Source organism: Acinetobacter sp. YH12128 (assembly GCF_013418655.1).
Lineage (GTDB): Bacteria > Pseudomonadota > Gammaproteobacteria > Pseudomonadales > Moraxellaceae > Acinetobacter > Acinetobacter amyesii.
In genome coordinates this window covers 173,015-288,357 of record NZ_VPBO01000001.1, presented here as the reverse complement: position 1 = coordinate 288,357, position 115,343 = coordinate 173,015, and the positions used below count along the sequence as shown (strand labels likewise).

Annotated in this window: 107 protein-coding genes, 1 other RNA gene and 4 pseudogenes (2 of these 112 running past the window's edge); 58 read left to right on the top strand and 54 right to left on the bottom strand. The window is 40.0% G+C overall.

The window, feature by feature from the left end; all coding sequences use genetic code 11:
* Positions 1-26: the beginning of a YidB family protein gene (locus FTU64_RS01440; protein WP_180010117.1), read on the bottom strand. The gene continues 601 nt to the left of window position 1, outside the view; the window shows 26 of its 627 coding nt (coding positions 1-26); its start codon is at positions 24-26; its stop codon lies beyond the left edge, outside the window.
* Between the two features lie 112 nt (positions 27-138).
* Entirely contained in the window at positions 139-609 is a 471-nt protein-coding gene (locus FTU64_RS01435; RefSeq protein WP_168378602.1) for a DUF6231 family protein, read from the bottom strand.
* Positions 610-643: 34 nt separating this feature from the next.
* Here FTU64_RS01435 and FTU64_RS01430 point away from each other — a divergent pair, with 34 nt between their 5' ends.
* Complete coding sequence (locus tag FTU64_RS01430) at positions 644-1,513, top strand: DUF2797 domain-containing protein (protein ID WP_078189198.1); 870 nt, start codon at positions 644-646, stop codon at positions 1,511-1,513.
* Positions 1,514-1,590: 77 nt separating this feature from the next.
* On the opposite strand, the gene FTU64_RS01425 is transcribed toward FTU64_RS01430, so the two are convergent.
* The 6 genes from FTU64_RS01425 to FTU64_RS01400 form a co-directional block, all read right to left on the bottom strand.
* Positions 1,591-2,538 (bottom strand): alpha/beta fold hydrolase, encoded by a 948-nt coding sequence (locus tag FTU64_RS01425; protein WP_180059106.1) that lies wholly within the window; start codon positions 2,536-2,538, stop codon positions 1,591-1,593.
* A 221-nt stretch (positions 2,539-2,759) separates the two neighbouring features.
* Complete coding sequence (locus tag FTU64_RS01420; RefSeq protein WP_180059093.1) at positions 2,760-3,386, bottom strand: hypothetical protein; 627 nt, start codon at positions 3,384-3,386, stop codon at positions 2,760-2,762.
* A gap of 63 nt (positions 3,387-3,449) precedes the next feature.
* Positions 3,450-4,097: an Ig-like domain-containing protein gene (locus tag FTU64_RS01415; RefSeq protein WP_180059092.1), complete on the bottom strand. Its 648-nt coding sequence runs from the start codon at positions 4,095-4,097 to the stop codon at positions 3,450-3,452.
* Between the two features lie 186 nt (positions 4,098-4,283).
* Complete coding sequence (locus FTU64_RS01410) at positions 4,284-6,149, bottom strand: SurA N-terminal domain-containing protein (RefSeq protein WP_180054385.1); 1,866 nt, start codon at positions 6,147-6,149, stop codon at positions 4,284-4,286.
* A gap of 132 nt (positions 6,150-6,281) precedes the next feature.
* Positions 6,282-6,554: an HU family DNA-binding protein gene (locus tag FTU64_RS01405; protein ID WP_078188662.1), complete on the bottom strand. Its 273-nt coding sequence runs from the start codon at positions 6,552-6,554 to the stop codon at positions 6,282-6,284.
* Between the two features lie 166 nt (positions 6,555-6,720).
* Entirely contained in the window at positions 6,721-7,191 is a 471-nt protein-coding gene (locus FTU64_RS01400) for a phasin family protein (protein WP_180007822.1), read from the bottom strand.
* 207 nt (positions 7,192-7,398) lie between these two features.
* Here FTU64_RS01400 and FTU64_RS01395 point away from each other — a divergent pair, with 207 nt between their 5' ends.
* The 8 genes from FTU64_RS01395 to fdx all read left to right on the top strand — a co-directional run bounded on the left by FTU64_RS01395 (position 7,399) and on the right by fdx (position 13,574).
* The gene (locus FTU64_RS01395) at positions 7,399-8,046 is read left to right on the top strand and encodes a hypothetical protein (protein ID WP_078188664.1); all 648 of its coding nucleotides are present in this window, start codon (positions 7,399-7,401) and stop codon (positions 8,044-8,046) included.
* Between the two features lie 112 nt (positions 8,047-8,158).
* Complete coding sequence (locus tag FTU64_RS01390) at positions 8,159-8,632, top strand: Rrf2 family transcriptional regulator (RefSeq protein ID WP_078188665.1); 474 nt, start codon at positions 8,159-8,161, stop codon at positions 8,630-8,632.
* Between the two features lies 1 nt (position 8,633).
* Positions 8,634-9,851 carry an IscS subfamily cysteine desulfurase gene (locus tag FTU64_RS01385; RefSeq protein ID WP_078188666.1) on the top strand — a complete coding sequence of 406 codons (1,218 nt, stop codon included), beginning with the start codon at positions 8,634-8,636 and terminating at the stop codon, positions 9,849-9,851.
* Positions 9,852-9,955: 104 nt separating this feature from the next.
* Positions 9,956-10,342, top strand: coding sequence for a Fe-S cluster assembly scaffold IscU (gene iscU / locus FTU64_RS01380; protein ID WP_078188667.1), 387 nt, complete (start codon positions 9,956-9,958; stop codon positions 10,340-10,342).
* Positions 10,343-10,379: 37 nt separating this feature from the next.
* Positions 10,380-10,700 carry an iron-sulfur cluster assembly protein IscA gene (iscA, locus tag FTU64_RS01375; RefSeq protein WP_078188668.1) on the top strand — a complete coding sequence of 107 codons (321 nt, stop codon included), beginning with the start codon at positions 10,380-10,382 and terminating at the stop codon, positions 10,698-10,700.
* 104 nt (positions 10,701-10,804) lie between these two features.
* A complete protein-coding gene (hscB, locus tag FTU64_RS01370; protein ID WP_180007824.1) occupies positions 10,805-11,320 on the top strand; it encodes a Fe-S protein assembly co-chaperone HscB in 516 nt (171 codons plus the stop codon).
* Between the two features lie 39 nt (positions 11,321-11,359).
* Entirely contained in the window at positions 11,360-13,219 is a 1,860-nt protein-coding gene (gene hscA, locus FTU64_RS01365; protein WP_180022143.1) for a Fe-S protein assembly chaperone HscA, read from the top strand.
* A gap of 16 nt (positions 13,220-13,235) precedes the next feature.
* Positions 13,236-13,574, top strand: coding sequence for an ISC system 2Fe-2S type ferredoxin (gene fdx / locus FTU64_RS01360; protein ID WP_078188671.1), 339 nt, complete (start codon positions 13,236-13,238; stop codon positions 13,572-13,574).
* A 174-nt stretch (positions 13,575-13,748) separates the two neighbouring features.
* On the opposite strand, the gene FTU64_RS01355 is transcribed toward fdx, so the two are convergent.
* The 5 genes from FTU64_RS01355 to aspA form a co-directional block, all read right to left on the bottom strand.
* A complete protein-coding gene (locus tag FTU64_RS01355; protein WP_180022142.1) occupies positions 13,749-15,215 on the bottom strand; it encodes an adenylate/guanylate cyclase domain-containing protein in 1,467 nt (488 codons plus the stop codon).
* Between the two features lie 61 nt (positions 15,216-15,276).
* The gene (locus FTU64_RS01350) at positions 15,277-15,711 is read right to left on the bottom strand and encodes an HIT domain-containing protein (protein ID WP_067762788.1); all 435 of its coding nucleotides are present in this window, start codon (positions 15,709-15,711) and stop codon (positions 15,277-15,279) included.
* A 223-nt stretch (positions 15,712-15,934) separates the two neighbouring features.
* Positions 15,935-19,402 carry a transcription-repair coupling factor gene (mfd, locus tag FTU64_RS01345; RefSeq protein ID WP_180059105.1) on the bottom strand — a complete coding sequence of 1,156 codons (3,468 nt, stop codon included), beginning with the start codon at positions 19,400-19,402 and terminating at the stop codon, positions 15,935-15,937.
* 179 nt (positions 19,403-19,581) lie between these two features.
* Positions 19,582-19,938: a hypothetical protein gene (locus tag FTU64_RS01340; protein WP_078193486.1), complete on the bottom strand. Its 357-nt coding sequence runs from the start codon at positions 19,936-19,938 to the stop codon at positions 19,582-19,584.
* A gap of 333 nt (positions 19,939-20,271) precedes the next feature.
* On the bottom strand, positions 20,272-21,720 hold the full coding sequence (gene aspA / locus FTU64_RS01335) for an aspartate ammonia-lyase (protein ID WP_180059091.1): 1,449 nt from the start codon (positions 21,718-21,720) through the stop codon (positions 20,272-20,274).
* A gap of 423 nt (positions 21,721-22,143) precedes the next feature.
* Here aspA and putP point away from each other — a divergent pair, with 423 nt between their 5' ends.
* On the top strand, positions 22,144-23,646 hold the full coding sequence (gene putP / locus FTU64_RS01330; RefSeq protein WP_180059090.1) for a sodium/proline symporter PutP: 1,503 nt from the start codon (positions 22,144-22,146) through the stop codon (positions 23,644-23,646).
* Between the two features lie 62 nt (positions 23,647-23,708).
* On the opposite strand, the gene FTU64_RS01325 is transcribed toward putP, so the two are convergent.
* Complete coding sequence (locus tag FTU64_RS01325) at positions 23,709-24,203, bottom strand: Lrp/AsnC ligand binding domain-containing protein (protein WP_180059089.1); 495 nt, start codon at positions 24,201-24,203, stop codon at positions 23,709-23,711.
* Positions 24,204-24,336: 133 nt separating this feature from the next.
* Here FTU64_RS01325 and putA point away from each other — a divergent pair, with 133 nt between their 5' ends.
* The 4 genes from putA (at position 24,337) to FTU64_RS01305 (ending at position 30,383) form a co-directional block, all read left to right on the top strand.
* On the top strand, positions 24,337-28,068 hold the full coding sequence (putA, locus tag FTU64_RS01320) for a trifunctional transcriptional regulator/proline dehydrogenase/L-glutamate gamma-semialdehyde dehydrogenase (RefSeq protein ID WP_180059088.1): 3,732 nt from the start codon (positions 24,337-24,339) through the stop codon (positions 28,066-28,068).
* 244 nt (positions 28,069-28,312) lie between these two features.
* Positions 28,313-29,395, top strand: a complete 1,083-nt coding sequence (gene trmA, locus FTU64_RS01315; RefSeq protein WP_180059087.1) for a tRNA (uridine(54)-C5)-methyltransferase TrmA — start codon at positions 28,313-28,315, stop codon at positions 29,393-29,395.
* 252 nt (positions 29,396-29,647) lie between these two features.
* Positions 29,648-29,872 carry a hypothetical protein gene (locus FTU64_RS01310; RefSeq protein ID WP_078193492.1) on the top strand — a complete coding sequence of 75 codons (225 nt, stop codon included), beginning with the start codon at positions 29,648-29,650 and terminating at the stop codon, positions 29,870-29,872.
* A 262-nt stretch (positions 29,873-30,134) separates the two neighbouring features.
* The gene (locus tag FTU64_RS01305; protein ID WP_180007833.1) at positions 30,135-30,383 is read left to right on the top strand and encodes a hypothetical protein; all 249 of its coding nucleotides are present in this window, start codon (positions 30,135-30,137) and stop codon (positions 30,381-30,383) included.
* Positions 30,384-30,439: 56 nt separating this feature from the next.
* Here the strand turns inward: FTU64_RS01305 and FTU64_RS01300 are convergent, their stop codons facing one another.
* On the bottom strand, positions 30,440-31,216 hold the full coding sequence (locus FTU64_RS01300; RefSeq protein ID WP_257222167.1) for a phosphodiester glycosidase family protein: 777 nt from the start codon (positions 31,214-31,216) through the stop codon (positions 30,440-30,442).
* Positions 31,217-31,351: 135 nt separating this feature from the next.
* Here FTU64_RS01300 and FTU64_RS01295 point away from each other — a divergent pair, with 135 nt between their 5' ends.
* Positions 31,352-31,888 (top strand): lecithin retinol acyltransferase family protein, encoded by a 537-nt coding sequence (locus FTU64_RS01295; protein ID WP_111883727.1) that lies wholly within the window; start codon positions 31,352-31,354, stop codon positions 31,886-31,888.
* Between the two features lie 139 nt (positions 31,889-32,027).
* On the opposite strand, the gene FTU64_RS01290 is transcribed toward FTU64_RS01295, so the two are convergent.
* Complete coding sequence (locus FTU64_RS01290; protein WP_180026256.1) at positions 32,028-32,486, bottom strand: SRPBCC domain-containing protein; 459 nt, start codon at positions 32,484-32,486, stop codon at positions 32,028-32,030.
* A 142-nt stretch (positions 32,487-32,628) separates the two neighbouring features.
* Positions 32,629-33,632: pseudogene (locus tag FTU64_RS01285) on the bottom strand (aldo/keto reductase).
* Positions 33,633-33,728: 96 nt separating this feature from the next.
* Between FTU64_RS01285 and FTU64_RS01280 the strand changes: the two are divergent.
* Positions 33,729-34,651 (top strand): annotated as a pseudogene (locus FTU64_RS01280) (LysR family transcriptional regulator).
* Between the two features lie 9 nt (positions 34,652-34,660).
* Here the strand turns inward: FTU64_RS01280 and FTU64_RS01275 are convergent.
* Together FTU64_RS01275 and FTU64_RS01270 are read right to left on the bottom strand one after the other, a co-directional pair.
* Positions 34,661-35,572 carry a bestrophin family protein gene (locus FTU64_RS01275; RefSeq protein WP_180059086.1) on the bottom strand — a complete coding sequence of 304 codons (912 nt, stop codon included), beginning with the start codon at positions 35,570-35,572 and terminating at the stop codon, positions 34,661-34,663.
* 136 nt (positions 35,573-35,708) lie between these two features.
* Positions 35,709-37,436, bottom strand: coding sequence for a glutamine--tRNA ligase/YqeY domain fusion protein (locus FTU64_RS01270; RefSeq protein WP_180049638.1), 1,728 nt, complete (start codon positions 37,434-37,436; stop codon positions 35,709-35,711).
* Positions 37,437-37,604: 168 nt separating this feature from the next.
* Here FTU64_RS01270 and FTU64_RS01265 point away from each other — a divergent pair, with 168 nt between their 5' ends.
* Both FTU64_RS01265 and FTU64_RS01260 read left to right on the top strand, forming a co-directional pair.
* Positions 37,605-38,114 (top strand): peptidylprolyl isomerase, encoded by a 510-nt coding sequence (locus tag FTU64_RS01265; protein WP_078193500.1) that lies wholly within the window; start codon positions 37,605-37,607, stop codon positions 38,112-38,114.
* Positions 38,115-38,201: 87 nt separating this feature from the next.
* The gene (locus tag FTU64_RS01260; RefSeq protein WP_168378618.1) at positions 38,202-38,921 is read left to right on the top strand and encodes a UDP-2,3-diacylglucosamine diphosphatase; all 720 of its coding nucleotides are present in this window, start codon (positions 38,202-38,204) and stop codon (positions 38,919-38,921) included.
* A gap of 133 nt (positions 38,922-39,054) precedes the next feature.
* Here the strand turns inward: FTU64_RS01260 and FTU64_RS01255 are convergent, their stop codons facing one another.
* The gene (locus tag FTU64_RS01255; protein WP_168378619.1) at positions 39,055-39,273 is read right to left on the bottom strand and encodes a transposase; all 219 of its coding nucleotides are present in this window, start codon (positions 39,271-39,273) and stop codon (positions 39,055-39,057) included.
* A 329-nt stretch (positions 39,274-39,602) separates the two neighbouring features.
* A complete protein-coding gene (hpaI, locus tag FTU64_RS01250) occupies positions 39,603-40,397 on the bottom strand; it encodes a 4-hydroxy-2-oxoheptanedioate aldolase (RefSeq protein ID WP_168379673.1) in 795 nt (264 codons plus the stop codon).
* A 252-nt stretch (positions 40,398-40,649) separates the two neighbouring features.
* On the opposite strand from hpaI, the gene nfsB reads away from it, so the two are divergent.
* Together nfsB and FTU64_RS01240 are read left to right on the top strand one after the other, a co-directional pair.
* Positions 40,650-41,303, top strand: a complete 654-nt coding sequence (gene nfsB, locus FTU64_RS01245) for an oxygen-insensitive NAD(P)H nitroreductase (RefSeq protein ID WP_111883737.1) — start codon at positions 40,650-40,652, stop codon at positions 41,301-41,303.
* 115 nt (positions 41,304-41,418) lie between these two features.
* Positions 41,419-41,652, top strand: a complete 234-nt coding sequence (locus FTU64_RS01240; RefSeq protein ID WP_078188692.1) for a hypothetical protein — start codon at positions 41,419-41,421, stop codon at positions 41,650-41,652.
* A gap of 340 nt (positions 41,653-41,992) precedes the next feature.
* Here FTU64_RS01240 and FTU64_RS01235 read toward each other — a convergent pair whose 3' ends face one another.
* From FTU64_RS01235 to FTU64_RS01220, 4 genes are all read right to left on the bottom strand, one after another.
* Positions 41,993-42,847, bottom strand: a complete 855-nt coding sequence (locus FTU64_RS01235) for an EamA family transporter (RefSeq protein ID WP_078193508.1) — start codon at positions 42,845-42,847, stop codon at positions 41,993-41,995.
* Between the two features lie 111 nt (positions 42,848-42,958).
* Positions 42,959-43,996: a class II fructose-bisphosphate aldolase gene (gene fba / locus FTU64_RS01230; protein ID WP_078193509.1), complete on the bottom strand. Its 1,038-nt coding sequence runs from the start codon at positions 43,994-43,996 to the stop codon at positions 42,959-42,961.
* A gap of 122 nt (positions 43,997-44,118) precedes the next feature.
* Positions 44,119-44,394 carry a hypothetical protein gene (locus FTU64_RS01225; RefSeq protein ID WP_180059085.1) on the bottom strand — a complete coding sequence of 92 codons (276 nt, stop codon included), beginning with the start codon at positions 44,392-44,394 and terminating at the stop codon, positions 44,119-44,121.
* Positions 44,395-44,545: 151 nt separating this feature from the next.
* Positions 44,546-45,733, bottom strand: coding sequence for a phosphoglycerate kinase (locus FTU64_RS01220; protein ID WP_180004638.1), 1,188 nt, complete (start codon positions 45,731-45,733; stop codon positions 44,546-44,548).
* 140 nt (positions 45,734-45,873) lie between these two features.
* Here FTU64_RS01220 and FTU64_RS01215 point away from each other — a divergent pair, with 140 nt between their 5' ends.
* From FTU64_RS01215 to FTU64_RS01200, 4 genes are all read left to right on the top strand, one after another.
* Positions 45,874-46,257, top strand: coding sequence for a DUF2237 family protein (locus FTU64_RS01215; protein WP_078188698.1), 384 nt, complete (start codon positions 45,874-45,876; stop codon positions 46,255-46,257).
* Positions 46,257-46,850 (top strand): nucleoside triphosphate pyrophosphatase, encoded by a 594-nt coding sequence (locus FTU64_RS01210; protein WP_168379679.1) that lies wholly within the window; start codon positions 46,257-46,259, stop codon positions 46,848-46,850. The genes FTU64_RS01215 and FTU64_RS01210 overlap by 1 nt, the downstream gene beginning before the upstream one ends.
* 106 nt (positions 46,851-46,956) lie before the next feature.
* Positions 46,957-47,502 carry a hypothetical protein gene (locus FTU64_RS01205; protein ID WP_180022725.1) on the top strand — a complete coding sequence of 182 codons (546 nt, stop codon included), beginning with the start codon at positions 46,957-46,959 and terminating at the stop codon, positions 47,500-47,502.
* Positions 47,503-47,598: 96 nt separating this feature from the next.
* Positions 47,599-48,765 (top strand): cupin domain-containing protein, encoded by a 1,167-nt coding sequence (locus tag FTU64_RS01200; protein WP_180054416.1) that lies wholly within the window; start codon positions 47,599-47,601, stop codon positions 48,763-48,765.
* 51 nt (positions 48,766-48,816) lie between these two features.
* On the opposite strand, the gene FTU64_RS01195 is transcribed toward FTU64_RS01200, so the two are convergent.
* From FTU64_RS01195 to FTU64_RS01170, 6 genes are all read right to left on the bottom strand, one after another.
* Positions 48,817-49,512 (bottom strand): hypothetical protein, encoded by a 696-nt coding sequence (locus tag FTU64_RS01195; protein WP_180054418.1) that lies wholly within the window; start codon positions 49,510-49,512, stop codon positions 48,817-48,819.
* Positions 49,513-49,535: 23 nt separating this feature from the next.
* Positions 49,536-51,374: an ATP-binding protein gene (locus tag FTU64_RS01190; protein WP_257222166.1), complete on the bottom strand. Its 1,839-nt coding sequence runs from the start codon at positions 51,372-51,374 to the stop codon at positions 49,536-49,538.
* 53 nt (positions 51,375-51,427) lie between these two features.
* Entirely contained in the window at positions 51,428-52,111 is a 684-nt protein-coding gene (locus tag FTU64_RS01185) for a response regulator transcription factor (protein ID WP_078188703.1), read from the bottom strand.
* A 225-nt stretch (positions 52,112-52,336) separates the two neighbouring features.
* Positions 52,337-53,116: a glutathione S-transferase N-terminal domain-containing protein gene (locus FTU64_RS01180; RefSeq protein WP_180059083.1), complete on the bottom strand. Its 780-nt coding sequence runs from the start codon at positions 53,114-53,116 to the stop codon at positions 52,337-52,339.
* Between the two features lie 146 nt (positions 53,117-53,262).
* Entirely contained in the window at positions 53,263-53,775 is a 513-nt protein-coding gene (gene rraA, locus FTU64_RS01175) for a ribonuclease E activity regulator RraA (RefSeq protein ID WP_180059082.1), read from the bottom strand.
* Positions 53,776-53,785: 10 nt separating this feature from the next.
* Positions 53,786-54,451 carry an NAD(P)H-binding protein gene (locus FTU64_RS01170; RefSeq protein WP_168377555.1) on the bottom strand — a complete coding sequence of 222 codons (666 nt, stop codon included), beginning with the start codon at positions 54,449-54,451 and terminating at the stop codon, positions 53,786-53,788.
* Positions 54,452-54,666: 215 nt separating this feature from the next.
* Here FTU64_RS01170 and rpsT point away from each other — a divergent pair, with 215 nt between their 5' ends.
* Positions 54,667-54,933, top strand: coding sequence for a 30S ribosomal protein S20 (rpsT, locus tag FTU64_RS01165; RefSeq protein WP_078188707.1), 267 nt, complete (start codon positions 54,667-54,669; stop codon positions 54,931-54,933).
* Positions 54,934-55,035: 102 nt separating this feature from the next.
* Here rpsT and FTU64_RS01160 read toward each other — a convergent pair whose 3' ends face one another.
* Positions 55,036-57,630, bottom strand: coding sequence for a M66 family metalloprotease (locus tag FTU64_RS01160; protein ID WP_180059104.1), 2,595 nt, complete (start codon positions 57,628-57,630; stop codon positions 55,036-55,038).
* 443 nt (positions 57,631-58,073) lie between these two features.
* Here FTU64_RS01160 and FTU64_RS01155 point away from each other — a divergent pair, with 443 nt between their 5' ends.
* A complete protein-coding gene (locus FTU64_RS01155; RefSeq protein ID WP_180059081.1) occupies positions 58,074-58,517 on the top strand; it encodes a hypothetical protein in 444 nt (147 codons plus the stop codon).
* 88 nt (positions 58,518-58,605) lie between these two features.
* Here FTU64_RS01155 and FTU64_RS01150 read toward each other — a convergent pair whose 3' ends face one another.
* Together FTU64_RS01150 and FTU64_RS01145 are read right to left on the bottom strand one after the other, a co-directional pair.
* A complete protein-coding gene (locus tag FTU64_RS01150) occupies positions 58,606-59,349 on the bottom strand; it encodes a histidine phosphatase family protein (RefSeq protein ID WP_078188709.1) in 744 nt (247 codons plus the stop codon).
* Positions 59,350-59,418: 69 nt separating this feature from the next.
* Positions 59,419-60,270 (bottom strand): 3'(2'),5'-bisphosphate nucleotidase CysQ, encoded by an 852-nt coding sequence (locus FTU64_RS01145; protein WP_180059080.1) that lies wholly within the window; start codon positions 60,268-60,270, stop codon positions 59,419-59,421.
* Between the two features lie 13 nt (positions 60,271-60,283).
* Here FTU64_RS01145 and FTU64_RS01140 point away from each other — a divergent pair, with 13 nt between their 5' ends.
* The 4 genes from FTU64_RS01140 (at position 60,284) to FTU64_RS01125 (ending at position 63,332) form a co-directional block, all read left to right on the top strand.
* The gene (locus FTU64_RS01140) at positions 60,284-60,985 is read left to right on the top strand and encodes an HAD-IA family hydrolase (protein WP_180007774.1); all 702 of its coding nucleotides are present in this window, start codon (positions 60,284-60,286) and stop codon (positions 60,983-60,985) included.
* Entirely contained in the window at positions 60,978-61,418 is a 441-nt protein-coding gene (locus tag FTU64_RS01135; protein WP_168377604.1) for an RNA-binding S4 domain-containing protein, read from the top strand. Before FTU64_RS01140 ends, FTU64_RS01135 begins: the two co-directional genes overlap by 8 nt.
* A 145-nt stretch (positions 61,419-61,563) precedes the next feature.
* The gene (recA, locus tag FTU64_RS01130) at positions 61,564-62,607 is read left to right on the top strand and encodes a recombinase RecA (protein WP_078193524.1); all 1,044 of its coding nucleotides are present in this window, start codon (positions 61,564-61,566) and stop codon (positions 62,605-62,607) included.
* Positions 62,608-62,687: 80 nt separating this feature from the next.
* A complete protein-coding gene (locus FTU64_RS01125) occupies positions 62,688-63,332 on the top strand; it encodes a regulatory protein RecX (RefSeq protein WP_180059079.1) in 645 nt (214 codons plus the stop codon).
* Positions 63,333-63,439: 107 nt separating this feature from the next.
* Here the strand turns inward: FTU64_RS01125 and ffs are convergent.
* Positions 63,440-63,536, bottom strand: an RNA gene (gene ffs, locus FTU64_RS01120) — signal recognition particle sRNA small type.
* Positions 63,537-63,827: 291 nt separating this feature from the next.
* On the opposite strand from ffs, the pseudogene FTU64_RS01115 reads away from it, so the two are divergent.
* A pseudogene (locus FTU64_RS01115) lies at positions 63,828-64,689 on the top strand (YbgF trimerization domain-containing protein).
* 60 nt (positions 64,690-64,749) lie between these two features.
* On the opposite strand, the gene lpxA reads toward FTU64_RS01115, so the two are convergent.
* From lpxA to rimO, 12 genes are all read right to left on the bottom strand, one after another.
* Positions 64,750-65,538 (bottom strand): acyl-ACP--UDP-N-acetylglucosamine O-acyltransferase, encoded by a 789-nt coding sequence (lpxA, locus tag FTU64_RS01110; RefSeq protein ID WP_168377606.1) that lies wholly within the window; start codon positions 65,536-65,538, stop codon positions 64,750-64,752.
* Positions 65,535-66,020: a 3-hydroxyacyl-ACP dehydratase FabZ gene (gene fabZ, locus FTU64_RS01105; protein WP_171263789.1), complete on the bottom strand. Its 486-nt coding sequence runs from the start codon at positions 66,018-66,020 to the stop codon at positions 65,535-65,537. Before fabZ ends, lpxA begins: the two co-directional genes overlap by 4 nt.
* A 5-nt stretch (positions 66,021-66,025) precedes the next feature.
* A complete protein-coding gene (gene lpxD / locus FTU64_RS01100; protein ID WP_180048912.1) occupies positions 66,026-67,096 on the bottom strand; it encodes a UDP-3-O-(3-hydroxymyristoyl)glucosamine N-acyltransferase in 1,071 nt (356 codons plus the stop codon).
* Between the two features lie 3 nt (positions 67,097-67,099).
* Positions 67,100-67,600, bottom strand: coding sequence for an OmpH family outer membrane protein (locus FTU64_RS01095; RefSeq protein ID WP_180048911.1), 501 nt, complete (start codon positions 67,598-67,600; stop codon positions 67,100-67,102).
* Between the two features lie 41 nt (positions 67,601-67,641).
* Positions 67,642-70,185, bottom strand: coding sequence for an outer membrane protein assembly factor BamA (gene bamA / locus FTU64_RS01090; protein WP_180048910.1), 2,544 nt, complete (start codon positions 70,183-70,185; stop codon positions 67,642-67,644).
* A gap of 40 nt (positions 70,186-70,225) precedes the next feature.
* A complete protein-coding gene (rseP, locus tag FTU64_RS01085) occupies positions 70,226-71,581 on the bottom strand; it encodes an RIP metalloprotease RseP (RefSeq protein WP_078193531.1) in 1,356 nt (451 codons plus the stop codon).
* Between the two features lie 3 nt (positions 71,582-71,584).
* The gene (gene ispC, locus FTU64_RS01080) at positions 71,585-72,781 is read right to left on the bottom strand and encodes a 1-deoxy-D-xylulose-5-phosphate reductoisomerase (RefSeq protein ID WP_180059078.1); all 1,197 of its coding nucleotides are present in this window, start codon (positions 72,779-72,781) and stop codon (positions 71,585-71,587) included.
* Positions 72,782-73,606, bottom strand: a complete 825-nt coding sequence (locus FTU64_RS01075) for a CDP-archaeol synthase (protein WP_078193533.1) — start codon at positions 73,604-73,606, stop codon at positions 72,782-72,784.
* Positions 73,607-74,362 (bottom strand): polyprenyl diphosphate synthase, encoded by a 756-nt coding sequence (gene uppS / locus FTU64_RS01070; RefSeq protein WP_180041113.1) that lies wholly within the window; start codon positions 74,360-74,362, stop codon positions 73,607-73,609. It lies immediately after the preceding gene.
* A gap of 6 nt (positions 74,363-74,368) precedes the next feature.
* Complete coding sequence (gene frr / locus FTU64_RS01065; protein WP_078188724.1) at positions 74,369-74,923, bottom strand: ribosome recycling factor; 555 nt, start codon at positions 74,921-74,923, stop codon at positions 74,369-74,371.
* Between the two features lie 79 nt (positions 74,924-75,002).
* Positions 75,003-75,731 carry a UMP kinase gene (pyrH, locus tag FTU64_RS01060; RefSeq protein ID WP_078193535.1) on the bottom strand — a complete coding sequence of 243 codons (729 nt, stop codon included), beginning with the start codon at positions 75,729-75,731 and terminating at the stop codon, positions 75,003-75,005.
* A 45-nt stretch (positions 75,732-75,776) separates the two neighbouring features.
* Positions 75,777-77,120, bottom strand: coding sequence for a 30S ribosomal protein S12 methylthiotransferase RimO (gene rimO / locus FTU64_RS01055; RefSeq protein ID WP_180021706.1), 1,344 nt, complete (start codon positions 77,118-77,120; stop codon positions 75,777-75,779).
* Between the two features lie 352 nt (positions 77,121-77,472).
* On the opposite strand from rimO, the gene glnL reads away from it, so the two are divergent.
* Positions 77,473-78,579, top strand: a complete 1,107-nt coding sequence (gene glnL / locus FTU64_RS01050) for a nitrogen regulation protein NR(II) (RefSeq protein ID WP_078188727.1) — start codon at positions 77,473-77,475, stop codon at positions 78,577-78,579.
* The gene (gene glnG / locus FTU64_RS01045; RefSeq protein ID WP_180021704.1) at positions 78,569-80,044 is read left to right on the top strand and encodes a nitrogen regulation protein NR(I); all 1,476 of its coding nucleotides are present in this window, start codon (positions 78,569-78,571) and stop codon (positions 80,042-80,044) included. Before glnL ends, glnG begins: the two co-directional genes overlap by 11 nt.
* A 71-nt stretch (positions 80,045-80,115) precedes the next feature.
* Here the strand turns inward: glnG and FTU64_RS01040 are convergent, their stop codons facing one another.
* The 3 genes from FTU64_RS01040 to mnmG all read right to left on the bottom strand — a co-directional run bounded on the left by FTU64_RS01040 (position 80,116) and on the right by mnmG (position 83,986).
* Positions 80,116-80,442: a hypothetical protein gene (locus tag FTU64_RS01040; protein WP_078193710.1), complete on the bottom strand. Its 327-nt coding sequence runs from the start codon at positions 80,440-80,442 to the stop codon at positions 80,116-80,118.
* A gap of 114 nt (positions 80,443-80,556) precedes the next feature.
* Positions 80,557-81,762, bottom strand: coding sequence for a 3-(3-hydroxy-phenyl)propionate transporter MhpT (gene mhpT, locus FTU64_RS01035; protein WP_180059077.1), 1,206 nt, complete (start codon positions 81,760-81,762; stop codon positions 80,557-80,559).
* Between the two features lie 343 nt (positions 81,763-82,105).
* A complete protein-coding gene (mnmG, locus tag FTU64_RS01030) occupies positions 82,106-83,986 on the bottom strand; it encodes a tRNA uridine-5-carboxymethylaminomethyl(34) synthesis enzyme MnmG (protein WP_180003879.1) in 1,881 nt (626 codons plus the stop codon).
* 253 nt (positions 83,987-84,239) lie between these two features.
* Between mnmG and FTU64_RS01025 the strand changes: the two genes are divergently transcribed.
* The 8 genes from FTU64_RS01025 (at position 84,240) to purD (ending at position 92,260) form a co-directional block, all read left to right on the top strand.
* Complete coding sequence (locus tag FTU64_RS01025) at positions 84,240-84,590, top strand: hypothetical protein (RefSeq protein ID WP_078188731.1); 351 nt, start codon at positions 84,240-84,242, stop codon at positions 84,588-84,590.
* Between the two features lie 147 nt (positions 84,591-84,737).
* Complete coding sequence (locus tag FTU64_RS01020) at positions 84,738-85,616, top strand: bile acid:sodium symporter family protein (protein WP_180054440.1); 879 nt, start codon at positions 84,738-84,740, stop codon at positions 85,614-85,616.
* 76 nt (positions 85,617-85,692) lie between these two features.
* A complete protein-coding gene (locus FTU64_RS01015) occupies positions 85,693-86,580 on the top strand; it encodes a bile acid:sodium symporter family protein (RefSeq protein ID WP_180054442.1) in 888 nt (295 codons plus the stop codon).
* Positions 86,581-86,706: 126 nt separating this feature from the next.
* Positions 86,707-87,609 (top strand): 50S ribosomal protein L11 methyltransferase, encoded by a 903-nt coding sequence (prmA, locus tag FTU64_RS01010; RefSeq protein WP_180054444.1) that lies wholly within the window; start codon positions 86,707-86,709, stop codon positions 87,607-87,609.
* A gap of 18 nt (positions 87,610-87,627) precedes the next feature.
* Complete coding sequence (locus FTU64_RS01005) at positions 87,628-88,512, top strand: DUF3426 domain-containing protein (protein WP_180054446.1); 885 nt, start codon at positions 87,628-87,630, stop codon at positions 88,510-88,512.
* A 392-nt stretch (positions 88,513-88,904) separates the two neighbouring features.
* Positions 88,905-89,174 carry a DNA-binding transcriptional regulator Fis gene (gene fis / locus FTU64_RS01000; RefSeq protein WP_001086304.1) on the top strand — a complete coding sequence of 90 codons (270 nt, stop codon included), beginning with the start codon at positions 88,905-88,907 and terminating at the stop codon, positions 89,172-89,174.
* A 95-nt stretch (positions 89,175-89,269) separates the two neighbouring features.
* Positions 89,270-90,844 (top strand): bifunctional phosphoribosylaminoimidazolecarboxamide formyltransferase/IMP cyclohydrolase, encoded by a 1,575-nt coding sequence (gene purH, locus FTU64_RS00995; protein WP_180003874.1) that lies wholly within the window; start codon positions 89,270-89,272, stop codon positions 90,842-90,844.
* Positions 90,845-90,976: 132 nt separating this feature from the next.
* Positions 90,977-92,260: a phosphoribosylamine--glycine ligase gene (gene purD / locus FTU64_RS00990; RefSeq protein WP_120365368.1), complete on the top strand. Its 1,284-nt coding sequence runs from the start codon at positions 90,977-90,979 to the stop codon at positions 92,258-92,260.
* A 59-nt stretch (positions 92,261-92,319) separates the two neighbouring features.
* Here purD and FTU64_RS00985 read toward each other — a convergent pair whose 3' ends face one another.
* Positions 92,320-93,099: a hypothetical protein gene (locus FTU64_RS00985; RefSeq protein ID WP_180054448.1), complete on the bottom strand. Its 780-nt coding sequence runs from the start codon at positions 93,097-93,099 to the stop codon at positions 92,320-92,322.
* A gap of 56 nt (positions 93,100-93,155) precedes the next feature.
* Here FTU64_RS00985 and FTU64_RS00980 point away from each other — a divergent pair.
* Positions 93,156-93,710, top strand: a pseudogene (locus FTU64_RS00980) (GNAT family N-acetyltransferase).
* Between the two features lie 374 nt (positions 93,711-94,084).
* Here the strand turns inward: FTU64_RS00980 and FTU64_RS16460 are convergent.
* Positions 94,085-94,273: a pyrimidine/purine nucleoside phosphorylase gene (locus FTU64_RS16460; RefSeq protein ID WP_373683445.1), complete on the bottom strand. Its 189-nt coding sequence runs from the start codon at positions 94,271-94,273 to the stop codon at positions 94,085-94,087.
* Positions 94,274-94,929: 656 nt separating this feature from the next.
* Between FTU64_RS16460 and FTU64_RS00970 the strand changes: the two genes are divergently transcribed.
* The 16 genes from FTU64_RS00970 to FTU64_RS00905 all read left to right on the top strand — a co-directional run bounded on the left by FTU64_RS00970 (position 94,930) and on the right by FTU64_RS00905 (position 113,557).
* Complete coding sequence (locus FTU64_RS00970) at positions 94,930-95,802, top strand: MetQ/NlpA family ABC transporter substrate-binding protein (protein ID WP_180007758.1); 873 nt, start codon at positions 94,930-94,932, stop codon at positions 95,800-95,802.
* A gap of 75 nt (positions 95,803-95,877) precedes the next feature.
* The gene (locus FTU64_RS00965) at positions 95,878-96,903 is read left to right on the top strand and encodes a methionine ABC transporter ATP-binding protein (protein ID WP_180054450.1); all 1,026 of its coding nucleotides are present in this window, start codon (positions 95,878-95,880) and stop codon (positions 96,901-96,903) included.
* Positions 96,900-97,595, top strand: a complete 696-nt coding sequence (locus FTU64_RS00960) for a methionine ABC transporter permease (protein WP_078188742.1) — start codon at positions 96,900-96,902, stop codon at positions 97,593-97,595. The genes FTU64_RS00965 and FTU64_RS00960 overlap by 4 nt, the downstream gene beginning before the upstream one ends.
* Before the next feature lie 371 nt (positions 97,596-97,966).
* Positions 97,967-98,473 (top strand): hypothetical protein, encoded by a 507-nt coding sequence (locus FTU64_RS00955; protein ID WP_218950822.1) that lies wholly within the window; start codon positions 97,967-97,969, stop codon positions 98,471-98,473.
* A 129-nt stretch (positions 98,474-98,602) separates the two neighbouring features.
* Positions 98,603-102,175: a DNA polymerase III subunit alpha gene (gene dnaE, locus FTU64_RS00950; RefSeq protein WP_180059076.1), complete on the top strand. Its 3,573-nt coding sequence runs from the start codon at positions 98,603-98,605 to the stop codon at positions 102,173-102,175.
* Between the two features lie 51 nt (positions 102,176-102,226).
* The gene (locus FTU64_RS00945; protein ID WP_078193553.1) at positions 102,227-103,069 is read left to right on the top strand and encodes an RNA methyltransferase; all 843 of its coding nucleotides are present in this window, start codon (positions 102,227-102,229) and stop codon (positions 103,067-103,069) included.
* Positions 103,062-103,871, top strand: a complete 810-nt coding sequence (gene cysE, locus FTU64_RS00940; protein ID WP_180059075.1) for a serine O-acetyltransferase — start codon at positions 103,062-103,064, stop codon at positions 103,869-103,871. Before FTU64_RS00945 ends, cysE begins: the two co-directional genes overlap by 8 nt.
* Positions 103,872-103,977: 106 nt before the next feature.
* On the top strand, positions 103,978-104,892 hold the full coding sequence (locus FTU64_RS00935) for an ABUW_2363 family tetratricopeptide repeat lipoprotein (RefSeq protein WP_180054454.1): 915 nt from the start codon (positions 103,978-103,980) through the stop codon (positions 104,890-104,892).
* Positions 104,893-105,059: 167 nt separating this feature from the next.
* Positions 105,060-107,027: an esterase/lipase family protein gene (locus tag FTU64_RS00930; protein ID WP_373886552.1), complete on the top strand. Its 1,968-nt coding sequence runs from the start codon at positions 105,060-105,062 to the stop codon at positions 107,025-107,027.
* 250 nt (positions 107,028-107,277) lie between these two features.
* Positions 107,278-107,490, top strand: coding sequence for a hypothetical protein (locus tag FTU64_RS16285; RefSeq protein WP_257222165.1), 213 nt, complete (start codon positions 107,278-107,280; stop codon positions 107,488-107,490).
* A 54-nt stretch (positions 107,491-107,544) separates the two neighbouring features.
* Positions 107,545-107,751, top strand: a complete 207-nt coding sequence (locus FTU64_RS16280) for a hypothetical protein (RefSeq protein ID WP_257222164.1) — start codon at positions 107,545-107,547, stop codon at positions 107,749-107,751.
* A 365-nt stretch (positions 107,752-108,116) separates the two neighbouring features.
* Positions 108,117-108,272 carry a hypothetical protein gene (locus FTU64_RS16275; protein ID WP_373685804.1) on the top strand — a complete coding sequence of 52 codons (156 nt, stop codon included), beginning with the start codon at positions 108,117-108,119 and terminating at the stop codon, positions 108,270-108,272.
* A gap of 286 nt (positions 108,273-108,558) precedes the next feature.
* Positions 108,559-111,189 carry a DNA mismatch repair protein MutS gene (gene mutS, locus FTU64_RS00920; protein WP_180027306.1) on the top strand — a complete coding sequence of 877 codons (2,631 nt, stop codon included), beginning with the start codon at positions 108,559-108,561 and terminating at the stop codon, positions 111,187-111,189.
* A gap of 386 nt (positions 111,190-111,575) precedes the next feature.
* The gene (fdxA, locus tag FTU64_RS00915) at positions 111,576-111,899 is read left to right on the top strand and encodes a ferredoxin FdxA (protein ID WP_004651686.1); all 324 of its coding nucleotides are present in this window, start codon (positions 111,576-111,578) and stop codon (positions 111,897-111,899) included.
* Positions 111,900-112,037: 138 nt separating this feature from the next.
* On the top strand, positions 112,038-112,760 hold the full coding sequence (locus FTU64_RS00910; protein ID WP_078188751.1) for a D-Ala-D-Ala carboxypeptidase family metallohydrolase: 723 nt from the start codon (positions 112,038-112,040) through the stop codon (positions 112,758-112,760).
* Positions 112,761-112,891: 131 nt separating this feature from the next.
* Positions 112,892-113,557 carry an O-methyltransferase gene (locus tag FTU64_RS00905; protein ID WP_180059073.1) on the top strand — a complete coding sequence of 222 codons (666 nt, stop codon included), beginning with the start codon at positions 112,892-112,894 and terminating at the stop codon, positions 113,555-113,557.
* Between the two features lie 211 nt (positions 113,558-113,768).
* On the opposite strand, the gene FTU64_RS00900 is transcribed toward FTU64_RS00905, so the two are convergent.
* Entirely contained in the window at positions 113,769-114,611 is an 843-nt protein-coding gene (locus FTU64_RS00900; protein WP_180059072.1) for a universal stress protein, read from the bottom strand.
* A 130-nt stretch (positions 114,612-114,741) separates the two neighbouring features.
* Positions 114,742-115,343: the 3' portion of a DapH/DapD/GlmU-related protein gene (locus tag FTU64_RS00895; RefSeq protein WP_180054460.1), read on the bottom strand. Its footprint extends 16 nt past the window's final position; 602 of the gene's 618 nt are visible here — the last part of the coding sequence; its start codon lies beyond the right edge, outside the window; its stop codon occupies positions 114,742-114,744.

The window sequence follows — 115,343 nt, the reverse complement described above, 5'->3', positions numbered from 1 at the left end:
TCAACAATATTATTTAAATTTGTCATTTTATTTTTCCCAGTAAAACCTAGATAAACTTAGTTACAGCATACGTGGAAAAAGACATCTCCATCATAAATGTTTGTTAATTTTTGCAATTTTTCTCAGGCTAAGTATTTGTTACCAACGGAATTTATCCCAGTTTTCAGGATTTGCCCAAAATTTAGAGTTAAACCAATCTGGGATATGTTTATAAGTCAAAATATTAAACTGCCATAAAGCAAAATCACTTTCATGTGTGGTTTTATCAATGAGCTGAGTAAAGCCTAAAGCACGTAATAATTGTTCATCGTGTAATTTACTCACCACCACGATGCGTTTGGCAAATAGGTCACGCAATTTTACCAACATCTGAGTTTTCTGCTGCTGATCCAAACTCAACATCATTTCAGTATCAAGAATCACAAATCCAAGGTCAAAACGCTGGGTAAAAGGCAGATTTAAAAACTCAGTTACGTTAAAATGTTGCCATTGAATTGGATGAAATTGATTGTATTGCTCAAGATCCTGACCAATACAGATTGCGGTTGAAATGGGCTGCTCTTTTGACAAATCGTCTAGCATAGAAGTGATGACATTTTGTTCAGCCATTGACCGCATCCTTAATAATGAAGTGAGTATTCGTATGGAACTACAAGGCATTTGCCATAAAATGCATGCAGGTCTTAAAGACCTTAGTGTAACTGATCAACATACACACAAGGCAAATGTTGAGTATAAATTTATTCTAGATCGCTCAGAAGTTGATCTACCGTTTAGCCTTGGCCAAGAAATTGAAATTGAAGCCACTGGAAATATCTACTGCATTTCTTGCGGCGCAAAAACGCCTAAATCGTATTCACAAGGTCATTGCTTCAAATGCATGAAGACTAAGGCATCTTGTGATATGTGCATTATGAAGCCTGAAACCTGTCATTATCATCTCGGGACTTGCCGTGAAGATGATTTTGCCCATGAAGTTTGCTTTCAACCGCATATTGTCTATTTAGCCAATTCGAGTGCCTTAAAAGTGGGGATTACCCGCTTGGGTCAAATGCCTACACGTTGGCTAGACCAAGGTGCGACGCAAGCTTTGCCTATTATGAAAGTTGGTTCACGTCGTTTATCTGGTCAGCTTGAAGTCATGTTTGGTACGCAAGTGGCCGATAAAACCGATTGGCGTAAATTGCTCAAAGGTGAAGCAGAACCGATCAACCTGATCGAAATTCGCGACCAATTGGTAGAAGAATTCGCACCAAAAATTCAGACCATTCGTGAAGAATTTAGCCAAAATTTAGAGTTTAATGAAACCGTTGAACTGCTAGAAGATGAGTTGCCACGCCAATTTATCTATCCGGTAGATGAATATCCTGAAAAAATCAAATCGCATAATTTGGACAAAACACCGATTATTCGAGGAAAATTACAAGGGATTAAAGGTCAGTATCTGATTTTGGATACCGGTGTGATTAATATTCGAAAATACACTGGCTATGAAATTAAAGTACGTACTTAAATCGACTCAAAGTATCTAATTAAGTTTAAAAAAGCGAGATATTTCTCGCTTTTTTACATCTACTCTACCAATCTGATTCATTGAACAGTTGAAAGAAACTTTAAATATGGCAACGCCATTAACTGCTCCGCTTCTAAGATTGGCATATGACCAACATGGTCTAAAATCAGAGGCTTTTCGGCTTTTTTAAATAAGCGTCTCAGTTCTTCTGCTACTTCAACATTGATAATCTGATCTTGCTTCCCCCAGATAATAAACACAGGTGCATCAATGCCTCGTGCAGCCAAAGCAAAGGACTCTGGCGTATACAAGGTGGCCATTTTTTGCAGTTGCTCCACCATTTTATTGGTTTGTCTAGACTGAACGATCATCAACTTTTCTTGCCCAATTTTTAATTCTTGTGGAATAAAAGGCGGAGATTGCATCACGATCTTCATCACGCGATCAAAATCACCAGTTTTTCTGACCACTAGCTCTGCAAGCTTTGCCGTATCTTTTAGATATACTGTATTGCTCGACTTAAAGACACCAGCCGAATCCACCAACAATAAAGATTTCACTTCTAAGGGATACTGAGCGCTATAGAGCATGGCAATTGCACCACCCATCGAATGCCCTGCGATATGTAAATTTGGATCTAACTTTGCAGCATCAATAAATCGTCGTAATTTTTCAGTTAAATTTGGAATTGATAGATCAAATTTATCTGTGACAATAGTTTCTCCATGTGCTGGCAGATCTGGAATAATGACATGATAATTGGGCGTTAAATAACGGGCAACGCGGTTCCAATTATCACGCGTGCCTGACAAACCATGTAGCAATAACAGCGTCGGTTTTCGTGGATCTCCTCCTTCACTATATGTCCACTCGATTTCATTATTTTTGACTTTTTTACTGCTCAAGCCCGCCCAAGCTCTTTCCTGCTCTAGAACTTTTTGAAAGTTCAGTTCTGCAGCTTGAATACTACTCGCAACGCAAATTGTTAGTAGCATCAGTATCATGTGTTTAAAATAATGATCCATCCATCGCAATAATCGGTTCTTTAAATGTTTGTATTGAAGCATATACAGAGATGTCATCTGCTTAATCCTTTGTCGTGATGAGTTATTTCGTCTTCATATTATTTTTTTGAGAACTCCAATCTACGATGCTAAAGTCGATATTTTATTTGCCAAATCTTTTAAATAAAAATTATATCTGTCAATTTAAGCCAAAAAACCAGCTCGAAAGCTGGTTTATATTTCTAAGCAAGCCAATCAGACGGTGTCAGTGGAGCTTCAATAAGTAAGCTAGGATATTCAAGCGTAGGAAGTATAGCGGGCGGATTTGAAACGTCGCTGCCCAATGCGATCAAATCCTGTTCATCGGTGTGCAATACAATTGGGACTTCATTCGCATCCTGTAAAAGCGTATCTAGATTGATCACAGATTGAATCGGCTCAATTTGACTGTCATTTTGGTTTTCACTTTGCTCATCACTTGCCAATAAAATCTCTGTAAGTTCAACAGATGATTCAGGTTGTGCAAGAAACAGTTTAGCTATTGAGATTTCAGGCGATTGAACACCACGACTGTCCTCCGCCACGATTGTTGCAAAGCCACCATTTTGAATCGGGTTATCCATCGACCAAAAACCACTTTCATTGGCATACGTCACGTACTCTTGACCATTGGCTGTAACAATGATTTTAGCCTGTTGAAATGCATTGCCTTCGAGTTTTTCAGTATTTAGCGTCACTTCTGGCGCCGGCAGTAGATAGCTTGGATTTTCAGGCGAGGTCTGAATAAATGGAAATACCAAGCCAATCGCAGGAGATTGCTGACCAAATTGATCTTCCACAACAATCATCAACATGCCACCATTTGCCACTGGATTTTCTATTGACTAATCACCATTTTCATCGACCTGAATACGATAGACCGCTTGATCCGACTAAATCACAACAGTCGTATTTGGTGCGGCAGTACCTGATATCACCGCGCCAGACTCTAAAATCGTAACAGCTTGCGGTAAAATGATTTGTGCTGTATGCAACGCCTCAGAACGATTACCGTCCTGATCAATTGCCACAACACTTATTGCACCTGTGGTCGTTAAAGGATTGAGCATCGACCAATCGCCATTTTCATCAGCAACTGTTATAAACTCTTGCTCACCATAGGTCACAACTACCGTATTTCCTGCATCAGCTTTACCAACCAAATATTCGCCTTTTTCAATTATTTCCGGCATCTTTGGTAGCACACTTGGCTCTGCAATTGGAGCAATCATTATTGCCTCTGAGCGTAAGCCATGATGATTTACCGCATAAATTGTGGCAACTCCGCCCTCTTTAAGTGGATTATCAATCTGCCAATGTCCTTGTTTATCTACTTTGACCCGTGTAATAGTTTCACCAACCGAAATGATCACCCAAGATTTTGGCTCTGCCGTGCCAGTTAAAAGGTCATTTAGTCCTGTCACTTCTGGTGTTGAGGGAATATGCTGATGCTGCGATTTCCCCTGAATCAGCAACTGCTTTATTTCAATTTGTCCCAAAATATTTTTTAAAATACCGTTTAAATCTCTCATCTTTTGCATAACACCCTCAAATCACATCATTATATTTTTTTAGGAAACAGCCTTCCCAAACTCAATTTAAGAGAATTATTTAAATAGTCAATTTTATTTAATCTTTGTTTTTAAAAGTTTTTCTTAAAGTGTGATGCATTAAACTTAAACATAAAAAAACCAGCTCGAAAGCTGGTTTTTTTAAAGCTGCCTTAATTATTTAATTTTGGCATGATCTTTTAGATAACGTGTGTAGTCATCAAATTCTTGTTGACCACGAAGCTGTTGATAAAGTTTTGTTAACTCATCTAACTGCTCACCCGTTAATGCCGCATCGGATTGTTTGTTCACTGCAGTCACAGCAACCACAACCAATTCATTTGGTAGATTAGTCGTAGTAACAGACCAATGACCTGCTTTCGGCGCTTTTACGCTAAATGCAGCACGTTGAATTTCACGTTTCAACAAACCATCCGCACGAGTAAAGGTACCCGCATTTTCAAAGTTTAAACTGCCTTTCGCAACTGAAGCAGCAGGTTTTGCAGCAAACTCTTTTAATGTCGCTTGAATTTGGGCTTTTGCAGCATCAGACGCTTTCTTTTCAATCAACTGCGTTTTCACATGCGCTTTCGCTTCAGCTAAGGTTTGAACACCTGCAGCATGGTAGTTACGCACTTTCACCCAAACTACATCACCGTTTTTCAACTGAATGCTCGATGAAACATTACGTTCACCATTTTTAACATCATCGTTAAACAATTTAACTTTGACGTTTGCATCACTTAAAACTGGATGTTGCGATGCTAATGTTAAGCCATTCAATGACTGTACTTTTACGCCTTTCACTTCTTGGCCCACGACATCAAGAGCATCACTGCTTACAACCATGTCATTGAGGCTGTTTACAGTGTCAGAAAAAACATTGGCTTTTTTCGAAGCAGCGACTTCTGCTTGCAGACGTGCTTTTTCTTGTTCAAATGAAGCCACTTTTACAGCTGGCGCCACTTTTTCGATCAAGTGATAACCACTGTCTGTTTTCACAGGAGCTGTCACTTGACCAGCTTGAGCACCTTCAACTGCTGCATCAAATGCATCACCAAATACACCTTTTTCATAAGCAACCAGTTCACCACCTTTTGCTTTAGATTCCGGATCTTCAGAGAATTGCGCAGCAGCTTGGTCAAAGCTTAAACCCGCTTTAATTTTAGCTTGAACACTTTCAGCCAATTTTTTAGCTTCGGCATCTGAACGATTGTCCGCAGTGATCATGATGTGCTTAACGAGTGGTTTAACTGACTTCTGTTCATTCTCAACAAAGCTGTTATACGCTTCTTTCAATTCAGCATCAGTTGCAGCTTCTACAGGTGCAGTAATATTGGCAGGTGTTAATACGACAAAATCAGCATCAACACTAGTTGCTTGCTTAAATTTGTTTTTATGCTGCTCATAATAAGTGGCAATTTCAGCATCAGATACTTTTACATTTTTCTTGTAATTTTCAAGATTAATGCTCGCCAACTGAATACTACGTTGTTCCGTTTGTAAGTTCGCAATTTGCAAGATATCAAGCTTACTCACCAATGCATATTCCATAAATGTTGTAGACAACATTTTTAAAGCATGGTCTTTACGTAAGTTATCAATGAATGTGCGGTTCGTCATACCAATCGATTCGAGGTATCTCCCAAACGCTTCATCTGAAAATTGACCATTAACTTGGAAGCTTGGCTGCTGATGAATCATTTGCACAATTTGTGCATCACTCAAGCTAATGCCTAATTTATCAGCTTGTTGCAATAACAATTGGCGTGAAACCAAAGTATCCATCGCTTTATTGCTAATGAAATTTTGATTCAATAATGTTTCATCACCCTGAGCATATGCCAGATATTGTTCTTTTAATGAATTCGTCAGTGCTTCGAGTTCTTTTTGAGAAATTTCAGTACCGTTTACAGTCTTTGCTGCATCTTTAGATCCACCACTAAAATATCCTTCAATACCTACAAGTGCTAAAGGGGTCAAAAACAAAACGAGCAAGACCTTGCCCAGCCAACCCTTAATGACTTTACGAAACGATTCCATAAGTATTCCAATATTTTATTTGCGGTGAATTTTAACCGAAAACCCGAGATGAAAGAATGCGATATATCAATTAATCACATTTACCAATAAAAAACGCGCCAAATAATGGCGCGTCTCATGTGCTTAATAAGATTAAGCTACAGAATCTTTCAAGCCTTTACCAGCTTTGAAGCTAGGAACTTTGCTTGCTTTGATTTCTAAAGTCGCACCAGTTTGTGGGTTGCGACCAGTACGTGCAGCGCGTTCTTTAACGCTGAAAGTACCGAAACCAACTAAAGTAACTGTATCACCAGCTTTTAAAGCATTGGTAACTGCAGCAATTGTAGCATCTAAAGCTTTACCGGCATCGGCCTTAGATAATCCCCCATTTTCGGCAATTGCATCAATTAATTCTGATTTATTCATGAAAATTACGTCCTCTTAATATCGTTTATTTAAGGTTCAAGAATTTGTATAAAACGCCATAACGCCTTTATAGCAATGCTTTAGGGTTAAACGCAATACTCATCAACCTCTTTTTATAGAATTTTTTGACGAAAAAAACCTTGAAAATTCGATAATAGTAAAAAAGTTAGTGTTTTTTTAGTATTTCGGCCCTCAGTTGGGCATTTTCTTCGGCCAATTGGTCAACTTTAGTATGTAATTGAAGTATAAGCCTTTCTAAGTGCTGTAAATCCTTTACAGTCACCAATCCTAAACGGTTTAAAGAATGATTAACACCATTATCTAAAATTTTTTCTACTTTATCTTTCGTATCGGTTACAGATTCTTTGGCTTTTTCTGAAACTTTTTCGACAGTTTGATCTGCAATATCAATCGTTTTGGACTCAAGCTCCTCTCCAACTTTGACTAAAGAGTCAAAAAGCTTATTTCCTTCACCCTCAGCACGTGAAAAAGCACCTAATCCAGCCAACCAAATCTGTTTGGTATATTTGCGAAAATCCATTTTAGAGCGACGATCAGAATGACTACGTACGCGAGTTTTAGCCGGCTTTTCTGATGTTTCTTGTGCATCGTCAATTATGCTTTCTGTATTTTCCATAATCCGCACTTCTCCTGATTATTTTATGTGCACAACAACATGTGATTCTTCATTTTAACAACATAATAGCAAACATATGACTTGATAGATTGATTAAACTGTTCTACAAAGCTGGTGAATTACCAACTTTTTGGTATATTCTAAGTTCCTCTAGAGCAGGACGCTCAGTTTCCAGTGCTTTCAGATTTTAACAAGGACATTTTTTTTATGAGTGATACGCAACAAACACAAGCTCAACCACATTTGTTGCTTACTATGACCCTGATTGTTTTAGAAACTATTTTTACTTTCATTTTAAAACATGACCGTGTTGTAGCATTACAAGCTAAAAAATTTGTTGATCAAAAAGTCGCACTGAAAATAAATAGCTACATCCCTTATTTTGATTTTTATGTTCAGTTTACTGAGCACGGTATTCTGTTCGACACGAAATCTCCAGATAAAGCCATCGACCTTGATGTCCGCACGACATTAATGGATTTGGTGAAAATTTTTGTATTTGGTAATCGTAAAAGCATCAAAACCATGCGTATCGATGGTGATGTGGTTCTAAAAGATGAATTTCGTGATCTGGTTTCATTATTTAGTGTGCCCAAAATTTTATCTGACTGGAAACACTGGCTGTCTGAACCTGTCGAAGAAAACGATATCGTTGCGTCAAAAAAACGTATTGCCCCACTTTTAGAAAAAATCGAACAGCAACGCTCTAAAATCAACACACTGCAAGTTGAAGTTAAACAATACAAAAACCGTATTAAGCGTATCGAACGTCGTCAAAAGCGGATTAATATCGCTTTTAGTCTAATATCTGTTCTTTTAATAACGTTATTAGTGTATAATGTGTGGTTCAAATAAATACATAATTTTTCAGACAAAATAAAACAAATAAACAATCTCAAAAAAACTTGACTATTTTAGTCAGGATTCATAAAATCTGCACATCTAGACTTAACATGTGTATCGAATCATGCGCTTAACAACTCGCGGTCGCTACGCAGTGACTGCTCTACTTGATCTAGCTTTGCAGCCAACTGAACAAACGATCACTCTTGCAGAAATTGCAGCTCGTCAAACCATTTCAGTGGCCTATCTTGAGCAGTTATTTGCAAAATTAAAGCGTCACGGCTTAGTTTCCAGCATCCGTGGAGCAAACGGTGGTTATCACCTTGCTCGTAGTGCTGAAGACATCACTGTTTTGGAAATTATTGAAGCTGTAAATGAAACAGTTGATGCAACCCGTTGTGACCACAAAGGCAACTGCCAAAATGGTGCAATGTGCTTGACTCATGATTTATGGCAGGAACTCTCCCACCACATTGCCGATTATCTTGCAAAAATCACCCTTGCTGACCTTGTAGCACGCGATAACGTTCAAACCGTATCTATTCGTCAAAATTCAGCAAACTTTGATTCAGCCCTTTTATCGGTTACAGGTATTTGACATGAAGCGTCCTATTTATCTTGACTATGCAGCAACTACACCTGTAGACCCTCAAGTCGCAGAACGTATGATGGAATGTCTAACGTTTGACGGTACTTTTGGTAATGCAGCTTCTCGTTCTCATGCTTACGGCTGGCAGGCAGAAGAAAAAGTAGAATATGCACGTGAACAAGTTGCTAATCTAGTAAAAGCTGATCCACGCGAAATCGTTTGGACTTCTGGTGCAACTGAATCTGACAACCTTGCGCTTAAAGGTATTGCTCAGTTCTATGCATCTAAAGGCAAGCACATTATTACAAGTAAAATTGAACATAAAGCAATTCTTGATACTTGCCGCGAGCTTGAAGAAGAAGGCTTCGAAATTACTTATCTTGAGCCAGAAGCAAAAACAGGTTTAATTACACCTGAAATGGTTCAAGCTGCCCTTCGTCCAGATACGATTCTTGTATCTTTGATGATGGTGAACAATGAAATCGGTACAACTACAGATGTAGCTGCAATCGGTGAATTGACTCGTGCAAACAAAACTTATTTCCATGTAGATGCTGCGCAAGCTGCTGGTAAAGTAGAAATTGATCTTTCAACAATGAAAGTTGATTTGATGAGTTTCTCTGGCCACAAAATCTATGGTCCTAAAGGTATTGGTGCTCTTTATGTACGTCGTCAACCACGTGTACGTATTAAAGCGCAAATGCACGGTGGCGGTCATGAACGTGGCATGCGTTCAGGTACGTTAGCGACTCACCAAATCGTGGGTATGGGCGAAGCGTTCGAACTTGCAGGCAAAAACCTACATGCCGAACAAACTCGTATTCGTGTACTTCGTGACAAACTTTGGAATGGCTTGCAAGGTCTTGAACAAGTCTTCCTGAACGGTCACCCAGAATACAACGTTGCAAACTATCTAAACGTCAGCTTTAACTTTGTTGAAGGTGAATCGTTAATGATGGCACTTAAAGATTGCGCAGTATCTTCTGGTTCTGCATGTACATCAGCAACTTTAGAGCCATCTTATGTACTTCGTGCATTGGGTCTTTCAGATGAATTGGCTCATAGCTCGATTCGTTTCAGCTTTGGTAAATACACCACTGAAGCCGATATTGACCATGTACTTGAAATTACCAAAGCAGCAGTTGAAAAACTACGTGATCTTTCACCGCTTTGGGATATGTACAAAGAAGGTATCGACCTTAATTCTGTAGAATGGGCTGAACACTAATTCATCCCGGTGAGATAGCTTTTATTTTAAGGCTATCTCATTGATTAACGTAATTTCACCCCCATATTAATCTTAAGGCTGACCCCGAGGTTTGGAGAAGCGTCATGGCTTATAGCGAAAAAGTAATTGATCATTACGAAAACCCTCGTAATGTTGGTGTTTTAGACAAAAATGCAGAAAACGTTGGTACAGGTATGGTCGGTGCACCAGCTTGTGGCGATGTTATGCGTCTACAGATTCAAGTTGATGACAACGGCGTAATTGAAGAAGCTCGCTTCAAAACTTACGGTTGTGGTTCAGCAATTGCATCTAGCTCATTAGTAACAGAGTGGCTAAAAGGCAAAACTCTTGATGAAGCTCAAGCAATTAAGAACATTGATATTGCAACTGAACTTGCACTTCCACCAGTAAAAGTACACTGCTCTGTACTTGCTGAAGATGCAATCAAAGCTGCTGTAGAAGACTACCGTAGCAAGAAAGTAAAAGCTTAATTGTTTACGTGTTTTAAAAAAGATTAACGGAGTTTTCATGATTCATTTAACTGAAAATGCTGCAACTCATATCAGCAATTACATCAAGAATCGCGGTAAGGGTGAAGGCATTCGCGTTGGCGTGAAAACTTCTGGCTGTTCTGGTCTAGCTTATGTACTTGAGTTTGTCGATGATATTGACACGCATGACCAAGTATTCGATCAGTTTGGCGTAAAAGTATTCGTTGACCCAAAAAGCTTAGTTTATCTCGAAGGTATGGAGATGGACTATGTGAAAAATGGATTAAACGAAGGTTTTGAATTTAATAACCCAAATAAAAAAGGCGAATGTGGCTGCGGCGAATCGTTTACGGTTTAAGCCTTTTCCACACTCCTTTTTCGCATTAAAACAGTGTAAAATTCACTGTTTTAATTGCATTTAAAGCAACACTTTTTGCACCTCTATTGCGGACACCATCTCCCATGAATCATTTTGAGTTGTTTAACTTACCTGTAGCACTCGATATTGATTTAGCAGTTTTAAAAGCTGAATTTTTAAAGTTGCAGCAACAATATCATCCAGATAAAGCCGAAGACAAAGATCTAGCCCTGATTAAATCCAGTGAGATTAATCAAGCATTTAAAGCTTTATCCAATGTTGATAGCCGCGCTGCATATCTATTAAGTCTCAAAAAACAAGATTATCACCTTGATCAATCAATTAGTGATTTTGAGTTCCTACAAGATGCCTTAGAAATTCGTGAACAGTTAGATGAGGCATGCTCTGCTGATGACCTCACTTCACTTAAAACTGAAGTTCAGCAATGGATAGACGGTTTGGTTCGTGAATTTAAGATTGATTATGACGACGAAGACTGGGCAGAAGCACGTGATACCGTACGTAAATTACGCTTCTTCCAAAAAGTTATGGCTGACATCGATAAAGCTGAAGATCGCTTCTTAGACGACGATAGCTTTGATTTAGACGATGATTTTTAATTTATTTTTTATATTTGACGTTCAAAGGATGTAACACACATGGCTCTCTTGCAAATTGCAGAACCTGGTCAATCAAGTGCGCCGCATGAACACCGCATTGCAATTGGTATCGATCTTGGGACTACACACTCTTTAGTAGCCACGGTACTTTCTGGTAAAGCGAAAGTGCTTAACGATGAGCATGGTCGTGTGTTACTCCCTTCTATTGCACACTATGGCGAATCCACTACGCAATATGGTGACGACGCAAAGGCATTCTTAACGACTGATCCTAAAAACACCATCGTTTCTGTAAAACGCTTTATGGGTCGCTCTAAGGCAGATATCAAATTCCAGCATCCGTACAACTTAGTCGGTGAAGCGAATGAAATGCCTGCTTTTGAAACTGCACAAGGTCGTAAAACACCCGTTGAAATTTCTGCAGAAATTTTAAAACAGCTTAAAGACCTTGCAGAAAGCAGCTTAAATAATCCTGTTAATGGTGCTGTGATTACTGTACCTGCCTATTTTGATGAAGCACAGCGTCAAGCAACGCGTGATGCGGCTCAGCTTGCAGGTTTAAATGTACTACGTCTATTAAATGAACCGACTGCTGCTGCAGTGGCTTATGGCTTAGACCAAGACACCAATCTTGCACATGATCAAAACTATGTGATCTATGATCTGGGTGGTGGTACTTTTGACGTTTCAATTTTACGTTTCTCTCAAGGCGTTTTTGAAGTTCTAGCAACGGGTGGCCACACGGCGCTTGGTGGTGATGACTTAGACCGTCTGATTGTAAAATGGGCAAAAAAACAACTGAACATTGAAACTTTAGATGATGCTGAATATGCGCATTTCATTGTTTCTGCACGTAAAGCAAAAGAAGCTCTAACCGAGGCTAAATCTGTAGAGCTTAAAGTTCTTGATCAATCATTGACTTTAGACCGCCCTACTTTTGAATCAATCATCAAAGTTGCTTTGGATAAAACCATCAGCGTTTGTAAACGTGTCATGCGTGATGCCAAGCTTGAGCTCAGCGATATTCAAAATGTGGTATTGGTCGGTGGTTCTACCCGCTCGTATGCTGTACAAAAAGCCGTTCAAGATGTCTTCAATCAAGAACCTCTTTGCACCATAAACCCTGATGAAGTTGTTGCCATTGGCGCGTCGATTACAGCGAACCAACTTATTGGTAACTCTAAAGATGGTTCACTGCTTTTAGACGTCACGCCGCTTTCTTTAGGTTTAGAAACCATGGGCGGTTTGGTTGAGCGCCTTATTTCGCGTAACACAGCCATTCCTGTGGCGCGTCGCCAAGAATTCACAACCTATCAAGATGGTCAAACAGCGATGTTGATTCATGTTGTACAAGGTGAGCGTGATTTGGTTGAACATTGCCGTAGTCTAGGTCGTTTTGTACTTCGTGGTATTCCACCGATGACTGCAGGTCAAGCACGTATCGAAGTGACTTTCCAAGTTGACGCAGATGGTTTATTGACGGTGTCAGCCAAAGAAACCACTTCTGGTGTGCATGCTCAAATTGACATCAAACCTTCTTATGGTTTATCTGATGCCGACACTGAACGCTTACTGATTGATGGTTATAAGTTTGCTGAAGAAGACAAAAACTTACGCCATCTTCAAGAAACCAAAGTGGAAGCAAAACGTGAACTTGAAGCACTTGATCAAGCACTTAAAGTGGATGCTCAACTTCTCAGCCAAGAGCAACATAGTTCCCTCACTGCAGCACGCACTGTTTTAGATGCTGCACTTGAAACGACAGATATTAAAGCTATTGAACATGCTGTAGAACAGCTTAAAATACATAGCGATGCATTTGCTGCAGCTCGTATGAATCAGCACATTGATGCCGCATTGAAAGGCACAAAACTCGATGACTGGTCAAACTCAAATTAATTTATAGGTCAAGATTATGCCACGTATTAAAGTACTGCCTCACGCAACAATCTGCCCAAACGGCGCTGAGTTTGAAGTCGAAGCAAATGCTAACCTTTGCGAAAGCATGTTAAAAAACGGCATCAAAATTGAACATGCATGTGATATGTCTAAAGCATGTACCACTTGCCATGTGGTTGTACGTAAAGGTTTTGATGGTCTAGATGAAATGGATGATGTCGAAGCAGATCTTCTCGATCGTGCTTGGGGGTTAGAACCAGACTCTCGTCTGTCATGCCAAGTAAAAATTGAAGATGAAGATTTAGAAATTGAAATTCCCAAATACACCATCAACCATGCTTCAGAAAATCATTAATTTATAGATAATTTTCTATAATCAAAAAGCCAGTTCATCGTAACTGGCTTTTTATGCATAAAACTATTCAACAATTCAAAAAAAAGAAGACGTTTTGATAAAAGAATGAATTGAGTTATTTTTACAATTTAAGGCAATACGATTAGATCTAATTTTTATAATGTATATGTGAAATTAAGAGTGAGATTCAGTTTTTTTGACTTCTTCGATCACTTCGTCTTCTAAATTCAGTTTAACAATACCAGCAGAGTTGGTCATTTTTTGCTGAGTTTGTAAGCGTTGAATCATACGTTCTAAAACATGTATTAGTTCAGGATATTCAAAGTTTTGTACTTCATCTAAGTTCAACAATAGATTAAAGCCTTTATATTCGTAATCGAACCAACGTTGATAATCTGTTTTCTGTGAGGTGTATTTTTCCATCACTTGCCAAGTACGTACTGGGCCTTTGATGCCTTTTAAGAAGATCGGTGCTTTAGGTGCACATAAATAGTCATTTTTCACTAAATGATGCGTATCGTCTGAAATCAAAATTTCATCGACTTCGGCCGCACTTTGCAATCGTGCAGCCAAATTCGCATCACGACCCACGATGGTATATGCCATACGGTGAGCTGCACCATAGTTCCCAACGTGGCAATACCCTGTAGAAATACCCATACGAATGTGTAGCGGCGGATAACCCATTTTAATCCAGCGTTCACGCAGTAACTTCATTTGCTGACGCATGACCATTGCCATCTCTAAACAGGTTTTTGCATCTTGCTCTACGCCTTGGCTATGTGGATCACCAAAGAAGATTAGAATTGCATCCCCCATAAATTTATCGACAGTCGCTTCATACTGCTTGGCAATTTCAGTCATATGACTCAAATAGTCATTGAGTAGAAATGCTAAATCGTCTGGGATTAATGTTTCAGAAAGCTCGGTAAATCCTTGGATATCTGAAAAGAAAATCGTGAGTTTTTTACGTTTATATTCGATTTTAGCTTCAGACTCACCTTTCATAATCGATTGCCAAAGTTGCATTGGCGCATAACGACTCAGCTGATTGGCGAATTCCATATAACGATTCATCTGATCATAATAATGGTTCTTTTTATTACTCAAAGACTGAACTTGGGTATGTTGATAAAAAGTCCCCACACTGAAATATGTAATTAAGCACAGAAAGCCAAGAACGGTTAATTCACTACTGGTCGATTCAAAATATTCTTGAAAACCAAATATATAAATATTACATAAATAGAATACAGTGACGCCTACAATCCCTGCCAACGACATCATTAAGAAATTGATCTTGTTATAGATTGTTGTGTATAGCAGCGCAAAAACCGCAAGAAAGGTTAAAACAAGACTTAAATGTACCGCAGACATCAGTACAGCAATAACGATGATATCGATCAGAAACAGCACATTGCGTTTAGTTTGATTGCTATATCGATAAATTAGCCAATGAGAAAACTTAGGAACGACTAAAATCAGAAAAAATAAAAATGCAGGAATATAGATTTGATAATGCGTATCTGGCTGAGTGTAATGATAGACAACAATCACCAAAGACAGCATGATATATCCCATCAAACGATGAAAATATTCAAACTGTTTAGGCTCTTTGCTGATTAAATTGTCTAACGGCACTCGATCGCCCCCATACGGACACTCATTCTTCTACTATCCTGATATTGTCCGTAAATCGGGATTAGTCCATACGCCAATCGAAAGGCATATCGCCTTGACCACGTAGTGCAAGCATTAGTGTTTGGCGCATATGTGCCAAGACATCATTGTTATAAGGAACTGCTGGCGTACCCCAAACTGGTTTCGGCCAAGCTACATCATTTTGATAACGAACAACATGATGAAAATGTAATTGTGGAACCATATTACCCAATGCAGCTACATTCATTTTGTCTGCACGGAATACACGTGACAATTGGCTTGATAACCAGCTTGATTCACGTAAAAACTGCTCTTGGTCTGCCTGACTTAATTCATAAAGCTCTGTAATTCCCGGAACACGTGGAATCAAAATAAGCCACGGGAATTGCATATCATTCATCAAACGACATGTTGACAGAGGAAAGTCGCCTACATAAAACGTATCTTGAGCAAGTTGTGGATGTAAACTAAACATATCTTTATAAATGATGCAAAATTAGAATGATGGCTAATACTATCACATCCTTATGGGTGTGAATATTCTGTACAGAACGTTTCATTACAAATAAACCGCATTTGAATAAAACGTTGCTTGCTTATGACTCTAATAAATTTTTCAAAAAAATCAAGCGTTTCTTCTATATAAAAAACACGCATAAAAATCTACTCATTCTAAACAAGCAATTTATACGCCAAATCTAGTGATTTGGCGCTAATTCCTTCAGTAAACTGTCTAATAAGTCATTTATAAATTGAATGCGTTTGTCATATTCTTCGAGCATGACCATCACTTTTAGACGCTGTCCACCTTCCATTCGGAAGAAAGTCGGATGCTTTTGCATCATTTGGATGATGGATATGGCTTGAACTGGTGTATCTGGCGAGAACTCAATACTGCCGCCATGTGAGCTGATATCAATTTTAGTAATACCCAATTGTTCCGCTTTTAAACGCAACTGATGGACAGAGAATAACTGCTTAACTGCTTGTGGTGGTAAGCCAAAACGATCGATCAACTCCATACGAATGTTATCGAGTTTCTCTTGAGTATCCGTATTACTAATGCGTTTGTAGAACAATAACCGTTGATGTACATCACCTAAATAATCATCTGGAATTAAGGCTGGCATATGCATGCTAATTTCAGCCGTTAATGATAATGGTGAGTCAAAATTAGGTGTTTTGCCTTTTTGAATGGCTTTGGTGGCTTTTTCAAGCATTTCCATATATAGACTATAACCGATGGTTTGCATTGAGCCACTTTGCTGTTCACCCAGCAACTCACCTGCACCACGAATTTCTAAGTCTTCTGTAGCCAACATGAAACCCGCACCCAAAGTCGATGCACGCGAAATGGCATCTAGGCGTTTTTCAGCATCACCCTTTAAGCCTTTGAGCGAAGGTACAAGTAAATAGGCGTATGCTTGATGGTGCGATCGACCAACACGACCACGTAATTGGTGCAACTGCGCAAGCCCCAGTTTATCTGCACGTTCAATCAAAATGGTATTGGCGTTTGGCACGTCAATCCCAGTTTCAATAATGGTTGAACACACCAGCACGTTATATTCTTTGTGATAGAACTGCTGCATGATTTGCTCTAGCTCACGCTCACGCATTTGACCATGTGCTACCGCGACTCGTGCTTCAGGAACCAATTCACGTAAAGTCTCTGCCGTGCGTTCAATGGTCTCGACTTCATTGTGTAAGAAATACACTTGCCCGCCACGTAATAGTTCACGCAAGATGGCTTCTTTAATCGAATCCCCAGTGTGTTCTTGCACAAAAGTTTTCACGGCAAGACGACGTGCAGGTGGCGTTGCAATAATAGATAGATCACGCATACCACTAAAAGCCATATTCAGCGTACGTGGAATAGGCGTTGCAGTTAGCGTTAGCATATCAACATCGGCACGTAAAGCTTTAATTCGCTCTTTATCACGCACACCAAAACGGTGCTCTTCATCCACGATCATGAGACCGAGATTTTTAAATTGCACACTTTCCTGCAAGATTTTATGTGTGCCAATCACGATATCCACTTTGCCTTCTGCGAGGTCTTCAATGGTTTTGGTATGTGATTTTGATGAACCAAAGCGTGATAGGACTTCAATACGTACAGGCCAGTCCGCAAAACGGTCTTTGAAAGACTCGTAGTGCTGCTGCGCCAACAACGTGGTTGGCACAAGTACAGCCACTTGTTTGTTATTTTGTACTGCCACAAATGCAGCACGCATGGCCACTTCTGTTTTACCAAAACCGACATCACCACAAACCAAGCGATCCATCGGCTTCGCTTGTTGCATGTCATACAGTGTCGCTTCAATAGCATTGGCTTGGTCTAAAGTTTCTTCATAGGCGAAGCCACTGGCAAACTGCATATACAGACTTTGATCCAGTTCAAATCCATAACCCGGCTTCGAGTGACGACGGGCTTGAATATGTAAAAGTTCTGCCGCCACATCATGGATCTGCTCTAAAGCCTTGCGTTTGGCTTTAGACCATGCATCTGTGCCCAATTTATGTAATGGTGCTAGATCTGGGTCACCACCACTGTATCGGCTAATTAAATGCAGGTTTGTTACAGGGACATACACCTTAGCTGCATCGGCATAGTCTAACTGCAAAAACTCATGGTCTTGGTCATCGATACTCAAGGTAATTAAACCTGCATATCGCCCCACACCATAATCAATATGAACCACAGGTGCGCCAATACTTAGCTCGGTTAAACTACGAACAAGAAACTCTTCTGATACTTCCTGTTGGCGTTTACGACGACGTTGAACCACACGGTGTTCATAAAGCTGATTTTCAGAAATTACACTGAGTTTGTCAGTTAGCAATAAACCACGATCTAAGGGCGCATTGGTGATCGCAATCGCATGCATAGAATGCATAAAATCATCAAAACTTTCGACCGTTGGGATATCACCCAAACTTGGACGCAATGCATCTTTTAAAGTTTCACGTCGACCAGCGCTTTCAGCCACCAAAAGCACTGGATAATTTGCCGCATCTATATATTGCTTAACCGCAGAAAATGGCTTTTCACGTTTTGGATCGACAGGTAAACGGGGTGGAATCTCAGCTGCAAGATTGATCACGCCATTGCGTTCATCAAAAGCCTCAGGCGAAGCCACGATACGACGACAGAGATTTAATTGTTCTAACACTTGATTTGGTTGTAGGAAAATCTGCTCTGGCGGCAAAATCGGTTGGTCGACATTATGACGACGGTCTTCATAACGACGCACAATGTCTGACCAAAACTGAATCAATGTGTCATCTATGGCTCTGTCTGTAATGACAATGCCATTCTCAGGTAAGTACGAAAACAGGGTACTTTGCTCTCTCATGGCTTGTTCAGAGAAGAACAACGGAAAATAAAACTCAATACCCGGTGAAGCTATACCATCTTGTACATCTTGATAAATTGGGTTTTTCTTTGGATTTGCTGTCGGAAAATTTTCCGCATATCGATCACGAAACAGTGAACGTGCTTCTTTTAATGGAAATTCTTTTGCAGGTAAAACCGTAAAATAATCTAAGTTTTGGGTGGTTCGCTGAGTTTCAGGATCAAAGAATTTGAGGGTATCGATTTCATCATCAAATAAGTCAATACGAATCGGTGAACTTTGCCCCGAAGCGTAAATATCCATGATGCTGCCGCGTACTGCAAATTCACCATGATCATAAACGGTATCCACCAAGTGATAGCCCGCTTGTACTAATCTTAATTTTTGTTGTTCGATATCAAATTTTTGACCCACTTTAATATCAAAGTGTTCACCTAATACCCAAGATGCCGGTGCAACTCGCTGCGCTAAAGTTGTTGCTGAAACCAACAACACACCTTGCTGTGGCATATTGGACAAAATCGCCAAGCGTTCAGAAACAATGTCTTGATGTGGCGACAGCCGGTCATAAGGTAAAATTTCCCAATCTGGGAAAATAGTCGGCTTGATTCCGTAAAATTCCAGCTCACTTTCTAACTGCCCGAGATGCTGATTATTACGTGCAACAATCACAAACAACTGTTTCGATTGTTTGCTAATTTCTTTAAATAATAATGCAGCAGATGAGCCTTGTAAGTTTCCGACCCACCGCTTTTCGCCAGCTTTAAGCTGTTTAAGATTGAGTTGTGAAATTTCTTGCTGGAACATGATGTAAATAGCTTTTAATGTTTTAATCACTTGGTGATCATATTAACACGATGCTTTTTACATTCCGAGATTTAAGCAACTATATACAGTGTTTTAACCAATGTGGATTTGCGTTTGAATTTTCTATTGATGAGTACCATTAACGCACCCATCAAACTCAAACACTGCAGTCCATTCACTTACTTACGATCACGGATGAATTGACGATAATAATCATTCAATAGTTTGACATAGAGTTTAAACTGCAACAGATTTTCTTCAGTATTGCCTAATCGTGCAACAAAGCGTTGACTTGCAATTTCCAAGTCTATTTTTTCATTGATAATCATTGCAGTCGCATAGAGCTGTTTTAAATCATCGAAATTTGTCATTTTTCTATTCGACAGATATTCCATACGTTCAGACAAAGTATTTAAGACTACGCCTTCAATGATATAGCCCTGAGTTTCATCATATTGAATGTGGTGTTGTTCTAAGTAAAGTTGCTCAGGCGACTCTTTAGCGCCTTTGAATAAATCGACTAACTTATTAAACATCTGACTATCTACAACATGATAAAAAACCTATTGTACTTCGATTACATCCTTTTTTGGGCAAGTTAAAGTATTTCTGACTTTATCTATGCGCTAAATTTTTCATCCAAACCTTCATGACTATATATAGAACTATAATTACTATCCTAAGCAAATATAGCGTTTTCTTTTCAACCCAATACTTTCTTTTAGAAATTAAGTTCCTATTAGAGACTTAATACATCACTGCTCAGATTAGTTCTCTAGCTTTACCACTGATTTCTTCAAATAAAAAACGAAGGATTAACCTTCGTCATTTACTCATCATGGGGCTATTTAAAAGTCTTAAATAAGCATTTAACTCACTTGAGCGAGTGGCATACTAAATGGTGTCACTTCAGAAACTAAATTTTCAATCGAGAAAATTTCATCCAATTGACTTACAGTTAACAGCTCTTGCTCTAAAACCACTTGGCGAATGGTTTTATTTTCGGCAATACATTGCTTACCGATTTCATCACATTTTGCATGACCTAAATATGGATCGAGTAAGGTCACGATTCCTACACTACGCATCACAGCATCAAAACATGCTTGCTCATTTGCCTGAATTCCTTGGATACATTTGCTATCTAATGTTTTTACGGCATTCACCAAAAGCTCAATCGATTCATTCATGGACAATGCAATGACCGGCTCCATGACATTTAATTGTAATTGCCCTGCTTCTGCGGCTAAAGTTATGGTTAAATCATTGCCCATCACTCGAAATGCAATTTGGTTGACCACTTCTGGGATCACGGGATTGACCTTTGCAGGCATGATCGACGAACCTGCTTGTAACTCAGGTAATCGAATTTCCGCTAAACCTGTACGTGGCCCAGAACTTAAAAGACGTAAGTCATTACAAATTTTAGAAAGTTTGACAGCTAAACGTTTTAAGCAACTCGATAATAAAATAAATACGCCACAATCGCTGGTTGCTTCGACATAGTCTTCTGCACCTTGCAATTTTAGACCGGTCAAATGAGCTAGATTTTCAACGGCCTTGGCCGCATAACCTGCAGGAGAATTCACGCCAGTACCAATTGCTGTCGCACCTAAATTAATTTCCAATAAAAGCTGTCGATTTTGCTCAATCAACTTCAAATCTTCTTTTAATAATGTTGCAAATGCACGGAACTCTTGCCCCAAAGTCATCGGAACTGCATCTTGTAACTGTGTACGCCCCATTTTGATGACATGTTTAAACTCATCAGCTTTAACATGTAAGCTTCCGATAAGTTGATTTAGCACTACAAATAAAGCATCAAAAGCACTATATGTCGCTAGACGCAGCGCTGTTGGATAGACATCATTGGTGGATTGTGACTTATTGACATGGTCGTTGGGATGAATCCTTTGATAACTGCCTTTCGCATCTCCGAGCGATTCAAGGACAATATTGGCAATGACTTCATTGGCATTCATGTTAATAGAAGTGCCTGCTCCACCTTGATAAATATCAATTGGAAATGAATCTGCCCATTGTTCTGGATGATCAATCAATGCATCACAGGCCTGCTGAATCGCTTGGCGAATATCATCTTGTATTAAGTTAAATTGGTAATTTGTTTCTGCTGACGCTTTTTTTACCTGAGCAATAGCGCGTACAAAGTTTAAATTTTGTCCGACATGCTGCTTTGATATTTGAAAGTTTTCGATGGCACGCAATGTATGTATACCGTAATAACATGACTGCGGGACTGCTTTATCCCCCAATAAATCATGCTCTATTCTCGTTTTTTCCATCTGAACCGTTGTCACTGCGCATTCCCTCTAATTACGCACCAAGACTGTGCATACCTCATATTCGACCTGTTCAAATCATCTCACTACAGATGATGTGATGCACATTTGCAACCAAATATTTCAAATGCACATTTCTTGTTCACTATGTAACATTGTGTAATTTTTACCTAATTTCATTAGTTCTCTTTTTGTGATGAAAAGTCTTAAGTAGATTTACATTTCAAAATTTAAATTCCCTTCTGTACAACATTTCAGCAGCACAATAAAAAATTCGATTTGTAATAAGAAAAAATATCATTTACGCAAAACACACATAAAATATGCTTAAAGGTTACAGAGTGTAATTTTTAAATCGTGCTTGAATCTGCGACTTACGACAGAAGTACAAATTTTCATCTAGGACAGAGATGATTTGCTTTCATTAAGGATGAACCGCCTATGAGCCATTTAAACCCGACATTAGTCACCTTTATTTTTTATATTCTTGCAATGCTTGCCATTGGTTTGTATGCCTACAAAGCTACGCATAACTTTGACGAATACATTTTAGGTGGACGAAGTTTAGGAAGTGTTGTGACTGCACTTTCAGCAGGTGCATCCGACATGAGTGGTTGGCTACTCATGGGTCTCCCTGGTGCAATTTATCTATCTGGTCTTTCCGAAGCTTGGATTGCAATCGGCTTAATTATCGGTGCTTGGTTGAACTGGTTGATCGTTGCTGGTCGCTTGCGTGTTCATACCGAATATCAAAATAATGCCCTGACCCTGCCCGATTATTTCACGAGCCGTTTTGCAGACCGTAAAAAGATTTTACGTATCATTTCAGCTGTAGTGATTTTAGTGTTCTTTGCGATTTACTGTGCTTCTGGCATGGTGGCTGGCGCACGACTTTTCGAAAGTTTATTCGGTTGGAACTACACAACAGCACTGTGGATTGGTGCAATTGCAACCATCAGCTATGTCTGTATTGGTGGATTCTTAGCGATCAGTTGGACCGATACTTTCCAAGCGGGTCTGATGATCTTTGCACTGCTGATCACACCGATCATCGCCTACCTTGCTTTAGGTGATAACAGTCAAAATCTTGCTGCTGTTTTGGAAACAGCTCGCCCACAAGCTTCTAATTTATTTGAAGGTTTAAGTACAGTTGCGATTTTATCCAGCATGGCGTGGGGCTTAGGCTATTTTGGTCAACCGCATATCTTGGTTCGCTTTATGGCAGCCGATTCTGTTAAAACCATTCCAAATGCACGTCGCATTGGAATGACATGGATGATCCTATGTCTAGGCGGTGCTGTAGCAGCCGGTTATATCGGTATTGCTTACTTCCAAGTTCACCCAGAACTGGCAAGCGTCGTTAATGCCAACCCTGAAACGGTATTTATGGAATTGACTAAAATTCTATTCAATCCGTGGATTGCAGGGATTATTTTAGCCGCAATTTTAGCTGCGGTGATGAGCACACTTAGCTGTCAGTTATTGGTATGTTCAACAACCTTGACGGAAGATTTGTACAAAGGTTTTATTCGTAAAAATGCATCGCAAAAAGAATTGGTTTGGATTGGACGTGCGATGGTCTTGGCAATTGCTGTATTTGCAATCACCTTTGCAATGAACCCTGCAAGTAAAGTTTTAGGCTTAGTGGCTTATGCATGGGCAGGTTTCGGTGCTGCATTTGGCCCGCTGATTATTCTTTCATTGCTGTGGAAACGTATGACGCTTAACGGAGCAATCATTGGCATGATCGTGGGTGCTGTGACTGTCATCGTGTGGAAAAACTACTTAGGCCACCTTGGTTTATACGAAATCATTCCAGGCTTTATTTTCTCTGCGATCAGTATCGTTGTGGTGAGCTTATTGAGCAAAGCACCTGAAGCTGAAGTTGTTGAACGCTTTGAAAAAGCCGAAGCGCAATATCAAAAAGAAATGTCTGAAATCTAAAATTTTTGACACTAAAAAAGGGGCTAAATGCCCCTTTTTTATACTCGATTATTGATGATTAGCTACTTCGGCCGAGCCGCAGGTTTCAGCTTAATTTGCATACTTTCTTTGATCACTTCCATCACAGGATAACTACGCGTTTCCTTGATACCAGGTAGCTGCCAAAGCACCTGCCCTGAAATTTTTCTAAATTCTTCCATATTTGCGCAGCGTATTTTCACCACAAAATCAAAACCACCGCTGATCATGTGACATTCTACGATTTCTGGAATTTGACGCACTGCATCCGAAAAATCTTCCAATACATTGGGCGTGGTTTTATCTAGTAAAATCTCCACAAGAACCACAAATCCATTGTTGAGTAAGACCGGATTTAAACGTGCTTCATAGCCTAAAATAAAACCCTCTTTCGATAATTTTTGCACACGTGCCAACGCCGCAGTGGGTGATAAATTCACCATTTCCGCAAGCTTAATATTGGACAATTTTCCGTCTTCTTGCAACAGCTCTAAAATTCGAATATCTATACGGTCTAAGCTCAAATATGGGCTAGTCATCTGAATTTTTCTCTAAATATTATTAAAACTATAGTGAGTTATTCGCTAAATATTCTGTAATGATAAATTAAATAAAGGATCAAGCTCAAGATTTATTTGCTCGTCATAGAACTTTGACACGGAAAATTGAAACATGAATGGAAAAGTATTTGAAGTCACGGGAAGCGATGACTACATCACTGAATTTAAAGACAAGAATAGCTTTGAACAATCGATTAATACAGCATGGCGTCGTGCTGAAACTGAGTGCATTGAAAACTTATTAGCACACAGTGAAATCCCTTCCCCGATCAGCGATCAAATTCAACAATTGGCTTTTGACTTAGCCCATTCATTACGTGAACGTAAAAGCGGTACAGGTAAAGCAGGCATTGTACAAGGCTTGCTACAAGAGTTTTCATTGTCTTCTCAGGAAGGCATCGCTCTAATGTGTTTAGCTGAAGCGCTACTCCGTATTCCAGACAAAGCAACACGTGATTTACTGATCAAAGATAAAATCAACCAAGGTAACTGGAAAGATCATGTTGGCCAAAGTAGCCTCATGTTCGTAAATGCTGCTGCTTGGGGATTAATGCTGACGGGCAAACTGATGGAAACCCCTCAACAAAAAAGTCTGTCTAGTCTATTGACGGGTATTTTAGCACGCAGTGGTCGTGGCATTATCCGTAAAGCTGTCGACGTGGCTATGCGTATGATGGGCGAACAGTTTGTCACAGGCGAGACCATCAATGAAGCGCTTAAACATGCAGAAGTATTAGAAGACAAAGGCTTCCGTTATTCATATGACATGTTGGGTGAAGCAGCATTAACTGAACCTGATGCTGAACGATATTATCAAGACTATACCGATGCGATCCACGCGATTGGTCAAGCCTCTGAAGGTAAGGATGTTTATAACGGAGCAGGCATTTCGATCAAATTATCTGCCCTACACCCACGCTACCAACGCTCACAGATCGACCGTGTACATAACGAACTTTATGGCAAAGTGCTTGAACTTGCTGTATTAGCCAAGCATTACAATATTGGTCTAAACATTGATGCTGAAGAAACTGACCGCCTTGAAATTTCTTTGGAACTACTTGAGCGCCTATGTTTTGAGCCTAAATTAGCGGATTGGAAAGGTATTGGATTTGTGATTCAAGCCTACCAAAAGCGCTGTTTCTATGTGGTCGACCATATTATTGACCTCGCTAAGCGTAGCCAAAAACGTTTAATGATCCGCTTAGTGAAAGGTGCATACTGGGACAGCGAAATTAAGAAAGCGCAAATTGAAGGTATGAGTGACTATCCTGTATTTACGCGCAAAGTTCATACCGACCTGTCTTATATTGCATGTGCTAAAAAGCTCTTGGCAGCGCCTGAGCAAATTTATCCTCAGTTTGCAACACACAATGCGCAAACTGTTGCTACGATCTACCAATTAGCACAGCCAGAGCTTTACTATCCAGGCCAGTATGAATTCCAGTGCCTTCACGGCATGGGTGAACCCCTCTATGAACAAGTGGTGGGTTCAAAGTCTGACAACAAACTGGGTGTGCCATGTCGTATTTATGCACCAGTGGGTAACCATAAAACCTTATTGGCCTATTTGGTTCGACGTTTACTGGAAAATGGTGCGAATACCTCTTTCGTCAACCGTATTGCAGATAAAAACTTAAAAATTGAAGATTTAATTGAAAATCCAAGACAGACGATATTAGCGACGGCTGAAAAAGAAGGTATCACTGGCGCTAAGCATCCTTCTATCCCATTTCCGCAAGATTTGTATGGCTCAGAACGTCGCAACTCAAAAGGACTCGATTTAGCCAATGATCGCGACTTATCTCAGCTCAATACTACGGCAGTACAGCATGCGCATACCCAATGGCATGCCAGTGCAATGGGTGCTAATTTAGAAGAAATTCATACTGCAAGTATCAACATTACAAACCCTGCAAACCGTAGTGATGTGGTCGGCAGTGTCAGTGAAGCTAGTCTAGAGCAAGCGGAAATCGCTCTCAATAATGCGGTAAATGCCCAAGCTTCATGGAAAACTTTAGACAAAGATCAGCGTGCAGCATGCTTAAACCGTGCGGCAGATTTGATGGAAGCACAATTGCAATCTCTCATGGTGTTGTTGTCACGTGAAAGTGGTAAAACCTATGCCAATGCAATTGCTGAAGTCCGTGAAGCTGTAGATTTCCTACGTTATTATGCAGCTCAAATAATTGATCTAGCAGAGAATACGCAAATTGAACCCCTAGGTACTGTGCTGTGCATTAGCCCATGGAACTTCCCGCTTGCTATTTTCACAGGTCAAATTGCTGCAGCCTTGGTTGCAGGTAATACCGTGATTGCCAAGCCTGCTGAACAAACGCCTCTGATTGCTGCTCAAGCTGTACATATTTTATGGGAAGCAGGTGTTCCCTTCGATGTATTGCAACTTCTCCCTGGCCGTGGCGAAACCATTGGGGCCAAACTCAGCGCGGACTCACGTGTCCAAGGCATCATGTTTACAGGCTCAACGGAAGTCGCACGTATCTTGCAAAAAACCGTTGCACAGCGCTTAAACCAATTTGGCGAAAGTGTGGTTTTGATTGCTGAAACTGGTGGTCAAAATGCCATGATTGTTGACTCATCAGCATTGACAGAACAAGTGGTATTGGATGTCGTTAACTCTGCCTATGACAGTGCAGGTCAACGCTGTTCTGCCCTGCGTATTCTCTGTGTGCAAGAAGATAATGTGGACGTAGTCCGTACCATGTTACAAGGTGCGATGAAGCAACTTCGTGTCGGAAATCCTGCACTTTTAGCAACTGACATTGGCCCAGTGATCGACCTTGAAGCACAACAAAATATTGAAAAACATATTGAGAAGATGCGTAGCAAAGGCTATCCCGTACATCAAATCATGTTTAATGCTGATAGCAATGCCTTAAGTACGGGAACTTTTGTTGCACCAACTTTAATTGAACTTCCACATTTAAATGATTTAGAACGCGAAGTTTTTGGGCCAGTATTGCATTTAATCACCTACAAATATGGTGAGATTGAAAACCTATTAACGCAAATCAATGCCAAAGGTTATGGTTTAACCATGGGCTTGCATACACGTATTGATGACACGATTCAAAAAGTTATCGGTCATGCAGAAGTTGGCAACCTATACATTAACCGTAATATTGTAGGCGCTGTGGTTGGTGTACAACCTTTTGGCGGCGAGGGCTTATCAGGTACTGGTCCAAAAGCGGGCGGTCCTTTATATCTTTACCGTTTAATGCATCAAGTTTCTGAGAAAAAACTGGCTACACCTTATGCGGCTCAGGCAGAAACGCAAGCTGCACACTTCCCTGCATATGAGGCTTTTAACACTTGGGCGAAGCAGCATTTTTCAGGCATTGCTATTCAAGCACCGCAGGCCATAGCCGCTGGACAAAGTTTTGAGCTACAAGGCCCAACTGGTGAAAACAACCAATATGCCATTTTGGCACGTAAAGGTGTGCTTTCATTGGCTAATAATGATGCAGATCAACTGAATCAAATTGCTGCGATTTTATCGGTAGGTAGTCAGCCCGTCGTACTTGCAGACAATACTTTTGTGTTGAAACACTTAAATAGCATGCCGAAAATTCTCGTGGACCAATTTAAAGTGATCACGGATATTTATCATGGCAATTTTGATGCGGTTTTACATCATGGTGAAAAAGCTGAGTTATTAAAAATTCAACAAGTCATCGCGTCTCGTGAAGGTGCAATTATTGGCATTACACATTTAGCTTCAGGTCAATATGACATCCCTGTAGAGCGTTTCGTGATTGAGCGGGCAATCAGTGTCAATACAGCGGCAGCCGGTGGTAATGCCAGCTTAATGACGATGAATTAAATGTTGGAATGAACTCCAACTAATCAGTTCCTCACTTATCAGTTCCTCACTTAGCTCAATCTTTATGAATGTTCCATAAAGATTGAGCGTTTTTTTAACTTCCCCTAGATAAATATTCTATTTAGCGTATTCAGATTTATCTTCACGACAGATAAATACAGCCAAAAGTGGAATTAATTTAGTCTTATAAGGTGAATTTTGCTAACATGACTTTTTTTAATATGTTTGCGATTTTTTACTGCATATGACTTCAACTTATCAGCAACAACTTGATGCCAAAGTTGCCCGCATTACGGCTCAATTTTCAGAATACAACCCTCCCTCTTTAGAAGTTTTTCCTTCTGCTGAACAAAACTTTCGTATGCGAGCGGAATTCCGAATTTGGCATACTGAAAATGATATGTTCTATGCAATGTTTGAACGCAATGCAGACAATGAAAAACAAGTTGTCGAAATTAAAGATTTCCCGATTGCAGATAAAAGCATTAATGATTTAATGCCCGTATTATTAAATGAACTCAAGGCACAAGAGATCTTATCTAGCCGATTATTTGAAGTTCATTTCTTAGCAACGCTGAAAGGTGAAATGCTGGTTTCATTGGTTTACCGCTGCCCGCTAAATGCTGAATGGGAAGTTGCTGCCAAAGCGCTGTCTGCAAAGCTCAATATCAAGATTTATGGTCGTAGTCGTGGTCAGCGCGTGATTTTGACTGATGACTATGTGATTGAAGAACTCCAAGTGTTTGACCGTAAATATCAGTACAAACAAATCGAAAGTAGCTTCACGCAGCCCAATGCCGGCGTATGTCAAAAAATGCTGGAATGGGCGTGTCAGGCTGCCGATCATTCAGACAAAGACTTACTTGAGCTCTACTGTGGTAATGGTAATTTCACGCTGCCTCTTTCAACACGCTTTAATCGCGTTTTGGCAACCGAATTAGCCAAGTCTTCAGTTTATGCCGCGCAGTGGAATATTGAGCAAAATGGTATTGATAATATCCAAGTGGCTCGTCTTTCAGCTGAAGAGTTTACCCAAGCCTACAATGCTGAACGTACATTCCGCCGCCTTGAAGAAGCTGAGATTGAAATTTCAAGCTATAACTTCGATACGGTATTTGTCGATCCACCGCGTGCAGGTATCGATGATGAAACACTAAAACTGTTGCAACGTTTTGAACGCATTATCTATATTTCATGCAACCCAGATACTTTGCATGACAATCTCAAACTACTTTCACAAACGCATAAAATCAGCAAATTTGCCTTGTTTGATCAGTTCCCTTATACACACCATGTAGAGTCTGGTGTGTTTCTTGAGAAGATTTAAACAAATTATTTCAAGTCATGTTGTTGTCATAAAAGGAGCTTTCTAAAAGCTCCTTTTTTATATACTAAAAAAGCTTTATATTCTCGCCACATGCGGTGTAATGGATACCTTTCTATATCAATTAAGCAAAGATTCTAAAAGTCCAATCGAAAAAATGATCATTCAACTGGCTAAAATATCACTTTAGTAGTCTTGCTTTATTTATTGGATTGGTTATATTTCGTCCTATGTTAGGTCGCAAATGAAGGCTCTATGAGTTTTTGGCATAAGTTGTTCGCTACAGAACAGCAAAACGGGCATAAGAATCAAATTGCCTGTGTTGAAAATGATTGCTCTTGTAAAACCAATGAACAGCTTATTGCTGCTCTTACAAAGGCAACGGATGAAGATGTTATCCTCGGTATCAAAAAAGTACTCGCTTCGCGCGGTTATAGCCGTAAGGAATTAAATGAAATCCAGCATCTACCTCTACAGTAGAGTCTGAACATTCAATGTTCAAACAAGGCATTCTGTTTTACAGAGTGCCTTTTTCATTTTTAGTCTAATCAAAAGTATGCCGCTTATTTACAGATCAGGTTTTGTGGATTGGCCACATCGCTATTTACAGCTTTTATGCTATGCTCCAAGGCAACTCAGTGATGTCTATTTTTTAAACACACGACAATAAAACCTAATATTGCACTAAATTAGAGACAGATGACCTCTAAACAGCATTGATATAAAAACTAAAGGAATGCACATGAATAAATTAACAAATTGCCTAATCGCCTGCTGCATACTTAGTCTAAGTGCTTGTAGCCAAATTCCCAAAGAATGCGAAGAATCTTGGGACAAACTCGAAGCCTTGTCGAAACAAATGGGCTTAAACGAAGAACAAATCAAAGAACAGAAAAAACAGTTTGAAGAAAGTATTAAAAAACAATCTAAAGAACAAGCCATTCAAATGTGCCAAACCCAAAGTACCTTTTTAGGTTTAGTCGGCAAATAAACAGTAGTTGCTATCAATCTAAACACTGTACAGATGAAGTCCAATTATTCGGGCTTTTATTGTTTGCATTGAAATGCTGTTGTATACGCTACAATTGGCCCTAAAGGTTTTAAACTTGAATCATGTCTATTCAACGCTTGGATATCTGCACTAGACACAGATCCATCTAAATACAAGGCATTGTTAATCGATAATTGCTGCTTAAAATATTGTGCAAATGCATAAAACGACACGCCTTCACGACTGATCACAAAATACAACTTGCCGTTTTTGATCCCCACACCATTGCGGATTTTCAATGAATCTGACTGTGGGATAAAGTTTGGATTGATTTTTCCATCTACCACCAGCATTGGACCTGACTGCGTTGCATAACGTGCCTTAAAATCTGTGGAAGCATATTTTTGTGTGGTTGATATCACCGCTTGCTTGCCATTCCATGCTAGAACACCATTCGGCTGAATTAAAAAATTACCAAAGCCTCGTGTTGCACGATTCAAGGCTTTTTTCTGCACTCCATTTTCAACGTATAGACCAACAGGTGCTAAGTCTGCATGATACATCCCGGCATTCATTGCGAAGTTCATCGTATTACACTTACGCGCTAATACCTGCTTTAGTCGCTGTAGGTCTTGATATGGCTGCTGCTGTGTATCATATAAATAGAGCTTCAGTTGACTCAGATCGGAAATTTCAACCACATCCACGGCAATAGGCTGACTGACACGTTTCGCTTGAATATTGGCATAGGAAATACTCGGTGAGAAAATCAGACCGAGCAGCATCATAAAGCGCATTTTTTTAAACATTGAGGTTAATTGAAGACCAAGCATGACCCTATCCATAGCGCACGTTAAAAATCGAACAAATTTTAGCTAAATCATCGCTAAAATAGTCGATTAATTCACAGATTAAAAGTAGACTAATCTTTAAAAATAATTCGGATTTAAAGTAGGACTGGTAAATACATGCATGTGCAGAAAGATGGTTTTCCTCTTGGAACACATCTGATTGTTAAACACTTCGGTTATAGCCATCATGGCATATATGCCGGCCGCGGTAGAGTCATTCACTACTCAGGTTTTGCACACCTTTTCAAAAAACATCCGATTGAAATGACTTCTATCGAAAATTTCAGTCACGGCAAAAAAATCATCGTTCAGTCGTACAGCAATCCAAAATTTAAAGGGCGTAAAGTGGTGCGTCGCATGCGCTCACGTATGCATGAAAACAACTATCATCTGATTATTAATAACTGCGAACACTTATGCACATGGGCCATTACCGGTGTTGAAAGTAGTCCTCAGGTGTTTCGTATGATGAACCGACTCACCACGATTGGTTATGTCAGTTCTCTGATGAGTTTTATGAGTAGCATGATGCTGACCGTGACCACTACTTGCTTTGCACTGGTGTTCTATATCAAAAAGAAACTGCGCGAAAAAGCCAAAATGCAGATGCCGGTTTATACCTATTTAAAGCGTGAAGAACATAAAAATCGTTAATTCACTGCAGCAGCATTGAACCGTGGCTTTATCAAATTTCAATACATCAGCACATTGCTTAGAAATACTGCGCTAATACACAAGCTTTTCCTTACGGCGTATCAGATGTCATGCTTAATTTTGGTCACTCTTCACATTGCTAAAAGTTCGCATTGCTAAAAGGTGGAAATTTATCTTCAACCAAATTGCTTTGCAGGCCATGTTCTAAATAAATTTTGGCTGCATCCAAAACCGTTGTAAAACCACCTGTACTATCGATAATAAAATCAATTAATGCCTGACCTTGCAGAGGAATCTTTGAATTTTTGATGCGAACATAGGTTTCCATCGGGCTAATTTGCTCAAAAATAAAATCGACCTGAGTTTTTGGTTCACCCCACTGTATTTGAATTAATTTGTTTTCCTTAATATTCAGCACGTCTACATCGGCGACTGCATTATATTTTTGCCAAGTCCATTGCACCGTTTTACCTTCTTCTAGATATCCACTCGATGCACTAAACCAAAAATGCTGTGTTATTAAAGGATCAACAAAAGCATTAAATACGATATTGATGGACTTACGAATTAACATCTGGGTTTCAATCACGACACTCATCAGCATTCCTTCATATTATAATTTTATTCAGTGATAGCACAGAGAACTGATCATTGCCTACCACTGAATTGTTATTGCCCTATTCTGCTGTATGTTCTGAAATAGAGGCTGATGTCACTAGCGTGGGATTCTTCTCTGTAAATTACCCATTCCAATAGGGATAGTATGGATAAGGTGGATACACTGCACTGACTGCGTCTAATCGGGCTAACTGCTCTAAGCTTAATGACCATTCCTTCGCCGCAAGGTTATCCAACAGTTGCTGTTCATTACGTGCGCCTATCAAAATGCTAGACACTGTCGGTCTGGTTTTCAGCCAATTCAATGCAATCTGTGGAATAGAGTGCCCTGTTTCCATGGCGATTTCTTGCATTACATCTAACACTGCAAATAACTTTTCGTGTTGAACTGGCGGTGCGAATTGAGCGGTCTCATGTAGTCGACTTTGCTTTGGAATCGCATGCTCACGATCAAATTTTCCAGTTAATCTCCCCCAGCCCAGCGGACTCCAAACCACTGCACCAATCTGTTGATCATGCTGTGCAGGCATCAACTCCCATTCATAGTCACGTCCAATCAAAGAATAATAGACTTGATGCACACTTAGCTTTTCATAGCCATGCTGCTGAGCAATCGACTGTGCTTTCATGAGCTGCCAGCCTGAAAAATTCGACGCACCGATATAGCGAACTTTTCCACTACCTACCAAGTCATCTAAACTGCGCATCAGCTGCTCAAGTGGCGTCGTGCTATCAAACTGATGCAGAGTTGCAGCACATCAATATAATCCGTACCTAAACGCTTTAAACTCGCCTCCACGGCTTGAATTATATAGCTTCTAGAATATCCACCTTGATTGATTCCATCGTTCAATCGGATACCCACTTTGCTGGAAATAATCACCTCTTGGCGTTTTGAATGAAGTAATGCACCTAGCATCTGCTCTGAGGCACCATTTGAATAAGCATCTGCGGTATCGAAATAATTCACGCCTTGATCAATACAGAGATCAATCATGCGCTGAGCATCATTTAAGCTCGCTTGCCCCCATGCAGAGAAAATAGGGCCTTGCCCGCCAAATGTACCTGCACCAAAGCCGAACTCTGAAACTTGTAAGCCAGATTGCCCTAGGTTGTGATAGTTCATGGTGAATTCCTGTGTTTGATTTATACACAGAATAGGCACAGATGTTTATCAGAAAAACCCTGAATATCAAGAAAGACTTTCTTGATTATATTGATAATGCTAACTGAAGATTTCGACTTATTCACACGAATGGCGATACTGGGTTCAATCAGTCAAGCCGCTAAAGAAGCCAATCTCTCTGTTTCTGTCGCTAGTAGCCGTCTACACAGACTTGAACAAAGTTTAGGGCTGCGCTTATTTCATCGCACTATACGGCAGCTACATTTAACACAGGAAGGTGCTGTTTTATTGCAGCAAGGTTTTCCCTTATTCGAACAATTTAATTCGCTACTGAGCCAATTTCAGCCTGAACCACAACAACTCAGCGGCGTATTAAAAATCACCTGTTCAGAAGTTTTTGGAAATCGTATTTTAGGGCCAGTATTTGCAGCCTTTGCCAAGTTGCATCCAACATTGACTTTGGATATTGAACAGACCGATCAAAATTTAAATTGGTCTCCGCAGGTATCGACGTTGAGATACGTATTGGATAGTTAGAAGACTCATCACTGATTGCTAAACCGCTCAGCTTAAACCGTCGTATTTTGTGTGCCTCGCCTAGCTATATCGAACAACATGGCGAACCTCACTCCCTAGAAGAGCTCTCTATACACCAATGCATTTTACAGAAATACCCTAAGGGTGTTTCGCAGCTTTGGACATTCGTCCAAGATCAACACAACATAAATATACCTGTTTCAGGACAAGTTCATATCAACTCAGGTGAAGGCGTACACCAAGCAGCACTTGCAGGTTTAGGCATCTCAAACCACTCTATTTGGCATGTGGAGGACGATCTACTCTCTGGCCGACTTGTCCAAGTTCTACCAGCAATCCCTGTTCAAAGCACAGCAATCTATGTGGTAATTCCGCATCGACATTTTGTTCCGCCTAAAGTACAGGCCTTTATGCAACACTTGGACGATTTTTTTCAGCATCAATATGCGTGGTATGTATCGCCTAATTTATCTGAAAATTAGGCCAAGAATTTATCTTAAATTACTGTTAAAAGTCTTAATCAGCGGCGGAAGTTCAACTTCTAAGCTGCTATACATTTCACGCTCAATGTTTCGTACAATCGAGTCCAGCGGCAAATCATTTTCCTGCAAGCCAAAAGGCTCTTCCAGTTCTGCACTTAACGCATCCAAACCTAAAAATAAATATGCAATCAAAGCCACAATTACAGGTGTCCAAATCCCTAAACTGGCCTCTAGGCTAAACGGCAAAATCAGACAAAATGAATACACCGCGCGATGTAAAAGCACCGAATAGGAAAATGGCAATGGCGTGGTCATAATACGGTCACAGCCTGCATGGATATCACCCATCGCTACGGTATGACGTGTAAGCGTGCTGTAGATAATGTCTGTAATCTGACCTTGCTTATAGGCTTTGACTAAATCTTTTTGAATAATTTCAAGTAAATACTGTGGTGCATTGATATTGTCTCGGCATTGCTGCCATTGCTGCTCCGTTAAATCTACACCGTCTTTAAAATGTACAATATCTTGTGATTCATAGCGTAAGCGATCACGTAACAAATTGCAAAACAGCATGATGCGGTACATCAACACGGTTCTTTGCTCATCTTCAAGTACATGACTATCCCGAATCATGTGGCGTGTATTGGCAATCAATGTGCCCCAAAGCTTGCGACCTTCCCACCAACGGTCATAACAGGCAGTATTTCGAAAGCTCAAAAAAATCGACAGAATCACCCCAAAGATGGTAAATCCGATGGCAGGAACTTCGGGGGTATTCAGGTAGTGCGCAGCACTTAGATACACCAAAATCGCCGACAAACTCACCACGACGGCTAAAGCAGGCATAACTTTTGGGAGTATCGTGCCATGCCATGCAAATAAAAGTTTAAAGCTATTATTTTTATTTCGAATGATCACTTATTTTCCCTCTGTACTGCCTTAATGAACCATCTCAACCATGAAAAAAGCCCAACCGAAGTTGAGCTTAATTTTAACCTACTTGATCTTAATCTATATAGGATTCAAAGATGAATCCCTTTAAAAATCTAAGATTTTATTTACCCGGTTTGAAACTGTCTTTCAAATCCAGGATGCGGTTAAACACCGGTTTTTCTGCTGTATGATCAAACTGATCTGCAACAAAGTAACCCTCACGTTCAAATTGGAAACGGTCTTCAGGTTTTACTTCTGCCAATGCAGGCTCAATCACCGCTTGAACCACTTTCAGCGATTCAGGGTTTAAGTTAGCAAGGAAGTCATCACCCACTTCAGGGTCTGACTCAGTAAATAAACGGTCGTAGATACGAACTTCCGCAGCAATACCTTTGCTTGCAGAAACCCAATGTACAACGCCCTTCACCTTACGGCCTTCGGGGTTTTTACCTAAAGTTTCAGGGTCAATTGAACATTTCAATTCAACCACTTCACCGTTCTCGTCTTTAATCACTTCATCGCACTTAATCACATACGCATGACGTAAACGCACTTCACCGCCCGGAATCAGACGTTTAAAGCCTTTAGGTGCAACTTCTTCAAAGTCTTTACGGTCGATGTAAATGTCTTGAGTTAACGGAATGATACGGTCACCCATGTCTACGTTTGGATGACGTGCATGCACCAAATCCATCGCTTCAGGCAAGTTGGTTAAAGTCACTTTGAGTGGATTCAACACTGCCATACCACGCGAAGCAGTATTTTCTAAAGACTGACGGATGCAGTATTCAAGCATTGCAACATCTACGATACTGCCATCAACTTTCGTTACACCTACACGTTTGCAGAAGTCACGTAGACCTTCTGGAGTAAAGCCACGACGGCGCATACCCACAACGGTCGGCATACGTGGGTCATCCCAACCATTCACAAATCCACCTTCAACCAATTTACGTAATTTACGTTTAGAGGTAATGGTGTAATCCACATTTAAGCGGCTTGATTCGTACTGACGTGGTACAGATGGTGATTTAACTTTTTCTACAACCCAGTCATAGAATGGACGGTGATCAACAAACTCAAGTGTACACAGTGAATGCGTAACTCCTTCAATGGCATCTGATAATGGATGCGCATAATCGTACATTGGGTACATTTTCCATTTATCACCAGTTTGGTGATGTTCAGAATGCAAAATACGATACAAAATAGGATCACGCATATGAATGTTAGGTGAAGTCATGTCAATTTTGGCACGTAGTACTGCCTGACCTTCTCCCAACTCACCATTACGCATTTGTTCAAAACGCGCTAAGTTTTCTTCTACGCTAGCATCACGTTGCGGCGAGTTTTTACCCGGCTCAACAAAATTACCGCGGTTTAGTTTGATTTCTTCAGGGCTTTGCAAATCCACATAGGCATCACCTTGTTCAATCAATTGAACTGCCCAAGCGTAAAGCTGATCAAAATAGCTCGATGCATAACGCGGCTCGCCGTTCCACTCAAAACCTAGCCATTTCACGTCATTGGCAATACCATCTACATACTCTTGTTCTTCGGCATCTGGGTTTGTATCGTCGAAACGGAGGTTACATAGACCCGCGAATTCTTGAGCAATACCAAAGTTCAGACAAATGGCTTTTACATGACCAATATGTAGGTAGCCGTTTGGCTCTGGTGGGAAACGTGTTACAACTTGTTCTGTACGACCTGCAGATAAATCATCGGTAATGACTTGACGTACAAAATCTAAGCCTGGCTGTTGTTCCTGCTGCGCAGCTTCGACAGGGGCATTGTTCTTGGTTGTCGGATTGTTAGGCAGGGATGAAACAACATCGTTTGGCTTCATGGTAATAAAATCACTTCTATAAAGATAAAATTAGGATAATTAAAACGCTTTTCTTTATTTTTAACAAAGAAAGTAACGTTTTTACTTGCCTTGTAGTTTACAGTTTGCTTATGCTTCTCACAACCAAAAAACCCATGGCTTTCATGTCCATGTACAGGAGATTACACAATGAGTTTTCCTCAAGTCGAATTAAACACCAATAAAGGTCGTATTGTTCTTGAGCTTAACACTGAAAAAGCACCTAAAACTGCTGAAAACTTCTTACAGTATGTTCGCGATGGTTTCTATGACGGCGTGATTTTCCACCGTGTTATTGATGGTTTCATGATCCAAGGCGGCGGCATGGATGAAAACTTCAAAGAAAAAACAACTCGTGATTCTATTGAAAACGAAGCTGACAACGGTTTAAGCAATGATGTTGGTACGATCGCTATGGCACGTACTCAAGCACCTCACTCTGCTTCAGCTCAATTCTTCATTAACGTGAAAAACAACTCTTTCCTTAATCACACTGGTAAAACAGCGCAAGGTTGGGGCTATGCAGTATTTGGTAAAGTAGTTGAAGGTCTTGACGTTGTTGACGCAATCAAAAGCGTTCGTACTGGTAACCGTGGCTACCACGCAGACGTTCCTCTAGAGAACGTTGTAATCGAATCAGCTAAAATCATTTCTGAATAAGAATCCCTCCTAACCTCCCTTTATAAAAGGGAGGAAAAGTCCCTCTTTTTTAAAGAGGGATTTAGGGAGATTCAAAGGAAAAGATTCGTGACCTATCTGTTTATCGCTGATTTACATTTGTCACCTGAACACCCTCGACTCGTTCGGGGGTTTTTAGCTTTGTTAGAACAATACAAAACTCAAAATACCCAGCTGTATATTTTAGGTGATTGGTTTAATGCTTGGATTGGTGATGACTTCACTGCCCCATGGTTAGACGAAATCATTGCAGCGCTTAAAGATTTTACTGCTTTGGGAAATCAAATTTATTTCCAAGTAGGTAATCGTGACTTTGCATTGGGTCAAAAGTTTTTAGATAAATTTCACGGTCAATTATTACAAGACGTTGATTATCTCCACATTAGCAACTATAAAATTCGCCTCGAACATGGCGATTTACTTTGCACCGATGATGTGTCTTACCAAAAGTTTCGTAAAGTGATTCGTAATCCTTTGCTTTTAGGTTTCTTAAAGAGCTTACCGCTTAGCATTCGACAAAAAATCGCCAATGGCTTCCGCAAAAAAAGTACAGAAACCAAGCAAGTTAAATCTTATGAAATCATGGATGTAAATGCCGAAGCTGTAGAAAAAGCTTTAGAGCATGCCGATCTACTGATTCATGGACATACCCACCGCCCCCAAATACACGATGTGCATGGCAAACCTCGTATCGTTTTAGGGGACTGGCGTACAGAACAAGCTCAAATATTAGAGATTGGTGAAAACCCATCTGTGAGTGATTTAAAATTAAAAATTTGGTCTTACTAGTCCATAGCTTTCTAATCGTTAGCCTTTAGAAAAACTTACCATCATATTTGATTAATATACGCATCCAGACCATGCAAACGTAGACTTTAAATTAAGCAAAAAAAAACAGCAGATCATCTGCTGTTTTTTGCTTTTAGGCTAAGCGATATAGCTGGTTTGGGCCAGTATAGAAGCTTTTGCCATCTAGATTCAGGTTAAATGTCTCGCCTGTTTCTAATTCAACCATTTGCCCAACATCAACCCAAATTAAACCAGCATTGGTATTTTGTTGACGTTTTAAAGGCACCATTTTTACATTAATTTCGTCGCCATTTACAGCTTTGGCAGTTTGCCAAGTATTTAAAATATTCAAAAGATTTACTCAACATGTGAGCTTTTTGTGACAGAACAAAGAGATTAATCAATCGGGTTTGGAATAATAATTCTGTAGTTACAAAGATATGATTCAAGTCAGAAGCTTGAATACAGATAAATCACAATCAGCTAAATAAAAAAAGATAAGCAGGAACATTACCCGCTTCGAGTTAAGCAGAAGTATACAATATTGCGCTTTGATTAGCAAAAGTAGGACTTATATATACTCTAAGCCACTACTTTTGCTAAAATTATTGAATTAATTTTTTTAACCAACGAGTAAATTAATTACCCACACAGTAAATAATATAACCAAGGCTGTACCGCTTAGTAACCACCTTCTGTTTTCATTACTTGGGTATCGGTTTTATACTTCGATAAAAGCTCTCGTAACGAATTCATGAGCACACTGGTATCGACACCCACGGCAACAAATTCTGTGCCTAACTCGATATATTTCTGAGTCACATCATGTTGTGTCGACAAAATACCTGCGGCTTTACCCGCCTTACGTATACGCTGAATTGCATCAATCACGGTTTTTTGTACTTCAGGATGGTTCGAATTCCCCTGATAACCCATCGTCGCCGACAAATCCACCGCACCAATAAATACCCCATCGATGCCATCAATTTTCAGTATTTCATCTAAGTTTTTAATCCCCTCAACCGACTCAATCTGAATCAGTAAACAGATATTTTCATGTGCAGTTGCATAGTAGTCAGGAATACTGTTCCAACGTGTTGCACGTGCTAATGCTGCACCTACTCCACGAATACCTTCAGGTGGATAACGTACTGCCTTAACCATAAGTTGAGCTTGTTCAACAGTTTCAACCATAGGAATCAGCAAGGTTTGCGCACCGATATCCAACAATTGTTTAATCAGTTGCACACTACCAATTGGAGGTCGAACTACGGCTTGCGAAGGATATGCTGCAATACTTTGCAATTGCGACAATGTCGTCCGTAAGTCACTTGGTGCATGCTCGCCATCAATTAGCAACCAGTCATAACCTGCGTTTGCAGCTATTTCAGTCCCATAAGCATCGGCTAATCCGACCCATAAACCAATCTGCTGTTCGGTTTTTAATTTTTTCTTGAAATGATTGGTGTAATCCATCGCTGCTGTCTCATGCTTAAACTATGATTAACTACAATTGATTAAACGCCTTTTGGCAAAAACTACCAATAGCATTTATCTATCTTATGATTTTATATAACTCTAATTCGCACTTCATACAGCTTAAATCTGTTAATTTTTAGCCAATGAGTACAGCATATACGACTAAGATCTATCTTTGGAAAATTTTCTCCTTAGACCATTTGGCCATTTATCCGCTAAACTACAGCAAACTATATCTGGAGATATTCGATGGATCTGTTAAACGTATCAAAACAACGCTATACCACGAAAGCATATAATCCTGCTAAAAAAATTCCACAGGAACAATTTGAGCGTTTATTACAAATACTCCGTTTAACACCATCTTCCATTAATATTCAGCCTTGGCATTTTTTTATTGCAGATCATGATGCAGCCAAACAACGCATTGCCAAAGCCTTAGTAGGAAAATATGCCTACAATGCCCCAAAAGTTTTAGATTCATCACATACGATTTTATTCTGTACTAAAGCAGACATCACTGCAGAGCATTTAGATAATCTTTTAAATCAGGATGATCGTAGTGGTCGCTTTAAAGATGACAAAGCCAAACAAGGTCAAAAAGACAGCCGTACAGGTTATGTCGATTATTATCGTAATGAAAAAGGTGATATTCAACGTTGGGCTGAAAACCAAACATTTATTGCTTTAGGTCAAATGCTTTTGGCAGCAGGCATTGAAGGTGTGGATGCAACACCGATTGGTGGATTTGACGAAGCGATCATCACTGAAGAATTGGGCTTAGTTGAACAAAACTTGATTCCTTCTGTACTGATGACTTTAGGCTATCGTAGCGAAAATGATTTCAATGCGAAATTACCTAAATCACGTCTGAATGCTGAAGAAATTTTTACACACCTCTAAGCTTTCCATAAAACCGACGAAAGGGGCAATTTTGCCTCTTTTTTGTCATTTCGGGACTTATTATTTAAACAATTATCGAGTATATTCTGCTCAAAATATACTCAGGTTTCTCCCTATGCCTACAGCTATAAAATTACCTATGAAATTTCATTGCGAAGCGTGCAATACGGTTTATTTACAAAAATATGCGGGCGATATGCTCCATAGCTATCCAAACTGCCCAAACTGTAAACAACCGGGTCAGTTACAAGGCACCATTGAAACTCAAGATTTTCTGAAGCACCCTGTTGCTGTGGGTAAATGTTATTTTGAAAATACCTTACAACGTTTTCAACAACTCACACGTTAAGTAAACATCTAAAACTAAAAGCCCTCAATACGAGGGCTTTTTTAATAACGACATATTTAGTAACAATGTGAGAAAATAGAAATTTTATAAATTGGTCTGAACTTTGCTGAATAATTTGAATCAAAACAACAATTCAAGCAGAGGTGGGACATGTCATATTTACTACAAATGCCGATGAAGTTTGAATGCGGTCATTGCCATCAAATGTATCTGCATACTTATCAATATACTGATCATCACTGCCCTGAGTGTCCAACCTGTCGAGATCAAGGACTGCTCATGGGCGTGGCTGAGTGGGATGATTTACTACAACACCCGATCGTTTTTGCTAAAAATTATCTTAGACAGACATGGCATATGCTAAGCAAACCACACTCATGATCCCTGCAATCAAACCAAATACGGTTGCGACTCTCAATTTTTCTTTAAAGATGATGAGGCCCGCAACCACACCTAAAACCACGACCAAAATATTCATGCCAGCAAATACGATTGCAGGTGTGTCTTTAAGCAACATGTGGGCTTTCACATACAGTGCAATATTGGCAAAGTTTAAGAGACCTAAGCCCAATCCAGCGAGGATATTTTTGGTCTGCCCCAAACTGCCGTGCTGTACGATGTTATAAATACTCGAAAGTAAAAATGCACAAATAAACACCAGATTTAAAGTCACCGCAAACTGCATGCCTAAACCTGAAGCAAATTTTAATAGCACATCAATCAGTGCATAGCCTGCCCAAACGCTTAATAAAAATAAAATCCCCTGCTTTCCATCAATGCTTCCCTTACGCTGTGAAAATAAAATCAGCAATACCGCAAGTACACCAAGTGCAATACCAATGAGCTTAATGGCATTAAAATATTCACTGAAAATAAAATAGGCTGCGCTAAGAGAAAGCACAACAGATAAGCGCTGAGCCAATTCGGTTTTTAAAATACCTGCTGTTTGCAGTGAGCGTGCTAAGCAATAAAAAATCGTCGGCAGTAATACACCCAAAGCCGCAATTAAAACCCACGGCGTTTTATTAATCGAAATATGGGCTAGATCCGGCTTAAACCATAGAAAACATAAAATACTCGCAGATGCATAATTCCATGTGATCATTTGTGCAGGGTTAAAACCCCGATCACGACAGAGTTTTAGAATTACTGAAACGAGAACACTGCAAATCGCGGCAGCAAAGATCAATTCCATGACACGCTCTTATTCTTGAGTTGTATTTAAAGCAATTTTTCTAAGTTCAAATCAAAGAAAAGCCCACTTAATTGTGGGCTTTTCTTCAAAAATAATCTATCTCAAGACAAATTATTTATAGTGACTCACCATTTTCTCTAAAGAAATTGGACGAATCTTGTCAGCATTACCCGCTGTACCAAATGCTTCATAACGATCGATACAAATTTGTTTCATTGCATCAACAGTTGCAGAGAAGAATTTACGTGGGTCAAATTCAGCTGGTTTTTCAGCCATCATACGGCGCATAGCACCTGTAGAAGCAAGACGTAAGTCAGTATCGATGTTAATTTTACGAACACCGTGTTTGATTGCGTCTACAAGTTGGTCTACTGGAACACCGTAAGTTTCGCCGATGTTACCACCGAATTCATTAATTACAGCCAACCATTCTTGTGGCACAGAGCTTGAACCGTGCATTACAAGATGCGTATTTGGTAACGCAGCGTGAATTTCTTTAATACGGTCAATTGCTAAGATGTCACCTGTAGGTGGACGAGTAAATTTGTACGCACCGTGTGAAGTACCCACCGCAATTGCAAGTGCGTCAACATTAGTATCGGCTACAAATGAACGCGCTTCTTCAACTGAAGTTAAAAGCTGAGAATGGTCAAGTACGCCTTCAGCGCCTACACCATCTTCTTCACCAGCCATACCAGTTTCAAGGCTACCTAAACAACCGATTTCGCCTTCTACTGAAACGCCACACGCATGTGCCATTTGAACAGTACGACGAGTTACGTCTACGTTGTATTCGTATGAAGTTGGTGTTTTACCGTCTTCACCTAATGAACCGTCCATCATCACTGATGAGAAGCCAAGTTGAATAGAACGTTGACATACGTCAGGGCTAGTACCATGGTCTTGGTGCATAACCACAGGAATATGTGGCCATTCTTCGATTGCTGCCAAAATCAAATGACGCAAGAACGGAGCGCCTGCATACTTACGCGCACCCGCAGATGCTTGTACAATTACAGGTGAATTTGTTGCATCTGCTGCAAGCATAATTGCACGCATTTGTTCTAAGTTGTTTACGTTGAATGCTGGTACGCCGTAAGCATGTTCGCCGGCGTGATCCAAGAGCTGGCGCAATGAAATAAGAGCCATAATATCCTCCCAGGTAATGCCGCATATTCTACATGCTCAATCATTTCAATTCAGCAACAAATAACACTATTTAAAAAAAAATCCCTGCATTTGCAGGGACTTTTTAAATAAAGACAACAATCTTAGTGAGCTGCTGCTGCTGAAGCGGCTGTTTCAGCGTCAGCTGTTGCTTCGTCTGCAGGTGCATTTGCAATTTCAGCAGGAACATCTTGGTTCTTTTCATCCAATACTGGCTTATCAAGTTCATCAATGGCTTTTTGTTGTTCTGGCGTTGTTTGAGCATTGTCTACGGCAACAGCAGATGCTTCTGATTCCATTGGTGCAGACTCTTTTTTAGCACAAGCTGTCAAAGTTAATGGAGCAATTAAAAGTACAGCAAGTGCAAGTTTTAAGTTCATCGTTGTTTCCTACTACTGCGAATTAGGTGTTGCGATGAATTTTATTGCAGAAATATTGCACTTTGATGACGGCAAAATGAATAGACCATAAAAAAAGGCTGACCGAAGCCAACCTTTTTTAATACTGTATTATCTTATTGATAATGCTTCATTAAGCACGTTCGATAAGCGCTGCTACAGCAGGAAGAGTTTTACCTTCAACGAATTCAAGGAAGGCACCACCACCAGTCGAGATGTAACCAATTTTGTCTGCAACTTCATATTTATCAATTGCAGCAAGCGTGTCACCACCACCCGCGATCGAGAAGCCTTCAGATTCTGCAATCGCTAAAGACAATGCTTTTGTGCCTTCGCCGAATTGATCAACTTCAAACACACCTACTGGGCCATTCCATAGAATAGTTTTTGAAGTTTTCAAAATCTCAGCAAATGCTTTGGCAGTTTCAGGACCTACATCCAAAATCATGTCGTTATCTGTTACATCTTCAACTTTTTTCACAACAGCTTTAGCAGCAGCTAATGAACCGAGGAAGTCTGCAAAATCAATTTCAGCAGCATCAGCAACAACAACATCTGTTGGAAGTGGTACAGATACTTTTGCAGCAATGGCTTTTGCTGTGTCGATCAGGTCATTTTCACAAAGTGATTTACCAACATTAAAGCCCGCAGCAGCTAAGAATGTATTGGCAATACCACCACCCACGATCAATTGATCACAGATGTCAGATAGTGAAGTTAATACATCTAATTTAGTAGAAACTTTTGAGCCTGCAACAATCGCAACCATTGGTTTTGCAGGAGTTTTAAGTGCACGACCTAGCGCATCAAGCTCAGCAGCAAGTAAAGGACCTGCAGCAGCCACTTTTGCACAACGTGCTACGCCTTCAGTCGATGCTTCTGCACGGTGAGCCGTACCAAATGCATCCATAACGTAGACATCACAAAGTGCTGCATATTTAGCAGATAATTCAGGATTGTTTTTCTTTTCACCTACGTTGAAACGGCAGTTTTCAAGTAAAACCACTTGACCTGGCGCAACGTCAACACCATCCAAATAGTCAGTGATCAGTTGAACGTCTTGACCCAAAGCTTCTGTTAAATAAGCGGCTACAGGTGCTAGAGACTGTTCTGCTTTAGGCTCACCTTCAACAGGACGACCTAAGTGTGAATACACCATTACAGCAGCACCTTTTTCTACAGCTGCTTTAATTGTTGGCAACGCCGCACGTAACCGTGCATCGCTTGTAATCACGCCATTTTTAACTGGTACGTTAAGATCTTCACGGATCAGAACACGTTTACCCGCCAAATCTAGGTCAGTCATACGCTGAAAGTTCATGCATTACTCTCTTTTATTGATATCAAAACGCGACGATTTTAAATGATTATGCAGAAAAACGTTAGCTTCTTTTGCAGAAAAGCTATGTAGAGCCAAAGTTTTGTTATGATAGCGAAAAGCCTTATAAAGATTCAGCGCTTATGTCGATTCATCCAGACCCAAATATTAATCGTTTAAATGTTTTAGGCGAACCCTTGGCAAGCTGTTGTTTTGATCCGATTACCGGATATTTTAGAAATGGCTTTTGCCATACAGCAACAACAGACCTTGGTCAGCATACGATGTGTGCACAAATGACATCTGAATTTTTAAACTTTTCCCAAAAAGTTGGCAATGACCTAATCACACCTTTACCCGAAGTTGGTTTTCCAGGACTACAACCTGGTGACTTCTGGTGTATCTGTGTGACTCGCTGGGTGGAAGCGTATCAAGAAGGATTTGCCCCACCTATTAAAATACAAGCGTGTCACCAAGCGGCGCTGTCTTATGTACCGCTTGATGTACTTATGGAATATGCAGTGTAATGAGTACTCCCAAAATCATTTTGGCTTCGAGCAGCCAAACCCGTAAAGACCTAATGGACCGTTTACGGATTGATTATCACTCAATCGTACCAGATATAGACGAAACACCTCGCGGTGAGAACCACGCCGATGAGTTAGCGAAGCGACTGGCATTTGAAAAAGCTTCAGCGATTGCAAACCAGCACCCAGATGCAATTGTGATTGGTTCTGACCAAGTCGCATGGCGCGAAGGCGCACCGGATATTTTTATTGGTAAACCGCTTTGCGATGAAAAAGCCGTTAAGCAGCTTCAAGCCAACTCTGACAAAATCGTTTATTTCAGTACTGCACTTAGTGTCCAACAAAAATCGATAGGTTTTGAACAAACCCTTGTCGAGCACTATAAAGTGAAATTTCGCAAACTAAGCTTACCTGAAATTGAACGTTATGTTCAGGTTGAACAACCGTTACACTGCGCTGGCAGTTTTAAATGTGAAAGTTTAGGGATTAGCTTATTTGAAGAAATGATCGGGCAAGACCAAACTACACTCATGGGTATGCCGATGATTAAACTCTGCAATATTTTGCGTGAGCTTAAGATCTTAGTCCCATAATTTTAAAATCTTTATCTGTTACAGCATAATAAACACATCATTAGCTCTTTATGGGCTAATGATTAAAAAGTCACTTACTTATTTATTACAACCAAGAACTGAAAACATGAAAACGTTTAATTTAATTTCATCTAGCCTCATTAGCATTAGCCTTCTATTTTGTTCGACAAACGGTCATACCAATACAGTGAATCAAACTGTGACCAACTCTCAGCAATACAACAAAAACTTAGTCAATGAGTGGGTTCAATATAAATTTATCTATGCTGAATTAGAACAACAAGGCGCTGCGATGCAGGAGCAAATCATTCAACAACTGGGCACTAAAACCAAAACCGGTGGTAGTAGCACGCCAGAACAACAAATCAATAAACTGGTTGCTCTAGGCAAACAAAAATTTGAAAGCATTCAACCACAAACAGTTGAAGTGAAAAAACTTCTAAAACTACAAACCGAAAATGTTGAAATGATGGCAAAAGTCATGCCGAATCATTTCAAATTAATGTCTGACAAAGAAAATACTAAAATTGACACCAATGCACATTTTGAGCAATTCATGAAATTTTCAGCGACAACGGCTGCTGCCAATAGCTATGATTTGGAAGTTGAAAAATTAGTCATGCAATATCTCAAAGACAATCCTTTAAAATAGTCTCAAGCTAATCGAAATAATTTAATGAAATAGAGCCTTGCTAAAAACAGGAATCTCAAGGGACAATATATCCATTAAAATTGTATGTATTTAGTTATGGCTCATTCTCTTGACATCCTCGGCGGCATAAGCGCTGAACAATTCCTTGCCGAATATTGGCAGAAAAAACCATTATTGGTTCGTAATGCACTCCCTGAAATTGCCCAAATACTTGAACCGAAAGACGTTCTTGAATTGGCTTTAGAAGACAATGTCACTGCACGTCTCATCAAACAAAAAGATCGTGATCCTAACCAATGGACAGTGAAATCTTCTCCACTACTTAAAGCCGATTTTCAAAAAATGCCGAAACTGTGGACTTTATTGGTTCAAGCTGTCGATCATTATTCTTTTGACCTAGCCGAGCTTTGGAAGCAGTTTTCATTTATTCCGCAATGGCGTCGTGATGACATCATGGTGTCATATGCACAAAAAGGTGGCTCTGTCGGGCAACATTTTGATTTTTACGATGTATTCCTCGTACAAGGCTATGGTCACCGCCGTTGGCAATTGGGTCAGATGTGTGATGCCGATACTTCATTTGTCGAAGGTCAACCGCTTCGCTTACTGCCAGAAATGGACGTTCATTTTGATGAAGTGCTTGCTCCCGGCGACTTACTTTATGTGCCACCAGGCCTATCACACTATGGCGTAGCTGAAGATGAATGTCTAACGTATTCATTTGGCTTCCGCATGCCAAATGTCACAGAAATGATGGATCGAGTGACAGACAAATTCACAGACAATCCTCTACTTAAAAATCCATTAACTGACATTTTACGTGACCAAATCAGTGCGATTGGCCAAGTGACTGAAAATGAACTTGAGTATTTAAAAGAAAAGTTATTTGAACAATTGCAAAATTCAACCGTACTTGAAGATGCAATCATGAGCTTAATGTCAGAACCTAAATATCCTGACAATATTCCTGAAGCCGAAGAAATAGGCACTGGTGATCTTGAAGAGGCCTTAGATCAAGGCTATCAACTCATGTTAGAACCTGCTTCACGCTTACTTTACACAGAGCAAGATAGTGATATTTTGTTTTGGGCAAATGGCGAAGGAATCTGTATCTCAGACGAATTTGCAGTGCATTTAAAAACCATTGCCGATGGTCAAAGTCTAGCGCTAGACGAATCTTTATATGATGCTGATATTTTAGAAGATATTGCCATGCTATTAAATGAATCTGTACTCATGCTCGTCCCAACAGAAGCTGAATAAAATCAATAAAAAAGGGAGCGTCACGCTCCCTTTTTATGCTACTGAATAGCATTATTTTCGCTTTCTACGATTTAAAAAATCTTCGACTTGATCGGCTTTTTTCTCCACGATGACGCGATAAACCCATACAATCAATAACACCAATCCAATAAACCAAAGATAACGCATTACGCCGTATTGACTACCTTTGCCTTGCCAAATTTGTAATTCAATACTTTGAAACTCCACATTCCTTGACTCTAACAAACTCAGTTGACTGGTCATACTATTTGGATCATTGGCAGCATTGACTGAGAAAGGCGCACCGTCCATAACAAAGTTAAAATCTTGTCCTGCATCTAATGTTTCTAATCGTTCAATCTGATCAACACCTGCGTCCATTTGCATGAGATTGCTTGAGGTTTGTTGAATAGCGGCATTGTAGTTATCAATTTGAAATTTAACGGATACCTCACCACTGGTCATTGCCCTACCTTTGACCAACAAGACTGCACGATATGGGTTTTGGCTCGATGTAGCAGTGTAATCCACTGCAAAATTTTTAGTGTTTAATGCATTTGTATCGCTTTGACTTTCTGTAAGTAATTGCTGAATTTCTTCGGTACTTAACACTGCTTGTTGGAACAAAATCTGCCCATACTCACCCGGTTTAGGCGCTTGATCCTGCGAACCACAAGCGGCGATAAAAGTGACACAGCAGAACAATGCTATGCGCTTTAGATGACTTAATATCGAATTGATCATCATTTTTATTATTTCAACATTTTATTTTATGCAGCTGATTTTAAATTAATTTCTGTATGAATAATCGTACAGCCTTGCTGAGAATGAATTTTGAAATTTCCGCCTATACGCTCCACACGCATTTTCATACTTCGCATGCCGATACTCATGCCATGATTTGAAACACTCTCAACATCAAAACCTACGCCATCATCTTCAATGGTTAATAACAATGCGCCATTCTCGAACTGTGACAGCGTCACATTGACATGATTTGCTTGGCTATGTTTCACAATATTGGTCAGGCTTTCTTCAATTACTCGTATTAAAGTCAGGCACTGAATTGCCGTTGGTTTGATCGCCCACTGCGAAGGAATGCACCATTTGGCATTCATTTCCACTTCATCCATCAACTGGCTAAAGCGATGTCGAACTGGTGCGATCCAGAGCAAAGGTGAATCTGGCACTTTGCTGTCCAAAGATGATCCACTATCAATAATTTGCCTTAAATCATCGCGCAGTAATTTCAACATCGACAAGAACTGTCTGTTTGGAATATTACTTTCACATTGGTCAACCAAAATCATCGAGCGCACAATAGATGCGCCCAGACCATCATGCAGATCATGTGATAATTTAATCCGTTCCTGTAAGCGTACATTACTCAGTTCAAGCTGATGTTTATCATTCAAGCTACTGCATAATTCATCACTGACTTTCTGAACTTCAAATGCCAAATCATCATTATATTTTTCAATTTTCTGTATATTCCGATTGAGTCTCGCCCCCAAGATCACCACGATAAATAAGGTAATAATCGGTGAGGTAAATGGAGATAACGGTGTAAAACCATGTTTTGGAAAGAGGGCCAGTACTGTGATGTCTACAATGACCATCACAATAATCGCAGTCAAACAAAGTGCTAATAAAGTATAATCCCTTCTTCTTTCTTTAAAACTAATCCAGCAAAGATAAATGTAAGTGATAAAAAAGAGGCTGCAATATAATAAGAAAATGAGGCTCGAAATTTCCGCATTTCGCTCAAACGGCCAAATACACACTACACCAATCAGAGATGCTGTCAGCATGGTAAATGACAGCTCAATGCGAGGAAATTTACGCCCAAGAAAGCGCAAAATATAGATGCTAAAACATTGAAAGTACAGCATTGCAAATATCAAATTAGCTTTGGTGGAAAAAACCGAATTTGGATATGGAAAGGTTTCAGTGGTCAGGGCATTACTGAGAAATAAAATCCACAGCACTGTTGAAAGCGCAAACCAGCCAAAACTGGTATCACGAGGACGCATCAACCAAATGATAAAGCAAATTAGACCCAAGACCCCAGAAAGAAAAATATTTAACTGTAATATGGTCCGACGTGTAAATGTTGTTTTTTCGGCTTGCTCTACCGTTGCCATTACATTGTTAAATACTACTGGGCCCAAGCCAGCATTTAAACTCGAGTAGCCATAAACATAGATCAAGGTTTCATTATGATCATGCTTGATTCCACTTATCGGTAAAATCCAATAGCGTGCAACATTCCAACTTTTAGAGACCGGTTCTTGAAGATTTTTATTGGTCCACAGCAAGTCGCCATTCAGAAAGACTGAACCCGTATTAATAATGTAATCAACATATAGTGCGATGGGTTCTGCCAAACGCGCATTATTTTTACAGTACCAAGACCAGTCTAATTTATACCAAGCACCACCTTGATAACCCTCCCAGTCTTTATCTTCTTTCCAACGGTCAGGTAATTGCGTGGTTTTCCATCCCGTTCTGGGTAATTCTTGATTGGATGGTGTCTTCACCCGTGAAATGCTATTCACAGTTACATTACATTGATCATTTACAGGGAAAACTTGCTCTGCATGACTCAAGCTCCCCCATACTAAACAGAGGATAAATAAGAAAAAATATCCTCCTTTACGCATTATAGAATACCCATAGATCTTGCTGTACTCACGGCTTTGGTACGTTTCGTTACGGCTAATTTGCGATAAATATGTTTAATATGGCTTTCTACCGTATAGCGTGAAACAAAAAGCTGTTCAGCAATCTCACGGTTACTCAAACCTTGAGCAACCAAACATAAAATTTCTTTTTCACGACTGGTCAAGAGGTTCAAGTCTGCTTCATCGGCGACTGTTTGTTCTGGACTTGGCGCTTCGGCTTCGGATATTTGTTTAAGGATTTCTCGTGCAATAAATGGGTCAATCGGCGCCCCACCACGTAAAATACTCCGAATAGATAAAAGTACTTCAGCATCATCACGTTCTTTTAATACATAGCCCGTTGCACCTGCTTTAATTGCGGCAAATAAGCTTTCTTGTGTACTCCATGCAGAGACAACCAAGATCATGGTATTACTTTCGAGGGAACGTATTTTTTCAATAATTTCGATACCACTACCATCAGGCAAACCTAAGTCAACTAAGGCTAAGGATATCGGTTGGGTCTCTACGGCTTGAATAGATTCTTTAACATTTTTGGTGAAGATAAGCTCTTCCCGCTTATAACCCAGCTCTGTCAAAATTTGACGTAAACGTAATTGAATAATTTCCTCATCTTCAACGACGAGCACCGGTACGGGTAGTATGACTTCTTGTGGTGACATGATTTACTTCCCCCGAAAAAATGAAATGTCTTTTACATTAATGAGTTTAATCCTTTTAGGATATCCCTATAATTAAGTAAATTTCTTATTTTTAATAATTTATTCTAATTCAATTGATGCAGCTATGATGCATTTTTCTTCTAATTTTAAATCCATTTAACATTACAATATGTGTATAGCCATCAGTCTGACTATACACTGCACTTAGCTTAAACTTGAGTGAGATTAGCTCAAATATTGCTTCTTCAGATATTTTACAATTTTTTCAGATTCAAAAAGTTCTACACCAGTATTAGGATCTTTCAAATATGGCACTTGAATATTGTTCCCCATGATTTTTAACACTTGTTCACGCTTGCCACCTTTCAGGGGTACATATTTACCAGGTCTTAAGCGCATTACCGCTAATCCCTGATCTTGCCAACGTTCCTTAGCCACATTATGAAAGATATATGCCAATTCCATTTCAGACAATGCGCTACGTACGATGCGTGTATATGGACTCGCTTCAAAACCCCATAGTTCTAAGAGTTGACTTGGTGCATCACGATGGATAACTTTACGCTGCACCCACACCCCTTGAGCCCCATTAATTAAGGTTCCAACAAAGGCAACATACGGAATTTTAGGATAATTGGCATACTTCTTAGGAGTCTGGCCTGTTTTGCCATAATGTTTAAATAAATGATGAATAATTTGCTGAGATTCGTACAAACGATCCCCAGTATTGTCATCCACCAAGAAAGGGAATTGCTGTTTTCCACCCAATTTTTGCACGTCTAAACGGTACTTTTTAGCCCCTTTGGGACATGGGTAGACCTCATAATCCAAATTGAGTGTGGTTAGTACTTCTCGTACACGACGACAATAGGGAGACCCTTCAAATTCGTACAGTTTAAGGGCTTTTTCAGGTTGTTTCGGATAAGGCGTCCCATTTGTACCTCGTCCGCCCTCTGCTACGCCTGAGAGCAACGCTTGCGCCACTTTTAATTGATGCAACAACATACTTTTTTCCTTTCTTTTTTTATTTCGTATTTTTATACAACAGCCGAGAGTCCTCAGCTGATGTTTGTATTTTCTTTTTCACATTTATATCGTCGTGTATGAGCAAGAATTACGCTTTCATTCCACGACTAAAAATTCAAGTACGCTTATAAAGCAACCAATTGCTCTTTTGAAACAACGATGCCGTTATTGTCAGCATAAATAAAATCACCAGACTGAATGTTTACACCACCAAAACTTAATGGAATATCTGTTTCACCCACGCCTTTGCGGTTACTTTTTTGTGGAATCGCAGCCAAAGCATGCACACCTAAATCAAGTTCTGCAATCGCATCAACATCACGCACGCAGCCGTAAATAATGACGCCATTCCAATGATTGTTAACTGCAGATTCAGCAATCATATCACCCATCAAGGCACAGCGCATCGACGCACCACCATCCACAACCAATACTTTACCCGTACCATCGGTTGCCAATAATTCTTTAACACGAGAGTTATCTTCAAAACATTTGACCGTCATCACCTGACCGCCAAAACTTTTTCGTGCACCATAACTTTGAAAGAATTTACCATCCAACGACGGGATCACCACTTGTAATTCTTTATCTGGATGATCATCAAGTAAATCACAGGTGACGAATGGAACTGTAGACACGGTATTTCCCTCATTTAATTGTTAGTATGCGTAAATTATCATAAATCTCGAACTTTTCAGTCTGAGTTTGTGCTGCATCGACCATAGTATGAGCCACTTGCTGTGCTGTCACTGGCTTAAATTTGAAACGGTCTGGTACAAAATGCGAAAAGCGCATATAAAGTTTCTGTGTCGCATCTTCTAAACGCCGAGATTCATGACGCTCGCCAAGTAACAGCGAAGGCTTTAATATCGAAAGTTGATTTAACTTTAAGGTTTTTAAATAATATTCCAATTCCCCTTTGACTCGATTATAAAAAAATGCGGAATTGGCGTCAGCGCCCATAGCACTAACTATGATCAAATGGGTTTCTGTATATTCTAATAATTCAGCAAAATGCGCATTGATGCTAAAATCGATATGATAAAAATGATCTTTAGACCCTGCTTTTTTAATGGTCGAGCCTAAACAACTAAAGGCATGACTATAATCTCTCACATCATCCTGAGTCAGAGAAAGAAAGTCACTGATCACCATTTGTTGAACTTTTGCCAGTCCATTCAGTTCATGGTCACGCTGACGTACCACAGCAGTAATATTCTTACATCTTGCATTTTGACTGAGCTGACGAACCAATTCCCGCCCGACCAATCCTGTTGCTCCGATGACAATCGCATTCTCTATACTTTTAGTCATTTTTCATACAATCTCAATCACTTTAGACTAATCTAACGTTTTCTTTAAAATTTTTCTGCATCTAAAATGTTGTCAAAGCATGTCAAGACTTGACTTAAGCGCTTAGTTTAATCACAATATGGCACTTGTTTACGGGCTGGTGATAGTTCTTCTGATGTTGGTTTTCAGATGTAATTTCAGCCCGCCCAGACCAATCTATTTCAAGGAGTGCACGAGTGGCAAACTCTGCTCAAGCAAAAAAACGTGCTCGTCAAAACGTTAAAGCACGTCAACACAACGCAAGCTTACGTTCTATGGTTCGTACTTATCTTAAACGCACAGTAGCTGCTATTGCTGCTGGTGATTATGCTGTCGCTACAGAAGCTTACAAAAAAGCTGTTCCTGTTATCGATCGTATGGCTGATAAAGGCATCATCCATAAAAACAAAGCTGCTCGTCATAAGAGCCGTTTAAATGCACAAGTTAAAGCTTTAGCTAACTAATTTGTTGCGATGAAAAAAGCCCTTTTTAGGGCTTTTTTTGTGCCTATAGATTTTTAAAAGCAAAAAAATAAAGTCCTCGATGGACCTTATTTTTTTTATAGGCTATTTATTAATCAGCTTCATATTCGTTGCTGATAAGTACATCCATAATAAATTTTGACTTGCTGTTAAATTTGTCCAACGCTGATTGGCACCATTGGTACAGCTATATCGAATTAAATCCGCACGGTTATTTTGCAAACGTCCCGTATTTAAATCCATACATTGACCACTTTGACGAATCGTTGTAGTCGCAGGGTCCATGGTCCAAATTTGATTGGTTTGGTTTAACATGCAGCGTTCTAGCGTCACTTTAGCTGAACCACCGTTGCCTGTAATACATTGATCTGGATTTGACTTACTGTGTATACGACCAATGGCATCATATACCCACTGTTCAGTATCATCCGCAGTACATCCGCTTGGACCACTGATGTACAAATTTAATGCTCCATCAGTTAAGGTTTCAGATTTCAAACAGTTGTTACCATTTTTGATCAATGTCGTCTGCTCGAACATACCTTCTTGAGTGACTGAAAGCTTTTTCATAAATGCTTCGAGTGCGCTTTGCGCCTCAGGTACTTGATTGGTTAGGTCTTGTGCATACACATTCATCCAACGATTTAGTCGGTATGCGGTGTTTTGTTGCGACTCATAACGGGTTAATTGCTGACGCGCCACACTATTCATCAATGACTTGTCATTTTTATATGACTCATACAGCATTTTTTCAGTTGGATTAAGAGCAACAACAGCATTTGCAGCTTGCGCTTCCAAAGCACTTTCTAATTGAGGAAGCTCGATAGCACGCAAAGCACTATAACCATGCTGACGTCCAATTTTGACGGCCGGCTTGATCGCTGTGCTGTAAACTGGAATTTCAATATTTGCTAATAATTTGGCTTCTTCACCTGCTTTTTTACAATATAAATTGACCTTCTGTGGTTGATCTGCCAAAGCTAAATTGACATGCAGTTTATTGGCATTACTACCTAGTCGTACAGGTGCTAAAGCAATATTGTTGACTTTATTCGTGTATTGCACATTCAACCAACATGCCGCTTGATCCAAAGCGGTATTGGCAGCATTTAAGTCATACACATTACCCCAGTTTGAACGTGCCGCAGGATACAACAAACCAACTTGATTGACTGGATCATACCCCCCTAAAATGGTAATTACGGGCTGACCAAAGACCCGTGGTCGTGGATAATTTTGATCTGCGTTATACCAAACCGGAGCCGTAGAATTTGGCATCTTCGGTTGAGCGACTTGCATTTCACGAGTGGTTTTGTTCCACTTTTTGTAGCCGGTAGGCGAAGTTTCGTCCCAGACATAACGGTCAAAGTGTGGTTGAATTTTCAGGAATGTGCTGTAACCCGTATAGTGTGTGTAGCGTGATACATTACTATCAGGATACCCGCCGGACATGGCATCTTTTCCGTACGGGAACAAATTTTTAAAATTTGGGATACCATTCGCTCCATCCCACTTCCATGTCGCCGTCCATGATAGATTTCCGCGCATCATATTGCGATTGGCAATATAACCCCATCCACTGTCCGCATGATGTGCAGCCCAAAATAGATTGTCACCTACCTGACCAGGGTAATGTCCTAAACCATAGTGATGGCCAATTTCATGGCTAAATTCATTCCCTACAGAATCATAAAGCGTGAGCATGCCATTACCACCACTCAGTCCATGAGTATGCACACCATTGGCATAGTTCCCCTTCGTATGATGGACAACTACTGTTTGGGTTAATTGTGGCTGACTTTGGTTGGCCATAGATGCACTGGTAATACCCCAGTTAGCAAGGTTTATACCAACACTAAAGGTTGATTTACCGACATCCTCACGCATGTCTCCTGCATAAACACCACCATCTCCGGCACTTTTACTGTCATAAATAACACCTGAAGATACCATTGCACGTGTTAACTGAATATCATCATATTGTGCAACCGTCATTTCTGCTGCAGGAATGGTTTGGAAATAATCTGTGCCCGCTTTTTCAGGCTCTAGTAGCATATAGTGGCCGGTAGAATTTGGCTTATCTGCCAACATACCAACACGGATATTATTTAAAACCAATTCACCTGGTGCAGCAAAATCGATTTTATCCTCAGCCAATTCCCCGCTGACTTTATTTGCGTCAATAAATTTTAATCTTAGACCGGGTTTAACTTCATCCCATTTGAGCTTCATGGTCCACGCGCGTTTACTGTACCAAACATCTGGACGACCTCTTTGCCCACTCTGGTCTGAAACAGGCATTTGCGTCGGATCATCCAATGTCGCGGTACGAATTAAGCGGTTGTTTTGATAGATTTCTACTTTGAGTTGCTTGATGTTTTGCATATCAAGTGTTGGCGTCACGATAAGCAGCGCTTCTTTTTCACTGGTTAACCGTGGCATTTTCTTGGCTTCGTTCGTATTCGGATCGACGACATGACTTTGACCAAATTGAACTTGCGCTGAAAAGTTGCCGACTAAATCATTTCGTATTTCACGAACAGCATCATTTGCATCGTAGTCATAAAAGCCAATACTGGTATCATCGACTATGTCTTGAGTCGGTTCTGGATAATTTGCAGTTGATGCAGAACCACTTGAGCTATCACCACCGCCTCCACCACCACAAGCAACTAACATTAATGACACAATACAAATTGATAATTTGTTATATGAAAAATCTATCACACTTTTCACTACTATTCCCCAATTAGCCACAAAAGAATCCAATAAAGAGACTTACATAAAATATATAAATCAATAATTTACAACAAATTTAATGCTATTTTCTTTTTTTTAATCATTCAATTGCCGTGTTTTGTCACTTATTAACAATTCAAATAAAATCTAAATATTTTGTATTGGTAGAGTCATTATTAATGTGACAGGTACTTCACTTTTCAACTAAAATTAAGATGTAGACCTGTTAATACAATCGTATATTCCCGACAAAAATTGTCAGGATATTTTTAGAAACTTTGTAAATAAAATTTTAAGAAATGGTTTAATCCCATATATTTTTTATGGTATTTTAATTTTCATCCTAGGCAGCCATTGCTGTACAAATGAAAAGAGGGATAAAAATGTCGATTAACCAATTTTTGCCATCATTAGAAAAATTTGCAGAAGCAGAAAATCAATATATTGAATATTTTACATCGAAAGGTGAAAAAGACATTTTAGGTAAAGTCATTTCAAATATGAAATCGACCGCAGAGATTCAAGCCTCTCAAGGCGTAGACTCATGGTTAGCATATGGCGTGTACTTACCAGCTGTAGAACGTATTTTTGCACTGCATCAAGGGGAAACAGAAGCTGAATTTTTTGAACGCACACAATATCCAGTTGAACTCGTGCAAGCGTATAGCATTAAAGATCATGACATTGCGACCTTGATTGCCGCTGACAAATATAGTCGAATCCACCAACAGCACCTCCCAGTTAATACTAGCCGCTGGCCTTATAGTGACGATGGTTCAAGTATTGATTTAAATCAGTACCCTGCACGAATTAAAGCCAATATTTAATCTTTTATTTAATGAAATACTGAAACAGATAAAAAAGGCATCCGCACATGGATGCCTTTTATAAATTTTTTATTATTAGCAAAATTTCTTAAAGTTGCTGTTCAGCTTGCTGAAATTCACGAATATTTAATTCATTTAGTTCACCACGCCAAATCCATTTCAGTTTTGACTCAAGGAATACATCTCCTTCAAACCAAACAAATAAGCCTTCCATCATTTTAGGCCAATCTTCGCGTGTCACGATATTTTTACCTGAAATAATGGCAAGAATTGCAGCCAAAATCGTGTCATGACTCACCGCTAGACTCAGCCCATAATCATTGGTTGGATGAGTGTTGTAAATCAACTCCAAAACATCTACCACCCCATGAATGGGCTGTTTCATACCCGGCAAAGCATTATTCACAAAACTATTGATAAAGCCCAAGGCACCTTGCTTTTGAAAATATGGTCCTGCTTTTTTAATATCGAGCACAAAACTTCCCGGCTCGACCAATAATCCTTGTTCAATGATCTCGATATGGTGGGTATTTGGCTCAATCGTGACGTTATCTGCACCTTGAATCATCAATGCTGCCGTATCCACACAGCGCTGAATTGGACTAGAAATACAGTGTTGAATAACACGATCGGTATTTTCAACCAAATAGCTGCCCCACGCTTCGGCTAAATCACGTCCTTGATGCGTAAGTTGTAAGTCATAACCGGCCAACCCCTGTCCTTGTACAACTTCACGAATGGAATGACGTGTAAACAATGTTACAGGCGTCTTTTCATCCGGCAATAAGTCTATTGCTTTCAGCATACTCGGTGGGAGCAAATCTAGGGCCATAATTGACAGTTCTTAAATGCAGGAGATTTAACGGAGTGTGCAGACACTATAGCATGAACCCGATTTAGCTCAAGTTTTGTCAGGCATGTTTGCCAAAGCATTTAAGGCCAATTCTTTCATTTCGGCATTTTTAAATGCAATAAATCCACCATTTAATAAAGTCGTGCGTTGGTTATATAGAAATGCGCGACCTTTAAAATCAACCAAACCACCACCAATACGCTCGATTAAACATTGTCCAGCGCTCGTATCCCATTCACAAGTCGGATGAAAACGCGGATAAATATCCACTCGATCTTCTAACATCATACAAAACTTATATGCACTACCAGCATGGTAGGCCTGAAAAGGAGTGAGTTTTTCTAAAGCGTCTAGATAGTCCGTATAAATCGGCTTATTTTTGGCACTTTGACTCAAGCCAACGTGTACGACACTCTCTGCAGAGGTTTGAACATATTCATACCATGCAGTGGACTGGCTATCATATTTCAGCGGCAGTCCCGCAAAGGGGCAAATATATACGCTATATTCCCCCGGGATCGCCAATATGGCAAAAGTGGTATTGGCCCCATCTACCAAACTCAGATTAATGGTAAATTCAGGTCTTTTATGTAAAAACTCTTTGGTACCATCCAAGGGATCAAGCAGCCAAAATTTTTGCCATTGCATACGCTCAGACTTATCACCTTCTTCTGACAATACAGGCAAGTTAGAAACTTTGGATAATGCTTGGGTAATATAGCTATTTGCACGATAGTCCGCCTGCGTTACCGGTGAATCATCACTTTTACGTTCCACATCAAAATTCGCTCCTGAGCAATAACGCTGATATTCTTCTCGCAAAATTTCGCAAGCTTGTGTCACAATGGGAACCAACTGCAAAATCAGTGGGTCTTGCGGTGCTGTTGTTGTTTTAAACATAGAATACCTTTATATGCCAAATTACTCAGAAAAGCCGACGATCATTTTTGATATGGACGGTACTTTACTCGATCTTGCTTATGATGATTTCATTTGGAATGAGCTGCTGCCAATTCGTTATGCTGAACAGCATCAATGCTCACTCGAACAAAGCAAGCAAACGCTATTTAGTTTTTATCAACAGCATAATCATACCCTAAAATGGTACTCATCTCGCTTTTGGACGTCACAAGTTGGCGTTGATGTTTTGGCAATGCAAATAGAACAAAAAGCCAAAGTGGCTAAACGCGAAGGCTGCATTAAGCTGCTTACCTATCTAAAAGAAAATGGCTATCCTATTTGGCTTGCGACCAATGCCGACTTTGCAGGCTTACAATTCAAACTCGAAGAAACCGGTCTTCGTGATTATTTTGATGTTATCGTCAGTTCAGAAACTCTCGGTCATGCCAAAGAGTTTATTGAGTTTTGGCAAATATTAGCAAGCAAACACCCCTTCTATGCAAAAAACTGTTACTTCATTGATGACACAGAAAAAGTGCTCAATGGTGCAAAACTTTTTGGGATTGAACAGCTCTATTCGATTCAGCAACCTTCATCTGCCAAAGCGCCTCGCGAGACTTGCAATTACCCAATGCTGTCCGCATTAACAGATTTAATCCCTATTTTAGAAGCTCAAACGACTGAGCAAGCCGAGGAACAGAAAAAATATGCGTAAATCAAATCTAGCCGAAGATGCGGTTGGTATGCGTATAGACAAATGGTTGTGGGCTGCACGTTTTTTTAAAACACGCTCTATTGCCAAAAATGCTATTGAAGGCGGTAAAGTTCATCATAATGGCGAACGCGTTAAAGTCTCTCGTGAAGTTCGTGTAGGCATGGAATTAACCATTGCACAAGGCCTTGAGAAAAAAACCGTGGTGGTGAAAGCACTGTCGGATGTTCGTGGGCCTGCCCCAACCGCTCAGCTGCTTTATGATGAAACTGAGGTCAGTATTGCAAAACGGGAATTGCTCGCATCCCAAAGAAAGTTGCATAATCTAGCTCGGCCAGATCATCGACCAAGTAAAAAAGATCGTCGAGATATTGGTAAATTTAAAAGAGAAAATGATCAACAGTTTGACCAGCAATGGTCTTATAATGATGATTAAGTTAAAGCGTCACAACATGTCGCACCTGTTGTGATTTTCATAGAACAAAAGGATGATTTCTGTCACTATACCCTCGTGGAACAGATTTAAACTGAATACATCCACTTGAGTATATTGTTTCGTGACATCGTATTGAGGTTGTAAGATGGATGATAATAAAAGCAAGGCGTTAAATGCGGCCTTAAGCCAAATTGAAAAGCAGTTTGGTAAAAACACCGTAATGCGTCTTGGTGATAATACTGTACAGGCAGTTGAAGCTGTCTCTACGGGTTCTTTAACATTAGATATCGCACTAGGTATTGGTGGTTTGCCTAAAGGTCGTATCGTAGAAATCTACGGTCCTGAATCTTCTGGTAAAACGACTATGACATTACAAGCTATTGCACAATGTCAGAAAGCTGGCGGTACTTGTGCATTCATCGATGCTGAACATGCATTAGACCCTCAATACGCACGTAAACTTGGCGTAGATATTGATAACTTACTTGTTTCACAGCCAGACAATGGTGAACAAGCACTTGAAATTGCAGATATGCTGGTACGTTCAGGTGCCATTGACCTGATCGTTGTCGACTCTGTAGCTGCACTGACCCCTCGCGCCGAAATTGAAGGCGAAATGGGTGACTCACACATGGGCTTACAAGCTCGCCTGATGAGCCAAGCACTGCGTAAAATTACCGGTAATGCGAAACGTTCGAACTGTATGGTGATCTTCATTAACCAAATCCGTATGAAGATTGGTGTAATGTTTGGTAGCCCAGAAACCACAACTGGTGGTAATGCACTTAAATTCTATGCATCTGTACGTTTAGATATCCGCCGTATTGGTCAAGTGAAAGAAGGCGACGAAATCATTGGTTCAGAAACCAAAGTGAAAGTTGTGAAAAACAAAATGGCTCCTCCATTCCGTGAAGCGATTTTCCAAATTCTTTATGGTAAAGGCGTGAACCATTTAGGTGAGCTTGTTGACCTCGCAGTACAACAAGAAATTGTTCAAAAAGCAGGTGCTTGGTATTCATACCAAGGTGACAAGATTGGGCAAGGTAAAAACAATACCATTCGCCACTTAGAAGAACACCCTGAACTTGTGCAAACTATCGAAAAACTGATTCGTGAACAACTTCTAACTACGGGTACAGCACCTGTAGAAGACAAAGACGAAGAAGAACCAGACTTTTTAGATGCTTAATTACAGCATACTTTAATAGCAGACGAAACGCCCTACGGGGCGTTTTGTTTTGCACTCAAAATTTGTATTAAAATGACCCCATGACTAAAGACCATTTTCCACTCTTGCTTGATTATGAAGCACTGAAACAACAGTTTACAGAAGCTGAAGAAACTACCTGCGTAAATCATGCTGCACAAACTGACATTTCACATGACAATACTTCGGTGATCGATCACACTGCGTTGTATTTTGACACCAATGGTAAAGATGTTCATGCTGAAAAAAAACCAGGACTGCGCGGCTCTCGTCTACGCTCGTACGCTTTTGCAGTACTCACACGTAAAGAATACTCAAAAGCGGATTTAATCGAAAAATTAGCACTGTATGCGGATAGTCGTGAAGAAGTCATACACTTGGTGGAAGAACTCGCACGTGAGAACTATCAAAGCGATCAGCGTGTAGCAGAGATGGTGCTATCGAGTCAAAAACGTAAAGGTAAAGGCCCTAATCGTATAAAGCTCGCGTTAAAAAATAAAAAAGTAGACAGTGAATTAATTCAGGATGAATTAAAAGAAACAGATTGGGTCACTGAAGCCTACCAGCTCAAAATAAAAAAATTTGGCAAAGCTGTTGAACGTGATCCAAAACAAAAAGCCAAACAAATACGTTTTTTACAATATCGAGGATTCGATCTCGATACGATTTTTAAAGTGATTGCACGTAAAGAATTTGAAGACGAATAACAAAAATATAGATCTAAATGAAGAATTAATAAAACTAAAATAAAGAAGAATCTAGGATTAAAAAAATGAAAGGACGTTTAATTTATTATGATTGAAACTGGTGGCAACCCTACCAGCAAGACTTCGGCACATCATATTTCTACTACCGTTGCTACCTTCCGGTCCTGGCGGGGTTTGTAGAGTACAATTGCGAAGTAACCAGCAGGGCTACCATTGCAAGAACAGAGTATAGAGATTTTTAATAAACATGCAAGACTAAAACCGAGAATTCCTGAGTAGAAAACACTGTTTGATTATTTATAAATCAATATGATGGTCGATGATGTAGAAAACGTGAAACTTCATCACTATATTTTTACTTTAATACACAACAAGATTGTAAAAGCTTATTGCAATTCAGAACTTTGGCGTTTTTAATGTGCTTATCGTTTTATCTAAAGCTGTCTGTAATAAAACTATTCTATACGGACATGCTTGTAACTACATGGAATTTTTATGATGTTTAAACAGCATGTATTGTGTGCCCTTACATTGACTTGCTCAGGTGCATTATTTGCCAATATTCCAATTGAATCTCGTGGTTTGAGTGGCGCTAATAATGGCACTGTGTATACAGCAAATAATACAGCCATTCAAACAGGTGCTGGCTCTACCCCTATTCCAACCAATTTGAATTGGCAGCTTATGCAGAAGAACCAACAGCTCGAAAATGAATTGCGTAGCTTACGCGGTAAAATGGAAGAGCAAGACAATATTATCGAACAATTAAAAAGTGAACTTACAAACCGCTATGCAGATTTAGATCAACGTTTAGAACTACTCCAACAAAAAGTAGATCCGAGTGAAGACACAGAGGCTGCGGAGGATAACCAACAAGGTACTGCACCCAGTAGCAGCTAATACAGCCCCTACACCGGTTAAACAACCTACGACCCAAGCAACATTAAGCTCATCTGCAAAACAACCTGTAAATGCAGGTGGTGACTCACTTGAGCTTGAGAAAGCAGCTTATACCGTTGCCTTAGATGCATACAAACAAGGTGGTGCGAAAAAAGCCATTGCACCAATGAAAAACTTTATTAAGAATAATCCTAACAGTGTCTATATTAGCAACGCATATTTTTGGCTAGCTGAGTTCAACCTTGCTGTTGAACCGACCAACTACGCGGAAGCGAAAAAGAACTATAGTATCGTAGTAGATCAATACCCTGAGTCGACCCGTGCGCCTAGAGCGTTATATCAACTGTATAGCATTGCAAAAGATGTCGATCGAAATAGCAGTTTAGCAACGCAGCTCAAAACCAAGCTCACCCAAAAGTATCCAAAATCTGAAGAAGCAGGCTTTGTTAAAAAATAGTTCTATTTTTTAATGCAAAAAAAAGACACCTTATAAGGTGTCTTTTTTTATTCGCAGCATTTAGCGTACGATACCGCGCTTAGACTGCTCAAGTGAGTCAATCAACAATTGCGCTTCTGCCACTTCAGGCAAAATTTCAGTACGAATACGCTCAATCGCTTCATTCGTCGTTAAACCATCTTTATAGATCAATTTAAAAGATTCACGTAAACCTTGAATCACATTTTTAGACCAACCTTTACGACGCATGCCTTCAATGTTCATGGCAAAAGCATGGGCTGGATTACCAGATACCATGACATAAGCAGGTACATCTTTCAAAATAAGCGATGCACCACCAATCATACTGTAAGAATCGATTTTACAGAATTGATGAATACCAGAGTTACCACCTACGATGACATAATCACCAATGTGGACATGACCTGCAACGCCGACGTTATTAGCAAAGATATTATGATCACCTACCACACAGTCATGTGCAATATGTGTATTCACCATCAATAAATTATGACTACCAACTTTAGTTAGACCCTGATCTTGAACAGTACCACGGTGTAAACTACAGTGTTCACGAATCGAGTTATGATCCCCGATTTCTAACCAAGTTTCTTCACCAGCATATTTCAAGTCTTGGCAGACTTCACCAACACTGGCAAATTGAAAAATTTCGTTATGTTGACCAATACGGGTATAACCACCCACCACAACATGTGAATGCAGTTTAGTACCCGCTCCAATTGTGACTTGAGGACCAATAATACAATATGGTCCAATTTGCACATCCGGAGCAATTACTGCTGATGAGTCAATAATGGCGGTAGGATGAATTAATTCGTTATTGCTCATGCTGTCTCTGTTTTCTGATGCGAAACCATAATTTCCGCGGTTGCTGCGACTACGCCATCTACAGTGGCAACACAATTATATTTGTAAATGCCACGCTTTTGCATCACTAATTCTGATTTTAATACAAGTTGATCGCCTGCAACGACTTGTTTTTTAAATCGGACCTTTTCTGCACCAGCAAATAAGAACAACGAACCAGCTGAAGGTTTCTCATTATTCATAATGAAACCTAAGATACCCGATACTTGCGCCAATGCCTCAACAATCAGCACGCCCGGCATAATTGGGTATTCAGGGAAATGGCCTTGTAAAAATTCTTCGTTAATCGTTACATTTTTATAGCCTACAATCCCGTTGTCAGTCACTTCAACAACACGATCAACCAATAAAAACGGATAACGATGTGGCAAATATTCACGAATAGTCTGAATAGTCATTGGTAATTCAGGTTTTGTGAAAGCTGGGGTATTCGACTCTGTCATCATAATTATTTACGCAATTTAAATGTTGATTCAAGGGACTCAATTTGAGACTGCATATGATCAAGTCGTTTGACCAATTGGGTCAATGGCACATCTGCTAATTGTTTAAAGCGGATTGCTGCCTTTTTCCAAGAACCACTTTCAAGCATTGGCGTGCCTGAAGAATAACTTCCAGCAACGGAAATACTTTTTGTGACCATTGACATACCGGTAATTGTCACATTATCTGCAATATTAATGTGACCTACGATACCAACAGCCCCTGCAAGCACACAATTTTTGCCAATAGTTGTACTACCCGCAATGCCACATTTCGCAGCCATTGCCGTATTTGCACCTACTTTGACGTTATGCGCGATTTGCACAAGGTTATCAATAATGACACCATCTTCCAAAATTGTGTCATCTAAAGCACCACGGTCGATACTACAATTTGAGCCAATACGCACATCATTCCCGATGCGTACAGAACCTAATTGAGCAATACGATGCCATTTCCCTTGATAAGGTGCAAAACCAAACCCTTCACCACCGATCACCGTATTTGCATGGATACGTACGCGATCACCTAACTTGGCTTCACCAGTAATTGTCACATGCGAATCGATAAAACAATCTTTACCAATTTCAACGCCATGATCAATCTTCACTTGTGATTCAATGCGCGTCCCTTCACCCACCACACTATTCGCACCAATTACCACATAATGCCCAATATAAGCAGTATCAGAAATGATTGCGGAAGGATGAATTTGGGCAGTACTTTCAATACCTGTTTCTACAGATTTCTTTTCAAAAACATGCGTCAGAATAGCGAAAGCCAGATACGGATTGGGTACAACAATGAAGTTTTGCTGTGAAGGGATTTGTGACTGCATGTCTGCAGTCACAATCAGCGCACCAGCCTGAGACTGTTGAGCTTCATTCAGATATTTATCTGCGCTTAAAAATGCAAGCTGATGCGGTTGAGCACTCTCTAGACTTGCCATTCCACTGAATTGCAAGTCTAGCTGACCAATACATTGACCTTGAACAAGTTGAGCAAGCTTTTCTAAACTGAATTTTTGAGAATTCATTGATTATTTAATTGCATTAACCTTTTGAATCATTTTATCAGTTAAATCAAACTTAGGGTCATACGCAAGTGCTGAATTTTTATTCAAAACAACATCTAACTTATTTTCTGTGCGCAATTGTTCTGCAACTTGCTTGATTCGAGTATCCATCGTGCGATTTAAGGACTGGATATTACCTTGAACCGAAGCTTGAACTTTTTGCTGTAAATCAGTCAGCTCTTTGAGTTTAGTTTGATACTGTTGACCCATTTGCTGCTTTTGCGCAGCAGTCAACTTATCACCACCTTGCTGAGCTTTTTGTTGCATTGCTTCCAGCTCTTTAGCAAGTGATTCAATTTTAGTGGTTTGTGGTTTCAATTGCTGTTGAATTTGAGCATTTTGTTGTTTTATATAAGTGCTTTGATCCACCACCTTTTCTAAATCAACCACACCGTAACCTGCTGCATGTACCACAGCAGAACATGACATACCCAATACCGCCAAACCAGCAAATAATTTATTCATCTTATCAACCTGTAATTTTGTTATTCCCAGAAGGGTCGTACTTAGAACGTACGACCAATCTCGAATTGGATTTCTTTTGTTTCATCGCCAGCTTTGTCATTTAGTGGGAATGCATAACTCAGTGAAATTGGACCAATCATCGTGATCCAAGTAAAACCTGCACCAACGCTATAACGCATGTTATTCATATCAAAACCGTAGTTATCTTTACAGTATTGACGGTCTTCACTAGATTTAGGAACGTCACATTGGGTGTCAAATACTTGTGCGCCTTCAGCAAACAATACTGGACGAACTTGACGCGCCCAATCGCCTTTAAATGGCACAGGTAAAGCCAATTCAGTACCAAATTGAATTAAAGCATTACCACCGACTTCTTCTGGATCGTAGTCAACCTGATTTTGCGCATCATAATACACACCAGGATATTTCGGCCCTAGAGTACTGTTGTCATAGCCACGTACCGAACCAAAACCACCTGCATAGAAATTTTTGTAGAACGGTAAATCATTACCATAGCCTAACTTACCGTAACCACGTAACACAAAGTCTTTACCGAGTGGGAAATAAGCTTGTGCGTCGTAAGTGATTTTTTGGTATTCAACATCACTGCCCGGTAATGCAATTTCGGCATTGACGCGGTGTGACATACCCGATGTAGGGAATACCGGGCGATTCAAGGTGTTATATGACCAACCCAAGTTAAGGTTATAAGTTAAGAAATCACCTTTAAACGCACTATCGTATGATTCTTCAGGTACTGCGCAAGTGTTGTGAGTAACAATTTTATTACCTTCACTATCTAGTACAAAATCTCCATTCGCATCAGTTTTGTATACAGGCACAGTTAATTGTGAGTTACCAGACGCATCAGTAGGACAGAATGATGTGGTATCCGTCGCCTTCCCACCATTTGCTAGTAAATAATCACGCACATAAGTAGAAACATATGGGCCTGTAGTTACTTCGGTATTATCAATATTCAAGCCCATACTGATACTTTGGTTTTCATCGATCGGATAACCAAAGTTGATACCACCACCAAAACTGTCAGTGACGTAGTTGTTAACGTTATAGTCGTCATCTAACTTGGTTTTACGGTAGTACATATTATAACCACGACGTACACCATCAATAGTGAAATACGGGTCAGTTACACTGAGGTTGTAATAATCTTGAGTCTCTGAACGAGACAAATCGATAGAAACTGCATTACCTGTACCCAAGAAGTTGGTTTGACTCAAACCTGCTTGGAAAGTTACACCGCCACTTTGTGAGAAACCAACAGCTAAAGTACTTGTCCCCGAATGCTGCTCTTCAACATTTACATTTAAATCAATTTGATCTGGGGTACCCGGAATACGTGCAGGCTTAACATCAACGGTTTTAAAGAAACCAGTACGTTCTAAACGCACTTTAGACAAATCAATTTTTTCGTTACTTGCTAAGGCGCCTTCCATTTGACGCATTTCACGACGTAGAACTTCATCAGCTGTTTTCGAGTTACCTGTGAAATTAATACGGCGAACAGTGACTTGCTGGCCCGGATTCACATAGTAATTTAAATCAACCAATTTGGTGTCTTTATTGATTTCAGGAACAATGTTCACTTCTGCAAAGTAGTAACCTGCGTTACCGTATTTACGAAGTAAAAGTTGTTTCACACCATTCACTTTTTCTTGTGAATATAAATCGCCATCTTTATAAAGTTTTAAAGCGTTTAAATCTGTTTGCGTATAAAGCGTATCACCTAAGAAATGGGTTTCACCAAACTTAAATTGTTCACCTTCATCCACCGAAACTTCGATAAAGACGTGTTTTTTATCTTCACTCAAATTCAGACTTGAATTGGTAATGTTGAAGTTGATGTAACCTTTGTTGAGATACATCGCACGTAACGCTTCTAAACTCGCAGCCATCTTTTCACGTGCATAGCGGTCATTACGAGAAATGATCGAGTTCCAACCACTTTCTTTTAATGCAAAAATTTGTTTAATTTCGCTTTCTTTAAAGACCGTATTACCAATGATATTAATATCAAATACTTTGGCAGATTGACCTTCTTCAAACTCGATTAAGACATTTACACGGTTATTCGGTTGAGCGGTTGTAATAACTTTGACATCAGCATCGTAGCGACCTTGCTGCATGTACTGTTGTTCTAATTCAGTTTCAACCGTTTGCAAAGATGATTTCTTTAAAACTTCACCTTCGGACAGACCCATTTTCTTTAAGCCTTCTTCCAAGGCTTCTTTAGGAATAAGTTTATTGCCTTTTAGCTCAACTTTAGAAATTACTGGGCGTTCAACCACTGTATATACAAGGGTATTACCGACTTGTGAAGACTTCACATCATCAAACAAACCCGACGCAAACATGCTACGAATTGAGTTTGAAATGATTTGATCATTGACACGATCACCAGCGGAGAATGGGATCATTCCGGCTACATTGTCAGGAGTTAAACGCACTAAGCCATCAACACGAATATCTTGTACTACAAAATCATCTGCTGCATATACTTGTTGTGCTACGGCCATAGCACTAACCAGTGCCAATGGCATAAATAAATGTTTGTGCTGCATGCCAGTCTTTTCCGCTGTTAATTTATTTCGTATAACGTTCTTATAAACGCATAATGTCATTGAATAGAGCCAGTAGCATCATGCTACCCAGCAATACCATACCAATTTTTAATCCAACCAATTGTATTTGTTCAGAAACAGGTTTACCACGAATTAATTCAATAAAATAGTAAATTAAATGACCGCCATCGAGCATAGGAATCGGTAGTAAATTTAAAATACCCAAACTTACACTCATCAGTGCCATAAATGAAATGAAGGTTTGCCACCCCATCTCAGCACTTTGTCCAGCCACTTTCGCAATAGTAATCGGACCAGATAAATTATCTAAACCAACCAAACCACGCACCATTTTTACAATAGAATTCAGGATCATACTAGATATCTGACCTGTTTTTTCTACCGCTTTGCCCATCGCCTCTACAGGCGTGTATTGAATGGTTTGTTTGTATTCGGCTGGAATATTGACTTTACCCGGATCACTTTGTACACCTAAAAGCCCTGTGACTTTACCCATTTGGTCACGCTTACCTTGCGGCATCACGCTTAAATGCACAATTTTATTTTGTCGTAAAACATCAATTTTAAGTAACTTTTCTGGAGAAGCTTGTACAACTTGTACAACATCAAACCAGTCTTTCATTTTTACGCCATCGATCGAAACAATTCGATCACCCACTTGCATCCCTTGGCGAATCGCTGCGCCATCTTCACTGAGTTTTGAAACCACTGCAGGAATTTCAGGACGATACGGTGTAAAACCTAGAACATCGAGTGGTGACTGAGTTTGATCGCGTAAGAAACTCTGAATCGGTAAACTGAAGTTTTGAATTTGCCCTGCTCGTTCAGCTTGAATTTGAATATTGCCAGTTTCACCTACACGATCAACCAAGGCATAATTCAAGCGCTCCCAAGTGGATACTTGAGTGCCATCTACGGCAGTAATTTTATCACCAGACTGCATTTGCGCAGCTGCTGCAGGCGTATTCGGTAAAATTTTACCTACGCGCGTATTGAGCTGTTCCTGAGCTGGTAAAAATAAAATCCAAAACAACACTACTGCAAAAGCCAAGTTAATGAGTGGCCCTGCCGCAACAATTGCAATACGCTTCCAAGGGTGTTGTCGGTTAAATGCTTTTGGTAAGTCTTCTGCTGCGACATCACCTTCTCGTTCATCCAACATTTTGACATAACCACCCAATGGTAATGCAGACAGTTGATATTGAATACCCGACTTCTTTGACGTCCACTTAAGTAGTGTTGGGCCAAAACCAATCGAATAAACTAAAACCTTTACGCCCAGTTTACGTGCAACGAAATAATGCCCAAATTCATGAATCGCTATCAGCGGTCCAAGTAGCAATATTGCTGCAATAATCATAAACAAGGCATTCATGTCTTAACTTCCTGAATTCAATACTGCTTTTTCAGCAACCATACGTGCCGATTTATCTGCATGCAAAATAACATCAATATTATTTGCAGCTGAGTTTTCAACTTGCCCCAACACATGTTCCACAATTTGAGGGATTTGAGTAAAGCCAATTTTCTCATGCAAAAATGCTGCAACGGCGATTTCATTGGCTGCATTTAAAATCGTAGGAGCTAAGCCTCCAGCCTTCATGGCTTGACGTGCTAATTTTAGCGCTGGGAATCGCTGTATATCAGGCTGTTCAAAATTTAACTGAGAATGAATAAATAAATCTAATGGAGGCACATGTGTTTGAATACGCTTCGGCCATGCTAATGCATGAGCAATAGGCGTACACATATCAGGATTACCCATTTGTGCCAAAGTCGAACCATCTACATATTGAACCATTGAATGAATGATACTCTGTGGATGGACAACAACTGTTACAAATTGTTCTTCAACTGCAAAAAGATGACAGGCTTCGATTAATTCCAAGCCTTTATTCATCAGCGTTGCAGAATCAACAGAAATTTTTTGCCCCATCGACCAATTTGGATGCTTACAGGCTTGGGCCGGCGTTACACTTTGTAATTGTTCTAAACTATGATGTAAAAATGGACCACCAGATGCGGTGAGTAAAATCTGTTTGACACCCAATTTTGGCTGACCATGACGCTCACCTTGTAGATAAGTTTCAGGCAAGCATTGGAAGATTGCATTATGTTCAGAATCGACCGGCAGTAACAAAGCATTATTTTCACGTGCGGTCTGAATCATGATGTCACCCGACATCACCAGCGCTTCTTTATTTGCCAGTAAGACACGTTTACCCGCTTTCGCAGCAGCCAATGTCGGCAGCAACCCTGCTGCACCCACAATAGCGGCCATGACCACATTAACTTGTGGATGTTCTGCTACTGCGATTAATCCGGCTTCATCATGCAAGATTTCAATATCAGTTAATTTTTCAGCTACGAGTAATTGGCGCAGTTCATCCACTTTATTGTATGGAACAACTGCGATTTTCGGTCGATATTGTTTGCATATTTCGACAAGTTCAACAATTCGGCTATGTGCAGTGACTGCAAAAACTGAATACTCTTCGGGGTGCTGTTGCAGAATCTTTAAAGTACTTTGACCAATGGATCCTGTTACACCCAATATACAAACAGATTGTGACATCTATAAATCTACGCCAATTAATTTTAAAACATACATACCTGCCGCAAAGATAGGTGCTGCAGCAAGCAACGAGTCAATACGATCCAGCACACCACCATGTCCCGGAAGAATACGACCAGAATCTTTGATCCCTGCACGACGCTTGATCATCGATTCAAATAAATCACCAAGTACTGAACTAAATACTGTTATTACTGAAAGTATTAAAAATAAAATATGTTCAGCGATGCTTAAATCAAGATAAATAATTTCAACAACAATAACTATTAGCATTGCAGTGAATAGACCGCCATATAAACCTTCGATCGATTTATTTGGGCTCACATCTGGTGCAAGTTTTTTCTTACCAAATTTACGTCCCACGAAGTATGCACCACTGTCTGCACCCCATACCAACAGGAACAGATACATGAGCCACCACGGTGAGTTCATCCACACAGAAAAAATAGCAGTTACCGCAGCAGGAACTAAGACTAAACCAATACCACTCAGACTCGGGTTATACCAGTTGTCGTAATCAGGATAAGACTTCACCCAATAGACACTTAAGATCCAAGTAAAGATCGAAGCCGCCCAAAGCAGTAATGCAACATCTGTAAAATGCAATGCTAGTGCTGAAAGAATAGCAGTGACTAGACCATAGCCCCAAGCGAAAGGTTTAATCACATTTTGTGTATTCCGCGGCATGAGTTTGAACCACTCATAACCCGCGACAGCTGATGCAATAATCATCAGCACAAGCATTGGGTATTTAGACTCGGTTGCAAACATGCAACTCAGTACAACTGAAACCAGTACCAATGCGGTTATTATCCGCTCTAACATTTATTTATTCTCAAACTGCTCTTGTTGAATCTGCTCTGAAGTCTTACCAAAACGACGTTCACGACCACCAAATACCGCTAGTGCGTCGTCAAATTCTTCAATGGTAAATTCAGGCCATAATGTCTGGGTAAAATAAAGTTCTGCATACGCAGCTTGCCAAAGCAAGAAGTTCGAGAGACGGAAATCACCACCTGTACGAATTAACAAATCTACCGGAGGTAGATCACTTAAACTGACATATTGACCAAAGACTTCAGCATCCACTGCTTCAAGATTTATTTTGTTAGTTAAAACATCTGCTGCGATTTTTTTTGCAGCCTGTGTCATATCCCACATACCACCGTAACTAATTGCAATAGTTAAAGTCATGCTGTCGAAATTAGCAGTCCTTTGTTCGGCTTGCAACATTAAGTCACGTAAGTTAGGAGATAAACGAGAACGATCACCAATAAAACGTAGGGAAATGTTAAATTTTTCCATACGTGGCAACTGCTCATGAATGGTCTCTTCGAGAAGAGCCATCAACAAATCAACCTCAAACTGAGGACGATTCCAATTTTCACTCGAAAAAGCAAAAACGGTCAGTGCTTGGATATTTCTTTTACGACAATGTTCAACGATGGGATCTAGGATGTCCTTTCCAGAACGATGCCCTTCACCTTTTTGCATTTGATTCTTTTTGGCAAAACGATTGTTGCCATCCATAATGATGGCAACATGTTTTGGAAGACGGGAAGTTTCTTCAGATGAGGTCATTAAAACTTAGACCTTCATCAATTCAGCTTCTTTTGCAGCCAGACGTTTTTCAACTTCAGCAACGAATTTGTCTGTGATTTTTTGAATGTCATCACCCGCGCGACGCTCATCATCTTCAGAAATTTCTTTTTCTTTTAACAATGCTTTGATATCACCCAAAACATCACGACGGATGTTACGGATCGCAACTTTTGCATTTTCAGCTTCGTTACGTGCAACTTTCTGCATGTCTTTACGTGTTTCTTCTGTTAATGCAGCCATAGGAACACGGATGGCATCAGCAGTAATCGGGTTTAAGCCCAAGTCAGATTCACGAATTGCTTTATCAATTGCAGCAACCATTGAACGTTCAAAAGGCTGAACAAGTAGAGTACGAGAGTCTTCTACACCCACGTTCGCTACTTGGTTTAATGGCACATCAGAGCCATAGTAAGGAACCATAACACCGTTTAAAATTGATGGGTGCGCGCGGCCTGTACGAACTTTGGCAAAACCATGCTCTAGAGAATCTAGAGATTTGTTCATACGGTCTTCTGCGTCTTTTTTAAGATCGTTAATCATGTGATCTTCCTTACTTAATTCGAAAAGATGTAAATTCTAAAATAGCTTGTAGTATAAAGAGCTTTAAGGCCCACGTACATTAGTTAGTAACGTGAGTACCCTCTTTTTCACCCATTACCACTGAAAGTAATGAACCTGATTTGTTCATATCAAATACTTGAAGTGGAACGTTGTGGTCACGGCATAAGCAGATCGCAGTTAAATCCATCACACCCAGTTTTTCATCTAAAACTTGGTCAAATGTTAATGCATCGTATTTCACTGCATCTTCATATTTACTTGGATCTTTGTTGTATACGCCATCAACCTTCGTCGCTTTAAGAATAAGATTGGCTTCAATCTCGATACCGCGTAAGCATGCTGCTGTATCTGTCGTAAAGAATGGGTTACCTGTACCTGCGACAAATACACAAACTTCGCCACGTGTTAAATGACGAATTGCATCACGGCTAGAATATGATTCAACTACAGCACCAATGGGTAAAGCTGACATTAGACGAGTTTTGATATTACGACGTACCAAAGCATCACGCAGTGCCAAACCGTTCATCACAGTGGCCAACATACCCATTTGATCACCTGTTACACGGCCAACCAAACCATCTTTTTGTAATTGGCTGCCACGGTAAAGGTTACCACCGCCGACAACGATACCCACTTGAACACCCAAACCAACAAGGTGCGCAATTGCGAGTGACATTTGATCGAGCACTTGTGCATCGATACCCATCTCTTTATTGCCCGCTAAAGCTTCACCTGAAAGCTTAAGCAGGATGCGACCAAAACGTGGTTTTTTAGAATCAAGCATCATCAACTCCGAATTATTTAATTTCAATTACTTTTAATGAATCGTTTAAACAGACTTAACCGAGATCAGTTTTGCAAATAAGTCATATTCATCTGCATCTGTGATTTCCACTTCAAGTAAATCACCTGCTTTAATCACTGACTTATCGATATCTTCCACAAAAACATTACCGTCAATTTCAGGTGCATCTGCATAAGAACGCGCAACAGCAACAGGGAACTCTTCTTCAAGATCATCCACAAGTACTGTCATTTTCTGACCGATACGACTTTGCAATTTCGCAGCAGAGATTTCTTGCTGAACTTGCATGAAACGTTCATAACGCTCTTGTTTGATTTCTTCAGGCACATGATCTGGCAAATCATTTGCAGTCGCGCCTTCAACTGGTGAGTAAGTAAAACAACCCACACGATCAAGCTGCGCTTCTTTTAACCAATCAAGCAACATTTGGAAGTCTTTTTCAGTTTCACCCGGGAAGCCCACAACAAATGTAGAACGAATCACAAGATCAGGGCATTTCTCACGCCAAACTTTTAAACGCTCCAGTGTATTTTCACTGTGCGCAGGGCGTTTCATGAGTTTTAAAATCTTAGGACTTGCATGCTGGAATGGAATATCCAAATACGGCAGGATTTTGCCTTGTGCCATTAAGTCAATCACAGCATCCACATGTGGATATGGATATACATAGTGCAGACGCACCCAGATACCCAATTGACCCAATGCTTCACACATGTCATAGAATTTGGTTTTAACGGGCTGACCGTTCCAGAAGTCCAATTTGTATTTGGTGTCTACGCCATAAGCCGATGTATCTTGAGAAATCACAAGGACTTCTTTTACGCCTGCTTTTTTCAGCGCTTGAGCTTCAGTCAATACTGAACCTACTGGACGAGAAACCAAATCACCACGCATGCTTGGGATGATACAGAATGTGCAACGATGGTTACAACCTTCTGAAATCTTCAAATAAGCATAATGTTTTGGTGTTAATCGAATACCTTGTTCCGGTACTAGATCAATAAACGGATTGTGTTTCGGTGGCTCAGGCACGTATTCGTGCACAGCTTCCATCACTTCTTGATATGCCGCAGCACCTGTCACTTTTAAGACATTTGGGTGCATTTGGCGAATTTTGTCTTCGTCTTTACCTAAACAACCAGTCACAATTACGCGACCGTTTGAACTCATCGCTTCGCCAATGGCATCTAGCGACTCTTGTACTGCAGATTCAATAAAACCACAGGTATTTACAACTACTAAATCGGCACCATCATAATCTGATGCTACATCATAACCTTCAGTCTTTAACTGAGTTAAAATTCGTTCGGAATCTACCAATGCCTTAGGACAACCTAAAGAAACAAAACCGACTTTGGGGGATTTCATGAATCTGCGCTCCACTATAATCCGCGTATTGTATGTCTTTTCAAAACATAAAAACAGGTGAAAAGGCCACTCTTTATATTACGCACCAAAATAATGCTATAAATTCATCCATATAATTTCATTTGCACCATTTTAATGCATTTTTGATTTACAGCCTGTTTTTAATCGGCTATACACTTTATTTAAAGTCTTAAATAAGCGCATTTATTCAAATAAGCATCAAAACTTAGCGTATTTCTGAAATAGTTGGCTTATATCTTGCATAACTTGCATCAATTCGAACCTTATTAGATTGAACGATTTGCTTTATGAAGATGCCATTGCGCCATTTTAAGACAGGAACCTCTCGCTAATGGATCAGACTATGACGATTGATTACAGGCTTTTAGTGGATAATTTAACCACTGCCATTTTATTGGTCGATAGCAACCTGAATATTTTTTATTTAAATTCATCTTGTGAAGCGCTTTTTGACATCAGCTTACTTCGTGCATCAGGTCAGCCTGTATTAAATTTACTCCATATGCCCGATGATGAGTTCAATACGCATGATGCATTAATGAATACACTAACTTCCGGTCAGCACTATACGCGCCGAGAAGCAACGATTAATGTCAACTTTAAAGACATTCATGTTGATTACACCGTGTCACAGCTCAACTCAGGTAAACCCTACCACCCTTTGCTATTGATTGAGCTCAATCAAATCGACCGGATGTTAAAAATCTCTAAAGAAGAAAACCTGATTCAACAGCATCAAGTCGCACGACAACTGATTCGTGGTGTTGCCCATGAAATTAAAAATCCACTCGGTGGTATCCGTGGGGCGACACAACTTTTAGCGCGTAGCTTAAATGATCCGAAGTACAGCGAATTCACCGACATTATTATTAGTGAAGTAGACCGATTACGTAATCTTGCTGACACTATGCTTGGTTCAAGACAATTACCAAGTTACGAACCAGTCAATGTCCATGAACCCCTTGAACGTGTTCGTTCACTGATCGTCAACCAAACCAAAAAGAAAATTAAAATCACCCGTGATTACGACCTTTCTTTACCGGATGTTCTGGCAGATCGTGATCAATTGATTCAGGTCATGCTGAATATCAGCGTCAATGCCGTTCAGGCGATGACTGAAAATAAAGAGTTCTTTGTTGAGCATCAACCAGAACTCACCTTGCGCACACGTATTCAACGGCTAGTCACCATCAACGGTGTATTAAAACGTTCTGCGGTACGCATTGACATCGAGGACAATGGACCGGGTGTCCCACAAGAAATATTAGAATCCGTATTTTACCCATTAGTGACAGGACGAGCGAAAGGTACAGGCCTCGGCCTAAGCATTGCACAAAATATTATGCATCAACATAACGGAATGATTGAATGCCAATCAGTTCCTGGAAAAACAGTATTTAGCCTATATTTACCTTGGGAGTCAGATCATGTCGCGTAATAAGATTTGGGTCATCGATGATGATCGCGCCATGCGTTGGGTGCTGGAAAAAACATTCAAAGAAGAAGGTTTTGATGTTACCAGTTTTGAAGAAGCACAATCCGCTTTAGATCAGTTAAGTGTCGATGCGCCAGATGTTATTTTGACAGACATCCGTATGCCGGGTATTGATGGACTGACCTTTTTAGGTAAAGTCAAAGGCAACTACCCTGACTTACCTGTGATCATTATGACTGCACATTCAGATTTAGAATCTGCTGTGTCGAGCTATCAAACGGGTGCTTTTGAATATCTACCAAAACCTTTTGATATTGATGAAGCCTTAGCACTTGTAAACCGTGCAATTTTGCATATTACCAAATTGCAACAACAAGAATCTGCTAAAACCGCTCAACCGATTCAATCTACAGAGATTATTGGTGAATCACCTGCTATGCAGGAAGTCTTCCGTGCCATTGGTCGTCTTTCTCAATCACACATTACTGTATTAATTAATGGTGAATCAGGCACGGGTAAAGAATTGGTTGCGCATGCGTTGCACAAACACTCACCACGTGGCAACAAACCTTTTATTGCGCTCAATATGGCAGCAATTCCAAAAGATTTGATCGAAACTGAATTATTTGGCCATGAAAAAGGCGCGTTCACAGGTGCCAACACACAGCGCCAAGGTCGTTTCGAACAAGCCAATGGCGGGACTCTTTTCCTTGATGAAATTGGCGACATGCCATTTGAAACTCAAACACGTTTACTGCGTGTTTTAGCGGATGGCGAATTCTACCGCGTTGGTGGTCACATCCCAGTCAAGGTGGATGTCCGTATCGTTGCGGCAACACACCAAGACTTAGAAAAGTTAGTACATGAAGGTCGCTTCCGTGAAGACTTGTACCACCGTCTAAACGTCATTCGTATTCATATTCCAAAACTTGCACATCGTAGTGAAGATATTCCGATGCTTGCACAGCACTTCCTAGCAAGTGCAGGCAAAGAGCTTGGGGTAAGCCCGAAAATTCTGCGTCCTGAAACGCAAGAATACATGCAAAAACTGCCGTGGCAAGGTAATGTGCGTCAGCTTGAAAATACCTGTCGTTGGTTAACGGTTATGATCACAGGCCGTGAAGTTTATCCAGAAGATTTACCGTCTGAATTAAAACAGATTCCAATCCAAGGCACAGATGGCAATCCTGCTACTCAAGGGATTGATCGTATTGGTGTGCATCACTGGGATGAGTTACTTGGTCAATGGGCCGTACAAAAACTTAAAAATGGTGAGATGAAAATTCTCGACATTGCCACACCAATGTTTGAACGCACCCTCATCAATGCTGCACTACAGCAAACACGTGGGCGTAAGCGCCATGCAGCAGAACTTTTAGGTTGGGGTCGCAATACCTTAACCCGTAAACTTAAAGAACTCGGTATGGACAGTGCCGAAGATGATGTCGAAGAAGAATTAGAAAGTTAATTTTCTGATTTACATAAAAAAAGCCAGTCACTTGACTGGCTTTTTTTATGTAAAGATTTTTTAGCAATATTTTATGCCGTAAAGCCGACATAACGTGAATAACCTTCCACCCCTAAATCAGACTTATAAATCAGAAACTCAGGGAAGCTCGAGGCGGTAATTTCAGTAAACATATGATATTGATCATCATTGGCATGCAAGTCATCGACTGTATGCTGCATAGTTTGCTCAAATTCATCGGTAATAAACTCAAAACCAATATCCATTGCAATAAACAGCACATGCTCACATGGCTGCACATACTGCTCTTCTGACCAATCAATCACTTGCTGCTGACAATGTGGACACTGAATGTTATCTGAAGGAGAAATATCAAGTTCGATCAATTGATAAGACATAGAAGTAAATTTATTCATGAATATTAGATTTATTCTAACAAAACTTAGTTTCAGCTAAAGATATTTATTCAATAAAAAAGGAGCCGTAGCTCCTTTAAATATGACTGATTTCGATTATTTCTTGAGGGATGACTTATAGGCTGACAATGCAGCCACCGCGATAGCCGACAAAGCAATACCCGGCGCACTTGCAATTAAAATACCTGTCGTTCCTAGACCTAGCGCCAAAATCTTACCTGTGAGTAATGGACCTGTCATTGCTCCCAAACGCCCCCATGAAATCGCACTCCCCACACCTGTTACTTTCCCAGCTGGTGTATAGAAAATTGGAGAGATCCCATACAAAATAGATTGACCACCTGTAGAGAAAATCCCGCCCATGATGCCTGCTGCAATGAGTACAGGAATGGAATTTGTTGTAAACAGCACAAATAATGCTACAAACAAACCTGAATAGATAATCACTGCCATTTGCCATAATTTTAGGCGATCAAGCAAGTAGCCTAAACCGAGCGTACCAATTACTGCGCCCACTTGGAACATCAACATGATCATAAAAGCTTGTTGCTTTTCCAACCCTTGTTCCATAAGCAAGTTAGGCAACCAACTGATCAGAATATAGTTCACCATTAAGGTAAAGAAGAAACTCAACCAAAGCGGCAAGGTATATTTATAACGCTGTTCAGCAAAAAGGATTTGCCCCATCGGTGGAACCGCTTCTTTGCTTTCTGCCTGAACTTTTTCAGTACGCTTATCTTTTAAGATAATCGCCATGAATGGAATTAGAATTAAAGGCGTTAAACCACCAATTAAAAACAGTGTATGCCAAGAGATATCTTTAAAAATAATACCCAAGCCAGCAACAAAGATTGCACCTACAGGTAAGCCGCAGTACATCAAACTATTTAAGCGCCCACGGTTAGCATCCGTCGCTTCATCACCCACCACCGAGATCATCGTTGGCATCGCAGCACCCAAACCTAAACCTGTAAAGAATCTTGCGATATATAAAATTTCAATGCTTGGTGCAACTGCCGTTATTGACATAAATACACCGAAGATAAAAATCGACAACATCAGGACTTTCTTTTGTCCCAAATAGTCAGCGACACGCCCCCCAAAGAACGCGCCAAATAACATACCAAATACACCTAAGCTAAACACATAACCCATTTGCACTTGATCTAAGGAAAATGTCGCTGCGATTCCTTTTGCTGCGATACCGGGTGCTTGTAGGTCAAAACCTTCAAAAAATGCCACCCAGAAACACAAAAATACCGTTAGAAATTTTTGCATTTTTCCCGATTGTTGATTTGCCATAATCGAACTCCATTCATGTAGCGTAAACCCACTTGTACGCCATGCCCTGAAGTTTCGGCTTTATTGGGTAGAATAAATACCACTACAAAGGTCGGAATTCACACGACCAAAAGCCCACTATTAAGACTTAAAACTTTGTATATCAATAGTTTTTAGATCTTATTTTTTGTATTTATATTTTACTATCAATCACTTAAGTTTATGAAAGATTTTAATAATCAAACCATAGCTAAAACTAATGATGATCAAAATATTCATTTAATCCGATCAAATACCAGCAGCCAATAATTTATTGGCAATAAAAAACCCGCAACTGAGCGGGTTTTTTATTTAACTCAAAATCTTATGCAGATTTTTTCGCTTGGTTATTCTTACGAATCGTAATCATCACCAATTGAACAGCCGCAGGTGTAACACCCGGAATACGGCTTGCTTGAGCCAATGTTTCAGGCAATACATTTTTCAGCTTCATGGTGATTTCACGTGAAAGACCAGAAACGACATCATAATCAAAATCAGCAGGAATACGTGTATCTTCCAAACGCTTCATTTGCGCAACGTCTTCTTGCTGACGGTTAATATAACCTGCATATTTCACAGCAATTTCAATTTGCTCTCCAACAAATGCTGAAACTTCTGAACCCGTCAATTCAGCAATTTGCGCAAAGTTGATATTTGGACGTTTGAGCAAATCAATTGCATTGGTTTCTTTAGACAGGTCATCACCAGTCATTTCAACGAATTTTTTGCCTAGTGGATTGTTTGGCGCTGCCCAAAGGTGTTGTAAACGACCTTTCTCCGTTTCTACAGCTTCCATTTTTTGGCAGAACGAATCCCAACGCGCATCATCTACCAGCCCCATTTCACGACCAATGGCAGTTAAACGCTGATCCGCATTGTCTTCACGAAGCATCAAACGGTATTCCGCACGTGACGTGAACATACGGTACGGTTCTTTAGTACCGAGAGTAATCAAGTCATCAACCAATACCCCCATGTACGCTTCATCACGTTTTGGTGTCCATTGCTCTTGATCCCATGCACGACGTGCTGCGTTTAAGCCTGCAAGCAAACCTTGCGCTCCCGCTTCTTCATAACCTGTTGTACCGTTAATTTGACCTGCAAAATACAAGTTATTAATCGATTTGGTTTCTAAAGAGAATTTCAATGATTGTGGGTTGAAATAATCATACTCAATTGCATAACCCGGACGCAATATGTGCGCATTTTCCATACCACGAATCGAACGAACCAATTCAAACTGAACGTCGAATGGTAAAGAAGTCGAAATACCGTTTGGATAAAGCTCATGTGTGTCCAGACCTTCAGGTTCCAAGAACACTTGATGCGAATCTTTATCGGCAAATTTATGAATTTTATCTTCAATCGATGGGCAGTAACGTGGACCCACACCTTCAATCACACCGGTATACATTGGTGAACGGTCTAAGCCGCCACGAATGATATCGTGAGTTTTTTCATTGGTATGTGTGATATAGCAATTGATTTGCTCAGGATGCATCGACGCATCACCCATGAACGACATAGTTGGAGATGGGAAATCACCTGGCTGTGGCGTCATCACAGAGAAATCAACTGATCGTGCATCGATACGTGGTGGTGTACCAGTTTTTAAACGACCTACAGGTAAGTTCAATTCACGAAGGCGCGCAGCCAATGAAATTGAAGGAGGATCGCCCGCACGACCGCCTGAAGCATTATTTAGACCTACGTGGATCACACCACCTAGGAATGTACCTGTAGTTAATACAACAGTTTTCGCATCAAAGCGAATACCCATCTGAGTAACCACACCTTTTACAGTATCGCCCTCAACGATTAAGTCGTCAGCTGCTTGTTGGAAAATATCCAAGTTCGCTTGATTTTCTAAGGTTTCACGAATCGCAGCTTTATAACGAATACGGTCAGCCTGTGCGCGAGTCGCACGAACAGCCGCACCTTTACGTGAGTTTAAAATACGGAATTGAATACCACCTTTGTCAGCAGCCAATGCCATTGCACCGCCAAGCGCATCAATTTCGCGTACTAAATGTGATTTACCAATACCACCAATGGCTGGGTTACAGCTCATCTGCCCTAAAGTCTCAATATTATGAGTTAAGAGTAAAGTCTGTCGACCCATACGTGCCGCAGCAAGAGCTGCCTCAGTACCCGCGTGACCGCCGCCGATAACAATGACATCGTAAACTTTAGGATAATGCATAGTGGTAAAGGAGATTAAAAAAGGATGACGGAAGATTATAGCAAAAATTCACCGATAAGTTGACTGATTAACTCGATTTTATTGTTATTGACTACTGTTTTATGCCTATATATTTCTTTAAGAACATACATACTTTGCATATTCCACATAAAAATATACATTTCTCAAGCAAATGTTACTCGAAGATTGTTGTTTTATTCTGATGATTTTTTATTCTGTTATAGATCCCATGAGAATCATAAGGACTATAAGCATGAATAAGAATATTTTGCTATCCACGGTTTTATGCGGTTTATGTTTATCACCACTTGCTGCCTCAGCCAATGATAAAGTTGAGAAAGTGTATGATGCACAGCGATATCAACAAGTCTGTAAAGGTAAAAGCCAAGGCGCTCAAGTATCATTTGCCTATCGCGGTATTATCTGGAATGGTACCTGCGAACCACAATTTTTTAGCTCTTCCAAAAATGCAAATCTTCATGGCGAAGAAGCCGAATTATTAAGCACATGTAGTGCAGATGCAAAAGCAACTACTGCAACGATTAATGGACAAGAAATTAAAGGAAAATGTGCTTTAGGGTTCACTCCTCCTCGTCCTAAATAAACAGTTGTCGATAAAAATATCGACCAATTAACAGATCAAAAATAAAGCGGGTAAAACATCAGTTTTTACTCGCTTTTATTTATTGCTTATTTATTAAACTGAGATAAACTCAAAAACACTATAAGGATAAAAATATCAGGAAATTCCATGGATTCGGGATTATTTGCATTTTTTCTACCCATCGCTTTAGCCATTATGATGATGGGTTTGGGGCTTGAACTTTCAGTCAAAGACTTTTTACGCGTTGGACGCTATCCAAAAGTTATTTTCATCGCTTTATTTACTCAGCTTATTCTACTGACCAGTATTGCTTTTTTCCTGTGTAAGTTGCTTGAGTTACCCCCTTTACTCGCGGTCGGGCTCATGTTGCTTGCGGCTTCACCCGGCGGCCCCACTGCTAACCTTTTTAGCTACCTATATAAAGGTGACGTTGCATTAAACATTAGCTTAACGGCCATTAACTCAGTTGTATCGTGCTTTACATTGCCTTTTATCGTCAATCTATCCATTTTGCATTTTGTTGGTGAAAGTACCAGTATTGGTATGCCTATCGATAAGATCACCCATGTATTTCTGATTATTTTGATACCGGTATGTTTCGGTATGTTTATTCGAAACTCCTTTCCAACCATTGCATATCACATCAACAAGCCGATGCGAATGTTGTCTATTTTCTTATTAATTCTTATCTTTACACTCGCAGTTTTGCGTGAACAATCCAACATAATGACGTATTTTGCCAGCGTCGGCATTGCGACCTGTTTACTCTGTTTCAGTGGCTTATTTTTGGGTTACCTAATTCCGTTCCTCGCAGGTGTACCGGAAAAGCAGGCACGTGCGTGTACCTTTGAGATCGGCATTCATAACACTAGTATCGCCCTAACCATCGCACTGAGTGTGCTTGAAAACACCACAGTGGCGATACCTGCCGGTGTTTATTCTATTTTTATGTATTTATTGGCGACCTTATTTGGTTTTATTTTGACGCGCCGTGGCAGTCACCTGATTCAACAAGTGAAAACCTAAACTATTTTTTTCTAACGCAATCACCATAAGGAATTTGGTGAAAAACCATTAAATATGCTCAAGGAGAATAAATACGATGGATTCTGGAATTATTACGGTTCTTTTGCCATTAGCACTGGCCTTTATTATGATCGGGCTTGGGCTAGAACTTACCCCCAAAGATTTCGCACGTGTCACCAAGCACCCTAAAGCCGTGTTGATTGCATTATTTTGCCAGCTCGTGTTGCTTGTCGGTATCGCCTTTCTACTATGTAAACTGTTAGCATTACCACCACTGCTTGCTGTCGGCTTGATGCTACTCGCAGCCTCACCCGGTGGTAGCACAGCTAACTTATTTAGCTATCTATTTAAAGGTGACTTGGCTTTAAATATTACCCTGACCGCCATCAACTCTGTCATTGCAGCATTAACCCTTCCATTGATCGTTAATTTTTCGATCATGCACTTCATGCAAGAAGGTCAACAAATCAGTCTGCAGTTTGGAAAAATCCTCCAAGTTTTCGGCATCATTATCATCCCTGTCGGTATAGGCATGCTGCTTCGTCACTATGCACCTAAACTGACTGAGAAACTGCATAAACCACTCCGTATCTTTGCTGTGGTCTTTCTCATCTTAATTATTATCGGTGCTATTTACTCTGAACGACAAAATATTGCGGCTTATCTAACTCAAGTTGGCTTAGCAACGGTTCTATTCTGCATCTTTAGCTTATGTATCGGTTATTTTGTTCCGCGACTTTTCGGCATCAATAGTGCTCAGGCACGTGCATGTGCATTTGAAATCGGGATTCATAACAGTACGTTGGCCATGACCATCGCCTTAACGGTGATGGCCAGCTCTGCAGTTGCAATGCCTGCGGCAGTATATTCAATCTTTATGTACATCTTTGCCGCTGTATTTGGCTTCCTAATTACACGTTTTGCACCAATCTCGACAACGACAACCGAAACAATTAAAAGTTAAGGCACTGAAAAGTTAAAAGGATGCTACGTGCATCCTTTTATTTTTTGTCAATTTTGATAATCGCTAGCTGCAAGTTGCCGAGTTCCGTTACAATAGCTTTTTATAAAACTCATTTAGGTTATGTCCGTGAAGTGGTTACAAATTCATATTACTGTTGAAAAAGCTCAAGTTGATTACACTGAAACGCTGCTCAGTTCTTTAGGTGCAGTCAGTGTCACGCTAGATGATGCAGAAAATCAGGATTTACTTGAACCACTTCCAGGTGAAACACCACTTTGGAATAAAGTGATCGTAACTGGTATATATGCACAAGAAGATAATGAAGAAATTGATGTTGCAGCATTAGAAACATTTATTAAAGCTCTACTTCCTGAAGCACCAATGCGTAGCGAATTCATTGAAGACCAAGAATGGGAACGCACATGGATGGATGCTTATGAGCCTATTCAAATTGGTGAGAAATATTGGATTGTCCCAGAATGGATGGAAGCGCCAGAAGCAGATGCCGTTAACATCAAACTAGACCCAGGTCTTGCTTTTGGTACTGGTAACCATGCATCTACATTCCTATGCCTACAATGGTTAGGTAAAGTTGATCTTAAGGATAAAATCGTCATCGACTACGGTTGTGGTTCTGGTATTTTAGGTGTTGCCGCTTTACTTTTGGGTGCAAAAAAAGTTTATGCCACTGATATTGACCCACAAGCCGTTTTAGCAACACAACAAAATGCCGAATTAAATGGTGTACTGGAAAATTTGTATGTAGGCCTACCTGAAGAGTTCAACCAAGAACTCGCTGGACAAAAAGCCGATGTGTTTGTTGCTAATATTCTTGCAGGCCCTCTAATGGCCTTGGCTGCAGAATTCTCAACTTTAATTAAATCTGAGGGCGAGTTCGCACTTGCAGGTGTAATTGAAGAGCAAGTTTCTGATGTTTCTAGTGTTTATTCTGAATTTTTTGATATATTAGACGTAGAAAAACGTGACGAAACATGGTGCCGAATTTCGGGTAAACGCCAACAGTATTAAAATTTAAAATGTGTACTTATGAGCGACAAATTAACTAACTGCCCAACTTGTTTTACAACATATAAAGTAACTGTTCCGCAGCTTACTGTCGCTCAGGGCATGGTTTGTTGCCCAAAGTGCTCTACATCTTTTAATGCACTGTCTCATTTGGTGGTAGATAAAGCGTTGTCTTTTTCTACCCCTGAGCAAGAAAATGCACCGCAAAAAAACTCCAATACTATTATTAATGTCAGCGAATTTAATAATACGCTTACACCAGTGACTGTTGAAGAAACACCAACCCACCATTTATTAAAACTATTTGATCAAAAAGTCGAAAACTCTAATATCGATCTAAAAACTTATTTAAATAACTTAAATTATTTCAGCACCGAACCGATCGGCAACCTGCCTGCTGTAAATTGGGCAGAACAGGCTGAAAAGGATAAAAAACGTACACCACTGAATTATTTTATGTGGTTCTGTATTAATGCTTTCTTATTTGGTGCACTTATATTCCAGTTTTTCTGGTTCAATCCTCAATATTTAAAAAATAGTCCAGTGATGGGTGCTGCATTTACTGCGGTCTGTGATGTATTCAATTGTTCACGTCTAGAGGAACATTACAGTTTAATTAGTACCAAAAAAGTCAAAATTCGTAGCATTGGAAATAATGAAACACGTTTTACAGGTGAAATGATCAATTTTCATGACCGTAGCCTTGCCTTACCCAATATGAAAATTTCACTAAAAGAAAATGGTGCTGAAATAGCAAACTATACGCTTTTACCTGAAGAGTATTTGGATAAAAGTCTGCATGGTATCCAACGGATCCCAAAAAGTAGTCCTTTTAAATTCCAATTTAGCCTACCAATTGCACGCAAAAGCTTCGATAATTATTCAATTGAGTTGATTCGCCCCTAATATTGAAAAAAACTATTAAAAAAGTAAAAAAAACATAAAAAAAATGCAGTTTTCTTGCTCACTTTTTCCTAGACAATGGTATGATACGCGCCACGAAAGCTTTGTGCTGCAAACTCCTCGCTAATTTTTCACAACAAATACAATCCCAACCGTGCGCTTTATTACTTATTGCGTATTGAGTAGATTTTTTGTTTGTTTTTTAGGCTGTAACAATTATTAATCTATTGTTACGCTTATTTTTCGAACAATTTTGCGAGTTGTGTCAAGCTACAAGTAATGTACAAGTTTTAGAACTCCGCATTAGGAACTAAAACGGAGTTCATTCAAGTTTATAGACCACTTTTAACAAATCACTTTACCCAAGTGATATTTGATTTTTCGGATTAATTCGCATGAATAGCAAATCTCCTATTTTTACTGCACAATCTGATGTCGCTCTTCGTATTCACGTAGATCGCGCAGTTCGCCATTACTTTGCACAATTGCAAGGCGAGCAACCATCTCAGGTATACGATATGGTGCTGGCGGAAATGGAGAAGCCTCTTCTATCTGTAGTTCTTGAATATACACGTGGTAATCAAACCCGTGCTGCTGAGATTCTCGGCTTAAACCGTGGTACTTTACGTAAAAAGTTGAAAGCTCACGGTTTAATGAGTGAATAAATGATAAAATGCTTGCGGCTTCCGCAGGCATTTTTTTTAACCTGCATTTTGCTAATTTTGTTTTAATCTGTTCCTTGAAAACTGTGACGAAGATCATGACTATTAAACGCGCTTTAATCTCTGTGTCTGACAAGACTGGAATTGTTGAATTTGCACAAGAACTTGCTGCTCTAGGGGTAGAAATTTTATCTACTGGCGGAACATACAAATTGTTGAAAGACAATAATGTTGCCGTAGTTGAAGTTTCAGAGCACACAGGTTTCCCAGAGATGATGGACGGCCGTGTAAAAACGCTACATCCGAAAATTCATGGTGGTATCTTAGCTCGTCGCGGTCTAGACGAAGCTGTGATGGCTGAACACAACATCGATGCAATCGATCTTGTAGTTGTTAACCTTTATCCGTTTGCAGCAACTGTTGCAAAACCAAACTGTTCACTTGCTGATGCGATTGAAAACATCGATATCGGTGGTCCGACTATGGTTCGTGCTGCTGCGAAAAACCATGCTTCTGTTGGTATCGTGGTAAATGCTGCTGACTATGCAACTGTCGTTGCTGAGCTTAAAGCTGAAGGTTCACTTTCACATGCAACTCGTTTTGACCTTGCGGTTAAAGCATTTGAACATACTGCTCAATACGACGGTATGATCGCTTCTTACTTAGGCGCTCGCGTAGGTAAGGAAGAAGGTCAAGCAGATAAATTTGCGCGTACTTTCAATACTCAATTGAACAAAGTTCAAGACTTACGTTACGGTGAAAACCCGCATCAATCTGCTGCTTTCTATGTAGAAGACACAGCGACTGAAGCTTCAGTTTCAACTGCGAAACAGCTTCAAGGTAAAGAACTATCTTATAACAACATCGCAGACACTGACGCAGCACTTGAATGTGTTAAATCATTCGCTAAACCTGCTTGTGTAATCGTTAAACACGCAAACCCATGTGGCGTAGCAGTATCTTTAGACGGCATCCAAGCGGCTTATGACCTTGCTTATGCAACTGACCCTGAATCTGCATTCGGCGGCATCATTGCATTTAACCGCGAATTAGATGTTGCAACTGCGCAAGCCATTGTTGACCGTCAATTTGTTGAAGTGATCATTGCTCCAAGCGTTGCTGAAGGCGTGCTTGAAGTTACTGGCGCGAAGAAAAACGTACGTGTACTCGTATGCGGCGAGCTTCCTGCAATTACTGAACGTAAAGCTCAGTTAGATTACAAACGTGTGAATGGCGGTTTGTTGGTTCAAGACCAAGACTTAGGCATGATCACGAAAGATGACCTTAAAGTTGTGACTAAACGTGCACCAACTGAAGCAGAAATTGATGACTTAATCTTTGCTTGGAAAGTTGCGAAATACGTTAAATCTAACGCGATTGTTTATGCGAAAGGCCGTCAAACGATTGGTGTTGGCGCAGGTCAAATGAGCCGCGTTAACTCTGCTCGTATTGCTGCAATCAAAGCTGAACATGCTGGTTTAGTGGTTGAAGGTGCGGTAATGGCATCTGACGCATTCTTCCCATTCCGTGATGGCATTGATAACGCTGCAAAAGCGGGCATCAAATGCATTATCCAACCGGGTGGTTCTATGCGTGATGAAGAAACGATTGCTGCAGCTGATGAAGCTGGTATTGCAATGGTCTTCACTGGCATGCGTCATTTCCGTCACTAAGTTGGCAACTTGATCATGACAATTAAGCACAGTCTTTTGCTTAATACACTAGATTTCTAATCTTGCATAAAGTCCTCTCCTGCTTTCAGGTTGAGGACTTTATGTCATTTTCGATTCATGGAGTATGAACCGATGAATATTTTAGTTTTGGGTAATGGCGGTCGTGAACATGCATTGGCATGGAAAATCGCACAAGATGACAAAGTTGCAAAAGTATTTGTAGCACCGGGCAATGCGGGTTCTGCAACTGAAAATAAATGCGAAAATGTTGCCTTAAATATTTTAGACAACGCTGCGATCATCGACTTTGCTAAAAACAATGCGGTGGATTTAATCGTGGTTGGCCCTGAAGCACCGCTTGTAAATGGTGTTGTGGATGCTTGCCGTGAAGCGGGTGTAAAAATTTGGGGCCCAACTCAATTTGCTGCACAGCTTGAAGGCTCTAAAGCATTTGCGAAGCACTTCTTAAAACGCCATAACATCCCAACTGCTTTCTATGATGTATTTACAGAAGTAGATGCTGCAAAAGCATTTGTTGAAAAAAATGGTGCGCCGATTGTAATCAAGGCTGACGGTCTTGCTGCGGGTAAAGGCGTAATTGTTGCCATGACCAATCAAGAAGCATTCGATGCAATTGATGACATGCTGGCTGGCAACAAATTTGGCGATGCCGGCTCACGTGTGGTGATCGAAGAATTCCTTGCGGGTGAAGAAGCGTCTTTCATTTGTATGATTGATGGCGACAACATCTTGCCGATGGCGACTTCACAAGATCACAAACGTATCTTTGAAGGTGACCAAGGTCCAAACACTGGCGGTATGGGTGCTTACTCTCCTGCGCCTGTTGTGACTGCTGACGTATTTGAAAAAACCATGAATGAAGTGATGCGTCCTACGGTTGAAGGTATGAAAAAAGACGGTCATGTTTATACGGGTTTCTTATACGCAGGCTTAATGATTGATGAACAAGGTCAACCAAAAGTGATCGAGTTCAACTGTCGTTTTGGCGACCCTGAAACTCAACCAATTATGATGCGTTTAAAATCATCTTTAGTTGATTTGGTTGAAGCTGGTATCGCTGGTAACTTACCTGCGGAAGCTGAATGGGATGAGCGCAAGACTGTAGGTATCGTACTTGCATCTAAAGGCTACCCAGAAACTTCTAGCAATGGTGATGTGATTTCTGGTTTAGACACAGAAATGGCTGATGCAAAAGTATTCCATGCAGGTACAAAAGCGCTTGAGAATGGTGACATTGTGACTGCTGGTGGTCGTGTACTTTGTGTGACTGCGCTAGGCAACACCATTGGCGAAGCGCAAGCGAAAGCTTTAGAGCTGTGCCAAAAAGTAACGTTTGACGGCGTTCAATACCGTAAAGATATTGGTTACCGCGCAATTGCACGTGAAAATGCCTAATCATTCATTTGATTACGAAAAACCCCGCTAAATGCGGGTTTTTTTTAATTGTCACATTTCTATGCACTAGGTTTGTGTTGAGGGCTTCCTTTCCATTTAAAAGAATTTAAAACTTCTGTCAAAATTGACTGCAAGTGATTCATTGATTCTGGTGAAACATCTACTTCACCATAATGACCATCTGCCATAGTTGATCCATACTTAGAGCCATTTAAACAATTTAATATTAATGCACCTTGTTGAGCATTAATAAAACTATTCTCAACAGGCTTTAAATCCAAAGGCTTATTATATGCCCCCAATCCCCTTGATCTATCTTCGAGATGCTGGGCGGTATTCCTAACACCACGTAAATCAGGAAAATATTCTGACATTTTCAAATACGTAGTTTTCAGCTCCGTTGGAACATCTTTATTATTTGATAAAACTTTAAGAAATTTATCAAAAGTATCCAAAGCATATAAAAATGCTCGTGCATATATAAATGCTAAATTATGATTAAACTCCCTAGGTATACGACCTTGACTCCATTTTTCTCTTTTAAAAATAATTTCCGTTTTTAAATTAATCTCTTCCATATAATCCCAATGATTCTTACCCTCTTGTAAAATCTCAACTTCAATCTCCTTCCTTATTTCACTTCTTCTATTATTTTCTCGAAGCCAATCATCTTTAGAAGTTGATTCTTGGTGAACCATTGAATGAAACAGATTTAAAGCTAAATTTGCCTCAAAAAATTGCGCTTCTAACGAACGAAGCTGACTTTCAATCGCCCAACTCCATTCACGATCTTCATAATCAAGCCAAGTCCCAGGTATAATTATTTCAAAAATATACATCACATCTACTCACGGTCTTTTTATAATAAGAATAAGGAAATTATAGTATTACATATATGATACAACTCCCAACCCCTCGCCTGATCCTACGCCAATGGCAAGACTCCGATACTGCTCCATTCATCCACATGTGTGCAGATGATGACGTCATGCGCTATTTCCCTAACAAACTTGATGCTTCCGAAGCCACTGCATTTATGCAACGCCTACACGATGCAATAGAAATACGCGGTTGGGGTTTATATGCTGTCGAGCTTAAAGCTACAGGAGAATTTATTGGCTTTATCGGCTTACACGCACATCCACCCGAGTTCGAAATAGCTGATGCCCCTGAAATTGGTTGACAACTACTGCCACAATATTGGCATCAAGGTTATGCCACCGAAGGTGCAAAAGCTGTACTTAAACATGCTTTTCGAAACTTAAGATTAGATAAAGTTATTTCCTTTACAGCAAGTTTGAACACTCCATCAGAACATGTCATGCAACGCATTGGTATGCAAAAAGTCCGTGAATTTAATCATCCGCATGTACCAGCGGATCATCCATTAAACCGTCATGTACTCTATGAAATTCAGCGCAGTGATTATTTGCACATCCCCTTTTGCTAATTCAATAATTATTCACGGCAAAACTAAAGTACATTAACTCTGCCAAACAGTGGTTATAGGTGATGTTAAATACTTTAATTTTAGTTACCGCAGGATTTCGTATAAGACAGCAAAATCATTCATGTAATCATATAAAAAACCCCGCTAAGTGCGGGGTTAAGAAAAAATATCAATATCGATCACTAGCAATTAAAACATCTTGATGTGTAAGCTGAAGCAACTCCAACCTGTTTAAGCATGCTTAATCAAAATGTCATACATAATCAACGACATCAGTACATTGCACTTTAAAAAATTGAATCTTGAGGAACAATAAACCTTTCGCCAGAAGTATATTGAACAAACTCGACCTGCTCCCCAATTTGCACAACACACTACCCCGATGTGATTTCAACACGTTCTTTCACATGCACCTCAAACGTCATAGGTTGTTCTGATATCAAAAATACACCAATGGTTTTTTGGCTACCATCTTCAATTTTTAAAACATGGCTCACCCATCTACCGCCATAATGTACCGTAGGCTTTTTTACAATTGAGACGAAATCAAACTGATTTAACATAGCGTGCCGCACATAGCAATTTATTATGATCAATTATTAAGCAGTTTATATTAAACAATATAGTGGATTCAATCTTCATCAGATTTAGATCTAAAATTTTGAAAAACCATGAATCAAAGTTGAACTTCAAATATATCAATAAAGATTTCAACTCAGCTTAGATTGAAGCACTTCGTTATTTTCACATATGAATGTTACAAATTTTGTGTATGACAGGACTTATTTCATTTTTATCATTTTTTCAGCAATACTTTTTAAAATTTGTTATATAGACCTAAACTTATACAAATGACGTACTTAAATAGTTTAATTATAAATAATATATTGTTTTTACTTATTAAATTATTTAATTAAACATATTCCATATACATTTTTGGTGCTAAGCATAACTTTTTAAATCACTATATTGAATAATAAAAAATTGATATGATGCCTAGCGAAATATAGAGATTTGCTTTATTAAATCTTTTGTTTACAGCAGCTTGCAATGGCTATCTTTTCCCATTTGGAAATAGACTCAGATCTAATTGTATAAGTCTGTGTAGCATTTTAAATTATTAAGCATCTATCAGCCTGTCTGATAAAAGACTTAAGTAAATCTCTCCATAATATGATTTGTGAATTTATTAATTTTATAAATTTACTCGGGTGAATATATGAAAAAGCTCCTAGGATTAGTTCTCGGTTTATCTGTGGGCCTTTCAGGCTGTGGTAAACAAGAAGCTCCTGCAACTGACGCCGCACAACAAAAAGACACTGCAGAAGTGCAAACTGTTACCATGGCTTCGACTGGTTCAGATGCTGATATTTGGCGCTATATTGCTACGCTTCCTGAAACTAAAGAAGCTGGCATTAAACTTGAAGTGAAAAACTTTACTGACTATGTGTCTATGAACACTGCTGTAGCGAACAAAGAAATTGATGTTAATGCATTCCAGTCATATGCCTATATGGTTGCGTTTAACGACAACAATAAAGATAAAATTGCACCGCTTTCGACAACTTATTTAGAACCAATGGGTATCTATTCAAGCAAAGTTAAAAAACTTGAAGAGTTTAAAACAGGTGCAACCATTGCGATTCCAAATGATGGCGCAAACGAATCACGTGCATTGTTACTACTTCAATCTGCTGGCTTAATCAAACTTAAAGCTGATTTTGACGATGTAAAAGGTACACCTGCTGACGTCACTGAAAATGCGAAGAAAATCGTAATCAAGCCAATCCAAATGGCGACTGCGGTTCGTGTTAAAGACGAAGTTGATGCGATTGTTTTGGGTAATACCCTTGCAATGGAAGGTGGTTTAAACGTACTGAAAGATGCGGTTTACTATGAGCCAATCGATCAAAGTACAAAAATGAACGTGAATATTCTTGCTGTTGCTGCTGACCGTCAAAATGACCCAGTTCTACAAAAAGTGGGCGCGCTTTACCACACTCCAGCAGTTAAAGCTTACATCGATGAACATTTTGGTGGTACTAAAATTGATGTAAACAAACCAACTAGCTACCTCACTGAAGCAAAATAGTAATATAATTTCTTCAAATAAACAGGCAAAGTTTACTTTGCCTGTTTTTTCATTTTTGAACCCTTTTTTGACGCTATGATCCAATTTAAAAATATCTCCAAGCATTTTGAGCTAAAAGGCCAAACCGTTACAGCACTGGATCAGATTAATCTGGACATTCCAGATGGCTGTATTTTCGGTTTAATTGGCTACAGTGGTGCAGGCAAAAGTACCTTAATCCGTTTAATTAATTTGCTAGAACGTCCGAGTGAAGGGCAAATTATTATTCATGATAAAGACTTTACTGCTTTAAATTCGGCAGAGCTGCGTCAAGAAAGAACCAATATTGGCATGATCTTCCAGCACTTCAATTTACTGCAAACCAAAACAGTTGCAGAAAATATTGAAATGCCGCTTAAACTTTTAGGTGTGTCTAAAGCTGAACGCCAAAAACGTTTAGAAGAGTTGCTCGAATTTATTGACTTAAAACATAAGAAATATGCCTATCCGGATGAGCTCTCTGGTGGTCAAAAACAACGTGTCGGGATTGCCCGTGCGCTTGCCAATCATCCTAAAATTTTACTGTGTGATGAAGCAACATCTGCTCTCGATCCGCAAACCACCAAGTCGGTATTGGCATTATTAAAGAAAATCAATCAAGAACAAGGCATTACTATTGTCATGGTCACCCATGAAATGGATGTGATTGAATCTGTTTGTGATTATGTTGCGGTGATGGAACAAGGGAAAATCATCGAACACGGCTCAACCTTAGAGATTTTTAGTCAGCCAAAACACAATACAACCAAAAACTTTATTCAAACTGTATTGCAGCAACAGCTGCCTGTTACTATTTTAAATAATCTAGAAAATCAAAACCATAACAGTATTTATTGTTTAAAATTTCTGGGCAGTTCGGCACAGGAAACCGTCATTCAAGCGGTAATTAAACAGTTTGATATTAGCCTGAATATTTTGTTTGCCAATATGACTGAAATTAATGGTGCGGTGATTGGACAAATGTTCGTTCAGCTATTAGGTGATGCAGCATTGATTCAACAAGCGGTGGCGTTCTTAGAACAACATGGCGTTGAAGTCACTCAAGCAGGAGTTCAGCAATGAGAGATTTAATTGTTCAATGGCTGACTCAAATTACAGCACCCTTTTGGAAAAGTTCTTTGTCCATGGATCAGTTCGTTACTGCCCTACAAGAAACTTTTCACATGGTGTTCTTTGCCATGCTCTTTGGCTGTATTTGGGGTTTTATCCAGGCCGTGATTTTATATGTCTCACGTCCACAAGGCATTTTGCCTAACCGTGTCATCTACCATGGTTTGAACCCGATTGTGAATGCGCTGCGTTCATTGCCATTTATTATCCTCCTGATTGCGGTCATCCCTTTGACCAAAGTCATTGTGGGTACTTCAATTGGTACTTGGGCTGCAATTGTTCCTCTCACAATCTATGTTGGTCCTTACATTGGTCGTTTGATTGAAACTTCGTTGCTTGAAGTGAATGACGGCATCATTGAGTCTGCCCAAGCGATGGGTGCATCTCCGCTGCAAATCATTACTAAATTTGTCCTACCAGAGTCTCGTAGCTCTTTGATTTTAAATTTAACGACTGCAACCATTAGCTTAATTGGTGCAACAGCCATGGCGGGTGCAGTAGGTGCAGGCGGTATCGGTGATCTTGCCATTTCTTATGGTTATCAACGTTTTGATAGTAGCGTGGTCATCATGACCGTCATTGTATTGTTGATTTTGGTACAAATTGTTCAAAGTCTGGGGGACTGGTTATCGAAACTGCGCTAAGCCTGCATAATTCATATATTTAAGCTCTCCTCGGAGGGCTTTTTAGTTTCTTAGATTCTAAAATTTAGTTTTTAATGCCGCAATTAAACCAAAATTTTTTTTAGTTTTAAATTATTTTGACGGCAAATTAGCAACACCATAAAATTTAAAATATAACCTTCAATATTACGTTTACAAAAACTTGAGTGAGTACAAAATATCAAAAGAACAGGATTTTATATTCCCCATAGAAACTACACTGACAGCAAAAATTTTCCGCTTAAATTTTTTTCACAACGGGGATATTCATCACTTCAGCAGTATCTGCATCCATTGCTGATTATGACTATGTCACTAGTATTAAGGCAAATGATGTTGACTTAGCCTTACCCTTGCCTGCATCAAAAGCAAATGCATTAATCAGCAAAAATCCAGTAAAGCTTAAATATGAATATTCAGAATGTGCCGGCAATACTGAATTTCATGTCACATCAAAAGGTAAATTTCTAAAATTTGAAATTTATGCTGAGGACAATTCTCAAGTTAAAAATGATTCATTCTATAAAAATAAAAGCAGCTTCGCCCAACTTGGACAAACCAAAGGGAATGTTTGGATGGAATGGGATAACTCCACTCAAATACGCGTTAAAATTCAAATTGGGTCAAAACATCTGATAAGCCAATATGACTATCAACAATTTGTAAAAGACTTTACCAAAAGTGCAAAATTAGCCAATCCAAATGAAGTGGCTTATGTGATTTTACTCTCACCGACTCATGCAAAATCCGTGCTGAAAGAGCCGCATAACTATGATTTACCCTATATTGGCAATCTACTCTTCAACTTTAAAAATAGCAAATTAATAGCTTTTTCAGTTAATCAAGGTATTGCTTGCTAAATGGTGATTATCATACAGCGTTTATTGCTTAAACAGTGAATTTATAAATCTGCATAAAGCCATGCAATAAACGCAAGTTTGATCTCAGAGCATGCTAAAATCAGCAGCTGTTTTCGCAGGGACTCATCTATGCACTTTGTACATCTTGGTATTTTTACAGAATTTTCCATTACTGAATCTATTGTACGTATACCTGATCTTGTAAAAGCTGCAGCTGCAGATGAAATGCCCGCTCTGGCCATTACTGACCTTTCAAATCTACATGCTGCTGTAAAATTCTATAAAAAGTGCTTAGATAAAGGCATTAAACCCATATTTGGTTCAACCATTCGTTTGAATGATGCTGAGCACAAAGCTACTCTTCTAGCGATGACCAATAAAGGTTGGCGCAGTCTAACAGAGTTGGTTTCTGAAGGTTATATTTCAGGTCAACAGCTTGATATTCCTTGCGTAAAAAAAGATTGGATTTTAAATCAACACCAAGACTTGATTGTTTTACTGGGTATGCAAAGTGATGTCGGCAAAATGCTTTGCTCTTCCAACCCGCAAAAAGCTGAACCACTGTTAGCTGAATGGGTCGAAAAATTTGGCAATCGTGTTTACTTGGCTATTACCCGAACTGAGCGCTCGGGTGAAGAAGACTTTATTCACGAAGCAGTAAAACTTGCGAAGAAATTTAACATTGGTGTGGTTGCTCATAACGATGTGCATTTTATACATAAAGAAGATTTCGAGGCACATGAAGCACGCGTTTGTATTGCCGATGGCTATGTCCTCGGTGACAATCGTCGCCCTAAAAATTACAGTCCTGAACAGTATTTTAAAACTGCCGAGGAAATGACGGAGCTGTTTGCAGACATTCCAACGGCTATAGAAAATACCTATCACATTGCACGACGCTGTAATGTGTCACTACGTTTAGGCTTCCATGACCTTCCCGATTATCCAATCCCTGAAGGTCATACCATTGACACCTATTTTGAACATTTATCAAAAGAAGGTTTAGAAGAACGCTTAGCGCATTTATATCCTGTCGAACAGCGTGGTGACGACTGGCCAGAAATTCGTAAGCCTTATGATGAACGTTTGGCTTATGAAGTCGGGATCATCCTGACCATGCAATTCCCGGGTTACTTCCTGATTGTCATGGACTTTATTCAATGGTCTAAAGGTAATGGCGTCCCTGTCGGTCCAGGCCGTGGTTCGGGTGCAGGTTCATTGGTTGCCTATAGTTTAAAAATTACCGACCTTGATCCACTGCGTTATGACCTACTGTTCGAACGTTTCTTAAACCCAGAACGTGTATCGATGCCCGACTTTGATGTCGATTTCTGTATTGCAGGTCGTGACCGTGTTATTGACTATGTAGCACGTACCTATGGTCGTGATGCGGTTTCTCAGATTGCAACTTTCGGGACCATGGCAGCAAAAGGTGCGATTCGTGACGTAGCCCGTGTTTTGGGTAAATCTTATGGTTTGGCTGACCGTATTTCTAAAATGATTCCGACCAAGCCTTTAGGTTTAAGTTTGGAAGAATCGATTGAGGCCGAACCACAGCTCAAAGATATTGTCACCAATCCATCAAACCCAGATAACGACGATGCAGCCGAAATTTGGGAAATGGCACTCAAACTTGAAGGCATTACCCGTAATACAGGTAAGCATGCCGGTGGTGTGGTTATTGCACCAACCAAGTTAACTGACTATTCAGCAGTACTGTGTGATGCAGATGGAACTAACCGTGTCGCCCAATTCGATAAAGACGATGTGGAAGCAGCCGGCCTAGTCAAATTCGACTTCTTGGGCTTACGTAATTTAACGGTAATTGAAGATGCCATTAAGCACATCAATGCCCGTCCAGATATCACTACACCTGTCGACATTTCCCTGATTCCTTTGGATGATAAACCTGCCTATGCCGTGTTCGCAGATGCGAATACCACAGCAGTCTTCCAGTTTGAATCCGTCGGCATGAAAAAAATGCTGAAAGAGGCACGTCCAAGTAAGTTCGAAGAAATTATTGCTTTCGTGTCTTTATACCGTCCAGGCCCGATGGATCTGATTCCTGACTTTATTTACCGTATGCATGGTGGCGAGTTTGAATACTTACATCCATTACTAGAAAGTGTCCTTGAACCGACATACGGCATTATGGTGTATCAGGAACAGGTAATGCAAGCAGCGCAGTTCTGTGCTGGCTATAGCTTAGGTGGTGCGGATTTACTTCGTCGTGCCATGGGTAAAAAGAAAGTCGAAGAAATGATTAAGCACCGTCAGATCTTTACTGAAGGTGCTGCAACCAAAGGTATTGATGCAGATACGGCCAACCATATCTTCGACTATATGGAAAAATTCGCAGGCTATGGTTTTAACAAATCCCATGCCGCTGCCTATGCCCTTGTTGCATATCAAACTGCTTGGTTAAAAGCACATTTCCCTGCTGAATTTATGTCAGCGGTAATGACTTCGGAAATGCAGAACACTGACAACGTAGTGTTCTTGATCGATGACTGTCGAATTAACGGTCTTGAAGTTTTACCTCCATCGGTCAATATGTCTTTGTACAACTTCCATGCCAGTGATCCAGAAACGATCGTATACGGTTTAGGTGCGATCAAAGGTGTCGGTGAAGCTGCCATGCAGTCTGTGATTGACTCACGTATCCAAGATGGTCCCTATAAAGACCTGTTCGACTTCTGTCATCGTATTGACCTGAAAAAAATCAATAAACGTACCCTTGAAGCATTGATTCGTAGTGGCGCACTGGATTGTTTAGGTTTAGAACGTGCTGACTTGATGGCACAGCTCCCTGAAGCCGTTCAAGCGGCGGATCAAGCACGCACTAACCGCGAAACAGGCATGATGGACTTGTTTGGCGAAGTGGAAGAAGTTCAGCGTAAACCTGCCAAACCTGTCAAACCGTGGTCAGATGAAGTTCGTCTTAAAGGTGAAAAAGACACACTCGGCCTTTATTTAACAGGTCACCCGATTGATGTGTATCGCCCAGAGTTAAAAGCCTTTATTTCACAGCGTATTAATGAACTTACGCCTACACGTCGCGGTGTCACTACAGTATTTGCAGGCCTAGTCGTCGATGTAGCCAACTTCCCGAACCGTATGATGGTGACACTCGATGATGGTACAGCACGTATTGAAGTGTCTGCGAATCACGAACGTTTTAACCGCTTCAAAGACGTGATTCAAAACGAAAAAGTGGTGGTGATTGAAGGTGAAATTTATGAACGTGAAGGTTTTGACCGCCCTATGGGTCGCTTAACTAAAGCCTTCAGTCTGAACGAAATCCGTCAAAAACGTGCCAATGCGATTCAAATCAAATTAACGCCGGAACATTTTAGTAAAACGCTCTCACGCGACATCCAAAATATTCTACTGCCTTTCTGCAATGTCGATATGTGTACGCATATTCCTGTGCAGTTATATATTGACTATCCATATGCGACGGCTGACATTCATTTGGGCTTAAACTGGAAAGTTGCCCCGCTAGATGAGCTACTGTCTAAGCTGCGTGACTACTTCGGTAAAGAATCTTTGCATGTCGAATATCATGTCAAATCCAAAGCTGCCAAAGCGGTAAGTTATGAACAAGCCTCTATTCCTGCGCAGGTTCCGCCACCGCCAGATGGGATGAGCATGGATGATGCCATGGATTTATACCAAGCAGAAGCCAATCAATTTTCTTAAAGTTTAAACGCTGTTTGAACTGCTTTTTTAAATAAACATATTGGAAATATCATGAATCAAACTGACAATGCTGCGGTTTCAGCACATCTCTCCCATGTGCGTATTGTCATGGTGAACACAACATTACCCGCAAATATTGGTAGTGCATTACGTGCCATGAAAACCATGGGACTTTCAAAGTTAGTCTTAGTTGCACCGAAGACTTACCCGCATCCGGACATTAATGCCTTAGCTGCCGGTGCTGTCGATTTAATTGATCAAATTGAAATCGTTGAATCACTAGAAGATGCCATTAAAGATTGTCATATTGTCTTTGGTACTAGTGCGCGTAGTCGTACCATCCCATGGCCATTACTTGACGCTCGCCCTGCTGCCGAAATGTCTCTCAAAGCGGTCTGCGAACAACAGCAAGAAATTGCCGTGGTGTTTGGCCGTGAAGACCGTGGTTTGACCAATGAAGAATTGGCAATGGCCAACTACCACGTCACTATTCCAGTAAATACTGAATATGGCGTATTGAACGTTGCCCAAGCGATTCAGGTGATTTGCTATGAAATGCGTATGGCTGCCCTTGCACATACTGAGTTAACGGCAAATCCTGATGCCAATATGCATGTGACAGATGACATTGATATGGAATGGGATGAACCTTTGGTGACCCATGAAATGATGGAACAGTTCTACCCGCATATTGAAAAAATGCTGGCAGAGATTGAATTTATGGATCCAAAAAATCCAAGATTATTACCTTTACGCTTGCGTCGCCTATTTGGACGTATACAATTAGATCGTATGGAATACCACTTATTACGTGGCATCTTTAGCCGAGTACAGGCATTAAATAACGGAACATGGAAAAAATCTACAGACAATGAGGATCAATCTAATGCTTAAGCAGCTCAAAGAAGATATACAGGCTGTATTCGCGCGCGATCCTGCTGCACGAAATACACTCGAAGTCTTAACGACTTATCCAGGAATTCATGCCTTGATCATGCATCGTATGGCACATGAACTTTGGAAAAAAGAGTGTAAAGGCTCAGCTCGCTTATTGTCTTCTTTTAGCCGCTTTGCCACAGGCATTGAGATTCATCCGGGTGCGAAAATCGGTCGTCGTTTCTTCATTGACCACGGTATGGGTGTGGTGATTGGTGAAACAGCTGAAATTGGTGATGATGTCACCCTTTACCATGGTGTGACCTTAGGGGGCACAACTTGGAATAAAGGCAAACGTCACCCCACCTTGGAAGATGGCGTAGTGGTTGGCGCTGGTGCAAAGATCTTAGGCCCATTTACGGTAGGTAAAAATGCCAAAGTCGGCTCAAATGCCGTGGTGACTAAAGAAGTTCCTGCAGATACTACCGCTGTAGGTAATCCAGCACGCTTTATCACGAAAGATAAGCCAAAAGATGAAGCTGAAAGCCGTCGTCGCGATTATGCAGAAAGTATTGGTTTCCAACCGTATGCTGCAACACAAGACCAAACTGACCCAATGTTAGAAGGTATGCGTGTGTTGTTAGATCGTATTCAGCACAATGAAAAACGTATGAATAATTTGTGTCAGCGTTTGTCTCTCCTTGACCCAACGTTCAAAAAGCAACAGCTCAATGAACAACCTTTTAGTCAGGAAGAACTTAAAATCATTGAAGATGTGCGCCGCGAATGCGAAGCTCAAAGTAGTCAATCTAAGGCTTAACCAAAAGCAATCAGAATAAGTTGCCTTTAACTTGCATGTTGTTCAGAGTTTTTTTAGACTGACCAACATGCTTTTTTGTATAAAATAAATTTAATGGATGAATCATATGACGCTTAAGCCCTTGGCAGTTGCTTGTATTGCTTTAACCCTTGCCGCTTGTGGAAGCGCCCCAACTAAAAATAATGCTCCTAAAGATGCCATGATTTTTGTAGAGCCTGAACTGACTCCACCTTTCTACGCACTCAACCCATTTAACTACGATGCACCACCTCCTTTTGAATTAAATTTACAAAAAGCTGCAGCACAGCCTGTGACTAAGATGGTGGTAACTAGCCCGACCGACCCATCTAAACAACTGACACTTGAAGAAAACCGTCTGATTATTCCAATTGTAGACAGCAAAGTACGTTCAATGAAATTTGCTGCTTTAGCGGGTGATAATGAAATCGACATTACTGAAATTGATGATTTCTTACAGCTCGTTGAAGGTAAAGCACGTCACTATCCACCTCGTTTTGTTCAACGCCAAGAACGTAAAGGGTTTGAACTTAAACTTAAAGAAGTGACGCAAAAACTAGATACCCTTGCATCTAAAGACAACGCATCTTTTGATGTTTTAGTTCGTGCTTTTAAAGCCAGTGTGATGGCACGTAACCTCGACTTAGGTTCTGTATACACCACTAAATCATTAACTTACGCACAGCGTATTTTAAAAATCAACCAAGATGATGCTGAAGCAAACTTCTGGTTCGGTTTTGGTTTATCTGAAGGTGGTGGTCAACGTGAAGCGATCCCATACTTAGACAAAGCGATGAAAGCGGGTGTTCAAGAAGCTTATCTTTCTGCAGCAAATAACTATATTGCGATGGAACAAAAAAAGAACGCAATTCAGGTCTTAAAGAACTATAAAGTCAAATACCCACAAGAAGGCGAAGTCGCTGACCGCTTAATTCAAGAAATTGAAAAACAAGGCCGTTGGAATGTTTGGCAAGTTTTAAATCCGCCTAAAGCTGCGTCTTAATTGTAACGATTTAGAAAATTCTTTTGAAAAAAGACCGTTTTAACGGTCTTTTTTCATTTAAGGCGAATTGAAAATCCTGACAATTATCGTATGATTTGAAAATATTTAACCCAATGTGCGACCCCTTTATGCAGCTAAATACTAAAACAATACTGCTCCTTGGAATCATGAGTACCAGCGTCCTGAGTGGATGCCAGGTCGTCAGCGTCAAAAACCAAAAACTGAACGTCTCCATTGCCAATGAACGTGAAAGTATTATTTCTCGAAACAAACTCAGCGAAGCCAGTTTAAACGTCTTGTCGATGACAGGTCGTGAAGCCAAAGCGTGTATAGAAGACCCGAAAGCCTGTGTTGATGAACTACAACAGATCCCACAAATTCAAGACGAACAATTATTGTCTACGGCAAGTGAATTATATTTAGCCAAAGCAATCGAATATGAATCTTCTTCTGCCTGTAAAATAGGTTTACTGACTAGCCACAAATCAGAAGAAAAACAAAAAATTGAACAAGACGCCTATAACAAATGTTTAGATCAACAGCTGACGCTACTGGATAAAAGTATCCGCTATAGCTATGCGTACATGTTTAAAACCAAACGTGCGCCTGCTGACCGTATTTTTGATAACCGCCAAGTTCAAATTCGAGATTTCTATAATCAAGGGATTGCCAAACTGGTCAGCAGCTATGCACTACGTTATAAACCACAAGAAGTCACCCAACAGATCAAAGTCGGACAAACCACCTATCATATTGACTTCAGCCACTATCCAGAACTCAAAAATCGTAAAATTGAACAATTGATGTCAACCTATAACCTCAACTTCTCAGGTTTACGTTCTATTACCCGCCGAGATGGTTTTGGTTCCGAATTTCTTGTGGTTTTACCCGAAGAACATACAGTTGAAACAGGCAAAGCCAAATACATTATCAACCCAATAGATTTTAAATATCCGTCTGGTTCAAACCCTAATATCCATCAAGCGCGCTATTTAGCTGCAACCTTAACAGCGGAACCTGTAAGCACCACAACTTCAGTTGATCAAATTTTAAATCAGCATGAGTTTCAAATTAAGGCTTACGACCCGTACAAATATGAACAGGTCAATATTGCCAATAAAAACTATGCCCTTGCAGCCAATTTTTCTGCACCTTATGGTCTTTGGTTAGCACAAAACAACTTGGGCAAGGCAGCGTATTTATCCCTGATTGACCGTGATGAAAAACTCACGATGCCACATTTATACATGCTTGAACCATATAATCCTGACAAAAAAGTCATCGTTTTGGTACATGGTCTTGCTAGTAGCCCTGAAGCATGGATTCGTCTCACCAACGATATTATGGGCGATTCAGTGCTACGTGAGCATTATCAAGTGTGGCAAGTGTTCTACTCAACCAACATGCCGATTATTGAAAGCCGCTTCCAAATTTATTCCATATTGACTCAAACTTTTAATAAAGTCGACGCCAATGCTGCAGCTAAAAAAGATGCGGTTTTAGTTGGTCATAGTATGGGCGGAATTATTGCACGACTACTGGTTAGCCAAGCCGATACCACACAATCTGCTTTGAAAATGATGAACTCACGTCAATTAAATCAGTACCGCAATATTCCAGTCGTGAAGCAGCGTATGGTAATTGACGATATTCCAAATTTCAGCCGTGCGATTTTCTTGGCTGCACCGCATCGTGGTACTGAATACGCAGATCGTTGGTTTACCAAAGCTGCTCGAAAAATCATTAAACTTCCGGGCGCTTTCTTATCAGCCATGGGTGATGTGTTAACTCAGGAAGAAGACCTGAAAGATTTATTCCGTGAAATCGACCACGGCTTAATCCAAAATGGACCAAGTGACTTAAGCCACCAATCCAAATTTATTGCGCTCACTGAAGATATTCAGCCACGTATAGGTTTGAAGTTTCACTCAATTATGGGAAATAACACCAACAGCCAAGATAAAAATGTAATCTCAGATGATGTCGTGCCATACACCAGTGCGCATTTAGAGGGTGCTGTTTCAGAAAAGATCATTAAAGGTGGTCATTCAATTCAAGAAACCCCAGAAGCTGTACTCGAACTGCGCCGTATACTACGACTGCATTTGATTGAACTTGGCCTCTATAAACCATAATGCAATACAACATTTAATTCGATCTACATATTTTAAAACCGATCTCAGGATCGGTTTTTTTCATTTCTGCATTTACTTGAATAGGCCAATATTCACATAATTATTATATAAGCCTTTATTTTTTAATCATTTTAAAACTCAAAATCACTTGTTAAATTTTATACAAATCTTATATTAGAGATAAATACGGGTTAAATATAGACAAAAAAGTTGTGCACATATCCTAAATTTTTTATGAGCATATCGAATTATGAAATTAAAAGGCTCAAACTTACTTCATCGGGATGAAATTGAGGGTTTAATCAAAACTCGATTAAATAAAGTTTATTTTACGCCAAATTTAGAATCCATTTATCAGCCGCTCTACCGTGATGAAGCGGCGAAAGAATTTCGTTTTCGCGGGATCATTATTTTTTTCCTGTATGCCCTGTTATGTTCAGGGATTTATCAAGTGATTCCATAACGCAGTTTTGTAGATTCCTCTGTATATTTGGGTAGTGTTTATCACTCTGATCGCATGGGATTTTTCTTTTTTTCCGCATTAACCCCTTATTTTAATGTTTATACTTGTCTAGGCTCGATGTGCGCTGTTGCGATCATATTTACTGTGATTTGTAATGATCACAATGATGCGCTATTACATGCAGCCATGAAGTATGCCTTGGTCATCATCTATGCCTTTGTTGGTATGCGTTTTTATATTGCCATGGTTGCGGGTTGGTAGAACATGACCCACTGACTGGGCTAGCAAACCGTCGTCCGTTATAAGGAGCTTTAGAACAGCTATGGCATTATGCCCTACGCCATCAACAGCCTTTAAGCATCATGGTGATCGATATCGATTTTTTGAAAATTAAAATGATCATTTAGGTCATCAGGCGGGTGACATCTGCCTCACATAAATTACTGAGGTTTTGTCTCAAATCACTAATCGAAATGGTGAGTTAGCTGCACACTATGGCAGCGAAGAGTTTTTACTCCTCTTTAGGGTGTTAACTGAAGCTAAAAATTGAACCTTTGGCAGCCGATTTATTATGCAGAATTTAATCACTCGAACTTCCACATCCAGCCAACCATATGTCTAAATTTGTGAAGATTAGCATCGGTACGGAAACGATCATTCCATCTACATCTGATCAAATTCAGAAATTTATATTGGCTGCCGATCAAGCGCTTTACCTTGCAAAAGGCAGCGGTCGCAACCAATATCGATTAGCTCAGGCTGAAGCGCAGCTAGATGTTTGAGTCAGTCTATCGCTTTGTGAATTTATCCATTGTTGAATTTACACACAGACTTTTTAGCGTTTATAAATAATATTTTGACTGCTTTTTTTACATGCAGACAAACCTTTTCTGGCATTTTCCTGTCACTTTTTTTGCTAGAATCAGCAACACGATTTGTTAACGTACACCTGTGGTTTTGAATGAAGAGACAAAATAAATATAAGGACTTTTTCTAAATCCAATTTTCATCAAAACAGTGTTTTTCGTTTAGCAGCGCACAAATTTTTATTTTAAGGTATTTCGTTTCATGCAAGCTGATAATTCCAAAGTTGACCTTTCAACCCTGACCCCGATGATGCAACAGTACATGTCAGTCAAAATGCAAAATCCGCATTCACTGATGTTTTATCGGATGGGTGATTTTTATGAGCTCTTTTTTGAAGATGCGCATAAAGCAGCAAAACTCTTAGGAATTACACTGACACATCGTGGTAAAGCCAATGGTGAGCCTATTCCAATGGCAGGTGTCCCATACCATGCTGCTGAAGGCTATTTAGCCCGCCTTGTAAAAAAAGGTGAAACGGTGGTGATCTGCGAACAAATTGGTGAAGTAACTGGCAAAGGGCCGGTTGAGCGCGGAATTGTCCGTATCATTACCCCGGGGACATTAACGGATGACGCACTGATTGCCTCTCATCAAAGTTCAAATTTAGTCGCAATCTGCTTACAACAAAATCAAATCGGGATTGCTTTACTGGACCTCAGTGCAGGTATTTTCAAAGTTCAGCAAATGGACTATCAACTGGAACAATTGGCAATCGAACTTTCTCGTTTAATGCCGAGCGAAATTTTGATTGATGAAGATCTTATTGACCCGAATATTGTCGAGCAAATTAAACGTCAGTTAGACTGCCCTGTTACTAAACGTCCAAATGTCGACTTCAATTTAAATAACGCGCAAAAAACGCTGTGTGACCAATTTGCAGTAGCCACACTTTCAGGTTTTGGTATTGACCATTTGCCTTTGGCGAAAGCTGCCGCAGCGGCTTTGATTCACTATGCAAAAGTCACTCAAAAAACCGCTTTACCACATATCCGCAGCATTCAACTCGAACAAAGTAGTGATTTCGTGGCGCTCGATCCCGTCACTCGTCGTAACTTAGAACTGATTGATCCCCTATTTGAACATGGTACTTCCCTGTTCCAACTAATCAATGATTGCCAAACTGCGATGGGCGGCCGCCTATTGAGTCGTACCTTGATGCAGCCTTTACGAGATACCGCTTTATTGGATGCGCGTTTAGATGCCTCACAAGCGATGCTGCAAGGCTATCATGAGTCTCCGATCCGCTTAGTTCTCAAAGAAATTGGCGATATTGAACGTGTGCTATCTCGTGTAGCGCTCGGCAGTGCTCGTCCACGAGACCTAGTTCAGTTACGTCAAACTTGTGCACAAATTCCCTATCTTCGACATGCACTTGAACCGATCATTCAGGCACATCAATCTAAGCTGATCGCTCAGTTAAATGATGAAATGGGTGATTTTCACGGCTTACATGAGCGTCTCATGTCTGCCATCGTAGAAAACCCGCCGGTGCTTTTACGTGATGGAAATGTGATTGCTGAGGGCTTCGACACTGAACTGGATGAACTGCGTAAAATTCGTGACCATGCAGGACAATTCCTCATCGATCTCGAAATCAAAGAGCGTGAACAAACCGGAATTTCAACCTTAAAAATTGGCTATAACCGTGTCAGTGGCTACTATATTGAACTGACTCGAGCGCAGGCTGAGCAAGCACCTGATCATTATATTCGCCGCCAAACCCTAAAAAATGCGGAACGCTACATTACCCCTGAGTTGAAATCTTTTGAAGATAAGGTACTTTCGAGTGAGTCACGTGCATTAGCGCGCGAAAAAATGCTTTTTGAACTATTACTCGATGAATTACGTGCAGATATTGGCAACTTACAAATGATGAGCGCCGCTATAGCGCAAATTGATTTACTGGCTAATTTTGCCCATCAAGCTCGATTACGAAATTGGTCACGTCCTGAATATAGCCCTGAAGTTGGGATCAAAATCAAAGCCGGACGTCACCCAGTTGTGGAATCTCTGAGCAAATCAGCATTTACTCCAAATGATACTAGTTTGGACTTTAATCACCGCATGGCGATTATCACAGGGCCAAATATGGGCGGTAAATCGACCTTTATGCGCCAAACTGCCTTAATCAGCTTATTAGCCTACTGTGGTAGCTTTGTCCCTGCCCAATCTGCCGTATTAGGGCCGATCGATCGGATATTTACCCGTATAGGATCTGCCGACGACTTGTCTACAGGCAAATCAACCTTCATGGTGGAAATGACTGAAACCTCACAGATTCTACATCATGCGACCAATCAATCATTGGTACTGATGGATGAAGTCGGACGTGGTACGAGTACCTATGATGGCTTATCTTTGGCGTGGGCATGTGTGCTCGATCTCACGCGTCGCATTAAATGTTTATGCCTATTTGCAACGCATTATTTTGAGCTCACCGAGTTAGGCAAAGACGCCAATATAGATAACTATCATGTGACTGCTCGTGAGCTAAATGGCAACCTGATCTTACTGCATAAAGTTCAACAAGGCCCGGCGAGTCAAAGTCATGGTCTACAGGTGGCAAAGCTTGCAGGTATTCCTGCAGCTGTGATCAAAGAAGCGCAAAATCGCCTTCGTATATTAGAAACTCAGCAAAAACAGCAACTCAATACGGCTGTACAAACCGATCTATTCTCGGCACTCGCAGAGCCTGAAGTCATTGAACGCGTAGTTGAAGTTGAAAAAACATCGCCCGTACTTGATGCCTTAGCAGACATTGATATCGATAACTTAAGTCCACGTGAAGCATTACAACAGCTTTACACTTTAAAGGATTTACTTAAGATCTAAATTGAGCAGAAGCGATAGATGAGATATGCAAAGAACACCAATGAAGGTGTTCTTTGCATTGACACCATTCAAACGCGTAAATTAGTGAATGTTTGCTATCTACTACTGCGGCTATTCAGCAATAAATTGATAAAAAATTAATGTTCTAAAATGTTTCATGCTTAAAATGCACATAAAAATATTGTTCGATAAACAGATGTAATTTAATCAGTTTTTTGAGTATGATTCTCATTCATTGTGAAATTTACATAAATTGTTCAGTTTTTAGTGATTTTAACAGCACTGCATATAATAATTATCAATAAAAGGAATTGTTAGTTACCCTATTTTTTGCCTAAAATACACCATTAGTTTATTAGAACCATATTTTTTAGGTAGCTGTCGCCATGACCTTTGTTGTCACTGAAAACTGTATTAAATGTAAATATCAAGACTGCGTAGAAGTTTGCCCTGTTGACTGTTTCTATGAAGGTCCAAACTTCCTTGTTATTAATCCAGATGAATGTATCGACTGTGCGCTATGTGAACCTGAGTGTCCAGCTAACGCGATTTTCTCTGAAGATGAGTTACCTGAAGGTCAAGAAGTATTTATCGAACTTAATACTGAACTTTCTCAAAAATGGCCGAACATCACTCAAATTGGTGATCAACCTGCCGACCGTGAAGAGTGGAACGGTAAAGCTGATAAATTACAATATCTTGAAAAGTAATTTTACGCTTTCATGAAAAGATCAGCACATGCTGATCTTTTTTTATACTTAAAGCACACATTTCATTGCAAATTATTCAAATTTTCTCAATCAAATTGGATTAAAATAGAACGAGTTTATAAATAATTGATTTCTATAATGAAGCATTTACTCAAGGGATTATTGTCCGTTGCAATATTTCCTCTTGTTTTCATTGGTTGTACAACTACACCACAAAAACAAGGTCACACTATTACAACTCCCGACGGTAAACGTATTTACATACCTCAAGAAAAAGTGACGACCATCAGACAAGCCCCGCCTAAAGTGGTGCCTTATGCGTACAACTCATGGGTCGCGTCTGTCGATAATTTACGTCGCGTTCGAGACTATGAAGTCTTTTTAGAGAAAAATGGTGTAGGCAATATCATCCCTTCATTTGAGCTGATGCGTACTGCACGTGATTGGCAAAAATGTGGTCGCTCAGAATATATGGTGCCTAACCGTGAATTATGGCAAAACCAAATTGCGACCTTACGTGTCTTTAAATATTTAGTTGCTGCAAATATCTTAACGGACTTTGAAGTGACTTCAGTTTATCGTGATTTGCCTTTGAACCAATGTGCCGGTGGTGCAAGTTCATCTCGTCACCTATATAACTCGGCGATTGATTTCCGTATTGGACCTGCGTACCCACAGCCCGAAGACTACAGTTATATTGAAAATACCAAGTTCCGTTTATGCCAATTTTGGTCACAACACGGGCAGAGTCTCAATATGGGATTAGGTTTATATGCCAGCGGACAAATTCATATTGATACTCAAGGCTACCGTACTTGGGGGCCTGATCACTCAAGTCGCTCATCAATGTGTAATTACTAAAACATTACATCGTCATATCAAGACCTCTTCGGAGGTCTTTTTTGTACATAAAATATTCAAATATAGAACAATAAATTGCGATGTTGGTGGAAAGGTTTAAAATGCTTGCATCAATCACGAGGTGCGACAACATGCAACAAATGTGGACAGACATTGATGCTTACATCGATTCACATTTAATTCCTGAAGATCCAATATTGACCCAAACACTTCAACATACGGATGAACGTGGCTTTCCTGATCATCTTGCTGTAGCGGCTAATCAAGGCATGCTGCTTCAAATGTTAATCCAAATGAACAAGTGTAAACGCGTTTTAGAACTTGGAACTTTTGCAGCCTATAGCACCATGTGGTTAGCACGTGCCTTACCTAATGATGGTTACATTCTGACCATTGAAGGTCGTGATACACATGCTGCCCTCGGTCAAGAAAATATTGATAATGCAAAGCTTGCACAAACGATAGAACTGAAATGTGGTCGTGCGGCAGATATTTTACGTGCCCTTCCTGAAGATACCGAACCTTTTGACTTTATTTTTGTCGATGCAGACAAACAGAGCTACCCTGAATATTTAGAATTAAGCTTAAATTTATCTCATTCAGGTACAGTGATTGTTTTAGACAATGTAATTCGTGCAGGTGAGATTCTAAATGCTGAAAACCACAAACCAAGCATTGAAGGTATCCGTGATATGTTCAAAGCCATGCAAAATCATCCAAAAATTTTATCTTGCACGGCACTTCAAACTGTAGGTTGTAAAGGTCATGATGGTTTTGCGATTGCAATCGTCAAATAATCTCAATCGAGGTGTTTTTTAAACACCTCGAATAAAGGTATAAAAAACAATCAATATAATATTTTATTTTAAAAACAATTACCTACAAATACTACACACAGAGTTATCCACAATTTTTGAGGATAACTCTGATTATTTTTAAATCAACAACTTATTATTTATTTACTCGTAATTGTCCGTCTATTAAATCAACTCTGTTCGTTTGCTCAACTTATTTTACAACCAACAATGGAACACTCGAATTTCTGAAAATACTGGTGGTGATACTGCCCAAGAAGAACTGATGGATTTTACTGTGGCTAAAAGCGCCAAGTACGATTAACTGAATACCATGCTCTTGTTGATAGTCCAGAATATTTTCCGAAACATCGCCATAACGGTATTCCGTCACCACATCGAGCCCCGCATTGGTTAAATAATTTTTTGGATCATCCAAGATTTGTGGGTGATCTCCAACATAGACCAAATGACATTGTAAAAGTTTGAGTAGGTCACTTTGTGCCACACGCTTCATTAACTCAACACATTTAGGCGAATATTCATAGGCAAAAATAAAACGAGTCGGTGGTTTAAACGTTGGCCCTACAGTCATAACTGTACAACATGCACCACGTATAAAGTTTTCAACATTACTACCAAGCGGCTTATTGCGCTCTGCTGAACGTTCACCCACGCGACCAATTAAAACAATATCGTCATCTTGCAACACATTAAAACTTTGCTCCAAGAAGTCGCCCTTTTCCTGAATATGGGTGGTTTGAATACCATGCTTATCTTGGATCATTTCAGAAATGTGTTTGAGCAAGTTATTACTATAATCTAACGCTAAATCACTTTGTTTTTGTTCTAACTCCGCAAGTTCTTTCAAGAGCATGGCATTACTTTCAAACCCAATCACGCCACTGATTTCACCTAAGTGATAACTTGCCGGATAGTAATCTAGTATTTGTAGTAAAACCAACTCACGGTGCGTTTGTTTAGCAACCCAAGCAGCAGCATCAGCTAGTGCATTAATGCATGGAGAAGAGTCGATACAGGCGATAACTCGTTTCATGATTAGCCCTCGTTTTATTATTGCTTGGCTATAAAATGTTGTTTGTTATTTTTAACTTATCACAACTCTGTTTCACTGTGCATGCATTTGTGTAAGCATAAAAATGATTTATGACCTATTTGGTGATTATTTATTCACGATATCGAATGAATTTTGCAGGATTACCCACAATAATGGCACGTGCTTCAACATTTTTCGTCACCATACTGTTCATACCGACCACAGCCTGCTCAGCAATGTGAATGCCATCCTTGATTCCAACATGCGCCCCTAACCAAACATCACGCTCTATCTCAATCCCTTGTGATCGTACAGCCTGCTGATAAATGGGTTGATTAACATCCATTCCATGATCAAAAGCGTATAAATGGCAATATGCCGCCATACGAACCTGATCGTGAATTTTGATGCCCACTCGCCCACCATCTAAAATACAGTGATGATTGATCGCCACTTCATTGCCTATTTCTATTGGGCCATGCAAAGTGCAATCCGCCGCAATAAAGCTGTTATCTCCAATAACAATCTTACGTCCCGGTTCGGCAAAAATATGAGCCAATGGCGATATAAAACAGTTTTCACCAATTTCAACGGTTTCCATCGATTTGAGATAGTCTTGATATTCCTGTTGCCAAGCTTCGGCCCAACCACGATTTTTCGGTTTAAGTGACCAATACAACCAAGGCATATAATTCAGACGATGCTTATGTTGCTCTCGATATTTCAATAATG

Bases quoted from the DNA above. Each gene is read 5' to 3' on its own strand.
- FTU64_RS01435 (WP_168378602.1), bottom strand. From the start codon at position 609: ATGGCTGAACAAAATGTCATCACTTCTATGCTAGACGATTTGTCAAAA.
- FTU64_RS01430 (WP_078189198.1), top strand. From the start codon at position 644: ATGGAACTACAAGGCATTTGCCATAAAATGCATGCAGGTCTTAAAGAC.
- FTU64_RS01425 (WP_180059106.1), bottom strand. From the start codon at position 2,538: ATGGATCATTATTTTAAACACATGATACTGATGCTACTAACAATTTGC.
- FTU64_RS01415 (WP_180059092.1), bottom strand. From the start codon at position 4,097: ATGCAAAAGATGAGAGATTTAAACGGTATTTTAAAAAATATTTTGGGA.
- FTU64_RS01410 (WP_180054385.1), bottom strand. From the start codon at position 6,149: ATGGAATCGTTTCGTAAAGTCATTAAGGGTTGGCTGGGCAAGGTCTTG.
- FTU64_RS01405 (WP_078188662.1), bottom strand. From the start codon at position 6,554: ATGAATAAATCAGAATTAATTGATGCAATTGCCGAAAATGGGGGATTA.
- FTU64_RS01400 (WP_180007822.1), bottom strand. From the start codon at position 7,191: ATGGAAAATACAGAAAGCATAATTGACGATGCACAAGAAACATCAGAA.
- FTU64_RS01395 (WP_078188664.1), top strand. From the start codon at position 7,399: ATGAGTGATACGCAACAAACACAAGCTCAACCACATTTGTTGCTTACT.
- FTU64_RS01390 (WP_078188665.1), top strand. From the start codon at position 8,159: ATGCGCTTAACAACTCGCGGTCGCTACGCAGTGACTGCTCTACTTGAT.
- FTU64_RS01385 (WP_078188666.1), top strand. From the start codon at position 8,634: ATGAAGCGTCCTATTTATCTTGACTATGCAGCAACTACACCTGTAGAC.
- iscU (WP_078188667.1), top strand. From the start codon at position 9,956: ATGGCTTATAGCGAAAAAGTAATTGATCATTACGAAAACCCTCGTAAT.
- iscA (WP_078188668.1), top strand. From the start codon at position 10,380: ATGATTCATTTAACTGAAAATGCTGCAACTCATATCAGCAATTACATC.
- hscB (WP_180007824.1), top strand. From the start codon at position 10,805: ATGAATCATTTTGAGTTGTTTAACTTACCTGTAGCACTCGATATTGAT.
- hscA (WP_180022143.1), top strand. From the start codon at position 11,360: ATGGCTCTCTTGCAAATTGCAGAACCTGGTCAATCAAGTGCGCCGCAT.
- fdx (WP_078188671.1), top strand. From the start codon at position 13,236: ATGCCACGTATTAAAGTACTGCCTCACGCAACAATCTGCCCAAACGGC.
- FTU64_RS01350 (WP_067762788.1), bottom strand. From the start codon at position 15,711: ATGTTTAGTTTACATCCACAACTTGCTCAAGATACGTTTTATGTAGGC.
- mfd (WP_180059105.1), bottom strand. From the start codon at position 19,402: ATGTTCCAGCAAGAAATTTCACAACTCAATCTTAAACAGCTTAAAGCT.
- FTU64_RS01340 (WP_078193486.1), bottom strand. From the start codon at position 19,938: ATGTTTAATAAGTTAGTCGATTTATTCAAAGGCGCTAAAGAGTCGCCT.
- putP (WP_180059090.1), top strand. From the start codon at position 22,144: ATGAGCCATTTAAACCCGACATTAGTCACCTTTATTTTTTATATTCTT.
- FTU64_RS01325 (WP_180059089.1), bottom strand. From the start codon at position 24,203: ATGACTAGCCCATATTTGAGCTTAGACCGTATAGATATTCGAATTTTA.
- putA (WP_180059088.1), top strand. From the start codon at position 24,337: ATGAATGGAAAAGTATTTGAAGTCACGGGAAGCGATGACTACATCACT.
- trmA (WP_180059087.1), top strand. From the start codon at position 28,313: ATGACTTCAACTTATCAGCAACAACTTGATGCCAAAGTTGCCCGCATT.
- FTU64_RS01310 (WP_078193492.1), top strand. From the start codon at position 29,648: ATGAGTTTTTGGCATAAGTTGTTCGCTACAGAACAGCAAAACGGGCAT.
- FTU64_RS01305 (WP_180007833.1), top strand. From the start codon at position 30,135: ATGAATAAATTAACAAATTGCCTAATCGCCTGCTGCATACTTAGTCTA.
- FTU64_RS01300 (WP_257222167.1), bottom strand. From the start codon at position 31,216: ATGCTTGGTCTTCAATTAACCTCAATGTTTAAAAAAATGCGCTTTATG.
- FTU64_RS01295 (WP_111883727.1), top strand. From the start codon at position 31,352: ATGCATGTGCAGAAAGATGGTTTTCCTCTTGGAACACATCTGATTGTT.
- FTU64_RS01290 (WP_180026256.1), bottom strand. From the start codon at position 32,486: ATGAGTGTCGTGATTGAAACCCAGATGTTAATTCGTAAGTCCATCAAT.
- FTU64_RS01270 (WP_180049638.1), bottom strand. From the start codon at position 37,436: ATGAAGCCAAACGATGTTGTTTCATCCCTGCCTAACAATCCGACAACC.
- FTU64_RS01265 (WP_078193500.1), top strand. From the start codon at position 37,605: ATGAGTTTTCCTCAAGTCGAATTAAACACCAATAAAGGTCGTATTGTT.
- hpaI (WP_168379673.1), bottom strand. From the start codon at position 40,397: ATGGATTACACCAATCATTTCAAGAAAAAATTAAAAACCGAACAGCAG.
- nfsB (WP_111883737.1), top strand. From the start codon at position 40,650: ATGGATCTGTTAAACGTATCAAAACAACGCTATACCACGAAAGCATAT.
- FTU64_RS01240 (WP_078188692.1), top strand. From the start codon at position 41,419: ATGCCTACAGCTATAAAATTACCTATGAAATTTCATTGCGAAGCGTGC.
- FTU64_RS01235 (WP_078193508.1), bottom strand. From the start codon at position 42,847: ATGGAATTGATCTTTGCTGCCGCGATTTGCAGTGTTCTCGTTTCAGTA.
- fba (WP_078193509.1), bottom strand. From the start codon at position 43,996: ATGGCTCTTATTTCATTGCGCCAGCTCTTGGATCACGCCGGCGAACAT.
- FTU64_RS01225 (WP_180059085.1), bottom strand. From the start codon at position 44,394: ATGAACTTAAAACTTGCACTTGCTGTACTTTTAATTGCTCCATTAACT.
- FTU64_RS01220 (WP_180004638.1), bottom strand. From the start codon at position 45,733: ATGAACTTTCAGCGTATGACTGACCTAGATTTGGCGGGTAAACGTGTT.
- FTU64_RS01215 (WP_078188698.1), top strand. From the start codon at position 45,874: ATGTCGATTCATCCAGACCCAAATATTAATCGTTTAAATGTTTTAGGC.
- FTU64_RS01210 (WP_168379679.1), top strand. From the start codon at position 46,257: ATGAGTACTCCCAAAATCATTTTGGCTTCGAGCAGCCAAACCCGTAAA.
- FTU64_RS01205 (WP_180022725.1), top strand. From the start codon at position 46,957: ATGAAAACGTTTAATTTAATTTCATCTAGCCTCATTAGCATTAGCCTT.
- FTU64_RS01200 (WP_180054416.1), top strand. From the start codon at position 47,599: ATGGCTCATTCTCTTGACATCCTCGGCGGCATAAGCGCTGAACAATTC.
- FTU64_RS01195 (WP_180054418.1), bottom strand. From the start codon at position 49,512: ATGATGATCAATTCGATATTAAGTCATCTAAAGCGCATAGCATTGTTC.
- FTU64_RS01185 (WP_078188703.1), bottom strand. From the start codon at position 52,111: ATGTCACCACAAGAAGTCATACTACCCGTACCGGTGCTCGTCGTTGAA.
- FTU64_RS01180 (WP_180059083.1), bottom strand. From the start codon at position 53,116: ATGTTGTTGCATCAATTAAAAGTGGCGCAAGCGTTGCTCTCAGGCGTA.
- FTU64_RS01170 (WP_168377555.1), bottom strand. From the start codon at position 54,451: ATGACTAAAAGTATAGAGAATGCGATTGTCATCGGAGCAACAGGATTG.
- FTU64_RS01160 (WP_180059104.1), bottom strand. From the start codon at position 57,630: ATGTTAGTTGCTTGTGGTGGTGGAGGCGGTGGTGATAGCTCAAGTGGT.
- FTU64_RS01155 (WP_180059081.1), top strand. From the start codon at position 58,074: ATGTCGATTAACCAATTTTTGCCATCATTAGAAAAATTTGCAGAAGCA.
- FTU64_RS01150 (WP_078188709.1), bottom strand. From the start codon at position 59,349: ATGGCCCTAGATTTGCTCCCACCGAGTATGCTGAAAGCAATAGACTTA.
- FTU64_RS01145 (WP_180059080.1), bottom strand. From the start codon at position 60,270: ATGTTTAAAACAACAACAGCACCGCAAGACCCACTGATTTTGCAGTTG.
- FTU64_RS01140 (WP_180007774.1), top strand. From the start codon at position 60,284: ATGCCAAATTACTCAGAAAAGCCGACGATCATTTTTGATATGGACGGT.
- FTU64_RS01135 (WP_168377604.1), top strand. From the start codon at position 60,978: ATGCGTAAATCAAATCTAGCCGAAGATGCGGTTGGTATGCGTATAGAC.
- recA (WP_078193524.1), top strand. From the start codon at position 61,564: ATGGATGATAATAAAAGCAAGGCGTTAAATGCGGCCTTAAGCCAAATT.
- FTU64_RS01125 (WP_180059079.1), top strand. From the start codon at position 62,688: ATGACTAAAGACCATTTTCCACTCTTGCTTGATTATGAAGCACTGAAA.
- lpxA (WP_168377606.1), bottom strand. From the start codon at position 65,538: ATGAGCAATAACGAATTAATTCATCCTACCGCCATTATTGACTCATCA.
- fabZ (WP_171263789.1), bottom strand. From the start codon at position 66,020: ATGACAGAGTCGAATACCCCAGCTTTCACAAAACCTGAATTACCAATG.
- lpxD (WP_180048912.1), bottom strand. From the start codon at position 67,096: ATGAATTCTCAAAAATTCAGTTTAGAAAAGCTTGCTCAACTTGTTCAA.
- FTU64_RS01095 (WP_180048911.1), bottom strand. From the start codon at position 67,600: ATGAATAAATTATTTGCTGGTTTGGCGGTATTGGGTATGTCATGTTCT.
- bamA (WP_180048910.1), bottom strand. From the start codon at position 70,185: ATGCAGCACAAACATTTATTTATGCCATTGGCACTGGTTAGTGCTATG.
- rseP (WP_078193531.1), bottom strand. From the start codon at position 71,581: ATGAATGCCTTGTTTATGATTATTGCAGCAATATTGCTACTTGGACCG.
- ispC (WP_180059078.1), bottom strand. From the start codon at position 72,781: ATGTCACAATCTGTTTGTATATTGGGTGTAACAGGATCCATTGGTCAA.
- FTU64_RS01075 (WP_078193533.1), bottom strand. From the start codon at position 73,606: ATGTTAGAGCGGATAATAACCGCATTGGTACTGGTTTCAGTTGTACTG.
- uppS (WP_180041113.1), bottom strand. From the start codon at position 74,362: ATGACCTCATCTGAAGAAACTTCCCGTCTTCCAAAACATGTTGCCATC.
- frr (WP_078188724.1), bottom strand. From the start codon at position 74,923: ATGATTAACGATCTTAAAAAAGACGCAGAAGACCGTATGAACAAATCT.
- pyrH (WP_078193535.1), bottom strand. From the start codon at position 75,731: ATGCTTGATTCTAAAAAACCACGTTTTGGTCGCATCCTGCTTAAGCTT.
- rimO (WP_180021706.1), bottom strand. From the start codon at position 77,120: ATGAAATCCCCCAAAGTCGGTTTTGTTTCTTTAGGTTGTCCTAAGGCA.
- glnL (WP_078188727.1), top strand. From the start codon at position 77,473: ATGGATCAGACTATGACGATTGATTACAGGCTTTTAGTGGATAATTTA.
- glnG (WP_180021704.1), top strand. From the start codon at position 78,569: ATGTCGCGTAATAAGATTTGGGTCATCGATGATGATCGCGCCATGCGT.
- FTU64_RS01040 (WP_078193710.1), bottom strand. From the start codon at position 80,442: ATGTCTTATCAATTGATCGAACTTGATATTTCTCCTTCAGATAACATT.
- mhpT (WP_180059077.1), bottom strand. From the start codon at position 81,762: ATGGCAAATCAACAATCGGGAAAAATGCAAAAATTTCTAACGGTATTT.
- mnmG (WP_180003879.1), bottom strand. From the start codon at position 83,986: ATGCATTATCCTAAAGTTTACGATGTCATTGTTATCGGCGGCGGTCAC.
- FTU64_RS01025 (WP_078188731.1), top strand. From the start codon at position 84,240: ATGAATAAGAATATTTTGCTATCCACGGTTTTATGCGGTTTATGTTTA.
- FTU64_RS01020 (WP_180054440.1), top strand. From the start codon at position 84,738: ATGGATTCGGGATTATTTGCATTTTTTCTACCCATCGCTTTAGCCATT.
- FTU64_RS01015 (WP_180054442.1), top strand. From the start codon at position 85,693: ATGGATTCTGGAATTATTACGGTTCTTTTGCCATTAGCACTGGCCTTT.
- FTU64_RS01005 (WP_180054446.1), top strand. From the start codon at position 87,628: ATGAGCGACAAATTAACTAACTGCCCAACTTGTTTTACAACATATAAA.
- fis (WP_001086304.1), top strand. From the start codon at position 88,905: ATGAATAGCAAATCTCCTATTTTTACTGCACAATCTGATGTCGCTCTT.
- purH (WP_180003874.1), top strand. From the start codon at position 89,270: ATGACTATTAAACGCGCTTTAATCTCTGTGTCTGACAAGACTGGAATT.
- purD (WP_120365368.1), top strand. From the start codon at position 90,977: ATGAATATTTTAGTTTTGGGTAATGGCGGTCGTGAACATGCATTGGCA.
- FTU64_RS00985 (WP_180054448.1), bottom strand. From the start codon at position 93,099: ATGTATATTTTTGAAATAATTATACCTGGGACTTGGCTTGATTATGAA.
- FTU64_RS16460 (WP_373683445.1), bottom strand. From the start codon at position 94,273: ATGTTAAATCAGTTTGATTTCGTCTCAATTGTAAAAAAGCCTACGGTA.
- FTU64_RS00970 (WP_180007758.1), top strand. From the start codon at position 94,930: ATGAAAAAGCTCCTAGGATTAGTTCTCGGTTTATCTGTGGGCCTTTCA.
- FTU64_RS00965 (WP_180054450.1), top strand. From the start codon at position 95,878: ATGATCCAATTTAAAAATATCTCCAAGCATTTTGAGCTAAAAGGCCAA.
- FTU64_RS00960 (WP_078188742.1), top strand. From the start codon at position 96,900: ATGAGAGATTTAATTGTTCAATGGCTGACTCAAATTACAGCACCCTTT.
- dnaE (WP_180059076.1), top strand. From the start codon at position 98,603: ATGCACTTTGTACATCTTGGTATTTTTACAGAATTTTCCATTACTGAA.
- FTU64_RS00945 (WP_078193553.1), top strand. From the start codon at position 102,227: ATGAATCAAACTGACAATGCTGCGGTTTCAGCACATCTCTCCCATGTG.
- cysE (WP_180059075.1), top strand. From the start codon at position 103,062: ATGCTTAAGCAGCTCAAAGAAGATATACAGGCTGTATTCGCGCGCGAT.
- FTU64_RS00935 (WP_180054454.1), top strand. From the start codon at position 103,978: ATGACGCTTAAGCCCTTGGCAGTTGCTTGTATTGCTTTAACCCTTGCC.
- FTU64_RS00930 (WP_373886552.1), top strand. From the start codon at position 105,060: ATGAGTACCAGCGTCCTGAGTGGATGCCAGGTCGTCAGCGTCAAAAAC.
- FTU64_RS16285 (WP_257222165.1), top strand. From the start codon at position 107,278: ATGAAATTAAAAGGCTCAAACTTACTTCATCGGGATGAAATTGAGGGT.
- FTU64_RS16280 (WP_257222164.1), top strand. From the start codon at position 107,545: ATGGGATTTTTCTTTTTTTCCGCATTAACCCCTTATTTTAATGTTTAT.
- mutS (WP_180027306.1), top strand. From the start codon at position 108,559: ATGCAAGCTGATAATTCCAAAGTTGACCTTTCAACCCTGACCCCGATG.
- fdxA (WP_004651686.1), top strand. From the start codon at position 111,576: ATGACCTTTGTTGTCACTGAAAACTGTATTAAATGTAAATATCAAGAC.
- FTU64_RS00910 (WP_078188751.1), top strand. From the start codon at position 112,038: ATGAAGCATTTACTCAAGGGATTATTGTCCGTTGCAATATTTCCTCTT.
- FTU64_RS00905 (WP_180059073.1), top strand. From the start codon at position 112,892: ATGCAACAAATGTGGACAGACATTGATGCTTACATCGATTCACATTTA.
- FTU64_RS00900 (WP_180059072.1), bottom strand. From the start codon at position 114,611: ATGAAACGAGTTATCGCCTGTATCGACTCTTCTCCATGCATTAATGCA.